The 93,381-nt window shown below is 71.6% G+C and carries 84 protein-coding genes and 1 pseudogene (1 of these 85 running past the window's edge); 39 read left to right on the top strand and 46 right to left on the bottom strand.

Annotated elements, in window-relative coordinates:
• The 3 genes from ACZ4SF_RS04450 to ACZ4SF_RS04460 all read left to right on the top strand — a co-directional run.
• Nucleotides 1-541, top strand: partial view of an alpha-amylase gene (locus ACZ4SF_RS04450; RefSeq protein WP_468378053.1) — the 3' portion only. The gene continues 836 nt to the left of window position 1, outside the view; the window shows 541 of its 1,377 coding nt (coding positions 837-1,377); its start codon lies off the left edge, out of view; the stop codon is at nucleotides 539-541.
• Between the two features lie 183 nt (nucleotides 542-724).
• Nucleotides 725-6,124, top strand: a complete 5,400-nt coding sequence (gene pulA, locus ACZ4SF_RS04455; protein ID WP_468378054.1) for a pullulanase-type alpha-1,6-glucosidase — start codon at nucleotides 725-727, stop codon at nucleotides 6,122-6,124.
• 32 nt (nucleotides 6,125-6,156) lie between these two features.
• Complete coding sequence (locus ACZ4SF_RS04460; protein WP_468378057.1) at nucleotides 6,157-6,519, top strand: 5-carboxymethyl-2-hydroxymuconate Delta-isomerase; 363 nt, start codon at nucleotides 6,157-6,159, stop codon at nucleotides 6,517-6,519.
• 7 nt (nucleotides 6,520-6,526) lie between these two features.
• Here ACZ4SF_RS04460 and ACZ4SF_RS04465 read toward each other — a convergent pair whose 3' ends face one another.
• From ACZ4SF_RS04465 to ACZ4SF_RS04480, 4 genes are all read right to left on the bottom strand, one after another.
• Entirely contained in the window at nucleotides 6,527-7,216 is a 690-nt protein-coding gene (locus ACZ4SF_RS04465; protein WP_468378059.1) for a TetR/AcrR family transcriptional regulator, read from the bottom strand.
• 36 nt (nucleotides 7,217-7,252) lie between these two features.
• Entirely contained in the window at nucleotides 7,253-8,302 is a 1,050-nt protein-coding gene (locus ACZ4SF_RS04470; protein WP_468378062.1) for a PDR/VanB family oxidoreductase, read from the bottom strand.
• Entirely contained in the window at nucleotides 8,302-9,198 is an 897-nt protein-coding gene (locus tag ACZ4SF_RS04475) for a metal-dependent hydrolase (protein ID WP_468378065.1), read from the bottom strand. The genes ACZ4SF_RS04470 and ACZ4SF_RS04475 overlap by 1 nt, the downstream gene beginning before the upstream one ends.
• Nucleotides 9,199-9,350: 152 nt before the next feature.
• Nucleotides 9,351-11,261, bottom strand: a complete 1,911-nt coding sequence (locus tag ACZ4SF_RS04480; protein WP_468378067.1) for a hypothetical protein — start codon at nucleotides 11,259-11,261, stop codon at nucleotides 9,351-9,353.
• A 280-nt stretch (nucleotides 11,262-11,541) separates the two neighbouring features.
• Between ACZ4SF_RS04480 and ACZ4SF_RS04485 the strand changes: the two genes are divergently transcribed.
• Nucleotides 11,542-11,934 (top strand): hypothetical protein, encoded by a 393-nt coding sequence (locus tag ACZ4SF_RS04485; RefSeq protein ID WP_468378317.1) that lies wholly within the window; start codon nucleotides 11,542-11,544, stop codon nucleotides 11,932-11,934.
• A gap of 90 nt (nucleotides 11,935-12,024) precedes the next feature.
• On the opposite strand, the gene ACZ4SF_RS04490 is transcribed toward ACZ4SF_RS04485, so the two are convergent.
• The 5 genes from ACZ4SF_RS04490 to ACZ4SF_RS04510 all read right to left on the bottom strand — a co-directional run bounded on the left by ACZ4SF_RS04490 (nucleotide 12,025) and on the right by ACZ4SF_RS04510 (nucleotide 18,005).
• Nucleotides 12,025-13,590 carry a DUF1996 domain-containing protein gene (locus ACZ4SF_RS04490; protein ID WP_468378070.1) on the bottom strand — a complete coding sequence of 522 codons (1,566 nt, stop codon included), beginning with the start codon at nucleotides 13,588-13,590 and terminating at the stop codon, nucleotides 12,025-12,027.
• A 436-nt stretch (nucleotides 13,591-14,026) separates the two neighbouring features.
• The gene (locus ACZ4SF_RS04495) at nucleotides 14,027-15,034 is read right to left on the bottom strand and encodes an NAD-dependent epimerase/dehydratase family protein (protein ID WP_468378073.1); all 1,008 of its coding nucleotides are present in this window, start codon (nucleotides 15,032-15,034) and stop codon (nucleotides 14,027-14,029) included.
• Between the two features lie 102 nt (nucleotides 15,035-15,136).
• A complete protein-coding gene (locus tag ACZ4SF_RS04500; protein ID WP_468378075.1) occupies nucleotides 15,137-15,712 on the bottom strand; it encodes a winged helix-turn-helix domain-containing protein in 576 nt (191 codons plus the stop codon).
• 537 nt (nucleotides 15,713-16,249) lie between these two features.
• The gene (gene glnII / locus ACZ4SF_RS04505) at nucleotides 16,250-17,281 is read right to left on the bottom strand and encodes a glutamine synthetase (protein WP_468378078.1); all 1,032 of its coding nucleotides are present in this window, start codon (nucleotides 17,279-17,281) and stop codon (nucleotides 16,250-16,252) included.
• 244 nt (nucleotides 17,282-17,525) lie between these two features.
• Entirely contained in the window at nucleotides 17,526-18,005 is a 480-nt protein-coding gene (locus ACZ4SF_RS04510) for a MarR family transcriptional regulator (protein WP_468378081.1), read from the bottom strand.
• 71 nt (nucleotides 18,006-18,076) lie between these two features.
• On the opposite strand from ACZ4SF_RS04510, the gene ACZ4SF_RS04515 reads away from it, so the two are divergent.
• Nucleotides 18,077-18,943, top strand: a complete 867-nt coding sequence (locus tag ACZ4SF_RS04515) for an alpha/beta fold hydrolase (RefSeq protein WP_468378082.1) — start codon at nucleotides 18,077-18,079, stop codon at nucleotides 18,941-18,943.
• Nucleotides 18,944-18,946: 3 nt separating this feature from the next.
• Here the strand turns inward: ACZ4SF_RS04515 and ACZ4SF_RS04520 are convergent, their stop codons facing one another.
• Both ACZ4SF_RS04520 and ACZ4SF_RS04525 read right to left on the bottom strand, forming a co-directional pair.
• A complete protein-coding gene (locus tag ACZ4SF_RS04520; protein ID WP_468378085.1) occupies nucleotides 18,947-19,708 on the bottom strand; it encodes a hypothetical protein in 762 nt (253 codons plus the stop codon).
• Nucleotides 19,709-19,827: 119 nt separating this feature from the next.
• Nucleotides 19,828-20,196 (bottom strand): arsenate reductase family protein, encoded by a 369-nt coding sequence (locus ACZ4SF_RS04525; RefSeq protein WP_468378087.1) that lies wholly within the window; start codon nucleotides 20,194-20,196, stop codon nucleotides 19,828-19,830.
• A 262-nt stretch (nucleotides 20,197-20,458) separates the two neighbouring features.
• Here ACZ4SF_RS04525 and ACZ4SF_RS04530 point away from each other — a divergent pair, with 262 nt between their 5' ends.
• Nucleotides 20,459-20,773 (top strand): hypothetical protein, encoded by a 315-nt coding sequence (locus ACZ4SF_RS04530; protein ID WP_468378090.1) that lies wholly within the window; start codon nucleotides 20,459-20,461, stop codon nucleotides 20,771-20,773.
• Between the two features lie 46 nt (nucleotides 20,774-20,819).
• Here the strand turns inward: ACZ4SF_RS04530 and ACZ4SF_RS04535 are convergent, their stop codons facing one another.
• The gene (locus ACZ4SF_RS04535; protein WP_468378092.1) at nucleotides 20,820-22,001 is read right to left on the bottom strand and encodes a winged helix DNA-binding domain-containing protein; all 1,182 of its coding nucleotides are present in this window, start codon (nucleotides 21,999-22,001) and stop codon (nucleotides 20,820-20,822) included.
• A gap of 426 nt (nucleotides 22,002-22,427) precedes the next feature.
• On the opposite strand from ACZ4SF_RS04535, the gene ACZ4SF_RS04540 reads away from it, so the two are divergent.
• Complete coding sequence (locus ACZ4SF_RS04540) at nucleotides 22,428-22,700, top strand: hypothetical protein (protein WP_468378095.1); 273 nt, start codon at nucleotides 22,428-22,430, stop codon at nucleotides 22,698-22,700.
• 19 nt (nucleotides 22,701-22,719) lie between these two features.
• Here ACZ4SF_RS04540 and pspAB read toward each other — a convergent pair whose 3' ends face one another.
• The 4 genes from pspAB to ACZ4SF_RS04560 all read right to left on the bottom strand — a co-directional run bounded on the left by pspAB (nucleotide 22,720) and on the right by ACZ4SF_RS04560 (nucleotide 25,884).
• Nucleotides 22,720-23,304, bottom strand: coding sequence for a PspA-associated protein PspAB (pspAB, locus tag ACZ4SF_RS04545; RefSeq protein WP_468378098.1), 585 nt, complete (start codon nucleotides 23,302-23,304; stop codon nucleotides 22,720-22,722).
• A 3-nt stretch (nucleotides 23,305-23,307) separates the two neighbouring features.
• On the bottom strand, nucleotides 23,308-24,228 hold the full coding sequence (gene htpX / locus ACZ4SF_RS04550) for a zinc metalloprotease HtpX (RefSeq protein ID WP_468378101.1): 921 nt from the start codon (nucleotides 24,226-24,228) through the stop codon (nucleotides 23,308-23,310).
• Nucleotides 24,229-24,450: 222 nt separating this feature from the next.
• Nucleotides 24,451-24,708 carry an SCO2583/SCO2584 N-terminal domain-containing protein gene (locus ACZ4SF_RS04555; RefSeq protein WP_468378104.1) on the bottom strand — a complete coding sequence of 86 codons (258 nt, stop codon included), beginning with the start codon at nucleotides 24,706-24,708 and terminating at the stop codon, nucleotides 24,451-24,453.
• Between the two features lie 186 nt (nucleotides 24,709-24,894).
• Nucleotides 24,895-25,884 carry a GlxA family transcriptional regulator gene (locus ACZ4SF_RS04560; RefSeq protein WP_468378106.1) on the bottom strand — a complete coding sequence of 330 codons (990 nt, stop codon included), beginning with the start codon at nucleotides 25,882-25,884 and terminating at the stop codon, nucleotides 24,895-24,897.
• 139 nt (nucleotides 25,885-26,023) lie between these two features.
• Here ACZ4SF_RS04560 and ACZ4SF_RS04565 point away from each other — a divergent pair, with 139 nt between their 5' ends.
• Nucleotides 26,024-26,614, top strand: a complete 591-nt coding sequence (locus ACZ4SF_RS04565; protein ID WP_468378108.1) for an isochorismatase family protein — start codon at nucleotides 26,024-26,026, stop codon at nucleotides 26,612-26,614.
• A 176-nt stretch (nucleotides 26,615-26,790) separates the two neighbouring features.
• On the opposite strand, the gene glnA is transcribed toward ACZ4SF_RS04565, so the two are convergent.
• Nucleotides 26,791-28,200 carry a type I glutamate--ammonia ligase gene (gene glnA / locus ACZ4SF_RS04570; RefSeq protein WP_468378111.1) on the bottom strand — a complete coding sequence of 470 codons (1,410 nt, stop codon included), beginning with the start codon at nucleotides 28,198-28,200 and terminating at the stop codon, nucleotides 26,791-26,793.
• A 210-nt stretch (nucleotides 28,201-28,410) separates the two neighbouring features.
• Between glnA and ACZ4SF_RS04575 the strand changes: the two genes are divergently transcribed.
• Entirely contained in the window at nucleotides 28,411-28,878 is a 468-nt protein-coding gene (locus tag ACZ4SF_RS04575; protein WP_468378113.1) for an RDD family protein, read from the top strand.
• Nucleotides 28,879-28,940: 62 nt separating this feature from the next.
• Here the strand turns inward: ACZ4SF_RS04575 and ACZ4SF_RS04580 are convergent, their stop codons facing one another.
• A complete protein-coding gene (locus tag ACZ4SF_RS04580) occupies nucleotides 28,941-30,599 on the bottom strand; it encodes an FAD-dependent oxidoreductase (protein WP_468378116.1) in 1,659 nt (552 codons plus the stop codon).
• 200 nt (nucleotides 30,600-30,799) lie between these two features.
• On the opposite strand from ACZ4SF_RS04580, the gene ACZ4SF_RS04585 reads away from it, so the two are divergent.
• Genes ACZ4SF_RS04585 through ACZ4SF_RS04615 form a run of 7 tightly spaced genes read left to right on the top strand, consistent with a single transcriptional unit; the run spans nucleotide 30,800 to nucleotide 35,967 of the window.
• Nucleotides 30,800-31,882 (top strand): SchA/CurD-like domain-containing protein, encoded by a 1,083-nt coding sequence (locus ACZ4SF_RS04585; protein ID WP_468378118.1) that lies wholly within the window; start codon nucleotides 30,800-30,802, stop codon nucleotides 31,880-31,882.
• A 35-nt stretch (nucleotides 31,883-31,917) separates the two neighbouring features.
• A complete protein-coding gene (locus ACZ4SF_RS04590; RefSeq protein WP_468378119.1) occupies nucleotides 31,918-32,349 on the top strand; it encodes a cupin domain-containing protein in 432 nt (143 codons plus the stop codon).
• Nucleotides 32,346-33,605, top strand: a complete 1,260-nt coding sequence (locus tag ACZ4SF_RS04595; RefSeq protein WP_468378122.1) for a beta-ketoacyl-[acyl-carrier-protein] synthase family protein — start codon at nucleotides 32,346-32,348, stop codon at nucleotides 33,603-33,605. Before ACZ4SF_RS04590 ends, ACZ4SF_RS04595 begins: the two co-directional genes overlap by 4 nt.
• A gap of 7 nt (nucleotides 33,606-33,612) precedes the next feature.
• Entirely contained in the window at nucleotides 33,613-34,857 is a 1,245-nt protein-coding gene (locus ACZ4SF_RS04600) for a ketosynthase chain-length factor (protein WP_468378124.1), read from the top strand.
• 20 nt (nucleotides 34,858-34,877) lie between these two features.
• On the top strand, nucleotides 34,878-35,132 hold the full coding sequence (locus ACZ4SF_RS04605) for an acyl carrier protein (protein ID WP_468378125.1): 255 nt from the start codon (nucleotides 34,878-34,880) through the stop codon (nucleotides 35,130-35,132).
• Between the two features lies 1 nt (nucleotide 35,133).
• Nucleotides 35,134-35,613: an SRPBCC family protein gene (locus tag ACZ4SF_RS04610; protein ID WP_468378128.1), complete on the top strand. Its 480-nt coding sequence runs from the start codon at nucleotides 35,134-35,136 to the stop codon at nucleotides 35,611-35,613.
• A 21-nt stretch (nucleotides 35,614-35,634) separates the two neighbouring features.
• The gene (locus ACZ4SF_RS04615) at nucleotides 35,635-35,967 is read left to right on the top strand and encodes a TcmI family type II polyketide cyclase (protein ID WP_201831592.1); all 333 of its coding nucleotides are present in this window, start codon (nucleotides 35,635-35,637) and stop codon (nucleotides 35,965-35,967) included.
• Between the two features lie 76 nt (nucleotides 35,968-36,043).
• Here ACZ4SF_RS04615 and ACZ4SF_RS04620 read toward each other — a convergent pair whose 3' ends face one another.
• From ACZ4SF_RS04620 to lipB, 6 genes are all read right to left on the bottom strand, one after another.
• Nucleotides 36,044-37,039, bottom strand: coding sequence for a methyltransferase (locus tag ACZ4SF_RS04620; RefSeq protein ID WP_468378319.1), 996 nt, complete (start codon nucleotides 37,037-37,039; stop codon nucleotides 36,044-36,046).
• Between the two features lie 112 nt (nucleotides 37,040-37,151).
• Nucleotides 37,152-38,237, bottom strand: coding sequence for a right-handed parallel beta-helix repeat-containing protein (locus ACZ4SF_RS04625; protein WP_468378131.1), 1,086 nt, complete (start codon nucleotides 38,235-38,237; stop codon nucleotides 37,152-37,154).
• Nucleotides 38,238-38,452: 215 nt separating this feature from the next.
• Nucleotides 38,453-39,154 carry a DUF4191 domain-containing protein gene (locus tag ACZ4SF_RS04630; protein ID WP_468378133.1) on the bottom strand — a complete coding sequence of 234 codons (702 nt, stop codon included), beginning with the start codon at nucleotides 39,152-39,154 and terminating at the stop codon, nucleotides 38,453-38,455.
• Between the two features lie 58 nt (nucleotides 39,155-39,212).
• On the bottom strand, nucleotides 39,213-39,410 hold the full coding sequence (locus tag ACZ4SF_RS04635; RefSeq protein WP_468378136.1) for an SCO2195 family GlnR-regulated protein: 198 nt from the start codon (nucleotides 39,408-39,410) through the stop codon (nucleotides 39,213-39,215).
• 231 nt (nucleotides 39,411-39,641) lie between these two features.
• On the bottom strand, nucleotides 39,642-40,607 hold the full coding sequence (gene lipA / locus ACZ4SF_RS04640; RefSeq protein ID WP_468378139.1) for a lipoyl synthase: 966 nt from the start codon (nucleotides 40,605-40,607) through the stop codon (nucleotides 39,642-39,644).
• A 112-nt stretch (nucleotides 40,608-40,719) separates the two neighbouring features.
• Nucleotides 40,720-41,517 carry a lipoyl(octanoyl) transferase LipB gene (lipB, locus tag ACZ4SF_RS04645; RefSeq protein WP_468378141.1) on the bottom strand — a complete coding sequence of 266 codons (798 nt, stop codon included), beginning with the start codon at nucleotides 41,515-41,517 and terminating at the stop codon, nucleotides 40,720-40,722.
• A 240-nt stretch (nucleotides 41,518-41,757) separates the two neighbouring features.
• Here lipB and ACZ4SF_RS04650 point away from each other — a divergent pair, with 240 nt between their 5' ends.
• Nucleotides 41,758-43,227, top strand: a complete 1,470-nt coding sequence (locus ACZ4SF_RS04650; protein WP_468378143.1) for a regulator — start codon at nucleotides 41,758-41,760, stop codon at nucleotides 43,225-43,227.
• Nucleotides 43,228-43,487: 260 nt separating this feature from the next.
• Here the strand turns inward: ACZ4SF_RS04650 and ACZ4SF_RS04655 are convergent, their stop codons facing one another.
• Together ACZ4SF_RS04655 and ACZ4SF_RS04660 are read right to left on the bottom strand one after the other, a co-directional pair.
• Nucleotides 43,488-44,861, bottom strand: a complete 1,374-nt coding sequence (locus tag ACZ4SF_RS04655) for an NAD(P)/FAD-dependent oxidoreductase (RefSeq protein WP_468378146.1) — start codon at nucleotides 44,859-44,861, stop codon at nucleotides 43,488-43,490.
• A 261-nt stretch (nucleotides 44,862-45,122) separates the two neighbouring features.
• Nucleotides 45,123-46,019 (bottom strand): TIGR01777 family oxidoreductase, encoded by an 897-nt coding sequence (locus ACZ4SF_RS04660; protein ID WP_468378148.1) that lies wholly within the window; start codon nucleotides 46,017-46,019, stop codon nucleotides 45,123-45,125.
• Nucleotides 46,020-46,092: 73 nt separating this feature from the next.
• Here ACZ4SF_RS04660 and ACZ4SF_RS04665 point away from each other — a divergent pair, with 73 nt between their 5' ends.
• On the top strand, nucleotides 46,093-46,581 hold the full coding sequence (locus ACZ4SF_RS04665; protein WP_468378149.1) for a GNAT family N-acetyltransferase: 489 nt from the start codon (nucleotides 46,093-46,095) through the stop codon (nucleotides 46,579-46,581).
• 33 nt (nucleotides 46,582-46,614) lie between these two features.
• Here the strand turns inward: ACZ4SF_RS04665 and ACZ4SF_RS04670 are convergent, their stop codons facing one another.
• Nucleotides 46,615-47,799, bottom strand: a complete 1,185-nt coding sequence (locus ACZ4SF_RS04670) for a MarP family serine protease (protein ID WP_468378152.1) — start codon at nucleotides 47,797-47,799, stop codon at nucleotides 46,615-46,617.
• A 133-nt stretch (nucleotides 47,800-47,932) separates the two neighbouring features.
• On the opposite strand from ACZ4SF_RS04670, the pseudogene ACZ4SF_RS04675 reads away from it, so the two are divergent.
• Nucleotides 47,933-48,832 (top strand): annotated as a pseudogene (locus ACZ4SF_RS04675) (peptidoglycan recognition protein family protein); the annotation flags it as partial.
• A gap of 172 nt (nucleotides 48,833-49,004) precedes the next feature.
• Here the strand turns inward: ACZ4SF_RS04675 and ACZ4SF_RS04680 are convergent.
• From ACZ4SF_RS04680 to ACZ4SF_RS04695, 4 genes are all read right to left on the bottom strand, one after another.
• Nucleotides 49,005-49,523, bottom strand: coding sequence for a DUF4240 domain-containing protein (locus tag ACZ4SF_RS04680; RefSeq protein WP_468378321.1), 519 nt, complete (start codon nucleotides 49,521-49,523; stop codon nucleotides 49,005-49,007).
• Nucleotides 49,524-49,579: 56 nt separating this feature from the next.
• Nucleotides 49,580-50,566, bottom strand: coding sequence for a helix-turn-helix transcriptional regulator (locus tag ACZ4SF_RS04685; protein WP_468378154.1), 987 nt, complete (start codon nucleotides 50,564-50,566; stop codon nucleotides 49,580-49,582).
• A gap of 160 nt (nucleotides 50,567-50,726) precedes the next feature.
• Nucleotides 50,727-53,429, bottom strand: a complete 2,703-nt coding sequence (gene aceE, locus ACZ4SF_RS04690; protein ID WP_468378156.1) for a pyruvate dehydrogenase (acetyl-transferring), homodimeric type — start codon at nucleotides 53,427-53,429, stop codon at nucleotides 50,727-50,729.
• Between the two features lie 260 nt (nucleotides 53,430-53,689).
• Nucleotides 53,690-54,313 carry a GntR family transcriptional regulator gene (locus tag ACZ4SF_RS04695; protein ID WP_468378159.1) on the bottom strand — a complete coding sequence of 208 codons (624 nt, stop codon included), beginning with the start codon at nucleotides 54,311-54,313 and terminating at the stop codon, nucleotides 53,690-53,692.
• A gap of 299 nt (nucleotides 54,314-54,612) precedes the next feature.
• Between ACZ4SF_RS04695 and ACZ4SF_RS04700 the strand changes: the two genes are divergently transcribed.
• The 7 genes from ACZ4SF_RS04700 (at nucleotide 54,613) to ACZ4SF_RS04730 (ending at nucleotide 58,734) form a co-directional block, all read left to right on the top strand.
• On the top strand, nucleotides 54,613-55,002 hold the full coding sequence (locus ACZ4SF_RS04700) for a WXG100 family type VII secretion target (RefSeq protein ID WP_468378162.1): 390 nt from the start codon (nucleotides 54,613-54,615) through the stop codon (nucleotides 55,000-55,002).
• A 75-nt stretch (nucleotides 55,003-55,077) separates the two neighbouring features.
• Nucleotides 55,078-55,392: a WXG100 family type VII secretion target gene (locus ACZ4SF_RS04705; protein ID WP_468378323.1), complete on the top strand. Its 315-nt coding sequence runs from the start codon at nucleotides 55,078-55,080 to the stop codon at nucleotides 55,390-55,392.
• Nucleotides 55,392-56,390: a hypothetical protein gene (locus ACZ4SF_RS04710; protein ID WP_468378165.1), complete on the top strand. Its 999-nt coding sequence runs from the start codon at nucleotides 55,392-55,394 to the stop codon at nucleotides 56,388-56,390. The genes ACZ4SF_RS04705 and ACZ4SF_RS04710 overlap by 1 nt, the downstream gene beginning before the upstream one ends.
• Nucleotides 56,288-57,136: an RNase A-like domain-containing protein gene (locus ACZ4SF_RS04715; protein ID WP_468378167.1), complete on the top strand. Its 849-nt coding sequence runs from the start codon at nucleotides 56,288-56,290 to the stop codon at nucleotides 57,134-57,136. Before ACZ4SF_RS04710 ends, ACZ4SF_RS04715 begins: the two co-directional genes overlap by 103 nt.
• Before the next feature lie 17 nt (nucleotides 57,137-57,153).
• Complete coding sequence (locus tag ACZ4SF_RS04720) at nucleotides 57,154-57,723, top strand: hypothetical protein (RefSeq protein ID WP_468378169.1); 570 nt, start codon at nucleotides 57,154-57,156, stop codon at nucleotides 57,721-57,723.
• The gene (locus tag ACZ4SF_RS04725) at nucleotides 57,720-58,067 is read left to right on the top strand and encodes an RNase A-like domain-containing protein (protein ID WP_468378325.1); all 348 of its coding nucleotides are present in this window, start codon (nucleotides 57,720-57,722) and stop codon (nucleotides 58,065-58,067) included. Before ACZ4SF_RS04720 ends, ACZ4SF_RS04725 begins: the two co-directional genes overlap by 4 nt.
• Nucleotides 58,068-58,083: 16 nt before the next feature.
• The gene (locus tag ACZ4SF_RS04730) at nucleotides 58,084-58,734 is read left to right on the top strand and encodes a contact-dependent growth inhibition system immunity protein (RefSeq protein WP_468378171.1); all 651 of its coding nucleotides are present in this window, start codon (nucleotides 58,084-58,086) and stop codon (nucleotides 58,732-58,734) included.
• An 85-nt stretch (nucleotides 58,735-58,819) separates the two neighbouring features.
• Here the strand turns inward: ACZ4SF_RS04730 and sucB are convergent, their stop codons facing one another.
• The 3 genes from sucB to ACZ4SF_RS04745 all read right to left on the bottom strand — a co-directional run bounded on the left by sucB (nucleotide 58,820) and on the right by ACZ4SF_RS04745 (nucleotide 63,973).
• Complete coding sequence (gene sucB / locus ACZ4SF_RS04735) at nucleotides 58,820-60,610, bottom strand: 2-oxoglutarate dehydrogenase, E2 component, dihydrolipoamide succinyltransferase (protein WP_468378174.1); 1,791 nt, start codon at nucleotides 60,608-60,610, stop codon at nucleotides 58,820-58,822.
• A 61-nt stretch (nucleotides 60,611-60,671) separates the two neighbouring features.
• Nucleotides 60,672-62,060 (bottom strand): dihydrolipoyl dehydrogenase, encoded by a 1,389-nt coding sequence (gene lpdA, locus ACZ4SF_RS04740; RefSeq protein ID WP_468378176.1) that lies wholly within the window; start codon nucleotides 62,058-62,060, stop codon nucleotides 60,672-60,674.
• Between the two features lie 359 nt (nucleotides 62,061-62,419).
• Complete coding sequence (locus tag ACZ4SF_RS04745; RefSeq protein WP_468378178.1) at nucleotides 62,420-63,973, bottom strand: leucyl aminopeptidase; 1,554 nt, start codon at nucleotides 63,971-63,973, stop codon at nucleotides 62,420-62,422.
• A 343-nt stretch (nucleotides 63,974-64,316) separates the two neighbouring features.
• Between ACZ4SF_RS04745 and ACZ4SF_RS04750 the strand changes: the two genes are divergently transcribed.
• Nucleotides 64,317-66,356, top strand: a complete 2,040-nt coding sequence (locus ACZ4SF_RS04750) for a hypothetical protein (protein WP_468378181.1) — start codon at nucleotides 64,317-64,319, stop codon at nucleotides 66,354-66,356.
• 263 nt (nucleotides 66,357-66,619) lie between these two features.
• On the opposite strand, the gene ACZ4SF_RS04755 is transcribed toward ACZ4SF_RS04750, so the two are convergent.
• A complete protein-coding gene (locus ACZ4SF_RS04755) occupies nucleotides 66,620-67,405 on the bottom strand; it encodes an adenosylcobinamide-GDP ribazoletransferase (RefSeq protein ID WP_468378183.1) in 786 nt (261 codons plus the stop codon).
• Between the two features lie 73 nt (nucleotides 67,406-67,478).
• Between ACZ4SF_RS04755 and ACZ4SF_RS04760 the strand changes: the two genes are divergently transcribed.
• The gene (locus ACZ4SF_RS04760) at nucleotides 67,479-68,243 is read left to right on the top strand and encodes a hypothetical protein (RefSeq protein ID WP_468378185.1); all 765 of its coding nucleotides are present in this window, start codon (nucleotides 67,479-67,481) and stop codon (nucleotides 68,241-68,243) included.
• Here ACZ4SF_RS04760 and ACZ4SF_RS04765 read toward each other — a convergent pair.
• The 3 genes from ACZ4SF_RS04765 to cobT form a co-directional block, all read right to left on the bottom strand.
• A complete protein-coding gene (locus tag ACZ4SF_RS04765; RefSeq protein ID WP_468378188.1) occupies nucleotides 68,183-68,914 on the bottom strand; it encodes a hypothetical protein in 732 nt (243 codons plus the stop codon). The genes ACZ4SF_RS04760 and ACZ4SF_RS04765 overlap by 61 nt on opposite strands.
• Nucleotides 68,915-68,939: 25 nt before the next feature.
• The gene (locus ACZ4SF_RS04770; RefSeq protein ID WP_468378190.1) at nucleotides 68,940-70,745 is read right to left on the bottom strand and encodes a phosphatidylglycerol lysyltransferase domain-containing protein; all 1,806 of its coding nucleotides are present in this window, start codon (nucleotides 70,743-70,745) and stop codon (nucleotides 68,940-68,942) included.
• A 365-nt stretch (nucleotides 70,746-71,110) separates the two neighbouring features.
• Nucleotides 71,111-72,193 carry a nicotinate-nucleotide--dimethylbenzimidazole phosphoribosyltransferase gene (gene cobT / locus ACZ4SF_RS04775; RefSeq protein WP_468378192.1) on the bottom strand — a complete coding sequence of 361 codons (1,083 nt, stop codon included), beginning with the start codon at nucleotides 72,191-72,193 and terminating at the stop codon, nucleotides 71,111-71,113.
• A 133-nt stretch (nucleotides 72,194-72,326) separates the two neighbouring features.
• Here cobT and ACZ4SF_RS04780 point away from each other — a divergent pair, with 133 nt between their 5' ends.
• On the top strand, nucleotides 72,327-73,307 hold the full coding sequence (locus ACZ4SF_RS04780) for a class I SAM-dependent methyltransferase (RefSeq protein WP_468378194.1): 981 nt from the start codon (nucleotides 72,327-72,329) through the stop codon (nucleotides 73,305-73,307).
• Nucleotides 73,308-73,496: 189 nt separating this feature from the next.
• Here ACZ4SF_RS04780 and ACZ4SF_RS04785 read toward each other — a convergent pair whose 3' ends face one another.
• On the bottom strand, nucleotides 73,497-74,699 hold the full coding sequence (locus tag ACZ4SF_RS04785) for a bifunctional adenosylcobinamide kinase/adenosylcobinamide-phosphate guanylyltransferase (RefSeq protein ID WP_468378197.1): 1,203 nt from the start codon (nucleotides 74,697-74,699) through the stop codon (nucleotides 73,497-73,499).
• A 172-nt stretch (nucleotides 74,700-74,871) separates the two neighbouring features.
• Between ACZ4SF_RS04785 and ACZ4SF_RS04790 the strand changes: the two genes are divergently transcribed.
• Complete coding sequence (locus ACZ4SF_RS04790; protein WP_468378199.1) at nucleotides 74,872-75,081, top strand: hypothetical protein; 210 nt, start codon at nucleotides 74,872-74,874, stop codon at nucleotides 75,079-75,081.
• A gap of 35 nt (nucleotides 75,082-75,116) precedes the next feature.
• On the opposite strand, the gene ACZ4SF_RS04795 is transcribed toward ACZ4SF_RS04790, so the two are convergent.
• From ACZ4SF_RS04795 to ACZ4SF_RS04805, 3 genes are all read right to left on the bottom strand, one after another.
• The gene (locus tag ACZ4SF_RS04795) at nucleotides 75,117-76,193 is read right to left on the bottom strand and encodes a S1C family serine protease (protein WP_468378202.1); all 1,077 of its coding nucleotides are present in this window, start codon (nucleotides 76,191-76,193) and stop codon (nucleotides 75,117-75,119) included.
• A gap of 56 nt (nucleotides 76,194-76,249) precedes the next feature.
• Nucleotides 76,250-76,951: a class I SAM-dependent methyltransferase gene (locus ACZ4SF_RS04800; protein WP_468378204.1), complete on the bottom strand. Its 702-nt coding sequence runs from the start codon at nucleotides 76,949-76,951 to the stop codon at nucleotides 76,250-76,252.
• Nucleotides 76,952-77,034: 83 nt separating this feature from the next.
• Entirely contained in the window at nucleotides 77,035-77,664 is a 630-nt protein-coding gene (locus tag ACZ4SF_RS04805; RefSeq protein ID WP_468378207.1) for a DUF3043 domain-containing protein, read from the bottom strand.
• A gap of 275 nt (nucleotides 77,665-77,939) precedes the next feature.
• On the opposite strand from ACZ4SF_RS04805, the gene ACZ4SF_RS04810 reads away from it, so the two are divergent.
• The 5 genes from ACZ4SF_RS04810 (at nucleotide 77,940) to ACZ4SF_RS04830 (ending at nucleotide 84,727) form a co-directional block, all read left to right on the top strand.
• A complete protein-coding gene (locus ACZ4SF_RS04810) occupies nucleotides 77,940-78,719 on the top strand; it encodes a PspA/IM30 family protein (protein WP_078611732.1) in 780 nt (259 codons plus the stop codon).
• A 34-nt stretch (nucleotides 78,720-78,753) separates the two neighbouring features.
• Entirely contained in the window at nucleotides 78,754-79,032 is a 279-nt protein-coding gene (pspAA, locus tag ACZ4SF_RS04815; RefSeq protein WP_468378210.1) for a PspA-associated protein PspAA, read from the top strand.
• A 483-nt stretch (nucleotides 79,033-79,515) separates the two neighbouring features.
• Nucleotides 79,516-80,760 (top strand): sensor histidine kinase, encoded by a 1,245-nt coding sequence (locus tag ACZ4SF_RS04820; protein ID WP_468378212.1) that lies wholly within the window; start codon nucleotides 79,516-79,518, stop codon nucleotides 80,758-80,760.
• Nucleotides 80,757-81,437, top strand: a complete 681-nt coding sequence (locus ACZ4SF_RS04825; protein ID WP_468378215.1) for a response regulator — start codon at nucleotides 80,757-80,759, stop codon at nucleotides 81,435-81,437. The genes ACZ4SF_RS04820 and ACZ4SF_RS04825 overlap by 4 nt, the downstream gene beginning before the upstream one ends.
• A gap of 188 nt (nucleotides 81,438-81,625) precedes the next feature.
• Nucleotides 81,626-84,727 carry an efflux RND transporter permease subunit gene (locus ACZ4SF_RS04830; protein ID WP_468378217.1) on the top strand — a complete coding sequence of 1,034 codons (3,102 nt, stop codon included), beginning with the start codon at nucleotides 81,626-81,628 and terminating at the stop codon, nucleotides 84,725-84,727.
• Between the two features lie 67 nt (nucleotides 84,728-84,794).
• On the opposite strand, the gene nadA is transcribed toward ACZ4SF_RS04830, so the two are convergent.
• Nucleotides 84,795-85,979: a quinolinate synthase NadA gene (gene nadA, locus ACZ4SF_RS04835; protein WP_468378219.1), complete on the bottom strand. Its 1,185-nt coding sequence runs from the start codon at nucleotides 85,977-85,979 to the stop codon at nucleotides 84,795-84,797.
• A 263-nt stretch (nucleotides 85,980-86,242) separates the two neighbouring features.
• Between nadA and ACZ4SF_RS04840 the strand changes: the two genes are divergently transcribed.
• Nucleotides 86,243-86,599 (top strand): iron-sulfur cluster assembly accessory protein, encoded by a 357-nt coding sequence (locus tag ACZ4SF_RS04840; RefSeq protein WP_468378222.1) that lies wholly within the window; start codon nucleotides 86,243-86,245, stop codon nucleotides 86,597-86,599.
• Nucleotides 86,600-86,723: 124 nt separating this feature from the next.
• On the opposite strand, the gene ACZ4SF_RS04845 is transcribed toward ACZ4SF_RS04840, so the two are convergent.
• Both ACZ4SF_RS04845 and ACZ4SF_RS04850 read right to left on the bottom strand, forming a co-directional pair.
• Complete coding sequence (locus ACZ4SF_RS04845) at nucleotides 86,724-88,250, bottom strand: hypothetical protein (protein ID WP_468378224.1); 1,527 nt, start codon at nucleotides 88,248-88,250, stop codon at nucleotides 86,724-86,726.
• A gap of 520 nt (nucleotides 88,251-88,770) precedes the next feature.
• A complete protein-coding gene (locus ACZ4SF_RS04850) occupies nucleotides 88,771-88,980 on the bottom strand; it encodes a hypothetical protein (protein WP_468378226.1) in 210 nt (69 codons plus the stop codon).
• A gap of 132 nt (nucleotides 88,981-89,112) precedes the next feature.
• On the opposite strand from ACZ4SF_RS04850, the gene ACZ4SF_RS04855 reads away from it, so the two are divergent.
• Nucleotides 89,113-90,087, top strand: coding sequence for a carbohydrate kinase family protein (locus tag ACZ4SF_RS04855; protein ID WP_468378228.1), 975 nt, complete (start codon nucleotides 89,113-89,115; stop codon nucleotides 90,085-90,087).
• Between the two features lie 103 nt (nucleotides 90,088-90,190).
• Here ACZ4SF_RS04855 and ACZ4SF_RS04860 read toward each other — a convergent pair whose 3' ends face one another.
• Nucleotides 90,191-91,567 carry an aminotransferase class V-fold PLP-dependent enzyme gene (locus ACZ4SF_RS04860; protein WP_468378231.1) on the bottom strand — a complete coding sequence of 459 codons (1,377 nt, stop codon included), beginning with the start codon at nucleotides 91,565-91,567 and terminating at the stop codon, nucleotides 90,191-90,193.
• A gap of 301 nt (nucleotides 91,568-91,868) precedes the next feature.
• Here ACZ4SF_RS04860 and ctaC point away from each other — a divergent pair, with 301 nt between their 5' ends.
• A complete protein-coding gene (gene ctaC, locus ACZ4SF_RS04865) occupies nucleotides 91,869-92,837 on the top strand; it encodes an aa3-type cytochrome oxidase subunit II (RefSeq protein ID WP_468378233.1) in 969 nt (322 codons plus the stop codon).
• Nucleotides 92,834-93,381: cbb3-type cytochrome c oxidase subunit I (locus tag ACZ4SF_RS04870; protein WP_468378235.1), on the top strand; the 548-nt coding region annotated here is incomplete at its 3' end. The genes ctaC and ACZ4SF_RS04870, both read left to right, overlap by 4 nt.

The following is a 93,381-nucleotide window of genomic DNA, read 5'->3' on the forward strand; positions in this document are numbered from 1 at the left end:
GGGCTACTTGAGCAGCTCGGTTGCCGGCGTCTTCGTGGACAACCACGACACCGAGCGCAACGGCAGCACCCTGAACTACAAGAGCGGTGCCGACTACACCCTGGCCAACGTCTTCATGCTCGCCTGGCCCTACGGCGCCCCGGACGTCAACTCCGGCTACGAATGGTCCGACGTGGACGCGGGCCCGCCGGGCGGCGGCAAGGTCAACGCCTGCTGGCAGGACGGCTGGAAGTGCCAGCACGCCTGGCCGGAGATCATCCGCATGGTCGCCTTCCGCAACGCCACCCGCGGCCAGTCCGTCACCAACTGGTGGGACAACGGCAACAACGCGATCGCGTTCGGCCGGGGCGGCAAGGGCTTCGTGGCCATCAACCACGAGACCGGCAGCCTGACCAGGACGTACCAGACCTCGCTGCCCGCGGGCACGTACTGCAACGTCCAGAACAACACGACGGTGAGCGTCGACTCCAGCGGGCAGTTCACCGCCACCCTCGGCCCGAACACCGCTCTCGCGATCTACGCGGGCAAGTCCGGCTGCTGAGCCCGCAGGGGCACTTCACGGTGTCACCGGCCGGGCGGTTGTTGAAAAGTCTTTCCATCGGTTTCAAGCCCCTTGCTGAAACCTTGCGTTGGCGATACGGTCGCGCGGACGCCCGGCAGCGGAGCCGCGCCGGGGCGCAGGGGTCGGACCCGAAAGAGCCGCAATCGCGAGGAGTTCCCGCCTGTGATACCGAGATGTCCGGCGCCCCCCAAGCGCCGTACCCCGCATGTCAGAAGGGCGGCGGCCATCACCGCCGCCGCCCTCGCCGCCGCACTGGTGCAGCCGCTCGCGGCCCACGCCGCCACCCCGCCCGCGCCTCCCTCGGACGCGCAGCTCGCATCCGTGCCCGCCCGGCACGACGACACCCGCGAGCAGTTCTACTTCGTCATGCCGGACCGTTTCGCCAACGGGGACAGGTCCAACGACCGGGGCGGGCTGACCGGCTCCCGCCTCAGCACCGGCTACGACCCCACCGACAAGGGCTTCTACCAGGGCGGCGACCTCAAGGGCCTGACGAAGAAGCTCGACTACATCAAGGGGCTCGGCACCACCGCCATCTGGCTGGCCCCCATCTTCAAGAACCGGCCCGTCCAGGGCACCGGCGCCAACGCCTCCGCCGGCTACCACGGTTACTGGATCACCGACTTCACCCGGGTCGACCCGCACTTCGGCACCGACAAGGACCTCCGGACCCTCATCTCCAAGGCGCACGCCAAGGGCATGAAGGTCTTCTTCGACGTCATCACCAACCACACCGCCGACGTCGTCGACTACCGGGAGAAGTCCTACGACTACCTCTCCAAGGGCGCCTTCCCCTATCTGACGAAGGACGGCAGGCCCTTCGACGACGGCGACTACGCCGACGGCGGCAGGAAGTTCCCCGCCGTCGACACCGGCTCCTTCCCGCGCACCCCGAAGGTCACCGAGAAGTCCAAGGTGCCGGCCTGGCTCGACGACCCGACGATGTACCACAACCGGGGCGACTCGACCTACGCGGGCGAGTCGGCCACGTACGGCGACTTCTCCGGCCTGGACGACCTGTGGACCGAGCGTCCCGAGGTGGTCCACGGCATGGAGAAGATCTACCAGCGGTGGGTGAAGGACTTCTCCGTCGACGGGTTCCGCATCGACACCGTCAAGCACGTGAACATGGAGTTCTGGACCCAGTGGGCGACCGCGCTGGACAAGTACGCGGCCGAGCGCGGGCGGAAGAACTTCTTCATGTTCGGCGAGGTCTACTCCGCCGACACCGCCGTCACCTCCCCGTACGTCACCCAGGGCCGCCTCGACGCCACGCTCGACTTCCCCTTCCAGGACGCGGCCCGCGCCTACGCCTCCCAGGGCGGCAGCGCCCAGCGGCTCGCGAACGTCTTCGGTGACGACTACACGTACACGACCGACAAGGCCAATGCCTACGAGCAGGTCACCTTCCTCGGCAACCACGACATGGGCCGCATCGGCTCCTTCCTGAAGCAGGACGACCCGAAGGCGACCGACGCCGAGATCCTCGCCAAGGACCGGCTCGCCAACCAGCTGATGTTCCTCAGCCGCGGCAACCCGGTCGTCTACTACGGCGACGAGCAGGGCTTCACCGGCTCCGGCGGCGACAAGGACGCCCGCCAGACCATGTTCGCCTCCAAGGTCGCCGACTACCTGGACGACGACGAGATCGGCACCTCCCGCACCCACGCGAGCGACGCCTACGACCCGAAGGCGCCGCTCTACCGGGAGATCGCCGCGCTCGCCAGGCTCCGCAAGGCCAACCCGGCCCTGACGGACGGCGTCCAGACCGAGCGGTACGCGGCCGACGGCGCCGGCATCTACGCCTTCACCCGCACGGACGCCAGGACCGGCCAGGAGTACGTCGTCGCCTTCAACAACGCGGACGAGGCGAAGACGGCCACCTTCGCGACGGGCTCGGCGTCCCGGTCGTACCGGGGCATCTACGGCGCTAAGGGCACGCTGAAGACCGACGCCGACAAGAAGCTCACCGTGACCGTCCCGGCCGGCTCCGCCGTCGTCCACAAGGCGTCCGGCCCCCTCGCCGCGCCCGCCACCAAGCCGGCCGTCACCCTGAAGGCACCCGCCGCCGGCGCCACCGGCACGGTGGAGGTCACCGCCGGCGTCGGGGGCGGCCAGCTCAACCGCGTCGTCTTCGCCGCCCAGGTCGGCAACGGCAGGTGGAAGACACTGGGCTCCGCCGACCACGCCCCCTACAAGGTCACCCAGACCCTCGGCAAGGACGTACCGGCCGGCACCGCCCTGCGCTACAAGGCCGTGGTCGTCGACTCGGCCGGGCGCACCGCGAGCGCCACGGCGAGCAGCACCACCGGCACCCCGCCCGCGCCCGAGGTCCCCACGGCCTCCTCCCGGGACCACGCGATCGTCCACTACAAGCGCACCGACGGCGACTACGCCGACTGGGGCCTGTACGCCTGGGGCGACCTCGCCGACGGCGAAGCCACGAACTGGCCGGCCAGCCACCCCTTCGTGGGCCGGGACGCCTACGGTGCCTTCGCCTACGTCAAGCTCAGGCCCGGCGCCTCGAACGTCGGCTTCCTGGTCATCGACAAGGACGGCGGCAAGGACGTCTCCGCCGACCGGAGCATCGACGTCACCAGGACGGGCGAGGTCTGGATCGAACAGGGCAAGGCCGGCGTCCTGACGCAGAAGCCCGGCTACCCGGCGCAGGACAAGACCAAGGCCGTCCTCCACTACCACCGGGCCGACGGGAACTACGACGGCTGGGGCCTGCACGCCTGGACGGGCGCCGCGAACCCCACCGACTGGTCGAATCCCCTGAAGCCGGTGAAGACTGATGCCTATGGCGCGGTCTTCGAGGTGCCGCTCACCGAGGGTGCCACCAGCCTCAGCTACATCATCCACAAGGGCGAGGACAAGGATCTCCCCACCGACCAGTCCCTGGACCTCAGGGCCGACGGCCACGAGGTGTGGCTGTTGAACGGCGAGGAGAAGCACCTGCTGCCGCAGCCCGCGGGCAGCGCGGCCGCCCTCGACCTGACCACCTCCAAGGCGGTCTGGATCGACCGGGACACCCTCGCCTGGAACGGCGCCGACGGCGCCGCCTCCACCCAGCTGCTGTACTCCCGCAACGGCTCGATCGCGGTCAAGGACGGCACACTGACCAGCGACGACGAGCGCTGGCTGCGGCTGACGAGGACCACGCTCACCGACGCCCAGAAGGCGAAGTTCCCGCACCTGAAGGACTACACCGCCTGGTCCGTCGACCCGCGCGACCGGGACCGGGTGCGCGAGGCCCTGACCGGTCAGCTCGTGGCCTCGCAGCGCGCCGCCAACGGCGCCGTACTGGCCGCGACCGGCGTCCAGACCGCCGGGGTGCTGGACGACCTCCACCCGGGAGCCACCAAGGCGAAGCTCGGGCCCGTGTTCCACGGCGGCAAGCCGACCCTGTCCGTCTGGGCGCCGACCGCCCAGCGCGTCTCCCTGGAGCTGGACGGCTCGCTCAAGACCATGCACCGCGACGCCGCCACCGGAGTCTGGTCCGTCACCGGCCCCGCGTCCTGGAAGGGCAAGCCCTACCGTTATGTCGTGAAGGTCTGGGCGCCCAGCGTCCGCAGGACGGTCACCAACAAGGTCACCGATCCGTACTCGGTCGCGCTGACCGCGGACTCCGAGCGCAGCGTCGTCGCCGACCTGGACGACAAGTCCCTCGCCCCGAGCGGCTGGTCCGGACTGCGCAAGCCCAGGGCCGTACCGCTGAAGGACGCGCAGATCCAGGAGCTGCACATCCGGGACTTCTCGATCGCGGACCGCACCGCCCGGCACCCCGGCACCTACCTGGCCTTCACCGACAAGAACAGCGACGGCTCCAGGCACCTGAAGGAACTGGCGAAGTCGGGGACCTCGTACGTCCACCTGCTGCCCGCCTTCGACATCGCCACGATCCCCGAGAAGAAGGCCGACCAGGCGACCACGGACTGCGATCTGGCCTCCTACCCGGCCGACTCCGACAAGCAGCAGGAGTGCGTGGGGAAGATCGCCGCGAAGGACGCCTACAACTGGGGCTACGACCCGTACCACTACACGGTCCCCGAGGGCTCCTACGCCACCGACCCGGACGGCACCGCCCGCACGGTCCAGTTCCGCAGGATGGTCCAGGCGCTCAACCAGGACGGCCTCAGGGTCGTCATGGACGTCGTCTACAACCACACCGCGGCGAGCGGTCAGGCGGACACCGCCGTCCTGGACCGGATCGTGCCCGGCTACTACCAGCGGCTCCTCGCCGACGGCTCGGTCGCCAACAGCACCTGCTGCGCCAACACCGCGACCGAGAACGCGATGATGGGCAAGCTGGTCGTGGACTCGATCGTCACCTGGGCGAAGCAGTACAAGGTCGACGGGTTCCGCTTCGACCTCATGGGCCACCACCCGAAGGCCAACATCCTGGCCGTCCGCAAGGCCCTGGACGCGCTGACCCCGGAGAAGGACGGCGTCGACGGCAAGAAGATCATCCTGTACGGCGAGGGCTGGAACTTCGGCGAGGTCGCGGACGACGCCCGCTTCGTGCAGGCCACGCAGAAGAACATGGCCGGCACCGGGATCGCCACCTTCTCCGACCGGGCCCGTGACGCGGTGCGCGGCGGCGGACCCTTCGACTCGGACCCCGGCGTCCAGGGCTTCGCCTCCGGGCTCTACACCGACCCCAACGCCTCCACCGCCAACGGGACGAGGGAGGAGCAGAAGGCCCGGCTGCTGCACTACCAGGACCTGATCAAGGTCGGTCTCAGCGGCAACCTGAAGGCCTTCACCTTCACCGACACCGCCGGCAAGGAGGTCAAGGGCTCCGAGGTCGACTACAACGGTGCACCCGCCGGCTACGCCGACGTCCCCGGCGACGCCCTCGCCTATGTGGACGCCCACGACAACGAGTCGCTGTTCGACGCGCTGACGTACAAGCTCCCCAAGGACACGTCCGCCGCCGACCGGGTCCGCATGCAGGTCCTGGCGATGGCCACGGCCGCCCTCTCGCAGGGGCCCGCGCTCTCCCAGGCGGGCACCGACCTGCTGCGCTCGAAGTCGCTGGACCGCAACTCCTTCGACAGCGGCGACTGGTTCAACGCCATCCACTGGAACTGCGCCGACGGCAACGGCTTCGGGCGCGGGCTGCCTCCGGCCGCCGACAACCGGTCCAAGTGGGACTACGCCAAACCGCTGCTGGGCTCGGTCAAGGTCGGCTGCCCGCAGATCACCGGGGCCTCGGCCGCCTACCGGGACCTGCTGAAGATCCGTACGACGGAGCACGCGTTCTCGCTGGGTACGGCCGCGCAGGTGCAGCAGCACCTCTCCTTCCCGCTGTCCGGCAAGGACGAGACGCCCGGCGTGCTCACCATGCGGCTCGGTGACCTGGTCGTCGTGTTCAACGCCAGCCCCGAGCAGCAGGAACAGCGGGTCGCCGCACTGGCCGGGGACGACTACCGGCTGCACCCGGTGCAGGCCGCCGGCAGCGACGCGGTGGTGAAGACCTCGGCCTACGCGGCCGGCTCGGGCACCTTCACCGTCCCGGCGCGGACCGTGGCCGTGTTCACGCGGGCGGCGAAGTAGGGTCTGGTCGTCGCCGTAGAACAGGAGTGCTCATGCCGCAGATCACCGTCGACTACTCGGACACCATGGAGAACGCCTTCGACCGCGAGGGCTTCGCGCGGGCGCTGCACGAGGCGACCGTGGAGATCGCGGCGGCCAGGCCGGAGGCCTGCAAGACGCAGTTCCGGCCGAGCACGTCCACGGTGTTCGGGTACGAGGACCCCGGGGCGCGCGGGCACGCGATCGTGCACGTGACGTTCGGGCTCCTCGCCGGACGCAGCGACGAGACGAAGGCACAGCTGGCGGAGGCGGCCCTGGAACTGCTCCGGAAGCACGTGGCGGAGGCGGCGTTCACCGTGCACGCCTCCGCCGAGGTCCGTGACCTCGACCCGTCGTACCGGAAGTTCGACCGGTAGCCCTCGTTCAGGACGCCAGGGACATGAGCCGGCCGGCCAGCTCCGCGAAGGGGCCGTCGGCCGGCTCGTCCTTCACCATCGTGCGCAGCAGCTCGGCCATGTCCTCGTCGTAGGCCGCGCTGACGGCGGCCAGCGCGGCGAAGTCGTGCACCAGCTGCAGCTCCAGCTCGGCGCGTGGAATGCGCCGGCCGTCCAGCCAGATCAGTGCCGTCGACTCGGCGAGCGAGATCCAGGAGCGGACGACCAGTTCCAGTCGCGCGGGTGCGTCGGTGACGCCCAGGTGCGAAAGCATCTGGACATAGGCGGCCTGTCGCACGGAGTCGATGAGGGCGTTGGTCGTCGACGAGCCGACGGCCGGGCCGCCGCGCATCAGCGCCGAGAAACCGGGCCCGTGCTCGTCCACGAAGTCGAAGTAGCGGCGCATCACACGCAGCAGCCGGGCGCCGAGCGAGCCCTCGTGCGGCTCGGCGAAGCGGCTCGCGAGATCTTCCGACGCGCGCTGCAACGCGGCCTCGTACAGGCTGAGTTTGCCCGGGAAGTAGTGGTACACGAGCGGCCGCGAGATGCCCGCGGCCGACGCTATCTCGTCGATGGAGACCTCGTCGGGCGAGCGTCGGCTGAACAGGTCGAGGGCGACACCGATCAGCTGTTGCCGCCGCTCCTCGACGCCCATCCTGCGGCGAACCCCGGTACTCATGCGAACACCTTACCGATCAAATTCGGCCGCACGGGTTCACATGTCGAGCACCAGGCGATCGCTCCGGGCCCGCGACACACAGATCAGCATCGAGTCGCCACGCTCCGCATCCGTCAGCAGCTCGTCCCGGTGGTCCGCCTCACCCTCCAGCACCCGCTGCCGGCAGGTCCCGCAGAAGCCCTGCTCGCAGGAGTAGGCGGTGTCCGGCAGCTCGCGGCGTACGGTGGCCAGCACGGTGGAGCCGGCCGGCACGGTCAACGTCCGCCCGCTGCGCCGCAGTTCCAGCTCGAACTCGGTGTCACCGCCGGCGGCGGTGCGTGGCGCGAACCGTTCCAGGTGCAGGGCGGCCCCCTCGGGCAGCCTCTCCTCCACCGCGGCCATCAGGCCTTCCGGACCGCAGCAGTGGACGGCGGAGCCTTCGGCCGTGTCCGCGAACAGGGCGTTCAGGTCCGGCCGTCCGGCCTCGTCCTCGGCGACGACGGTGAGCCGGTCTCCGGCGAGCTCGCGCACCTCCTCCAGGAAGGGCATCGAGGCGCGCGTCCGGCCGCAGTACAGCAGCCGCCACTCGGTGCCGTCCGGCAGGGCCCGCAGCATCGGCAGGACCGGCGTGATGCCGATACCGCCGGCGACGAAGACGTACGCGGGAGCCTCGGCCAGCGGGAATCGGTTCCTCGGCCCGCGCACCTCCAGCTCCATGCCCTCCGCCAGCTGCTCGTGCACCTCCCGGGAGCCACCCCTCCCGTCCGCCACCAGCCGGACGGCGACCGTGTACGAGGAGGTGTCCTCGGGGTCCCCGCACAGCGAGTACTGCCGGACGAGTCCCGACGGCAGCACCAGGTCGAGATGGGCGCCGGGCGCCCAGCGCGGCAACCCGCGGCCCTCCAGCCGGAGTTGTACGACTCCGTCGGCGACCGTCTCGTGCGAGGCGAGCAGGAGCCGCAGGGCCCGGGAGCGGGGCCGGCCGGAGACCGGCGGGTCCAGGGCGGGCAGCGGCCACAGCGGCGATGCCTGGACCCGGCGGCGCAGGGCCCGCCGGGAGAACAGGGCGGCGCCCGCGACGAGCGCGACCGTACGCAGCCTGGGCATCACGAACCGGCCTTCTCCGCGGCGAGCGCGGCGGGGGAGGCGGCCAGGTAGGCGACGGCCTGAGCGGTGGAGCCCTCCTGGGACGGATGGTAGGTGCGGCTGAGGTAGCGCGGGACGGACCTGAGCATGTCCCCGGTCGCGGGCAGCGTGCCCTGCCGGCCGCGCACGTAGAAGTCCTTGAGGGAGGCCTTGGGGTTCACCAGCGTCGGGTCGTTCTCCAGGAAGAAGCGGATCCCCCGCTGCCACAGGAACACCAGCGCCGAGAAGGCCGTCGCCCAGGTGCGCACCCGGCGCCGGTAGCTGCCGTCGACGTGCACGAACAGGTCGAAGGCGACGGACCTGTGCTCGACCTCCTCGGCGCCGTGCCAGCGCAGCAGGTCCAGCATGGTCGGGTCGGCACCGCGCCGGTCCAGCTCGGCGGCGTTGAGCACCCAGTCGCCGAGGAAGGCGGTGTAGTGCTCGATGGCCGCGATCAGCGCCACCCGTTCCAGCAGCCACCATCTGCGGGCCCTGCCCGGCGGCAGGGTGCGGTCGCCGAGCAGCTTCTCGAAGAACCAGTCGACCTGGGCGGTGTACGGCGTCGGGTCGAGCCCCTGTTCCCGCAGGTGCGGCAGCACCTCGTCGTGGGCCTGGGAGTGCATGGCCTCCTGGCCGATGAAACCGACGACGTCCGCGCGGAGCCGGTCGTCCCGGATCAGCGGCAGCACCTGCTTGTAGACGTGCACGAACCACCGCTCCCCGGCGGGCAGAAGCAGGTGCAGCACATTGATGGTGTGCGTGGTGAACGGGTCGCCGGGCACCCAGTGCAGTGGTGTGTCCTCCCACGAGAAGGACACGTTGCGGGCCTTGAGCGCGATGCGTTCGGACTCCACGGACCGGGCCTGCGTGTTAGACATGGCGTCAATGTACTGGCGGGTAAGGCGCCTGAGGAAGCCCTGCTGCGAAGCTTGTTTACGTGGATGTCAGCAACGGGCGACGGCCGGTGCCGAGCCGCAGCCGGCCCTACCGCTGAGGGGGCCGGTGCCGAGCCGCAGCCCGCCGGCCCGCCCTACCGCAACCCGCTGATCTTCCGCCCGTCCGACAACGTACCGGCCAGGTCGGCCCGGGCCCCCTGCTCGGCCTTCGCGGCCAGCAGCGGCCCCTGCCCGGACGCGGTGACCCCACCCGTCGCCCGGATCGACGTGGTCTCCTCGCTGCCCGCCGCCAGCAGGTACCAGTGCCCGCCCGCCGACTTCCACAGCACCCCGGCCAGTACCTGCGGATCCCGCGGCCCGCAGGCCGGTACGTCCGTGCCCTTGGCGACCACCGCACCGGCCGCCCCGCCCGGCGTACGGAACTGGGCCAGCGCGGCCGTACCGGCACCACGCCAGGTCTCGGCCCTGGTGCACACCCAGGTACCCGACCCGCTGCCGTCGGGCAGCGGCTGCTGCGCGTACGCCCAGGCGTTGACGCTCCGGACGCCCGCCGAGCGCTCGGCCGCCAGCGAGCAGGCGAAGGGCGCCCAGGTGCGCAGGCTCTCGGCACCGGACGCCTCCCCGGCCGAGCCGGGCCGGCCGGCCGTGAGGTGCGCCGGGACCAACTCGCCCAGATCGGTGGCCAGCCGGCTGCCCGTGGCGTCGGTCAGCCGGAGCACGGTCCACGAGGTACAGGCGCCGGACTGCAGGACGGGGCTGGCCAGCGGCTCGGTGACACCGTCGGTCAGGTGGAGCGGCTGCGCGGCCGAGTCCGGCTCGGTCAGGTCCCGCTGGGCCGCCTTCGTCACCCAGGGGGCGGTCAGATAGCGGACGTTGCCGTCGGAGCGGCCGAGCACCAGGGCGCCCGCCTCGGCGTCCGTCGCGCCGTCGGTGCGGGCCAGGTCCAGGGCCGCGCCCTGGGTGCCGTCCTTCGGTTCGGCGTAGCGGGCGATGCGCAGCCCGTCGTAGAGGATCACCACGCGGGCGTTGTCGACCTCGCCCGCGTAGAGCAGCTGGGGCGGGCCGGCCGGGCCGCCTGCCTGGGTGCCGGGGGTCGCCGAGATCCGGACCGTGTCCCCGGGTCGGGCCCAGACGGCGAGGGCGCGGCGCAGCAGGGCCCGGTCGCCGGTGAGCGGGCCGCGCGCGGGCCACACCGAGAAGTCGGTGCGGGCCGACGTCTGCCAGGCGGTGGGGGAGACCCGGGTCAGTCTGCCCGGGTCGAGGGCGGCCTCGGCTGCCGGGTTCCCGGCATAGGCGGGCGCGGCGGCGCCGTCGGGGCCCCAGCCGCCGCCCGGCAGGGCGATCAGCGTGCCGCACACCGCGAGCGCGGCTGCCGCGGTGAGGATGGCCTTGGTGTGCTGGCGGCGGCGCATCAGATCGGTGGGTCGCGCCTGCAGCGAGCAGGGGTCGAACTCGGGCGAGGAGAGCAGCCCCGGCTGTGCGGGCACGCTGTTCGCGGCGGCCAGCGCGCCGCCCGGGTCGTCCACGCCGGCGGCCCCGAGGATCTCGCGGACGGCCGGGTCGGGCAGCCGCTCCAGACCGCGCAGCACGTAGGCGGCGCGGACCGGGCCGGACAGGGCGGACAGCTGCTGGTCCAGAGCGAGTTCGTCGGCACCGCCCGAGCGCGGGAACAGCCGCAGGCCCCACACCTGGGGGAGCAGCGGCGGGAGCTGGGCGAGGCGGGACAGTCCCCTGCGGGGGCGGGCCGACTCCAGGGCGGCCCGCAGGACCCGCTCGCGCAGATAGACGTACCCCGGGTCGCCGTCCCCGCCCGGGGCCTGGGCCGGGATCGGGGCCGGCTGCTTGCTTCCCCGGGGAAGGGCCCGCTGGGCGAGGGCGTGTGCGGTCAGGACGCGGCGGCTGCGGCCGAGCTGCGGGGGCAGCACGAGGTAGGCGAGCCGGACCAGCCGGGGGTAGTGCTCGACGAGCGCGGCCTCGGCCTGCTCGAGATCGACCGGACCGGCGGAGACGGGTGCGTGATGGTGGGCTACATCCTGTGACTGCACGTCGGGAGAACGAGCGACCCGTCGGTTGGTCACCGCCGGACGGGTGGTTCCCCCGCGGGCCCGGCCAGGGCCCGCGAGGTTCGCCGTCGACCGTCGGCAGCGCGGCAGGTGGGCGGCGAGGGCGCCGGGGGCGCGGGACAGGTTCTCGCGGCCCGGTCCTGGTTCACCGCGTCACCTTCGCACGGCCGTGTGCGCCGTCGAGGGATTTGAGCGGATCGGGGGCGGGAGCCGTATCCGAAGGAGCTGGGGCATGCTGGGTTCACCTGGACCGGAGGAACAGATGAGGTTGACGCGACTGACGCTCGGCGCCGCGGCGCTGCTGGCGCTGGCCGGCTGCAGTTCGGGCGGGGACACGAAGGCGGTGCCGCCGACCGCGACCGGCAGTCTGGAGCGCCTGGCCGCCGAGGTGAAGTGCAAGCCGAACATGCAGACCGACGCCGACGAGATCCGCCAGGCCCTGTGCCGCAACGGCGACGGGAAGTTCATCCTCGCCACCTTCGCCACCGACCGCGGCCAGCGGGAGTGGATCAACGACGCCAAGGACTACGGCGGTCACTACCTGGTCGGCCGCAAATGGGTCGCCGTCGGCGAGGACGGGGTGGTCAAGGCGCTGCGCGGCACGCTCGGCGGCGATCTGGAGGCCGGTGCCGACCATCACGCGCACAGCGGCTGACACGGTCGTCCGCGCCGTTCGCGGACATGGCGAAGGCCGGTGACGGGGGGGGATCGTCACCGGCCTTCTGTCATGCGTCCCTTGCGGGGATCATGCGCAGTTCTGACCGTTGTTGATGCAGTTCGCGATCTTGTTGGCCAGACCGTTCTTCGTGACGCTGATGAAGTCGTCGTGGTCCGTGGCCGCCTTGTGCAGCTGCTCCGGGAAGCCGTCCACCGCGTAGGCGTTCTTCACCTGGCCGTTCTGGATGGCCGGCGGCTGGATGTTGTACACCAGGCGCATCGTCAGCTGCGGGATCGCCTTGAAGCCGTTCTGGCAGTTGCCGTTGGCGTCGGCGAACGCGACATGCGTGCGGTGGTTGGCGCTGTCGGCGTTCTGGCCGTCCCAGCAGCTCTGGAAGGCGAACGTCCGCACCACCTTGCTGCCCTGCGGGCAGATCGGGTACTGCGTGGTCAGCTGGACCTTGTTCTCGAAGCCCGTGCAGCTCCAGTGCGCGTTGGCGTTGGCCAGACCGTTGGTGGTGGTCTTGGCGTCACCGGTGATGATCCGCAGGAACTGCGGCATCGCCGTGACCTTGCTCTTCGGGCTGCCGACGTACTTGATCTGGGCCTGCACCGGCGTCAGGATCTTGCCGACGTTGCCCTCCTTGCCGCCGCCGTCCCGGTTCTGGTCGAAGTCCTGCGTACCGTCCTGGACGCGGACCACCGGCCAGTAGTACGACGAGACGTCGTTGCGGTTCTGGCAGCTGGTGCCGCCCTGCAGGAACGTCTGGTTGCTGGAGAAGGCGTTGACCTTCTGGTTGCCGACGTAGTCGTGCAGGTGGTGCGCGCCGTTGGCGACACCGGGCGCCACGATGACGTTGTCGGTGTTGAAGTTCTTGTTGGCGTTCACACCGCAGCGCGTGGTGAACGTGCCGGTCGACGCGTTGCGGGAATTGCGGGGCTTGCCCTGCACGTTCGGCTGGACCTTGGTGATGTCCACGAAGTCGGCCGCGACCGGGCCGTTGCCGGCCTGCCCGCCGATGTTCTGCTGCTGACCGTTCCCGCCCTGCTGCTGGCCGCCGCCCTGCTGCTGGCCGCCGTTGTTGTTCTGCTGCTGGCCGCCGTTCTGCTGCTGGCCGCCGTTCTGCTGCTGGCCGCCGTCGTTGTTCTGCTGCTGGCCGCCGGCGGTCGTCTGGTTGGCGGTCTGCGCCGTACACGCGGCGAGCGCGTCCAGGCTGCTGGGCGCGGTACCGCCGGCGCGGGTGATCTCCAGCTTGATCCGGTCGAGGATCGCCTTACGCCGGTCCTTGAGCGGCTGCAGGATGGAGTTCTGCACGAAGCTCGCGTCTTTGGCCTGCGCGTCCCGCGTGGTCGCCAGTCGCTGGTAGGCGTCAGTGATCTGGCGGTCGAGGCTGGACAGTTCCCCGGCGACCTCGGTACGGGCCTGGTTCGGCACGTTGGTCAGCTTCTGGCCGACGTCCGGGCAGGAGATCGTCGCGACCTGGGCCGTCGAGGCCTTGGTCTGGTTGCCTCCCCACGACTGGTTGCTCGACTCGTGCGCCGAGGCGTAGAAGTTCGCCCAGATCAGCCCGCCCCCACCGAGCGCTAGGGCCGCCGATGCGGCTATGGCCTTGGTGGCCAGCGGCGTACGGCGTTTTCGTGTGTTGCGTCCCATGGAACTCCTCTGACTTCCTTGCGGGGCAGCATCGAGGCGCCCGACAGGAGTGAAGCGGCGTCCTTCCATACGGACGCCGCCCCGGAGGTGTTCAGCGTTCTCACGAATTCGTCACGGGATCAGTGGCATTCCGTCGCAACAACTGTCGCCTGAGCAGCAGAGGTTCGGCCGGATCAGCGGTAGCGGTCGAGAGCGGCGAGCACCGTCGGAACCCGCCGGTTCTCGCCGTCCGGCATCTTGATGTCCAGTGATGCCCAGTTCGGCGAAGATGCCGGAGGTGTGCTCGGCAATGGCCCGTTCCGTCACCCCGTGCTGGGCCGCGATGCTGCGAGCGGGAACCGGCGCCGATCACCGCACCGCCCCTGCCGTCGTCGGTGACCGTGACCCGCAGCCGGCCGTCAGTCGTCCGAGGACCCCTCTCGCAGAGTGGAGTCAGCTATGCCCCGCCTCCGGCCAGCACCTTCGCCTCCACCTCGGGGTCCAGGCCCTTGCTGGTCCGGTCCGGCCGCTGCGGCGCCGTACCGCCGATCTCCGTCAGCCACCGCCAGGTGTCGGCGACGGTCTCACCGGCCGGCCGGCACACCAGCCCGGTGGCCACCGCCCGGGTCACGTCGGCGCGGTGCACGCCGTCGTACAGTTCGCCGCCCGGCGGCACCCACACCGGCAGCTCGGTCCACGGCTCGATCCCGGCGTCCAGGATCACCTGCGGGTCGGTCCAGCGCAGCTCCGCGTCCGCGCCGGTGGCCTCCAGGCACGCCTGGAGCAGCTCGCCCATGGTGGTGTGGCCGGGCGGGCACACCAGGTCGTACGGCCCGCTCAACTCCCTTTCCACCGCGCCGAGCAGCCAGTCGGCGAGATCGCGCGCGTCGATGTACTGCAGCGGCAGGTCCCGCGGTCCGGGGGCCAGCACCGGGCCGCCGCGGGCGATCCGGGTCAGCCACCAGGGCAGCCGGCCGACGTTCTCGTACGGGCCGAGGATCAGTCCGGCCCGGACCAGCAGCGAGTCCGCCGCACCGAAGGCCCCTACGGCTGCCAGTTCGCCGCCGCGCTTGTCCCGTGCGTACTCCGTCGCCTCGGCGTCGGCGGCGGCACCCTCGACCAGCGGGGCGTTCTCGGCGGCCTCGACGGGCCAGGGCCAGGCGTACACCGACCGGCTGGAGACGTACACGTACCGTCCGGCGCGGCCGCGCAGCAGCCGCGCCGCCTCGGCCACCGCACGCGGGGCGGCCGACCAGGTGTCGACCACGGCGTCCCAGCCGGCGCCGTCCGCCGCGAGGGCGGCGAGACCGCCGGGAGCGGTACGGTCGCCGTGCAACGACCGCACCCCGGGCGGGGCTTGGTGCCGTCCCCGGTGGAAGACGGTCACCTCCCAGCCGCGCCCGAGCGCGGCCTCCACGACGGCCCGCCCCACGAACTCCGTACCGCCCAGCACAAGAAGTCTCATACCGGTGATCGTGCCCGGTCCGGGCCCTGACCGGTACGGGACTCTGCCGAGAGCAGAGCCGGGGTCGGCCCGCCGGGGCGGGAGCCCGGAGCCGCAGAAGGGTCAGCGGCCGGCCGGCGGGGTGTACTTGTAGCCGACGCGGCGCACGGTCTGGATCGTCTGGCGGTGCTGGGCGCCGAGCTTGCGGCGCAGCCGGGCGATGTGCACGTCCACGGTGCGGCCGTCGCCGACATGGCCGTACCCCCACACCGTGGTGACCAGCTGGTCGCGGGTGTGCACCCGGTGCGGGTGAGCCACCAGGTGCGCGAGCAGCTCGAACTCCAGGTAGGTCAGGTCGAGTTCGCGGCCGTCGACGTCGGCGGTGCGCTGCACGGGGTCGATCCGCACCAGCGGCTCGGTGCCGGGGTCCGCCCCGGCCTCCGGCTCGTCGGGGACCGCGACCGGCAGGAACGGGGGCCGCTGGTCGGCCGGGACCAGCACCAGGTAGCCGACCATGGGCGGCTGGCCCGGCAGGGTGGGCAGGGTGTGCTGCGGCGCGGGCAGCCAGGTGGCGCCGGGCGGCAGGAAGTCCGCGACGTCGACCACCTCGTCCCGGTCGACGGCACGCAGCCGGTGCCGGGTGCCGTTCGAGGCGGGGGACTTCAGGGTGGCGGTGGAGAGAGAACGAGTGGTCGCCATGAAGGGTCAGCTCATTTCGCGCGAGGAGTTCGTCGGGCAGGGCGACGGCCGCGACTCGTGGTCGGGCGCGCCGGGGGACCTACGTCATTCCGCGCTGGCCGAAGGCCGGGGGTACGGCTTTAGAGGGCCCGCGCGTTCATCGCGCAGCGACACACACGGTCGAAGTCGTGGTGCTGACGGGAGGGCCAGAACGGCTCGAGGTCATGGCGACCCGTCGCGGTGATCTTCTGGAAGCCGACCATGGGCCCATTGAAGCAGAGGCTTGCCGCGGGCAGGAGCCTTCTCTCACTGCTTGGACGCTCCTTTGGTGTGAACTTGACGTTGCGTGTGCCCGGCAGTCCGGGGTGCTGTGCTGGTCAGCGGCTTGCGGACGCCTCTGGACGTCCGGAACGGCGTCTCACTCCTCGGACAGCGTGACCGCATCCGGCCGCCCTCCTTCCCCCGGTCGGCTGCCCCGGCCGGTCTCCCCAGGGCGTACGGCATGCGCGAGGGGCGCCCGCTGTGACAGCGGGCGCCCCTCGGATACGGCTGGGCGGATCAGGCCTGGCCGGCCTTCTCCAGCGCGGAGCAGCAGGTGTCCACCAGCAGGCGGGTCACCACGTACGGGTCGACGTTGGCGTTCGGGCGGCGGTCCTCGATGTAGCCCTTGCCGTCCTTCTCGACCTGCCACGGGATACGGACCGAGGCGCCCCGGTCGGAGACACCGTAGGAGTACTTGTCCCACGGGGCGGTCTCGTGCAGGCCCGTCAGGCGATCGTCGATGCCGGCGCCGTAGTTCTTGACGTGGTCCAGCGGCTTGGAACCCTCACCGAGCGACTCGCACGCGGTGATGATCGCGTCGTAACCCTCGCGCATCGCCCTGGTGGAGAAGTTGGTGTGCGCGCCCGCGCCGTTCCAGTCGCCCTTGACCGGCTTCGGGTCCAGGGTCGCGGAGATGCCGAAGTCCTCGGCGGTGCGGTACAGCAGCCAACGGGCCACCCACAGCTGGTCGGAGACCTCCAGCGGGGCGAGCGGGCCGACCTGGAACTCCCACTGACCGGGCATGACCTCGGCGTTGATGCCGGAGATGCCGAGGCCGGCCTTGAGGCAGTTGTCCAGGTGGGCCTCGACGACGTCCCGGCCGAAGATCTCGTCGGCGCCGACACCGCAGTAGTAGCCGCCCTGCGGGGCCGGGAAGCCGTTCTCGGGGAAGCCGAGCGGGCGGGTGCCCTCGAAGAAGGTGTACTCCTGCTCGATGCCGAAGATCGGCTCCTGGGCGGCGAACCGCTCGGCGACCTCGGCCAGCGCGGCGCGCGTGTTGGAGCGGTGCGGGGTCATGTCGATGTCGAGGACCTCGCACAGCACCAGGATGTCGTCGCCGCCGCGGATCGGGTCCGGACAGGTGAAGACCGGCTTGAGCACGCGGTCCGAGGAGTGGCCCTCGGCCTGGTTGGTGGAGGAGCCGTCGAAGCCCCAGACCGGCAGCGCGTCGAGACCGGCCGGGGCACCCGTGATGATCTTCGTCTTGGAACGGAGCTTGGCCGTCGGCGCGGTGCCGTCGATCCAGATGTACTCAGCCTTGAAGGTCACGGAGGACACATCCTTCGGGGTGGGTCGGGTGCACGCGCGGTGCTGCGGCGCTGCGGCACCGGTGCGCCGCTCGATCTGCCGCGCAGCTTGGCAACGGGCCGTTTCCCGGCCATTGCTCGAATGTGAACCCCGTGTTACCTGGCCCTTTTGTGTCCCGTCTCACGTTGTGAGGCGGGTTCGGGCGGGTTATGGGGATGCCGGGAGAGACCCGGAGGTACGAGTTCCGGCAGGTCCCGGGAAGGGCTCACGCCTCCCCGGACGCAGCCTCACGCGAGGCCGCCTCGCGCACCCCGCCGAGAAAGCCGCGGATCGCCGACAGTTGCCGCTCGTCGTATCCCCGCAGCAGTTCCACCGACCGTTCGATCAGCGGCCCGAAGAAAGCCTGGCCCAGCTCGACCGCGCGGTCCTCCACCTCGATCACGACCCGCCTCCGGTCCCGCTCACCGCGCACCCGCCGCACCTGGCCGGCCCGCTCCAGCCGGTCCACGAGCGCCGTGGTCCCCGCCGAGTTGAGGCCGAGCGCGGCCCCGAGCCGTCCGGCGGTCGTCTCCTCGCCCGCGCGCTGGGCGTCCATGAGCGCGATCAGGGCGCGCACGTCCGTGGAATGCATGCCGTTCCGGTGCGCGAAACGGGCGCTGTGCAGGCCGAGTTCGACGGCGACGGCACGCAGCAGATGAACGATCTCCATCTCGGGCGCGGAATCCGGTCCGGGCGGGGTCGGCATGGGGGGCCTCCTGACCTATCATCTCGCTCATCGAATATCTCGCTGAACGAGATAATAGGGGGTGCTTCCGCATGCCGCGGACGAGTGGGTACGACGCCGAGGCCTTCCGGGTCGCGTACGACAAGGTGCTGGCGAAATGGCCGGCGGACCGCGAGACCCTGACGGTGGCGACACCTTTCGGCGGCACCCGGGTCAACGCCTGCGGTCCGCGCGAGGCGCCCCCACTGGTTCTGCTGCCGGGCGGCGGCGCGGCGACCTCCGTGTCCTGGTACGCGCAGGTGGACGCCCTGGCCCGGGTGCGCCGCGTCTACGCCCCCGACCTGATCGGCGCCCCGGGCCTGAGCGTCCCGGCCGGCGACCGTCACCCCCGTACGGTCGCCGACCTGGCCGCCTGGCTGGACGCCCTGCTGGACGGCCTGGACGTGGCATCGGCCGACGTGGGCGGTCACTCGTACGGTGCCTGGATCGCACTGCACCATGCCCTGCGCACGCCGGCCCGGGTGCGTCGCCTGTTCCTCCTGGACCCGACCCAGTGCTTCGCCGGGTACAAGGCGACGTACCTGCTCCATGCCGTGCCGATGCTGCTGCGGCCCTCACCCCGCCGGGTCCGCGCCTTCCTGGAGTGGGAGACCGGGGGAGCGGTTCCGGATCCCGACTGGCTCCGCCTGCAGCAGGCGGCCGTGGGCTTCCCGTCCGTGAAACCGGTGACGGGCCCGCGCCCGGCACCGGACGCGTTGCGCACCCTGAACGTGCCGGTCCTGCTGCTCGTGGCCGCGAGCAGCAGGACCCATGACCCCACCACGGTGACGGCCAGGGCCGGTGCGACGCTGCCGCGCGTGGAGACCGTCGTACTGCCGGACGTCTCCCACCATGCGCTGCCGCAAGCGGCACCAGCCGGTCTGGCCCGTCACCTCACTGCGTTCCTGTCCGGTGGCTGAGCCTCACCCCACCTTCTCGATGACCGCGCGGCGGATGAGGAACTTGCCGGGTTCCCGGACCTGCTCGAAGGCGGCGTTGTTCAGCAGGACACAGCTGCCGGAGACCGAGGTCACCTTCACCGTGGTGGACTTGTTGTTGTCCAGGTTGGTGACCTTCAGGGTGGTGCCGGCCGGGAACTGGCTGCTGGACGCGGCCGGGGCGCCGCCCTCGCCGGAGAGCGTCACGGTGGAGCCCTTGCACACCTGCTGGCCGGAGGCCGCGGCGTCGCCGCCGTTGTTCCCCGCCCCGCCGGCCTGCTGGTCGCCCTGCTGGGCGCCGCCGGCCTGCTGGCCGTTGCCCTTCTGACCCGCGTTGCCCTGCTGGCCGTTGCCTTGCTGACCCGCGTTGCCCTGCTGGCCGTTGCCCTGCTGGCCCGCGTTGCCCTGCCCGGTCTGGGAGCCCTGAGCCGACTCCCCAACGGTGCATCCCGCAGCCTTCTGCTGGACCTTGATCTGCTTGATGACCGCCTCGCGGTTGGCGATCCGGGCCGCCGACTGCGCGTCCGGGTTCGCCTTCTGGTCCGCGATGAACTTGTCGTTGTTGCCGTGGGCCGTGGCCAGCCCCTGGCATACGGTCGAGTCCCCGGCGGACAGCGTCTTGGCGTTCTGCGGGCTCGCGGCGTTCGAGGTGGACGCCAGCGCGAAGGCCCCGCCGCCCGCCACCGCCGCGGCACTGACGAGCAGCGCGATCTTCTTCTTCGTGCCGAGAGTTCTCCTACGCGACATGCGCGCCTCCTGAAGAGGTAGGGGAGCGTACGTCGCTATGTACGAGATGCCGAACGAAGTTACTCAGCGGTCGCCGGAGTCGCTGAAGTAACCTGCGTCACAACGGAGATGAGCGCACCTCAGCTCTTGTTGTGATCGAGGGCCTCGCGCACGGCTTCCTCGCTGCGTGCCACCAGCGCCGTTCCGTCGTCAGCGGTGATGATCGGGCGCTGGATGAGCTTGGGGTGCTCGGCGAGCGCGCTGACCCACCGGTCCCGTGCGCTCTCGTCACGCGGCCAGTCCTTGAGTCCCAGTTCCCCGGCGGCGGCCTCCTGGGTGCGGGTGATGTCCCACGGCTCGAGGTTCAGCCGCTCCAGCACGGCCCTGATCTCGGCCTCGCTCGGCACGTCCTCCAGGTAACGCCGGACGGTGTACTCGGCCCCTTCGGCGTCGAGCAGGCTGATCGCGCTGCGGCACTTGGAACAGGCCGGATTGATCCAGATCTCCATGCGGCACACGGTACGCGTCTTCCCGAGGTGCTTCCCGGCAGGACCGTGCGGCCCTGTTCACCGATCCAGCCTGTTCGAATTACTACTGTCTCTCGCGTGCCCCTCGAGCCGCGTGTGACACGGCGACAACTTCCATGCTGACCTGGCGCTTTGGCAGGCTCGTGGACTCCCCGGATGTCAGTGCCCGGCAGTAAAATGGAGGAACTGTTCGAGGGCAGGCACCGCACCCGGTGTGTGTCCTTACCGCGACAGGAGGATGCCTGTGCCCGCTGCCGCCCTGAAGCCGAAGCCGTTGCCGACCCAGTCCACCGTCCAGCGTTCCGTGCTGTTCGACTCGCCGTACGAGCCCGTGGCGAAGCGGCCGCTGCCGGCCGGACAGCCGCGCGAGTGGTACGTCACGCACAACCGGCGCCTGAAGGCCATGCGTCTCGCGATAGCCCTGCTCGACTCCGGGGTCTATCTGCCGGGCCAGGCCCGCAACGAGACGATCCACAGCACGGCGGAACGGATCGGGATGCGCCCGCCGTCCGACACCACGTGCCACATGGTGCGCGCACTGATGCGCTACTCGCGCTGAGCCGGGACCGGGTGCCCCGCGGCGGACCGCGGGGCACCCGGCGCCGTCATGACGCCAGCTGCCGCTCCAGCGGAGTGCGCAGGCGCGGGGTGACCCGGGTCGTCCCCAGCAGCCCGCCCAGCCGCCCGGCCTCCGCCGCCACCGCGGCCGTGGCCTCGCGGCGGTCGCCGTCCTGAGGAATCCGCCAGACGATCTCGCCGTCCGCGCGCTGCGCCCAGCCGCCCACCACCCGGCCGTTCCACCACACCGTCGGACCCACGTTGCCGCTGCGGTCGAAGAGCAGGGGCCGCAGCGCCGGATCCAGATACCAGTCGCGCTGCTGCCAGCCCATCGCCGTCGGGTCCAGGGCGGGCAGCAGCGCCGCCCAGGGCTCCCCGGGATCCGCCACCGGCTCCGCGTCCCCCGCGGCGACGTACCCCGTGCCCTCGTCCAGCGCCACCGTCTCGGCGCCGATCGCGGACAGGGCGCGGCGCACCTCGGTGACCCGCCAGCCGGTCCACCACTTCAGGTCCGCCTCGGTCGCCGGACCGCACGCCCGCAGCCAGCGGTGCAGCAGACCGGCCTGGGCCTCGGCCACGTCCAGCTCGGGGTGGGGCGGGGCAGGGGCCCAGCGGAACTGGCTGGACGTCCAGGAGCCGAGCGGCCGGCCCCGGACCACCTTGCCCTCCACGCCCATGAGGCGCAGCAGTCGCGTCGAGACCGTGTGGACGCCCTCGTAGCTCTTCCCGGCCGCGTACACGAACTGCTCGCGCAGGCGGGGCTCGTCCGCCGCCAGCTCCGCCGCCGTCGCCTGACCCCGCCGGGCCAGCGCGGCCAGCGCGGCCTCCTCGACCTCCGCCAGCCAGTCCGCGTCCGGGGCGCCGGCGCTCGCCATGTCCCGGAGCAGGGCCGCGCGGGCGCGGGCGGCCACCGCCAGGCCCGTCGACGCGTGGACGACGGCCGTCAGCCCGGCGGGGAACACGAACACCGTGTGCCGCATGCCGTGCATCCGCACCAGCGTGCCGTCGTCGTACAGCGCCCGCTCCGTCTCCGGCACCGCCTTGGCCGGGTCGGCCAGCCGCGCGGTCACCGCCAGGAACACCGTCGCCGGGTCCGTGGCGTGCAGGGCCACCAGGGAGTCCGCGACCTCCTCGGGCGTCGCCGCCCGGGCCGGACCCGCGAGACGGTGCCGCAGAGCCAGCCGGGCCCGCCGCTCCGCCACGCCGATGTGCCGCCGTACGTCCGTCATGCCGGCCTCCCCATGGCTCACGATCCGTTGCCGCCATGGTCGCCGATGCCACTGACAGCCGCACTGCCCGGCCGCGGACCCGCGTTCGGATTGTCCACCGCCGCCCGGCCGACCGGCCGTCCCGTCACCGGCCGGCACCCGCCGCTTCCCGGCGTGGCCACGGGATCACAGGCCCAACCGGTGCGCGGTGCCGGGGAGTCCGAGGCGCGTGTACCGGGCACGGGCGGACAGCGCGGCCTCGACGGTCCCTGCCGTGGCCCGCACGGATCCCCCCCGGTGGCCCGCACGGACCCCTGCCGTGGCCCGCACGCGCGGAAAACGGGATGCACCGGCGGTCACGCCCTCCCTACGCTGAACAAACGGAGGCGAAACCGACACACTCCTCCCTATTCCCGTCTTCCCCCTTCACCGCAACGGAGGTCCGTCATGCGTGGCATCGTCGCGTCCGGGACCGTCGTCCTGGTGGTCCTCGGAACCGGAAACCATCTCTGGTGGCTCGCCGCCGTCGCGCTGCTGTACCTGTACGCGACACACCGGCCCGGCACCCCTCGTACGACCCCGCCCCCTGGGCCCGGCGCTCCGCCCGACAGCTACCGGGTCTACCGGGACCGCCGGGACCGGCAGGCCCGGTGGGAGCGCCGCTACCGTCGTGAACGGCCCTTCGAGGTCCGCCGGCAGGAGCGGGAGAAGAGCAGGTGAGCCAGGGCGTCGCCGGCCGTCACAGGCCGGGGGCGCCCCACACCGGGAACCAGCGGCTCAGGTCCTGCTCGACCCGCAGATCGTTTCCGAGCGCCGCCTTCACCTGCAGCTCCAGCGCGCTGTCCCGCCGTTCGGCGGCGCCGGGCAGGGGAGCGAACGGATAGAACGTCCCGCGCTTGTAGAGGTAGACGAGTGCCAGCTTCCGGCCGGTGTCGTCCGTGAACCCGGCGAGCGAGCACAGCAGTTGCGGGCCGAAGCCGTCGGCCTCCATCGCACTGTTCACCGCGTGCAGGTCGCCGACCAGCGCCGGCAGGTCGTCGGGGGAGCGGCGGGACACCAGCCAGGAGTAGCCGTAGCCGTCCCGGCTCAGCTCCACGGGCGGGCCGGTGCGGTCGGCGTCCGCGTCCAGCAGCGCCTGCACCTCGCGGTGGGTCTGCTCGAAGGCCGCCCCCTCCACGGTGGCGAAGCACACCGCTCCATGGCCGGTCGGGGTGAAGCCGGCCGACGCCTGCAGCGCCACCGCCGCCGAGGGCAGTGCGAACAGCTGGTCGAGGTCGGGCAGGACCGGTTTCGTACGGCCCAGCAGGATGTCCAGCAGCCCCACCGCTCACCCCGCCTTCCCCGGCGTGGCGGCCTGGCCCAGCTCCGCCGAGATCCGGCCCAGCTGCTCCAGCCGCTGCTCCAGGGTCGGGTGGGTGGAGAAGAACCGCTCGATGCCGGGCTCCCGGCCGGTCGCCGGGGTGAAGTAGAACGCGTTGAACGCCTGGGCCGTCCGCAGGTCCTTGGTCGGGATCCGCGCGATGTCCCCGGATACCTTGGTCAGCGCCGACGCCAGCGCCGAGGGCCGGCCCGTCAGCTGTGCCGCCGCGCGGTCGGCCGCCAGCTCCCGGTACCGGGACAGCGCCCGGATCAGCACGAAGCTGAGCGCGTACACGGCCACCGAGACGCCGAGTATGGCGGCGAAGACGGCGGCGGTGTTCTGGTCCCGGCGGCCTCCGCCGAACACCTGTGAGTAGAAGGCGAACCGTACGACCAGGCCGGCGATCACCCCGAGGAAGGACGCCACCGTGATCACGGCGACGTCCTTGTGCGCCACGTGCGACAGCTCGTGCGCGAGTACGCCCTCCAGCTCCGCCGGCTCCAGCCGCCGCAGCAGACCGGTGGTCACGCAGACCACGGCGTGGTCGGGATTGCGCCCGGTCGCGAAGGCGTTCGGCATGTCCATCTCGGACACGGCGACGACCGGCCCCGGCATGTCGGCGATCGCGCCCAGCCGGTCCACCACGGCGTGCAGCTCCGGGTACTCCTCGCGTTTCACGACCCGGCCGCGCATGGCGAACATCGCGATCCGGTCGGAGAACCAGAACTGTGCCACGAACACCGCCGCGATCACGACGGCGACCAGCACCCAGGACTTCAGCAGCACGATCAGCGCGGCGACGAAGCCCACGTACAGCAGCCCGAGCAGGAACAGCGTCAGACCCATGCGTACGGTCAGGCGCCGGTCGCTCTCAAAGCGGCTCTGCATCTTGCATCACCCCGCAGTCAGGCACTCGTCCCGCTGTCCAGTGTGCACCTGCCGTTTCCGGTGAACCCCATGAAGTGGTCCGGAACGGCACCAGGAGGAGCAAAGGGTGCCCGCGGGGTCGCGGTGCGGCGATCGCCGGCCGTGGTCTCGCGGTGCGGCGGCCGCCACTCGTCGTCTCGGGGTGCGGCGGCCGCCACTCGTCGTCTCGGGGTGCGGCGGCCGTCAGTAGGAGGAGCGCATCTGCACGTAACCCAGCAGCACGATCACCACGGCCACGCAGCCGAGTACCACGGCCGTCGACACCCACGACGACCGGCGGGGCGCCGCCGGACCCGGGTCGGCGCGGAAGGGTGCCGGATTCGGCGGGTTCTCCTTCCAGCGGGCGGCGAGCATCCGGGCCCGGGCGGAGGGCTCCTTGTGCTCGGCCGAGTTCGCCCAGGTGTGATCGAAGTCGCGCTCCCAGTCGTCCTGTTCCGACATCCCCGTTCAACCTCTCTCGTCCGGCAGAGTCCGGAGGGATGATCCCCCGACAATAGGAAGTCTGGGAAGCGGCAAAGGTTGCACGGGGGCGGCGAGCCGGCGGCCGGAGTGGCGGAAACGGTTGCACAGGGGCCGCCGGCCGGTCGGCCGAAGTGGTGCAAACGGTGCACGCGGGATCCGGGCCGGTCAGCGGGAGTGGCGGAAACGGCTGCGGTACTCGGTGGGGGTCGTGTCGAGCCGGCGCCGGAACGCCCTGATGAGGGTGTCGGTCGTACCGAAGCCGCACGCGCACGCGATGCGTTCCAGGGTGTCGTCCGTGGTCTCGAGCCGGTTCCGTGCCGCTTCGACGCGGGCCGCCTCTACGTAGGCGGCCGGGGTGGTGCCGAGTTCCGTCTTGAAGATCCGGGTGAGCTGGCGCTCGCTGACGTGGGTATGGAGGGCGAGGTCGGCGATGGTCAGCGGCTCGGCGATGTGCTCGGTGACGAAGTGGCGCAGCTCCGTCATGCGCCGCGTCGTCGAGACGGGCTCGATGGGCACGCTGAACTGGCTCTGACCGCCCGGCCGCTTCAGGTACATGACCAGCTGACGGGCCACCCGCAGGGCGACGGCCTCGCCGTGGTCCTCGGCGACGAGCGCGAGCGACAGGTCCAGACAGGCGGTGATGCCCGCGCCGGTCCACACACCGCCGTCGCTGATGAAGATCGGGTCGGCGTCGACCTCGACCGAGGGGTGCTCGGTGGCGAGCTGCTGCGCGGTCGACCAGTGGGTGGTGGCCCGTCGGCCGTCGAGCAGCCCGGCGGCGGCGAGCAGATGGGCGCCGACGCAGACGGACGCGATGCGGCGGGTCCGGTCGGCGAGCGTCTTCACCCAGCCGACGAGGGCCGGATCGGTCAGGGCGTGCACCCGGCGCTGCTCGTCGACCTCGACCGAGCCGGGCACCAGCAGGGTGTCGATGGTGCGCCGCGACGCCTGCGCGAAGGTCACGTCGGGCAGCACCCGGACCCCGGCGGCGGTCGTGACCGGGTCCAGGGTCTCGGCGGCCAGGACCACCTCGTAGCCGGTGGCGTCGTCGGTCTCCCGGCGGAGCAGCGCGAACACCTCGGGCGGACCGGTGACATCGAGCAGGTCGACGCCGTCGAACAGCATGATGACGACGAACCGCCGGACACCGCTCATGTGCTCTCCCCTCGGCAGACACCGCCGGGCCGGCCGCCCGGCGCATGTCCGGATCTGCAAGTTACATGACATTGCTGCCATGCAGGGCAGCTCATAGCGTGGTCGCCGTACCCACGACACCTCGGCAGAAAGGGCAGCCATGCCCACCACGACGCTGCGCGAACTGAACGGCTTCGACCAGACCCCGGCCTCGCTCGCCGCCTCGACGCTGATCCTGGTCGACTACCAGAACACCTACACGCGGGGCGTGATGGAGCTGGAGGGCTGGGACGCCGCCCTCGACGCCGCGGCCGACCTGCTGGCCAGGGCGCGGGCCGCGGGTGCCCGGGTCGTCCACGTCATCAACGACGGCGGCGAGGGCACTCCGTACGACATCCGCGCCGAGATCGGCCGGATCCACCCCCGCGTGGCCCCCGTCGACGGGGAGCCCGTCGTCGTCAAGGGCGTACCCAACGCGTTCCTCGACACCGACCTCGCCGAGCACGTGGACGCCGCCGGCCACAAGGACGTGGTGATCGCCGGGTTCATGACCCACATGTGCGTGCTGTTCACCGCGCAGGGCGCGTTCCTGCGCGGGAACAGGCCCACCGTGGTGGCCGACGCCTCCGCGACCCGGCCGCTGCGGACGGCTGTCGCCGAGGTCGGCGCCGAACAGGTCCACCACGGTGCGCTCGCGACCATCGAGGACCTCTACGGCGTGGTCGTCCCGTCGGCCTCCGCGCTGACCTGAGCCACCGGGCCGGCCACCCGCCCCGCACCCCGGGTCCGTCGGTCTGCTGCACGGCGGCACCGGCAGCGGGGAGCTGCCCTCCCTGCGACAGGCCCGCTGAACGGCACCACGAACACCGAGGCCCCGCCGCTCTCCCGGGAGAGCGGCGGGGCCTCGGCGGCGCTTCGGGGCGTCTGTCACACGTCGAAGTACAGCTCGAACTCGTGCGGGTGCGGACGCAGCTGCAGCGGCGCGATCTCGGTGGTGCGCTTGAGGTCGATCCACGTCTCGATCAGGTCCGGCGTGAACACGTCGCCCTGGAGGAGGAACTCGTGGTCGGCCTCGAGCGAGTCGAGGACGGCCGGGAGGGAGGTCGGGACCTGGGCGACGTTCGCGTGCTCCTCGGGAGCCAGCTCGTACAGGTCCTTGTCGATCGGCTCGGCCGGCTCGATCTTGTTCTTGATGCCGTCCAGACCCGCGAGGAGCAGGGCCGAGAAGGCCAGGTACGGGTTGCCGGAGGAGTCCGGGGCGCGGAACTCGACGCGCTTGGCCTTCGGGTTCGAGCCGGTGATCGGGATACGCATCGCGGCGGAGCGGTTGCGCTGCGAGTACACCAGGTTGATCGGCGCCTCGAAGCCCGGCACCAGACGGTGGTACGAGTTCACCGTCGGGTTGGTGAAGGCCAGCAGCGACGGGGCGTGCTTGAGGATGCCGCCGATGTAGTAGCGGGCGGTGTCCGACAGGCCCGCGTAGCCGGCCTCGTCGTAGAACAGCGGGTCGCCGTTGCTCCACAGCGACTGGTGCACGTGCATGCCCGAGCCGTTGTCACCGAAGATCGGCTTCGGCATGAAGGTCGCGGTCTTGCCGTTGCGCCAGGCCACGTTCTTCACGATGTACTTGAAGAGCTGCAGGTCGTCGGCGGCGGCGAGCAGGGTGTTGAACTTGTAGTTGATCTCCGCCTGGCCGGCGGTGCCCACCTCGTGGTGCTGGCGCTCGACCTTCAGGCCCTGCTTGTCCAGCTCCAGGGAGATCTCGGCGCGCAGGTCGGCGAAGTGGTCGACCGGCGGGACCGGGAAGTAGCCGCCCTTGTAGCGGACCTTGTAACCACGGTTGTTCTCCAGGGCGCCGGTGTTCCAGGCACCCGCCTCGGAGTCGATGTGGTAGAAGGACTCGTTCGCGCCCGTCGCGAAGCGGACCGAGTCGAAGACGTAGAACTCGGCCTCGGGACCGAAGTACGCGGTGTCCGCGATGCCGGTCGACGCGAGGTAGGCCTCCGCCTTCTTCGCCACGTTGCGCGGGTCACGGGAGTACTGCTCGCCCGTGATCGGGTCGTGGATGAAGAAGTTGATGTTGAGGGTCTTGTCGCGGCGGAACGGGTCCACCCGGGCGGTGGACAGGTCGGCGCGCAGCGCCATGTCGGACTCGTGGATGGCCTGGAAACCGCGGATCGACGATCCGTCGAAGGCCAGCTCCTCGTCCGGGTCGAACGCCTCAACGGGCACCGTGAAGTGCTGCATGACGCCCGGCAGGTCGCAGAACCGGACGTCGACGAACTTGACGTCCTCGTCCGCGATGAACTTCTTGGCCTCGTCGGCGTTCTGGAACATCCAGCTCCTCCTACTCCCGACCGTCGACGCCGGGGTGGTAGATCGTTCGTGCGGCCAGTGCGGTGGCACACGCTGGTCCCGACCCTAGGGACGGGTGATTTCTCGGGCGTGACCCGTTTGTTTCGCAGAAGTTAACCGGCCACCTGTCCACCGTAGCCCCGACACACCCCTGCGCGTAGTGCCCGAAAGCGGGCACAGTACCGTGGACGCGTGGACAACAGGCAGGCAATCGGATCGTGGCTCTCCGGGCCGCGCGCGGCCATGGAAGAGGCGGGCGCCGACTTCGGATACCGGGGCGAACAGCTCGGTCTCCCGGAGCAGGGACCGAACTCGCTCGCACGGCCCGGGCGGCGCCTCGGCGCCATCGCCGTGGACTGGGCGCTGTGCGTCCTGATCGCATACGGCCTGATCACCCACGGCTATGGCCCCGCTACGAGCAACTGGGCCCTCGGCATCTTCTTCGTCCTGAGCGCCCTGACCGTCGGCACGGTCGGCTCCACCCCCGGCAAGCGCCTCTTCGGCATCCGGGTGGTGGCCCTGCAGACCGGCACCGTCAGCCCGGGCCGCGCCCTGCTGCGCACGGTTCTGCTGTGCCTCGCCGTCCCCGCGCTGATCTGGGACCGCGACGGCCGCGGCCTGCACGACCGGCTCGCCAAGACGGTCGAAGTGCGGATCTGAACGCGGTGAACCCGGTGGCCCTGGGCCGCCGGGTCCGTTCCGCCGCCGCGCCGCCGCCGCGCTCAGCCCGTCCGCAGCACCGCCGCCAGCACCTCGCGCAGCCCGGCCTCCGGATCCCGTACGGCACCGGGGGAGCGCCAGGCCACGAACCCGTCCGGCCGCACCAGCACCGCCCCGTCGGCCGTGGTGCCGTGCGCTGCCGCCCAGTCGCTGCCGCCTCCCGGGCCCTCCGCGTCGTACGTCAGCTCCGCGTCCGCCCCGGCACCGATCCGGTACGCCTCCAGACGTACGCCGTCCGTGTCGGCGATGCGCCGGGCGGCGTCGTGCCAGGCCGTGCCGGCCTCCGACCCGGCGTCGCTGAGCAGCACCAGTGACCGCTCGTAGAGGTCGACCGTGGAGACCCGCTCGCCCCCGCGGCGCAGCCACAGGTGCGGGGCCCGGCTGCCCGGATCCGCGGTCAGCCGCACCTCTTCGGGTACGACCGGCTGGGCCTGGTCGGCGCCCACGACGGCGCCCTCCAGATAGCGGTAGGCGAGCACGACCGGGAGAATGCCGCTGCGCGGCCCGCCGCCGACCCCGGGAGTGGGGGCGAAACCGGGGTGGCTGTGCTCCACCGAGCGGGCCGAGGCGCGGGCGCTGGTGGCCATGGCGACCGGCCGGCGCTCGGTGTCGTACGTCTCCAGCAGCCCGGGCCCGGCCCAGCCCTCCAGGACGGCGGCCAGCTTCCAGGCCAGGTTGTGGGCGTCCTGGATACCGGTGTTCGAGCCGAACGCGCCCGTCGGGGACATCTCGTGCGCCGAGTCCCCGGCGAGCAGGACCCGGCCGGCCGTGTACCGCTCGGCGACGCGTTCGGCGGCACGCCAGGACGCCTTGCCGGTGATCTCGACGTCGAGGTCGGGGACGCCGACGGCCAGCCGGATGTGGCGCCGCAGCCGTTCCTCGGTGAACTCCTCCAGCGTCTCGCCCTGCTCCGGGTGCCAGGGGGCGTGGAACACCCAGTGCTCCTTGTTGTCGACGGGAAGCAGCGCGCCGTCGGCCTCGGGGTGGGTGAGATAGCAGCAGATGAAGCGCCGGTCGCCGACGGTGTCGGCGAGCAGCTTGGAGCGGAAGGTGACGCTCACGTTGGCGAAGAGGTCGCCGGGGCCGCTCTGCCCGATGCCGAGCTTGCGCCGGACCGGGCTGCGCGGGCCGTCGCAGGCCACCAGGTAGTCCGCACGGACCGTGTACAGCTCGTCGCTGTCGCGGTCCCGGACGAACGCGGTCACTCCTTCGGGGTCCTGCTCGAAGGATTCCAGCTCATGGAAGTAACGGAGGTCGCCGCCGAGCGCCCGGGCCCCCTTCAGGAGCACCGGTTCCAGGTCGTTCTGGCTGCACAGGCACCACGTCGTGGGGCTGAACCTCGCGAGTCCGCCGCCCGGGTCGATCTGCCGGAACAGCCACTCGCCGGCGTCGCCGACCAGGGTCGGGGTCTGCAGGATGCCGTGGTTGTCCGCGAGGAGCGAGGCCGCAGTCTTGATGTCCGGCTCGATGCCGGCCACCCGGTACAGCTCCATCGTCCGCAGGTTGTTGCCGCGGCCACGCGGGTGGATCGAGGTCCCGGAATGCCGCTCGACGAGCATGTGGGGTACGCCGAGACGGCCCAGGAACACGGACAGGGACAGGCCCACCAGAGAGCCGCCCACGACGAGGACGGGGACCTGGTGATCGGCTTTCTGCTGCATCAAGGCTCCAGTGGCAGGGGTGGGGATGTGGGGCGCTCTGGTGTTTCTGTGCCCTCTGGGAGGCCTTTCGCGTGCTCAATCACCCACGTGGTTCACGCGAGTCGCGCGCACCACGGGAAGAGGCACAGGATCAAGAAGCGCTGACGTCGCGTCATCGGCGGCCGGCGTTCGCCCCTGCCCCCGTCAAGGAGATGCGCAGCATGACCACCATGTCGGAAAAGCTTTCGGAGCAGTTGACGCAGCAGGTGTCGACACGGGTCTCCCAGTCCGTGTTCGACGGCTCCCGTCTCCGGGTCGTCCTTCTCGTGGACGTCCACGACGGCGCCCAGCAGCAGTTCCTGGAGGCCTACGAGCAACTGTGCAACCAGGTGGCGCAGGTACCCGGCCACGTCAGCGACCAGCTGTGCCAGTCGATCGAGAACCCCTCCCAGTGGCTCATCACGAGCGAGTGGGAGAGTGCCCCGCCGTTCCTCACCTGGGTGAACAGCGAGGAGCACGTCCGGATGGTGGAACCGCTGCACAGTTGCGTCCGGGACACCCGGTCGCTGCGCTTCCACATCGTCCGCGAGACCGGCGGCGAACCGGCCGAGGCCGCGACCCGGCGCCGGCTGCAGACCTCCCCGCGGATCGGCGACGGCGTCATCCGGCACGCGCTGACCTTCACCGTCAAGCCGGGCAGTGAGAAGGAGGTCAAGCGGATCCTCTCGGACTACGCCTCGCCCGAGGCGCGGGTCGACGAGACCACCCGGCTGTGCCGCACCTCCCTGTTCATGCACGGCAACCGTGTCGTGCGGGCCATCGAGGTGCGCGGCGACCTGCTCGCGGCCCTGCGGCACGTCGCCCGTCAGCCCGAGGTACGAGCCGTCGAGGAGGCCATCAACCCCTATCTGGAGCAGGAGCGGGACCTCGACGACCAGGAGTCCGCACGGGTGTTCTTCACCCGGGCGGCGCTGCCCGCCGTGCACCACGTCACCGCGGACGAACTCACCGAGGGCGAGCGGCAGGCGCTGTACTACCCGGCCCGGCCGGACAGCGGGATGCGGCTGGCGGAGCTGCTCGCCCAGCAGGACACGGCGGCGGCGGACGACCCGGACAGCCCGGTCCTGCGCAGCACGATCTTCCAGCGCGACGACGTCGTCGTACGGCTGGTCGACGTACGCCCCGGTCTGGGCGCCCGTGCCGCACTGCCGGAGCCCGCACGGCAGGCCGCGCTGAGCGCCCTGCTGGACGGCGAGCCCGTCGGCATGGACCTCGTCACCGACCGCCGCTCGCCGGACGCCTGACCCCGGCCGGCTCAGCACACCAACGGAGGAACGTCGTGATCAAACCCCTTCCGAAGATCGTGGACCTCAGCGAGACCGAGCCCAACACCCGACGCGGCGGCGATCTGCGCGCCATGCTCACCCCGGCCACGGTGGGCTCCACCAGCGGCTTCATGGGCGTGGCCATCATCAACCCCGGCGACCGCATCGGCGAGCACTACCACCCGTACTCCGAGGAGTTCGTGTACGTCGTCTGCGGCCGGCTGGAGGTGGACCTGGACGGCGAGCCGCACCCGCTGCGGCCCGAGCAGGGGCTGATGATCCCCATGAACATGCGGCACCGCTTCCGCAACGTCGGCGACGTGGAGGCGCGGATCGTCTTCCACCTGGGCCCGCTGGCCCCGCGGCCGGCACTCGGCCACGTCGACACCGAGGAGACGGCGGCCGCCGCCGCCGAGCCGGCCGGCCGGGAACAGGTCCGGTCATGACCCGGCGCGTGGCGGTCACCGGAATAGGCGTCGTGGCTCCGGGCGGGATCGGCGTACCGGCGTTCTGGGATCTGCTGGCCGACGGCCGCACCGCGACGCGGGGCATCACGTTCTTCGACCCGACCGGACTCAGGTCCCGGATCGCCGCCGAGTGCGACTTCGAACCCGCCGCCCACGGCCTGGACGCCGAGCAGGTCGAGCGGGCGGACCGGTACATACAGTTCGCCCTGGTCGCCGGCGAGGAGGCGGTCCGCGACTCCGGACTCGACCTCGCCCAGGAGGACCCCTGGCGGGTCGGTGTCTCCGTGGGCACCGCCGTCGGCGGCACCACCCGCCTGGAGCACGACTACGTCCTGGTCAGCCACCGCGGGCAGCGCTGGGACGTCGACCCCGCCGAGGCGGAGCCGCAGCTGCACCGGGCGTTCTCGCCCAGCACCGTGGCCTCCGCGGTGGCGGAACGCTTCGGCGCCCAGGGGCCGGTGCAAACCGTCTCCACCGGCTGCACCTCCGGCCTGGACGCCGTCGGATACGCCTTCCACACCGTCCAGGAAGGCCGCGCCGACATATGCATCGCGGGAGCCTCGGACTCCCCCATATCCCCGATCACCATGGCCTGCTTCGACGCGATCAAGGCCACGTCGCCGAACAACGACGACCCCGCGCACGCCTCCCGGCCCTTCGACAACAACCGTGACGGCTTCGTCATGGGCGAGGGCGGCGCCGTGCTCGTCCTGGAGGAACTGGAGCACGCCCGGGCCCGCGGTGCCCACGTCTACTGCGAGTTCGGCGGCTACGCCACCTTCGGCAACGCCTACCACATGACCGGTCTGACCAAGGAGGGCCTGGAGATGGCGCGCGCCATCGACACCGCTCTCGACCAGGCCCGGCTCGACCCGACGGCGATCGACTACGTCAACGCGCACGGTTCCGGCACCCGGCAGAACGACCGCCACGAGACGGCGGCCGTGAAGCGGGCGCTCGGCCACCACGCCTACGACACCCCGATGAGCTCCATCAAGTCCATGGTGGGGCACTCCCTCGGGGCGATCGGCGCCATCGAGCTGGTGGCCTGTGTGCTGGCCCTCGCCAAGCAGGTCGTACCGCCGACCGCCAACTACGAGATCCCCGACCCCGAGTGCGACCTGGACTACGTCCCGCGTGTCGCCCGCGAACGGAAGCTGGGCAGCGTGCTGTCCGTCGGCAGCGGATTCGGCGGCTTCCAGTCAGCGGTGATCCTGACCCGTCCCAGGGAGTGAGGACACGATGAGCGAACCACAGGACCGGCGTGCGGCCGTCACCGGCATCGGGGTGGTCGCGCCCAACGGCACCAGCACCGACACCTTCTGGAAGGCCACCCTGGAGGGCCTCAGCGTCCTCGACCGGGTCACCCGCGAGGGCTGTGAGCACCTTCCCCTCAAGGTGGCCGGTGAGGTCCGCGCCTTCGAGCCGGCGGCCACGATCGAGGAGCGCTTCCTCGTCCAGACCGACCGGTTCACGCACTACGCCATGGCCGCGGCCGACTTCGCACTGGACGACGCCCGGCTCGCGCTGGCCGACATCCCCGACGCGCCGTACTCCATCGGCGTGGTCACCGCGGCCGGGTCCGGCGGCGGCGAGTTCGGGCAGCGCGAACTGCAGCAGCTGTGGGGCAAGGGCAGCCGGTTCGTGGGCCCCTACCAGTCCATCGCCTGGTTCTACGCCGCGAGCACCGGCCAGGTCTCCATCCGCCGTGGCTTCAAGGGGCCCTGCTCGGTCGTCGCCTCCGACGAGGCCGGCGGCCTGGACGCCCTCGCCCACGCGGCGCGGGCGGTGCGGCGCGGCACCGACGTGATCGTGGCCGGCTCCACCGAGGCACCGCTCGCGCCGTACTCGATGGTGTGCCAGCTCGGCTACGACGAGCTGAGCCGCGAGGAGGACCCCTCCCGGGCGTACCGCCCGTTCACGGAAGGCGCGTGCGGATTCGTGCCGGCCGAGGGCGGCGCCATGCTCGTGGTGGAGTCGGCGGGCGCCGCCCGGGAACGCGGCGCCGACCTGCGGGCCCTCGTCGCAGGTCACGGGGCCACCTTCACCGGCGCCTCCCGGTGGGCCGATTCCCGGGACGGCCTCGCCCACGCCATCCGGCAGGCCCTGCGGGAGGCCGACTGCGCCCCTGAGGAGATCGACGTCGTCTTCGCCGACGCCCTCGGGGTACCGGAGGCCGACCGGGCCGAGGCGCTGGCGCTCGCCGACGCCCTCGGCGAGCACGGCACCCGGGTACCGGTCACCGCGCCGAAGACCGGGACCGGCCGGGGGTACTGCGCGGCCCCCGTGCTGGACACCGCGGCGGCCGTGCTGGCCATGGAGCACGGCCTGATCCCGCCGACGCCGAACGTCTTCGACGTCTGCCACGACCTCGACCTCGTGACGGGCCGCGCCCGCGTCGCCGAAGTGCGGACGGCACTGGTCCTCAGCCGTGGACTCATGGGGTCGAACTCGGCGCTGGTGCTGCGAGCCGGCACCGCGCTGTGAGTACAGCAAAGGAGGAGAACATGCCCCAGATCACCCTGGAAGAACTCGCCGCGCTGATGAAGAAGGCCGCCGGGGTCACCGTCAGCCCGCAGCAGCTGCAGGAGAAGCCCGAAACCGGCTTCGACGTCCTCGGCGTCGACTCGCTGGGCCTGCTCGGCATCGTCGGCGAACTGGAGAACACGCACGGCACCCCGATGCCGGTCGACGCGGAGCGCTGCAAGACGCCGCAGCAGTTCCTGAACCTCGTCAACAGCACCCTGATGGCAGGAGCCTGACATGGCAGGACACACCCAGAACGAGATCACCATCGCCGCCCCGCTCGACCTGGTCTGGGACATGACCAACGACCTGGAGCGCTGGCCGCAGCTGTTCAGCGAGTACGCGTCCGTCGAGGTCCTCTCCCGCGAGGGCCGCAAGACGACGTTCCGGCTGACCATGCACCCCGACGAGAACGGCACCGTGTGGAGCTGGGTCTCCGAGCGTGAGCCGGACCGCGACTCGCTCACCGTCAAGGCGCGCCGGGTGGAGACCGGGCCCTTCGCCCACATGAACATCCACTGGCGGTACGAGGAGGTGTCCGCCGGCACCCGGATGATCTGGACCCAGGACTTCGCGATGAAGCCGGACGCCCCCGTCGACGACGAGTGGATGACCGACAACATCAACAAGAACTCCAAGATCCAGATGGACCTGATCCGGGAAAAGATCGAGAAGGCGGCCTCCGGTCACCGGCCCGCCCCAGCCCTGGCCGACTGAGCCGGACGACAGGAGACGACCGTGCACCAGGCCCTGATCGTCGCCCGGATGGCCCCGGGCTCCGCCCCCGACATCGCCAAGGTGTTCGCGGAGTCCGACCGCGGAGAGCTGCCGCACCTCGTCGGAGTGGTCCGGCGCAGCCTCTTCCAGTTCGGCGATGTGTACATGCACCTCATCGAGTCCGAGCGCGAGCCCGGACCGGCCATCGCCAAGGTCACCTCGCACCCCGAGTTCAGGGAGGTCAGCGACCGACTGCAGGCGTACGTCAGCGCGTACGACCCGGAGACCTGGCGGTCCCCGAAGGACGCCATGGCGCAGCGCTTCTACGTCTGGGAGCGCGACGCCGGCGCCTGATCCTGCGTCCGGACCACCGGTGCCGGGCCCGCGTGTGACGCGGACCCGGCACCGGTGTGCTCGGAGGGGGTGTCGCTCACACGGTGACCGTGCAGTCGAACGCGTGCAGGAACGGGTTCACCGGCCGGACGTCACCGACCGTCAGGCCCGCGGCCGTGAGCCGGCTGACCATGCTGTCGGTGGTGTGCTTGGCCCCGCCGACGTTCAGGAGCAGCAGCAGGTCCATCGCGGTGCTGAACCGCATCGACGGGGTGTCGTCGACGAGGTTCTCGATGACCACGACCCGGGCGCCGGGACCGCCCGCCTCGACGACGTTGCCCAGCAGCCGGGTGGTGGACTCGTCGTCCCACTCCAGGATGTTCTTGATGATGTAGACGTCGGCCTCGACCGGCACGGCCTCGCGGATGTCGCCGGGCACGATCCGCATCCGGTCCGCGAGATCGCCGCCCTCGCGCAGCCGCGGCAGGGCGTTCTCGACCACCCGCGGCAGATCCAGCAGGCTGCCCCGCATGGACGGGTACTTGTCCAGCAGGCAGGCCACCACATGGCCCTGCCCGCCGCCGAGGTCCGCGACCGAGCGGCTGCCGGACAGGTCCAGCAGGGCCGCCACCTCCCGTGCCGACTGCTCGCTGGAACGGGTCATGGCGCGGTTGAAGACGTCCGCGGACTCGGGGGCGTCCTCGTTGAGGTAGTCGAAGAACTCCTTGCCGTAGAGGTCTTCCACGACGTTCTTCCCGGTGCGCACCGCCTCGTCCAGCCTGGGCCAGGCGTCCCAGGTCCACGGCTCGGTGCACCACATGGCGATGGCCCGCAGGCTGTTCGGGTCGTCCTCGCGCAGCAGCCGGGACATCTCGGTGTGGGCGAACGTCCCGTCGGGCCGCTCGGCGAAGACGCCGTGGCACGACAGGGCGCGCAGCAGCCGGCGCAGCGGCCTGGGCTCGGTGCGCAACGCGGCCGCCAAGCCTTCCGCGGTCATGGGAGCGTCGCCGAGCGCGTCGGCCACGCCCAGCCGGGCGGCGGCGCGGACTGCGGCGGCACACGCCGCCCCGAACACCAGCTCTCGCAGCCGCATCGACGGCGGAGGGGAGGGGGGTGCCGCCGCCTGGTGCGGAGCCGAGACCTCGGGGGATGGTGCGGTCATGTGCCGCCTTCCTTCCTTGTGGGGGTGGGTTACGGCCGTCCGGTCAGCACAGCCCCGCGGGCTTGGAGACCCGGCAGGAGTTGGCGTCGAAGGCGTTGTCGCGCTTGACGGCCTCCTGGTTGACGAGGTCCGCCGGGGAGTTGTTCTCCAGCTGGTTGCCCGTGATCCGGTTCTTCTCGCTCGTGACGCCCACGAAGCTCTTGAACAGGACGATGCCGCCCGACAGCGGGGACTTGCCCTGGTGGCCGACGACCTTGTTCCCCGCCACCGTCGCCTTCTCGGTGCCGGTCAGGACGATGCCGGAGCCCTGCAGGTAGGGCAGCCGGGCGGTCTTCTTGCAGTACTTGTTGTTCTGCTCGACGATGTTGTCGCTGACGGTCAGGGAACCCGCCTTCGGCTTGTTCTCGTCGCCGACGACGAACACGCCCGCGCAGTTGCCGGTGACGAAGTTGCGGGTGACGGTGAGGTTGCGGAGCCGGCGGACGGTGATGCCGATCCGGTTGGCCTCGAGGTGGTTGCGCTCGACGACCGTGCCCTTGCTGTCCTTGGCGCCCTGCTCGGCCTTCACGTTGTTGGCGAGGAACAGACCCGCGTCCCCGTTGCCGCGGGCGGTGTTGGCGCGGAACACCCCACGGGTGGAGTGCTCCTGGGCGATGCCCCACTGGCCGTTGTCGTCGGCGGTCACGCGCTCGACGGTCAGGCGGTCGGTCCCCATGGACCACAGCCCGGTCTTGGCGAAGCCGGTCACCTTCAGGTCGGCGACGGTGACGTCCCGCAGCGCCTTGTTCTTGCCCCCGACCACACAGATGCCATTGCCGGCCCCGAGGCAGGTGACGGAAGCCTTCTTGCCGGCCACCGCGGACTTGGTCTTCTTGGGCGGCTGGATCACCGTGCGGTGACCCACGCCGCGCAGCGTCAGTCCCGTCGTCTTGACCGTGACGGTCTCCCGGTAGGTGCCGGCCAGCACGAGCACCGTGTCACCGGCCTTGGCGGCGTTGACCGCCTTCTGGATCGACTCACCCGGATGCACCACGAGGATCTGGTGCGCAGCCGACGCCGGGGTCGCGCCGATGAACGCACCGACGAGGGTCGTGGCGCATGCGAGGTATGAAATATGGCGTTTTGTCACATGCCGAAGGCTAGAAGCGCATGAGCCGATTACCGGCTGGATGCTCCATTCGGCGGCGTGTCCGCCGACGCCCCGAGGCGTGCGGGGAACTGCGCGAACAACCGCGACGAACCCGAGGCGACCGGCGGCCGGGTGCGGCCCCGCATGGCACTGCAGCCCCGGGCTCCAGAGAAGGAGCCCGGGGCTGCATGAAATCCGGTTGCACAGGCGGAGCGCTAGCGGCCCCGCGGTCCGCCTCTCGGCATCCTCATGCCCTTTGGCATGGGCCCCTTCGGCAGCGGCATGTTGCTCATCAGGTCACCCATGGCCCGCAGCCGGTCGTTCGTGGTGGTCACCTGCGGCCCGGTCAGCACCCGCGGGAGCTTCAGCATGGTGGTGCGGAGCTTCTTCAGCTCGACCTGGCCCTCTCCGGTGCCGACGATCACATCGTGCACCGGCACGTCCGCGACGATGCGGTTCATCTTCTTCTTCTCGGCGGCGAGCAGGCTCTTCACCCGGTTGGGGTTGCCCTCGGCCACCAGCACGATGCCGGCCTTGCCGACCGCCCGGTGCACCACGTCCTGGCTGCGGTTCATCGCCACGGCCGGAGTCGTCGTCCAGCCGCGCCCGATGTTGTCCAGCACGGCCGCCGCGGCACCCGGCTGGCCCTCCATCTGGCCGAAGGCGGCCCGCTCGGCCCGGCGGCCGAACACGATCGCCGTCGCCAGCAGGGCGACCAGCAGACCGAAGATGCCCAGGTACCACGGGTGGCCGAGCAAGAAGCCGATCGCGAGGAAGACACCGAAGGTGCCGATGCCGACGGCCGCGAGTACAAGACCGATCTTCTTGTCGGCCTTGCGGGTCATCTTGTACGTGAGGGCGATCTGCTTCAGTCGCCCTGCGTTCGCGGCGTCCGCCGCGGTTTCCTTCCTCGCCATGCCACGAAGTCTACGTGCCCCCGGAAGCACAGACGACGGCAGTGCCCGGCGGGGGAGGTCAGGAGCGGGTGACGGCCTGGTCCAGGACCCGCTGGGCCTCGACCCGGTCCTTGGCCCGGCGGCGGTCCTCCAGGACGGAGGTCCAGGCGTTGCGGCGGGCGGTGCGCTGACCGCCGCTCATCAGCAGCGACTCGACGGCGCGCAGCGCGTCGGTGAAGGACGGGATGGCGGTGGCGCGAACGGGCGCGGCCTGCATGATCGAGGTCCCCCCTCGGGACGGTGTTGATACGGGGCGTGATACCAGAGTCACTGATTGGTGTTACCAGGGCGTGTCCGAGCGGTCAAACACCGATGAAACCTTGATGCGACGAGCCGGAACGCAGACGCGGCCCCGACGGCGTCCTCATCAGCGAGGACGGTCGCGACCGCGTCGACTCGGCCATTACTGGCCGGTAATTACTTGTGCGTGAATTCACACGCGCTGGGCTCAGACCGCCTGGACGGCGATGTAGTCGCCGCGCTTCTCGACGGCCATCCGGTACAGCCGCCCGGCACGGTACGAGGACCGCACCAGCGGCCCGGACATCACACCGGAGAAACCGATCTGCTCGGCCTCCTCCTTCAGCTCCACGAACTCATGCGGCTTCACCCAGCGCTCCACCGGGTGGTGACGCACGGAGGGACGCAGGTACTGGGTGATGGTGACCAGCTCGCAGCCCGCGTCGTGCAGCTGCTTCAGCGCCTCGCCGACCTCCTCGCGGGTCTCGCCCATGCCGAGGATCAGGTTGGACTTGGTGACCAGGCCGAAGTCACGGGCCTCGGTGATGACCTTCAGGGAGCGCTCGTAGCGGAAGCCGGGGCGGATCCGCTTGAAGATCCGCGGGACCGTCTCGACGTTGTGCGCGAAGACCTCGGGGCGGGACTCGAAAACCTCGGCCAGCTGCTCGGGGACCGCGTTGAAGTCGGGGGCCAGCAGCTCGACCTTGGTACGGCCGCCCTCGCGCTGCGCGGTCTGCGCGTGGATCTGGCGCACGGTCTCGGCGTACAGCCAGGCGCCGCCGTCCTCCAGGTCGTCACGGGCGACGCCGGTGATGGTGGCGTAGTTCAGGTCCATGGTGACCACGGACTCACCCACGCGGCGCGGCTCGTCGCGGTCGAGCGCCTCGGGCTTGCCGGTGTCGATCTGGCAGAAGTCGCAGCGCCGGGTGCACTGGTCGCCGCCGATGAGGAAGGTCGCCTCGCGGTCCTCCCAGCACTCGTAGATGTTCGGGCAGCCGGCTTCCTGGCAGACCGTGTGCAGGCCCTCGCCCTTCACGAGATTCTGCATCTTCGTGTACTCGGGACCCATTTTCGCCCGGGTCTTGATCCACTCGGGCTTGCGCTCGATGGGGGTCTGGCTGTTGCGGACCTCCAGGCGCAGCATCTTGCGTCCGTCGGGTGCGACTGCGGACACGTCGGCTCCCTGTAGCTTCGATTCTTCGGCGTACACCAGGGTACGCCCGTGTTCATGGCGCCCTGCCGGTCAGGCCAACCCCTCGACCGCAGGGCGCATTCCCGCCGGACGATCAGGCGGTTGCCTTCTCGACCACCCGCGGACGGAGGTCGGCGTTCTCCAGGACGTCCTTCAGGTGCTTCTCGATCACCGGCAGGACCTCCTCGATCGTGACGTCCCGGCCCAGCTCGGCCGCGAGGGAGGCGACCCCCGCGTCCCGGATGCCGCACGGGATGATGCGGTCGAACCACTTCATGTCGGGGTTCACGTTGAACGAGAAGCCGTGCATGGTGACGCCCTTGGCCACCCGGATGCCGATCTGGGCGATCTTCCGGTCCTCGCGCCGCTGGCCCGCGTTGGAGGGGGCGTACTCGGGGCCGTTCAGACGGGGGTCGAACTCCTCGTCCTGCAGCCGCGGATCGAAGTCCAGGGACAGCCCCCCGATCGCCGGCCGCTGCTCGACGGGGTCGCCGAGCACCCACACCCCGCTGCGGCCCTCGACGCGGGTGGTCTCCAGGCCGAACTCGGCGCAGGCGCGGATGATCGCCTCCTCCAGCCGCCGCACGTGCGCCACCACGTCCACCGGGCGGGGCAGCTTCTGGATCGGATAGCCCACCAGCTGGCCGGGGCCGTGCCAGGTGATCTTGCCGCCGCGGTCCACGTCGACGACCGGGGTGCCGTCCAGCGGGCGCTCGCTGTCCTCGGTGCGCCGTCCGGCCGTGTACACCGGGGGGTGCTCCAGGAGGATCACCGTGTCGGGGACCTCGTCGGCGAACCGGGCCGCGTGCACCCGGCGCTGCTCGTCCCACGCCTCCTGGTACTCGACGGCATCCGCGCCGAACCCCATACGGACGAACCGCAACTCACTCACGGCAAGCGCCTCCCTCAGCGAACCGGCGTGTCAGGCACGTAGCGCGCCCACGCCACTGTACGTCCGTCCGGCGTACGTCAGCCCGGAGGGCTTTCCTCACACGATCGGATGAATGCACAGCGAAGTGTGCGATCGTCTGCTCACTCTCCGCTACATTCGCGCCGTTCGTGAGGCCATAAGGGCTGCTCAAAGGCAATCCGGGCACTTCAAAGGCCCGGAAGGCAGGAGACCGCACCGCAGATGACGGACCGACCCGCGCAGCGCACCCCCAACCGCCAGCTCGCCGCGCTCATCGCAGAAGCGGGGTTCTCCAACGCGGGTCTGGCCCGTCGCGTCGACCAGCTCGGCCTCGAGCACGGGCTGGACCTCAGATACGACAAGACATCCGTCACCCGCTGGCTGCGCGGGCAGCAGCCGCGCGGCACGACCCCCGCCCTCATCGCCGAGGTCTTCACCCGCCGGCTCGGGCGCCGGCTCACCGCCCAGGACCTCGGCCTGGACGCCTGCGCGCCGGTGTACGCCGGGCTGGAGTTCGCGGCCACCCCGGAGGAGGCCGTCGACATCGTCAGCGGGCTGTGGCGCAAGGATTCCGGCAGCCATGCCGAGCTGCGCAAGATCGCGTTCACCCCGGCCGGGCTCGTCGTGCCCAGCCGGGACTGGCTGATCGGCAAGGCCGACGACAAGGTGGCCCGCGAACCGGTGCCCCGGGTACCCGCGCAGGGCCGGCCCGGTGCGGCGAAACCCCAGCTCCGGCCGGGGGCGCCGGTCCTGCCACGGTTGCGCGTGAACTCCGAGCGGGCGCCAGGCCACAAGGTCACCGGTGGTGACATCGCCGCGCTGCAGTCGGTGGGCGAGCTGTTCCGCACCCTGGACGACCGGTTCGGCGGTGGTCACGCCCGGCAGGCCCTGGTGCGCTATCTGGAGCACGAGTGCGAGCCGATGCTCCGTGGCAGCTACGACGAGCAGACCGGCCGCAGCCTGTTCGGGGCCGCGGCCGATCTGACCCGGCTCGCCGGCTGGACGTCGTACGACATCGCCGCGCACGGACTCGCCCAGCGGTACTTCGTGCAGGCCCTGCGGCTCGCCCAGGCGGCCGGCGACCGGGCGTACGGCTCCTTCGTCCTGGTCACCATGAGCCGCCAGGCCGTCTATCTCAGCCACGGCAGGGAGGCCGTGCAGCTGGCCCGGGTCGCCCAGCAGGGGGTGGGCACGGGTGCTCCGCCGGTCGTGCAGGCGCTGCTGCACGCCGCCGAGGCGCGGGCGCACGGCGTGCTGGGCGAGGTGCGGGCGTGCACCGCGGCGCTCGTGCGGGCCGAGCGCGCCCTGGAGGCGGCCCGGTCCGGGGACGAGGTGCCGTACTGGGCCGGGTTCTTCGACGAGGCCCAGCTCGCCGACGAGTTCGGGCACTGCCACCGGGATCTGCAGCAGTTCCGGGCCGCGGCCCAGCATGCCGAGCGCTCGCTCCGGCTCCGGGCGCCCACGTATGCCCGCAGCCGCCTGTTCTGCCGGGTCGTCCTCGCCACCGCCCGCCTCGGTCTCGGCGAACTCGACCAGGCCTGCACACTGGCCGCGGAGGCCGCCGGCCAGGCGGCGCAGATGCGGAGCGCTCGCGCGATCGAATACGTGAGGGACTTCGAACGCCGCCTGGAGCCCTACAAGGACGCGGCACCGGTACGGGGGTATCGCGAGAAGGTCGCGGCGCTGGGGTAGATCACCTCATGCCGCCGCAACGGTGGCCGGCCACGACGTGTACGACCGGCGGTGCGGAGCTGGACCGGCGGTGCCGAGCCGGGCCGGGCCGGCGGTGCCGAGCTGGACCGGCGGTGCCGAGCCGGACCGGCGGTGCCGAGCCGGACCGGCGGTGCCGAGCCGGAACCGCCACTCGCTGTCGCGGGTGGCGGTCGTCCGCGTGTTGACGCGTCTGTCGTGGCCGGTCGCGCAGTACTGCCCCGCGCCCCTTCGGGACGTGTCTACGCCGCCCTCGGCAGGGTCGCCGCGGGCTCCGCGCGGTGCATCGAGCCGCCCGCGCCCAGGTCGGAGAGGATCGCCGCGGCCGCGCGGTGGGCGGAGTGCAGGGCGCCCTGGACCGTGCTGGTGTCCCGGTGGTCGCCGCAGACGTACAGGCCCGCCAGCAGCCGTACCGGCCGGCGCAGATCGTGCGGCGGGCGCATCGCCGGGACCGCCTCCGGCGTGTGGTGCACGGCCAGCGTCTCCCAGCGGCACGTCGACGTGCCGTACAGCCGCGAGAGGTGGATGCGGACGGCGGTGTCCAGGCCCTCGGGCGGCGGCCCCAGCACCGTGGACGAGATCAGCACCCGCCCGGCCGGCGCCCGGCTCGGGTCCACGTTGCTGAGCACCGCCGTGTGCGCCACCGGCCCGCCCCGGTCGGCGTCCAGCAGCAGCGACGTGCCCGTCGAGAAGGCCGCCGCCGGGTCGTCCGTGGTGTGGTGGACGACCGTCACCGGATGGAAGTCCGGGACCCGCAGGCCCGGCAGCAGCTCGGCCGCGGCCCGCGCGTCGGTGGCCAGCAGCACCGCCCGGCACCGGATCTGCCCGTGCTCGGCGGTGGCCACCGAGGTCGTGGACACGGAGGTGACCCGCACCCCGGTGCGCACGGTGCCCGGCGGCAGCGACCGGGCGAGCAGCTCCGGCAGTACGTCCGCGCCGCCCTCCGGCACACACAGCCGCCCGCTCGCGAAGGCGCGCAGCGCCAGGTCGGCGCAGCGGCTGGACGTGGTCAGCTCCGGGTCGCACAGCAGCGCGGCGAGCAGCGGGCGCAGGAAGCCGTCGATGGTGCGCGCCGGGACCCCGCGCCGGGCGAGCGCCTGGGCGGCCGGCATCTCGGGGCGGCCCAGGATGCGTTCGACGGAGGTCGTGGCGATCCGGCCGAGCGCGGCGCCGAGGCGGGCCTGGTCGACCGCGCCGCCCACGGGCGCCCCGGTCCGGCCGGGCGCGGCCGGCGTGGCCCTGGGGGAGCCGGCGAGGGAACGCACCACATGAAGTGCGCCGCGTGCGCCCCGTGCGCTCCCTCCGCCCGCCGGTATGCCCGCACGCTGGGTGCGCCCGTCGCGGTGCAGCAGCACGCCCGGCGCGAACCGGCGCACGGCCAGCGCGTCCAGGCCCGGTGTCCGCCGGAGTTCGGGACAGGACGTGGACAGCAACTGTCCGATGCGGTCGAGCCGGAAGCCGTCGACCTTCTCGGTCGCCATGCGGCCGCCGACGTACGGGGCGGCCTCCAGGACCGCGGTCGTGACTCCTGCGCTGGTCAGCCGGTGAGCCGCCGAGAGGCCGGCGATTCCGGCTCCGACGATGACGACGTCCACCTGGTACGCGGGCTCAAGCACGAGGCCCCTCCTGTGGTTGCGCGGCCGGTGGAGACGTCATGCCCCCAACTGGCTTTAGCGATACCCGAGTTCGCGTCGAGGTTAGGCCCCCGATCGGTCAAGAGCAGTCGCGCATCGACAGGGCACGGTCGCATGGAGGTCGCATACGGTCACTTTCGTTCGCCGCTGTTGTCAGTCGACTCACGCCGCGCTCGCTCTGCCGTGCTCACGCGCTTCGCTCTGCCGTGCTCACGCATGCTCGCTCCGCCGTGCTCAGCGTGCTCACTCCGCCGCGCGGATCGCCTCATCGATGCCCGCGAACGCGAACCGGAACCCCGAATCCAGCAACCGCTTCGGCACCACCCGCTGGCTGCCCAGCACATCCCCGGCCATCTCCCCGAGCACCGTGCGCAGCACCGGAGCGGGCACCGCGAACACCGTCGGCCGGTTCAGCACCCGCCCCATCGCCTCCGTGATCTCACGGTTCGTCAGCGGCTCCGGCGCCGTCAGGTTGAACGGCCCCGACAGCGTCTCACCGTCGATGAGATGCCGGATCGCGGCCACCTCGTCGTGCAGCGCGATGTACGACCAGTACTGCCGCCCGTCGCCCAGCCGCCCCCCGAGCCCCGCCCGGAACAGCGGGAACAGCCGCCCCCAGGCACCGCCGCCCCGGGCCACCACGAGCCCCGTGCGCAGGAACACCGTCCGCACCCCCGCCTCCACCACGGGCGCCGCAGCCTCCTCCCACTCCACGCACAGCCTGGGCAGGAAACCGTCGCCGGGCGGCGCGTCCTCGTCCACCACCCGGTCACCGGTCTCGCCGTAGAAGCCGATCGCACTGCCGCTCACGAACACCCGCGGCGGCTCGGGCAGCGCGGCCGCCGCCTCGGCGAGCGCGGCCGTGCCCAGCACCCGGCTGTCCCGGATCAGCCGTTTGTACTCCGGGGTCCAGCGCCGGTCACCCACCCCGGCTCCGGCCAGGTCGACCACCACGTCACAGCCCGACAGCCCGGCCGCGTCGACGTACTGCCGCCCGGGATCCCAGCAGACCTCGTCCGCTCCCCTGGCCGCACGCCGCACCAGCCGTACGACCTCGTGCCCGTCCGCGGCCAGGGACCGCACCAGAGCGCTGCCGATGAGACCCGAGGCACCAGCCACCGCGATGCGTGAACGTTCCATGCCCCCAGCATGACCGTTCGACCGGTCGGAAACCCGGTGGGACGCCCCGACGGCCCACCGTAGGGTGATCGCCATGCCGCAGCCGTACATACGCCCCGCCCGGGCCGACGACGCCGAAGAACTCGCCGTCCTCGACCGGGCCGCCTGGTCCACCCTGCACGCGGTGACCCCGCGACCGACGCCGCCGTACGAGCCGTTCTTCGGCGAGCGGCACCCGGTGGACGAGTTCCTCGTCGCCGAGACGGACGGGCGCGTGCTCGGCTACGTCCGGCTCACCCGCCCGACCCCGCTCGCCTCCAACGCGCACGTCCTGGCGATCCAGGGGTTCGCCGTCGCCGAGGAGGCACGCGGGCGCGGCGTCGGGCGCGCGCTGATCCGGGCCGCCGTCACCGAGGCGCGCAGCCGCGGCGCGCGGCGCCTCACCCTGCGCGTGCTCGGGCACAACGCCCCGGCCCGCAGGCTGTACGACTCCGAGGGCTTCGCCGTCGAGGGCGTGCTGCCGGGCGAGTTCCACCTCGAGGGCCGGTACGTCGACGACGTGTGCATGGGCCGCAGCCTGTAGGCGAGCGCGGCGACTACCTGCCTCGTCCAGGCCCTACGCGTCGACCAGCTCGCCCGTGTCCACCGGCTTCGTCGCCGTGGCCCCGCGCCGGGCGTCGCCCGCCACCTCGGCCGCCGTCAGCGCGTATCCCGTCTCGGCGTCCGAGGTGGAGCGGGCGAAGACCATCCCGAACACCCGGCCGTCCGTGGTCAGCAGCGGTCCACCGGAGTTGCCCGGGCGGACCGTGGACCGGATCGAGTAGACCTCCCGGGTGACCGTGCGGTCGTTGTAGATGTTCTGGCCGGTTGCCCGCACCCGGTTCCCGACCGTCGCCGCCTGCAGGTCCAGGGATCCGTCCTGCGGATAGCCCGCGACCACCGCCGAGTCCCCGCGCGCGGCATCGGAGTCGAAGCGCAGTGCCGGGGCGCGCAGCTGCGGCACGTACAGCACCGCCACGTCCCGGTCGGGGTCGAAGAGCACCACCCGGGCCTCGTAGGACCGCCCGACCCCGCCTGTCCGCACGCTCGGACGGTCGATGCCCGCCACCACGTGCGCATTGGTCATCACATGCCGCGGCGCGTAGACGAACCCGCTGCCCTCCCGGCCCTCGTCACCCGAGGTGCCTTCGATCTTCACCGTGCTCGTCCTCGCGGCATCGGTCGCCGCGGGCGTCACGCTGTCGCCGGAGGGCCGGGCCACCTGGGCCGTCGACTCGTTCTCGAACGGGTTGAACACCTGCGGGAAACCCGCCTCGGTCAGCGCCGACGTCGCCCTCGAGAACCACGCGGGCGTGGTCTGCGGCATCGCCTCCTGCACCGCGCCCAGCAACGCAGAGTTCCGGATCTCGGTCGTCAGCATCTGCGAGGGGGACGCGCCCAGCACACTGGCCGCCACCCAGGCCACGATCAGCACCGCGACCGAGTTCGCCGCCGCGCCGCCCATCCCGTCCGCCACCCGCAGCGGACCCCGGTCCAGCTCCCCGCGCAACCGCAGCGCCAGCCGGCCCGCCAGCTCGTGCCCCACCGCCGCCGGGATCAGCACCGTCAGCACCGCGAGCACCGTCGCCGCCGCCGTACCCCGTTCGACCTGGCCCGTCACCCACGGCAGCAGCCACACGCCGACCACGGCGCCGCCCACGAACCCGGCCAGGGAGACGCATCCGGCCACCAGCCCGCGGCGGTAACCGGACACCGCGTAGACGACGATCACCAGAACAAGCACCAGGTCGAGCAGGTCCACGGAGCCGCCTTTCTCTCGGACCCCTGTGTACGGACGGGACGCCCCCGCCGATCACCACGCGCACGTGACCGCCCCCGGCAGCGCAACCCGTCACGTACGTCTGTACCCCCCGGAAACGTCCCGGACCAGGACGATGGTTCCACCACCCGGCACAGCTCACATCGCGGGCACGCGGCCGCGCCCCGACAGTGGGACCATGCGTCTGGTCCCCAGCACCTCCAGAGCCGGGAAACGGCGTGCCCGACGGACACCCCGCCACCCGAAACGGCGTGCCCGACGGACAGCCCGCCGCTTCCTCGTGGTGCTCGGCTGCCTGCCCGGGACGCTCGCCGCACTCGCGCTGGCCCTGTGCGCCCGCGGGGTCGAGAACGCCGTCGCGCACCGGTCCGACCGCGCCGCCGCGGCCCCGACCGTGGCCACCCACCGCGCCGCCCGGCCACCCATCGTGCCGCGATCCGCCTGGCTGGACCGCAGCACCGCGCGCAGCCAGCCGCCGCCGCGCTACGACGACGAGGTCGTCGCCGTCTTCCTCCACCACACCGACTCGCCCAACGGCTACCCGTGCGCCGAAGCGCCGCGCACCATCCGCCACCTGTACGCCGGCCAGACCGGCGCCCGCAGCTGGGACGACATCGGCTACAACTTCCTCGTCGACCGCTGCGGCACCATCTACGAGGGCCGCGCCGGCGGCGTCGACCGGGCCGTCACCGGCGCCCACGCCCAGGGCTTCAACCACCGCACCGCCGGCATCGCCGCCCTCGGCACCTTCACCGCCGGCGTCCCCGTGCCCCGGGCCATGACCGACGCGATCGCCGCCCTGACCGCCTGGAAACTCGGCCTCGCCGGCGTCGATCCGCGCGGCCGCGCCCGGCTCGTCTCCACCAGCGGCCTCAGCCGCTACAGGACGGGCGCCACTGCCACGCTGCCCGTCATCGCCGGCCACAACGAGGGCTTCAGGACCGACTGCCCCGGCGCCGCCCTCACCGCCCGCCTCCCCGAGATCCGCGAGCGGGCCGCCCAGCTGCAGGGCCGGCAGCCGGCCGCCATGCCGGGGACACCGACGGCTCCAGGGACCCCGACCGCTACGCCGGTCGCGCCGGCAGCGCCCCGGACGCCACCAGCGGGCCGGACGCCAGCGGGCCGGACGCCGGCAGCGGGCCGCCGGCCGGCAGCAGCCGCGGGCGCACCGCCGTTCAGCCCCGGCGTCACGCCTTGAACCGCTCCCACAGGCGGGGATAGCGCTGCGCCAGCTCCTGCTCGCTCTCCAGATCCAAAGGCGTGCCCTCCGGCTCCGCGGGCGCGGGCGCGATGCCGAGGTCGGGCGCGACGTTGCCGGTCAGCTGCTCGTACGCCTCGTCCGCCGCGTACCCCAGCTCCTCGCCGTCACCGTCGATGTCCTCGTCGAAGTCGCCCAGCAGTTCGGCCAGCGCGTCCGGATCGTGCACGGCGCCCTCGAACACCTCCCGGCCCTGGCCGATCAGCCAGCACCGGAAGAAGTCGAACGCGTCGTCGCTGCACCCGTCCAGCAGCACCCAGGCGGCGCCCCACAGATCCCAGCGGTAGGCCCGGTTGTAGCGGGCCTCGAAGTGACGGGCGAAGTCCAGGACCAGCTCGGGGTCCAGCTGGAGCAGCCGCTCCACGAGCAGGTCGGCCTGTTCCTCGGGGTCACCCTCGGCGGCCTCGCGGGTGGCGTCGATCAGCTCCCAGAACTCCGTCTCGTCCATCACGGCACCAGCATCGGGCCTCGGCCGGTGAGCCGCACGCGGAGTGCCGCGGATCGTTACCCGGCGTCCGGCCGCCGGTAGAGCCCGGCGATCCGGGCCGCATCCGCCGCGAACCGCTCCCGCAGGCCCTGTGGCGCCAGCACCTCGGCCTCCGGCCCGAGCGCCGTCAGCTGGGTGTGCGCGACCTCCTCCGACTCCACGGGCAGCGTCACCGTCACCCAGCCGCCGGCGTCGGGCGGGCCCGGATCCGCCAGTGCCTCCCGCGCGGCCAGCGGATCCACGGTGTGCGGCAGCCTGCGCACGCCCTGCGGGGACAGCCGTACGACCACCTCGGCGCGCAGGATCGACCGGGCGAACCGCTCGGCCTGGCCGGCCCAGTGGGCGGGCAGGCCGAACTCGGGGTCGCGGTCGAACCGCTCGTCCAGGACATCGACGGTGTCGAACCGGTCGATCCGGTACGTCCGGAAGGTGCCGCTTGCGGCCACCCGTGCGCACAGGTACCAGACCCCTGCCTTCAGCACGAGCCCGTACGGCTCCAGCCGCCGCTCGACCGTGCGGTCCCCGCGCCGGTAGGCCGCGCCGATCCGCCGGTCGTCCCAGACCGCCTCGGCGATCGCCGGCAGCAGCGCGGGCGTCTCCGGCTCCCGGAACCACGCGGGAGCGTCCAGATGGAACCGCTGTGCCGCGCTGTCCGGGGCGTCCCGCAGCGAGGGCAGCAACGCCGCCGACACCTTCAGCCGGGCCGCCGACGCCGCGTCCTGCAGCCCCATCTGCCTGAGCGCCCCCGGCACCCCGCTCAGGAACAACGCCTCGGCCTCGCTCCTGGCCAGCCCGGTGAGCCGCGTGCGGTACCCGCCGACCAGCCGATAACCCCCGGCCCGCCCCCGGTCGGCATACACCGGCACACCCGCCTCCGAGAGCGCCTGGGCGTCCCGGGTCACGGTCCGCTCCGACACCTCCAGTTCCCGCGCCAGCTCGGCGGCGGTCATGGCGGGCCGGGACTGCAGGAGGAGAACCATCTTGATGAGCCGAGCCGCACGCATGCGTTCATGATGCCGGGCGCCACCGACAGGACAGATGCCGGGCGCCACCGACAGGACAGATGCCGGGCGCCACCGACAGGAAAGGGGTACGGCAGTGGCCGTACCCCTTTCCTTCCCAGGACCCGGGTGTGACTGCTTCTTTCCCAGGACGCGGGTGTGACTACAGCCCGTACTTCTCCCGGGCCTCCTTGACCGCCGTGGCCTTCACCTCGCCGCGCTTGGCGAGCTGGGCCAGGGCCGCGACGACGATCGACGGGGCGTCGACGCCGAAGTGGCGGCGGGCGGCCTCACGGGTGTCGGACAGACCGAAGCCGTCGGCGCCCAGCGAGGACCAGTCCTGCTCGACCCACTGCGCGATCTGGTCCGGGACCTGGCGCATGTAGTCGGAGACCGCGAGGACCGGGCCCTCGGCGCCCTGCAGGGCCTGGCGCACGTACGGCACCCGCTCCTCGCCGCGCAGCAGGGCCGCGTCGGCATCGAGCGCGTCGCGCCGCAGCTCCGTCCAGGAGGTCGCCGACCAGACGTCGGCGGCCACACCCCACTCCTCGGCCAGCAGCCGCTGTGCCTCCAGGGCCCAGTGGATCGCCGTACCCGAGCCGAGCAGCTGGATGCGCGGTGCGTCGGCGGCCACGGTCACGCCCGCGGACTCCGCCGTGTTGAAGCGGTACAGGCCCTTGACGATGCCCTCGTCGATGCCGAGGCCCTGCGGCTTGGCCGGCTGCGGCAGCGGCTCGTTGTAGACCGTCAGGTAGTAGAAGACGTCCTGGTCCTCGCCCGGCTTGGCCTCGCCGTACATCCGGCGCAGACCCTCACGGACGATCACCGCGACCTCGTAGGCGAACGCCGGGTCGTACGTCAGGGCGGCCGGGTTGGTCGCGGCGATGACCGGGGAGTGGCCGTCGGCGTGCTGCAGGCCCTCGCCCGTCAGGGTCGTACGGCCGGCCGTGGCGCCGACGAGGAAGCCGCGGCCGAGCTGGTCGCCGAGCTGCCACATCTGGTCGGCGGTGCGCTGCCAGCCGAACATCGAGTAGAAGATGTAGAACGGGATCATCGCCTCGCCGTGCGTCGCGTACGCGCTGGACGCGGCGATGAAGTCGGCCATCGACCCGGCCTCGGTGATCCCCTCGTTGAGGATCTGGCCGTTCTTGGCCTCCTTGTAGTACATCAGCTGGTCGCGGTCGACCGGCTCGTACGTCTGGCCCTTGGGGGAGTAGATCCCGAGCGACGGGAACAGCGACTCCATGCCGAAGGTGCGCGCCTCGTCTGGGACGATCGGCACCCAGCGCTTGCCGGTCTCCTTGTCGCGGACCAGGTCCTTGACCAGGCGGACGAAGGCCATGGTGGTGGCCACGTTCTGGGAGCCGGAGCCCTTGTCGAAGGAGGCGAACGCCTTCTCGGCGGGGGCCGGCAGCGGGGCCACGGCGTGCGTGCGGCGGGCCGGGGCGGGGCCGCCGAGGGCCGCGCGGCGCTCCTGCAGGTAGCGGACCTCGGGGGAGTCGGCGCCCGGGTGACCGTAGGGCACCACGCCGTCGACGAAGTCGCTGTCCTTGATCGGCAGGCCGAGCAGGTCGCGCATCGTCTTGAACTCGTCCACCGTCAGCTTCTTCATCTGGTGGTTGGCGTTCTTCGACGCGAAGCCCTCGCCGAGGGTGTGGCCCTTGACCGTCTGGGCCAGGATGACGGTCGGCGCGCCCTTGTGCTCGACGGCGGCCTTGTAGGCGGCATAGACCTTGCGGGCCTCGTGGCCACCGCGCGAGAGGTGGAAGCACTCGAGGATCTTGTCGTCGCTCAGCAGCTTCGCCAGCTCGGCGAGCGCCGGGTCCTTGCCGAAGAAGTCCTCGCGGATGTAGGCGGCGCCGCGGGTCTGGTACGTCTGGATCTGCGCGTCCGGTACCTCGCGCAGGCGGCGTACGAGCGCGCCCGTGGTGTCGAGGGCGAACAGCTCGTCCCAGGCGGAGCCCCACAGCGTCTTGATGACGTTCCAGCCGGCGCCGCGGAACTGGGCCTCCAGCTCCTGCACGATCTTGAAGTTGGCGCGGACCGGACCGTCGAGGCGCTGCAGGTTGCAGTTGATGACGAAGGTGAGGTTGTCCAGCTCCTCACGAGCGGCGAGCGCGAGGGCCGCCGTCGACTCCGGCTCGTCCATCTCGCCGTCGCCGAGGAACGCCCACACGTGCGACGCGGAGACGTCCTTGATGCCGCGGTTGGTGAGGTAGCGGTTGAAGCGCGCCTGGTAGATCGCCGACAGCGGGCCGAGGCCCATGGAGACGGTCGGGAACTCCCACAGCCAGGGCAGGCGGCGCGGGTGCGGGTACGAGGGCAGGCCGTTACCGCCGGCCTCCTGGCGGAAGTTGTCCAGGTGCGCCTCGTTCAGGCGGCCGTCGAGGAAGGCGCGGGCGTAGATGCCGGGGGAGGCGTGGCCCTGGATGTACAGCTGGTCGCCGGAACCGTCGCCCTCCTTGCCCTTGAAGAAGTGGTTGAAGCCGGTCTCGTACAGCCAGGCCGCGGAGGCGAACGTGGCGATGTGGCCGCCGACGCCGTACTTCGAGCCGCGGGTCACCATGGCGGCCGCGTTCCAGCGGTTCCACGCGGTGATCCGGGCTTCCATCTCCGGGTCGCCGGGCAGGCCCGGCTCGGCGGAGGTGGGGATGGTGTTGACGTAGTCCGTCTCGAGGAGCTTCGGCAGCGCGATGCCGCCCGCCTCGGCGCGCTCCAGCGTGCGGCGCATCAGGTATGCGGCGCGGTGCGGCCCGGCCTCCCTGGCCACGGCGTCCAGGGAGGCCTGCCATTCGGCGGTCTCCTCCGGGTCGCGGTCCGGGAGCTGGTCGAGCGCGCTCGGCTGGATGGCGTGGGGGTCGGTCATGTCGCCGCCTTCCTCAGTCGAAGGGGGTTCCCTCATCGGTAAGGGTTCGGGGGTGCCCTTGTGTCTTTGGCAGGACAGGGCAGCGGACCTCGGTGGAGGTCCGTCGGCGACTGTAACTCCCTGATCGATGATCGATCAAAGGGTTGAGGGCGAAAACCTCTTGATTTGGAGAAAGTCGGCACCCGGTGCCTTGCAAGCGGGCACCGGGTGCCGCTGCCGATCAGGGTTTTCGCAGGTGAGCGCGGGGATGCTCGACTGAATCAAGCGCGCGGGGCACAGCCCAGGACGTGCGCCTTGACCAGCTCCGCGATCCGCGGATCCCGGCGCTTGAAGGCCTGCACCAGCTCCTCGTGCTCCTCCGCGTACGACTGCTGGACCGTGCCCAGCCAGCGGATCGACAGCGCGGTGAAGACCTCGATGCCGAGGCCCTCCCAGGTGTGCAGCAGCACCGAATTGCGGGCCGCGCGGACCAGCTCCCGGTGGAAACCGACCGTGTGGCGCACCTGGGCCGTGCCGTCGGCCATGCGGTCGGCCTCGTACAGCGCCAGCACGTGCGGCTCCAGGGCCGAGCAGTCCTCCGCGAGGCGGTCCGCCGCCAGCTCGGCCGCGATGGCCTCCAGGCCGGCCCGGACCGGATAGCTCTCCTCCAGGTCGGCCGCGCTCAGGTTCCGCACCCGCACGCCCTTGTTCGGCGCGGACTCGATCAGTCGCAGCGACTCCAGCTCGCGCAGCGCCTCCCGGACCGGCGTCTGGCTGACCTCCAGCTCGGTGGCGATCCGCCGCTCCACGATCCGCTCACCCGGCTGCCAGCGCCCGCTGACGATTCCCTCCACGATGTGCTCGCGGATCTGTTCGCGCAGCGAGTGGACGACGGGCGCGGTCATGAGGGCTCCTTCGGGAGGGCTGACGTTTAGACAATACGGCGGGTTCGCTCCGCGGGTAGGGCGCGTGGGGGTGCTTTGGTGCAGGTGAGACGAGGCGCACACGGGGCGTGCGGCGCATGCGGGAGCCGGTGCGTGGCTGTCGTCGGGGAGTGTGGCGGTTTGCCGCATGTCACGTCCTTCGCCGCGCGGCCGCCCTTCGTCGCCGGTCCGAAATCGCTCCCCGTCGAATTCGCCTTCGAATAGGTTGGGCGCCCGCAGGCGTCAGCACGCGATCGAGACCGAGGGGAACGGGGGGCCTGGTGAGCCGGAAAAAGGATCTGGCTGCCGAGGAAGAGGATCTGACCAAGCTGGCCGACGACCTCCAGTCGATGCAGGATCATCTGACCCGGCAGGTCACCCGCATGGACGGGCTCGTCGACGAGATCGAGCAGGGCTGGCAGGGGCCCGCAGCGGCTGAGTACCGCAAGCTCCACCGCTCGGTCGCCGCGGACGCCGTCGGGATCTGCGAGGTCCTGAGGAGGCTCGAAGAGGCCGTACGGCTGAGCCGGGACGGGTTCACCGCGACGGAACTCGATGTCCTGGCGCGCATGCGTGCCGTCAAGGTGGACGTGCAGGCCGAGGCGGACCAGCTGTCCACCCCTGCCGAGGCGCCGCCGGCGCGTCCGCGCAGCAGCCTCGAGCAACTGTGACACCGACCGCTGACAGAGGACGAAGTGATCCAGGACGGCGGCGCGGAGGTGCGCCCGTCCGGAACGGGGGCGAGTATGCAGGGCGACAACGCCGGAGACGACTACATAGCGGTCTCGTTCGGCACGCTGGAGCATCTCACCGCAGAGCTCGACGACATCGTTGAGCGGCTCAACGGGCGATTGGACGATCTGTACAGGCGCCTGGTTCCCGTCGTCGCCTCCTGGCAGGGTGAGGCCCGCGACGTGTTCCTCGAGGAACTCGACAAGTGGGACAGCTCGGCGAGGGACCTGCAGGCGGCTCAGAAGTGGCTGCACGAGGTCGTGACCAGTGGTCATCACGGGTACGCGGCCGCGCACCGCGCGGTACTGCGCGGATGGGGCGGCGCCTGATGGCGGAGAAGCGGCCCACCGACGAGCAGCGCAGCAAGGAGCGGGCCGAGGCCCGGACCCGCTCACCCAAGTCGAGCGGCGGTGGATTTGATGTACAGCCGCCACATCTGTATTACACCGCCCTCGTGGTGCGCGACGGGCAGTTCGACTACGACAAGGGCGCCACGGCGCTGACCGAAGTGCTGAACAAGTACAGCCAGTCTGCGGGCGCAGACTGGGGCGCGGACGCCTTCGCCGCCGCGTACAAGAGCGTGGCCGAGAAGTTCCTCCAGCTCTGGGCCAGGAGCCTGGTCAGCGTCGGCGGTGTCGCCGTCGGCCTGACGGACACGGCGAACAAGTACGTCCAGGCCGACTGGCAGGCGCGCAGGATGTACGGCCCGCCGCCCGTGGCGAAGACGCCGCCCGCCGTCATCGAGAAGCCGCCCAGGTACGGCCCGGTCAACGACATCAAGTGGTCCGGTACCGGCGAGGACGCGGACTCCTCGGAGATCGCCGGCATCCTCGGCGAGATCCCGGACTTCCTCGCCGATGTGATCCGGCCGGCCATCGAGCACGGCCTGAGGCTCGGCAAGATGCACGAAATCACACCGGGGTGCCGCGACGAGGAGTTCAAGGACATGGCCACCGCCTGGGGCGCGGCCCAGAAGGCGGCCAAGGGTGCGTCCGACGACTTCAACGGCGCCATCAAGTTCATCAGCAACAACAAAGGCAACGACGAGTGGCAGGGCGCCATGAAGGCCTTCTGCCAGACCATCTGGGGCACCACCGAATGGGGCCGGACCTACGACAAGCAGATGCAGCGGGTCTCATCGGCCGTAGCTGGAACACGGACCGCAAGGTGGTGCCCGCGAAGCGGCGTCCCGTCATCGACATCCTCCAGGAGACGGCGACCGCCGTGCAGAAGGAGCTGGACGAGCTGGCCGGCGTGGCGGTCACCACCAGGGAGACCACCACCCGGCTCGGTAAGGAGGCGGCGAAGGCCACGGTCAGGGACTTGACCACGGGCCTCGACCCGTTCGAGATGACGCGGCTCGCGGCGACCATGGCGTTCGGCGAGATCGTGATGACGTTCCGGTCGCACATGGACAAGGCGGCAGCGAACGCGGCGGTCGAGAAGTACCACCAGGCCTTCAGCGATGCCGCCGGCAAGCTGAACGAACTGGAGCCCGAGCTGGACGAGGCCCTGCTCAGCGTGCCGACGTTCGCGGCGGAGGAGGCGCGTGCGGAGGGGTACGGAGCGCGCTCCCTGAACGACTTCAAGAAGGAGCACAGCTGGCAGCGGCCGGAGAGTCCGGTCCCGTACAAGTACAGCCTTGACCTCGCGACCGAGGAGGAGCTGTACGGCGCACACAGCATCGACAAGCACGTCGGCCTGACGGACATGCAGCTGATACAGCGGTTGCGGGACCAAGCCACTGGAGCTGCTGTGCCGCAGATCCCTGCTGCGTCGTCCTTCACCGATCTGGAGTCGGCCCAGAGCTACACACAGTACAACATTCGAAGTAATTCGGGAGAGATCGACAAGTGGCTCAAAGGCCCTCCGAGTCCGGGTGATACGGAGGACTTCTCGGTGGGAACGGTCGACACCGGGAATCACGCCCTTCCGGTCGTGACCGGGCGTACGGCGCAAGTGGTGAACGGTCATCCGACGCCGCCGAAGGACGCTCACGGTGTCCTCACGGTGCTCAAGTACGAGCCAAACTTGGACCCGCCCTTCGTCGTTTACACGTCCATGCCCAAGTGATGAGTAAGGAGACGATGATGGCCGATGTCGACGAGCGGTCGTGGTCCGAGGCGATCGGGATGTACGCGCGCAGGTACACCATCGCGAAAGTGACGCGCAGGGATCACGAGGACTGGGCGCAGGATGTGTACACCCTGATGCGCGGTGACACGCCGGACGCGCGAGGCTGGCAGGTGAACGACCCGCTCGCGGACGAGTTCGAAAGGCTGGACGACCCGTTCTACCCCTTTGTCGAACTGCCTGCCGACCCTGAGAAGGCAGGTGCCCTCAAGGCCCGTGTGTACGAGATCCCACGCTCTTCCGCGAAAAAGCTCCTCGTAGCCCTTTCCGCGCTGTGGCTCAATGTCGAAGAAACCCCAGAATTCGAAGAGAGGAGGGGTGAACTGGAGAGGAAGGCCGACATCATCCTCTCGCGCTTTCCTGAAGGTTCTCGCTTCTACGCCAACACCGGACGGGACAGTGCACATCTCGACTACTACGAGCGAATTTCTAGCTGCACCACCATTTCCCGGCACGGCTGGGATCTGGGTTTGTTCCTCGTGTCCGGGACAGAGGTAGGTATGGTCTGGTCCTTCCACGCGTGGTGACCCGGCCAACTCGATTCGAAGCCCATCACCTCGAAAGGAGCCCCGTGCGCACCCGCACCGCCACCTACCCCGACCGGGAGACCGCCCGGTGGGCGACCCAGCACATGGTCAACCGCAACGAACAGGTCGTCCACCGCTGGCTGGCGCAGTCCACCCGGCGGCGGCTGACGATCGAGGCGGCCTGGCCGTCCCGGGAAGAGCCCGTCGGCAGGGTGCTGCTGCAGGCCATGATGCTGGCCGGGCGCGGTGCCGTCGACGTGCGGGCCGCCCGGGTCGTACTGCGCCGCGAGCCGTCCGCCGCGCACGGGTTCGCCGTGCACGCCAGTTTCCCCGTCTACCTGTGAAGGCAGTGGTCCGACCGTGGCGCTGACCCCCCTTGAACACGACCGCCGCTACGGCGAACTGGACCAGGTTCTGCGCGCCTATGCCGGTCAGCAGGCCGACGACACCGAGGAGAGGCCCAGTGCGGCCCTCACCGCGTATCTGCGGCACACCTGGCACACCCGTCCCTGGGCGCTCGCCGCCGCCGAGAGCCAGCTCCGGGAGTACGCGCGTACCCCGCCGGGGCGGCTGAGGGTGCAGCTCGGTGAGTTCTACGCCCTTCCGGACGTGGGTCTGGACGACGCGGAGATCCTGGACTGGCTCACGCTGGTCGCCGACCACATCCGGCGAAGTGTCGAGGAGGGGCTGGTCCCGGCGCCGGCGAAGCCGGACACGCACTGGGAGTGGCATGCGAGGTTCCCCGAGCTCGGGCAGTTCCTCGGCGGTTGGTTCTCGCAGGACATGCCCGACGAGTTCGACGGTCACGACGCGGCGGTGGACGACTACGCCGGTACGACCGACCGGCAGCTCGTCGCGCGGCTGCTGGGGGAGATCCGGGAACTGCTGGCTCTCGGGCTCGACGAGGGCGAGGACGCCGTCGGCGCCGCCGAGCTGGGCCTCGAGGTGGAGCCGCCGGGCCCCTACGGCATGAGCGGCTGGCTCGCGCTCGTGGCGGCACGTCTCGGCTGACGCGCCTCGCCGGTACGACGGAGCCCCCGTCCGGAGTCGATCTCCGGACGGGGGCTCCGTCGTGGCGCTGGGGGCCCTGCGAGCCTTACAGCCCGAGCTCGACCTCGAACTCGCCCGCCTCCAGGATCGCCTTGACCGCCGTCAGGTAACGGGCCGCGTCGGCGCCGTCCACCAGGCGGTGGTCGTAGGAGAGGGTCAGGTAGGTCATGTCGCGGACGCCGATGACCGTGCCCTCCTCGGTCTCGATGACGGCCGGACGCTTGACCGTGGCACCGATGCCGAGGATCGCGACCTGGCCCGGCGGCACGATGATCGTGTCGAACAGCGCGCCGCGCGAACCGGTGTTGGAGATGGTGAAGGTCGCGCCGGACAGCTCGTCCGGGGTGATCTTGTTGGCGCGGACCTTGCCGGCCAGCTCCGCCGTGGCCTTGGCGATGCCCGCGATGTTGAGGTCGCCGGCGTGCTTGATGACCGGGGTCATCAGGCCCTTCTCGGAGTCCACCGCGATTCCGACGTTCTCGGAGTCGAAGTAGGTGATCGTGCCCTCGGCCTCGTTGATCTTGGCGTTGATGACCGGGTGGGCCTTCAGCGCCTGGGCCGCCGCCTTCACGAAGAACGGCATCGGGGAGAGCTTGACGCCCTCGCGCGCGGCGAAGGAGTCCTTGGCCTGCGCGCGCAGCCGCATCAGGCGGGTGACGTCGACCTCGACGACCGACGACAGCTGGGCCTGCTCGTGCAGCGCCTTGACCATGTTGTCGCCGATGACCTTGCGGATGCGGGGCATCTTGACGGTCTGCCCGCGCAGCGGGGAGACCTCCAGCGCCGGGGCCTTCCTGGCCGGAGCGGCGGCCGCGGCCGGAGCCGGGGCAGCGGCGGCGGCCTTCGCGGCCTCGGCGGCGGCGATGACGTCCTGCTTGCGGATACGGCCGCCGACGCCGGTGCCCTTGACGGTGGCCAGGTCGACGCCGTTCTCGGCGGCGAGCTTGCGCACCAGCGGGGTGACGTACGCGCCCTCGTCGGTCGCCTGGGTGGCGGTCGGGTGGGTCGGCGCGGTGGCCGGGGCGACCGGAGCCGGGGCGGGTGCCGGAGCGGCCGGGGCCGGGGCGGCGGCGACGGGCGCCGGAGCCGGGGCAGCCGGAGCCGCGGGGGCGGCAGGCGCCGGGGCCGGAGCGGGGGCCGGGGCCGGAGCGGGGGCCGGGGCCGGGGCGGCGGCGGGGGCCGGGGCGGCCGGAGCCGGAGCGGCGGCCGGAGCCGCGCCCGCGGCGCCGATGACGGCGAGCTTGGCGCCGACCTCGGCGGTCTCGTCCTCGCCGACCACGATCTCCAGCAGCGTGCCGGAGACGGGCGCCGGGATCTCGGTGTCGACCTTGTCCGTGGAGACCTCGAGCAGCGGCTCGTCGGCCTCGACGGAGTCGCCCACCGACTTCAGCCAGCGGGTGACGGTGCCCTCGGTGACGGACTCACCGAGCGCGGGCAGGACCACGTCCGTGCCCTCGGCGCCACCGGCCGGAGCGGCTTCGGCGGCGGGGGCCGGAGCCGGGGCGGCCGGGGCCTCGGCGGCGGGGGCGGGAGCCGGCTCTGCGGCCGGAGCCGGAGCGGCCTCGGCGGCCGGGGCCGGGGCGGCCGCGGGGGCACCGGTGCCGTCGTCGATGACGGCCAGCTCGGCGCCGACCTCGACGGTCTCGTCCTCGGCGACCTTGATGGAGGCCAGCACACCGGCGGCGGGGGAGGGGATCTCGGTGTCGACCTTGTCGGTCGAGACCTCGAGCAGCGGCTCGTCGGCCTCGACGCGTTCGCCCTCGGCCTTCAGCCAGCGGGTGACAGTGCCCTCGGTGACGCTCTCGCCGAGCGCCGGAAGGGTTACGGAAACCGCCATGGTTTCGGTTGCTCCTAACGAATTGCGGAAGTCTGTGTCGTCGCGCCCGTTGACCGAAGGCTCAGTCGTGGGAGTGCAGCGGCTTGCCGGCCAGCGCCAGGTGGGCCTCGCCGAGCGCCTCGTTCTGCGTCGGGTGGGCGTGGATGAGCTGGGCGACCTCGGCCGGCAGCGCCTCCCAGTTGTAGATCAGCTGGGCCTCGCCGACCTGCTCACCCATGCGGTCGCCGACCATGTGGACGCCGACCACGGCACCGTCCTTGACCTGGACGAGCTTGATCTCGCCCGCGGTCTTGAGGATCTTGCTCTTGCCGTTGCCCGCCAGGTTGTACTTCAGAGCGACGACCTTGTCCGCGCCGTAGATCTCCTTGGCCTTGGCCTCGGTGATACCGACGGAGGCGACCTCCGGGTGGCAGTACGTCACCCGCGGGACACCGTCGTAGTCGATCGGGACGGTCTTCAGACCGGCCAGACGCTCCGCCACCAGGATGCCCTCGGCGAAGCCGACGTGCGCGAGCTGGAGCGTCGGGACGAGGTCACCGACGGCGGAGATGGTCGGAACATTGGTGCGCATGTACTCGTCGACGAGGACGTAGCCGCGGTCCATGGCGACCCCGGCCTCCTCGTAGCCCAGGCCCTGCGAGACCGGGCCGCGGCCGACGGCGACGAGGAGGACCTCGGCCTCGAACTCCTTGCCGTCCGCCAGGGTGACCTTCACACCGTCCTGGGTGTACTCGGCCTTCTGGAAGAAGGTGCCCAGGTTGAACTTGATGCCGCGCTTGCGGAACGCGCGCTCGAGAAGCTTCGAGCTGTTCTCGTCCTCGACCGGGACGAGGTGCTTCAGGCCCTCGATGACCGTGACGTCGGAGCCGAAGGACTTCCACGCCGAGGCGAACTCGACGCCGATGACACCGCCGCCCAGGATGATCGCGGACTTCGGCACGCGGTCCAGGACGAGGGCGTGGTCGGAGGAGATGATGCGGTTGCCGTCGATCTCCAGGCCGGGCAGCGACTTCGGCACGGAGCCGGTCGCCAGCAGGATGTGGCGGCCCTGGATGCGCTGGCCGTTCACGTCCACGGAGGTGGCGGAGGACAGACGTCCCGAACCCTCGATGTACGTCACCTTGCGGGACGCGATGAGTCCCTGCAGACCCTTGTACAGGCCCGAGATCACGTCGTCCTTGTACTTGTGGACGGCCGGGACGTCGATGCCCTCGAAGGTGGCCTTGACGCCGAACTGCTCGCTCTCGCGGGCCTGGTCGGCGATCTCGCCCGCGTGCAGCAGGGCCTTGGTGGGGATGCAACCCCGGTGCAGGCAGGTGCCGCCGACCTTGTCCTTCTCGATCAGGGCGACGTCCAGGCCCAGCTGCGCCCCGCGCAGGGCCGCGGCGTAACCACCGCTACCACCGCCGAGGATCACTAGGTCGAAAACGGTGCTGGCGTCGTTCGCCACGTCACGTCCTCCATGCATGTGCGCCTTGCGCCGATCTCCAGTGACCGGCGGGCGGCTGGTGTCCGGCCGCTTGATGCTTCGGCCCTTCGGTGGGGCCCTGTCCTGCCGGGCTCCATCTTTGCACTTGTTCGAGGCGGACGAGACGCCGGGCCTGAGTGTGAGACACCCCACTGAAGCGCCCGGAGGTGCGCGCGGCTGTGTCCGGCATGCGGCTCCGTCGCGCGGCGGAGCGGCCCGGCAGGGGTTCACCTGCGACGAAGACCGGCGGCAGCCGACTCAGGGGCGCGGGGAACTGCGCGGGCAACCCCACGCCCCTGTAGCCGCCGTGCGACGGCCGGAACCGAGTGCTTGGGCGAACGTCAGCCCAGGTCACCCGCGGCGGTCAGCTCCGCAAGCCGCACCAGGGTCCGCACGGCCGACCCCGTACCACCCTTCGGGGTGTAACCGAAGGGACCGCCCTCGTTGAACGCCGGCCCGGCGATGTCCAGGTGCGCCCAGGTGATGCCGTCGCCGACGAACTCGCGCAGGAACAGACCGGCGACCAGGCCGCCGCCCCACCGCTCGCCCATGTTCGCGATGTCGGCCACGGACGAGTCCATGCCCTTGCGCAGGTGCTCCGGCAGCGGCATCGGCCACGCCGGCTCGCCGACCTCCTCGGCCGCCTCGTGGACCGCGGAGCGGAACGCGTCGTCGTTGGCCATGACACCGAACGTCCGGCTGCCCAGCGCCAGCATCATCGCGCCGGTCAGCGTGGCGACGTCCACGATCGCGTCCGGGTTCTCCTGCGAGGCCGCCCACAGCGCGTCGGCGAGGACCAGCCGGCCCTCGGCGTCGGTGTTGAGCACCTCGACGGTCTTGCCGCTGTACATGCGCAGCACGTCACCCGGGCGGACCGCGGAGCCGGAGGGCATGTTCTCGGCCAGCGCCAGCCAGCCGGTGATGTTGACCTCCAGGCCGAGGCGCGCGGCCGCGACGACGGCGGCGAACACCGCGGCCGCGCCGCTCATGTCGCACTTCATCGTCTCGTTGTGGCCGGCCGGCTTCAGCGAGATGCCGCCCGAGTCGTAGGTGATGCCCTTGCCGACGAAGGCCAGGTGCTTCTCGGCCGCCGGGTGCGTGTAGGACAGCTTGACCAGGCGCGGGGTCGCGGCCGAGCCGCCGCCGACACCGAGGATGCCGCCGTAGCCGCCCTTGACGAGAGCCTTCTCGTCGAGCACCTGCACCTTGATGCCGTGCTCCTTGCCCGCGGTCTGCGCGATGCCGGCGAAGGCGGCGGGGGTGAGGTCGTTCGGCGGCATGTTGATCAGGTCGCGGGCGCGGTTCAGTTCCTCGGAGACCGCGAGCGCGCGGGCGACGGCACCCTTGTGGGCGGCGTCGCGCGGCTTGCCGCCGAGCACCGCGGCCTCGGCCAGCGGGGCCTTGCCGTTCTTGGCCTTGGCGCCCTGCGCCTGCCGGCCGTTCTCCTTGTAGACGTCGAAGGAGTACGCGCCGAGCAGCACGCCCTCGCTGATGGCGCCGATCGCGCCGGGGCTGTCGACGGGCAGCGCGAACGCGGCCTTCCGGGAGCCGGCGAGCGCACGGGCGGCCAGACCGGCGGCCTTGCGCAGCGCCTCGGCGTCGTAGCCGGCGTCGCCGTCCTCCGCGTCCTCGCCTCCGGGCTCCGCGCCCAGGCCGACCGCCACCACGAGCGGGGCCTTGAAGCCGGCCGGCGCGGGCAGCTTCGTCAGCTCGCCCTCGGCACCCGAGGCGCCGAGGGTCTCCAGGACGCCGGCCAGCTTGCCGTCGTACGCGTTGTCCACGGCCTCGGCGCCGGGTGCGACGACGGGGCCCTTGGCGCCCTTGGCGACACCGATCACGATCGCGTCGGCCCGCAGGCCGGGCGCCGCGGCGGTGCTGAGAGTCAGAGCAGTCACGGTGGTGAAATCTCGCTTCCGATGTGAAGTTGCTGTGGCCGATATGGGGTGGGTCGACCGGGCCCGAGAGCCGACCCTAGGTCCAGGCCTGGGGACAGGTGGCAACCGGGGCCTTCACCCTGTCGGCGAACACCCGGGACGAGCCTACGCGCGTGTGCCCGTTCGCTCATTCCTTCGGGTGTTCACCTGCGCGTGGCGTCGTCGCTACTTCTCCACCCTGCACTCCAGTGACCTGAGCCACACTCGTCGGGTTCCGGTGAGGGGCCGACCCGCCGGTTCGCATGATTTCGACAGATCCTCCGCGGGCTCTCCGCGGCGGATCCTCTGGGGGGAGGAACCTTTCATGGCCCACCGCGCACACCACCGCTGGAGAGCGGCCGGCGTCACCGTCACGGCCGCAGGGATGATCACACTGGGGCTCGCCGCGCCGGGTGCCTCGGCGGCCACCGAGCCGCGGATCGACCTGCGGGTGCTGGTCGTCGACGACGGCATAGGCCCCGTCGGCGCGATCACCGCCCAGCTGAAGAGCGAGGGCATCCCGTACACCACCGTCGACCTGGACGACTCCGGGCGTCCCACGATCACCACTGCCTTCCTGAGCGACACCGTCGGCGGCCGGCCGCGGGCGAAGTTCCAGGGCGTCGTCCTGCCGAACGAGGCCCCGTTCGGTGCGGGCTCGGCCGAGCAGACGGCCCTGGAGACGTACGAGAGGACGTACGGCGTCCCGCAGCTCGACGCCTACACCTGGGCCCACCCCGAGGTCGGGCTCGACTACACCGACGCGGGCGGCTACGCCGGGCCGCTCGACGGGCGCACGGCGGACATCACCGCGGCCGGCAAGGCGGGCCCCTTCGGCTATCTGCGGGGCGCCTTCTCCTTCGAGGACAACTCGCCCTCGGTGGATGAGAGTTACGGCTTCGTCGCACAGCCCCGCACCGGCTTCACCAGCTACGTCGACACCCCCGTGCCCGGCGGCACCGGCACCGGCAGCCTGCTCGGCGAGTACACGCACGACGGCCGCCGCGAACTGGTGGTCACCTTCGCCTACAACCAGCACCAGCAGCAGTTCCGGGTGCTGGCCCGCGGCATGGTCGAGTGGCTGACCCAGGGCGTGCACCTCGGGCAGGCCCGCAACTACTTCGCCGTGCACGTCGACGACGTCTTCGCACCGGACGCCCGCTGGGACACCGAGCGCAACTGCACGCCCGGCGACATCGACTGCGGCAGCGGCGGCACCGACACCACCACTCCGATCCGGATGACCGCGGCCGACGCCCAGTACCTGGCCTCCTGGCAGCAGAGCCACGGCTTCACCCTGGACATGGTGTTCAACGCGGGCGCCGGCGAGGAGTGGAAACAGGAGAACGGCGGCGCGGACGCGCTGACCGACCAGCTGCTGAAGGACAGGGCCAAGTACCGCTGGGTGAACCACACCTACACCCACCTGTTCCTCGGCTGCGTCCAGGACACCTCGAGCGTGCCGTGGAGCTGCACGAAGAACGCCGACGGCTCGACGCAGTGGGTGAGCCGCACCGACATCTCCGGGGAGATCTCGAACAATTACGATTGGGCGCTCGTACACGGTCTCTCCGTCGACCGCAGCGAGCTGGTCACCGGCGAGCACTCCGGCCTGAAGACCCTGCCGCAGCAGACCCAGGACAACCCCGACCTCGGGCCCGCGCTCGCCTCCAACGGCGTGAAGTGGACCGCCTCGGACAACTCCCGCGAGCCGGAGCAGCGTTCCGTCGGCACCAGTACGCGCACCGTGCCGCGCTACCCGATGAACGTGTACTACAACGTCGGCACCAAGGCTGAGATGGCCGACGAGTACAACTGGATCTACACCGCCGAGGCGGACGGCGGCAGCGGCATCTGCGAGGACAACCCGGCCTCCACCTGCCTGCCCGAGCCGCTGGACACGGCCACCGGCTACACCGGCCACATCGTCCCGGCCGAGGCGCACACCGACCTCGGGCATGTGCTGAGCAACGACCCGCGCCCGCACTACGCCCACCAGTCCAACCTGGCCGAGGACCGCATCCTCTACCCGGTCCTGGAGCGCGTACTGGCCGACCACCGGGCCCTGTTCGCCGACGACACCCCGATCGTCAGCCTGCGCCAGAGCGCCATCGGCGGCGAGCTGCAGAACCGGGCGAAGTGGCAGACCGCGCTCGCCAACGGCAAGGTCACCGCCTACCGGATCGGCAAGACCGTGACCGTCACGGCACCGTCCGGCACCCAGATCCCGGTGACCGCGCCGGAGGGCACCAGGCAGCAACAGCTGCTGGGCACGACGACCTTCGGCACGGCCTACGCCGGCGAGCGCTCCGCATGGGCGACACCGGCCCTCCTCCAGTCGGCACTCACGCTGAAGCTGCCGTAGAGAAGCGCCCTGGACGGGGCGCCTTGGACGGGGTGCCCTTGGACGGGGTGCCCCGGGCGGAGCGCCCTGGAGGGGCGTCTCCGAAAGGGCGCGGGGTTGTATCAGGGTGAGGCTCCGCCGCGCGGGCGCGACCGGCCGCACGTCCCGCACCGGAGGGGCCGACGCGCTCGCCGCGAGCCGTCGCGCCCCGGAAGGATGCTCCGCCTTGCGATGCACCGCACCGGACGCCGCGAGCTTTCCGCCAAGCCTTTCCGGCCACAGCACTAGCGGCCGAGGCAGAGCACCACGAGCGCGGTCGTCGCGGCCGTCTCGGCGAGCGCGCCGAACACGTCTCCGGTCACCCCGCCGAAGCGCCGGATGCAGCGGCGCAGCAGCAGTTCGGCGACGGCGACCGCGACGAGCACCGCGAGGGCGGTGCGCGCGCCGTCGTACCCGCCGAAGCCCGCGCCCGCCGTCCCGGCCGCCGCCGCCACACCGGCCACCAGGACCGGCGCCGCAGCCCTGGGCACCACCCCGGCCACCGCCGCCCCCAGCCCTTCCGGGCGGGCGGCCGGTACCCCGGCGCGGGCGGCCAGGGTCAGGGCCAGCCGGGCCGTGACCGCCGAGACCACGGCCGCCACGGCACCCCGCGCCCCCGAGTCGCCGTAGAGCTGCGCCAGCACGGCCACCTGGGCCAGCAGCGCCAGGACGAGGGTGAGCACGCCGAACGGCCCGATGTCCGACTGCTTCATGATCCGCAGCGCGTCCTCGGCGGGCTTGCCGCTGCCCAGCCCGTCGGCGGTGTCGGCGAGCCCGTCGAGGTGCAGCCCGCGGGTCAGGGCTGCGGGTACGGCGACCGAGGCGACCGCGGCAAGCAGCGGACCGGCACCGAGCAGGAGCAGCAGCAGGCCGAGGCCGGCCGCGCAGCCGCCGACGACCAGCCCGGCCACCGGGGCGCACAGCATGCCGCCGCGTGCGGCCGGCCGGTCCCAGCGGAGTACCCGGACGGGCAGCACGGTGAGTGTGCCGAAGGCGAAGCGGAGACCGTCGAACGGGGAGGACGTGAGCACCGGCGCAGGTTACCCGGCGGTCGCGAGGCCAACCCACGGCACCCGAGCGGGCATATCCGAGTAATGTGCGCACATGGGGCACTGGTGGGAGCGGAACATCGTCGAGCCGGGCAAACTCCCGCTGCTGCTCGCCCTCGCCGCCTTCGTGCTGGCCTTCGTCGTCACCCGGGTCATCACCCGGCTGATCCGGGCAGGCAAGGGCCCCTTCGGCAACGTCAAGGCGGGCGGGCTGCACATCCACCACGTCGTCCCCGGTGTCGTCCTCACCGTCGTCGGCGGCTTCGGCGCCGTCGCCAGCGACCGACACGGCGTCGGCGCGGCCGTCTCGGCCGTGCTGTTCGGCATCGGCGCGGGCCTCGTCCTGGACGAGTTCGCGCTGATCCTGCACCTGGACGACGTCTACTGGAGCGCGGAGGGCCGCAAGAGCGTCGAGATCGTCGTGGTCACCGCCGCCCTCGTCGGCCTGCTGCTCGCCGGGTTCGCCCCCTTCGGCGTCAACGACCTGTCCCAGGAGGAGCTGGCCGACCGCGGCACCGTCATCTCCAACATCGCCGCCAACTTCCTCTTCTCCCTCATCGCCCTGAGCAAGGGCAAGGCCCGCATCGCCGTGTTCGGAGTGATCGTGCCGCTGGTCGCCGTCCTCGGTGCGATCCGGCTCGCCCGCCCCGGCTCCGCCTGGGCCCGCCGCTTCTACGGCCACCGTCCCCGCGCCCGCGCCAGGGCCGCCCTCCGTGCCTACCGTCACGACCGCCGCTGGACCCGACCGCGCCGCCTCGTTCAGGACTGGATCGGCGGCAAGCCCGACCCCCTGCCGACGCGCCTGCCCGACCACAGGTGACGGCGGCGGCGCAGCCGGTCCGCGTACCCGTGGCGCAGCGCCGTCAGCAGGCACAGCAGACCCACGGCGATCAGCGCGGCCAGATGCTCCTTGCCCGCAAGGTTCTCCTTCACCAGCACCTCGACCACCATCGCCGTCGTCACCGCGCCCGCCGTCACATAGGCGCCGTACCGCCAGCTCACGAACACCGCGAGCCCCACGACGGCCGCCGACGGGCCGGTGTCCACCACCTGCCCGTCGGTCCACGGCAGCCCGAACGGCGTGTGCGCGCCGAGCGTGACGCCGAGGCGCGCGTACAGGGTCCCGGCGAGCGTGGCGACGTACGCGATGGTCAGCGTCCGCCACCAGCCCAGACACAGCTCGGCGACCCCGAACACCAGCAGGATCTGCACCAGCGCCCCCCACACCGGCAGATCCAGCGCGGGCACGTACAGCGACAGGGGAGTGCGCGACAGGGCCAGCCACAGCGGGTCCTCGGCCCGTACGGCACCCAGGTCCTGCACGAGCTGATACCCCCACGGCTGGTTCTGCACGTACTGCAGTAACGCCGTCAGGCCCACTGCCCCCACCGTCATCGGGGCCGCCGCCGGCCCCCGCTCGCGCAGGGCCTCACGCACGGCGGCATACAGCGGCCCCCACTCGGCGCGGGCCCGGCGGCCTGGCGTTCCCATCAAGCGTTCCTTCGTCCCCGTACGGTCATCGGTGCGTGTCCAGGTGTTTGCGGTGCAGCCACTTCGGCAGCCCGGGCGCCTCCAGGAAGCCCTCCGCGCGGGCCGAGGCGAGGCCGATGCGCGGCAGGTCCGCGCTCTTCTCGAAGAGCAGGAACCGCGGCTCCCAGATGGGCCGGTACTTGGCGTTGGCGCGGTACAGCGACTCGATCTGCCACCAGCGGGAGAAGAAGCTGAGCAGCGACCGCCACAGCCTCAGTACCGGACCGGCACCGAGGCGTGCGCCACGTTCGAAGACCGACCGGAACATCGCGAAGTTGAGCGAGACCTGCGTGATCCCGATCTCGTCGGCCCGCCGAAGCAGTTCGATGACCATGAACTCCATGAGCCCGTTGGCGGAACCGTCGACGTCCCGGCCCCGCCGCATCAGGTCCAGCGACAGTCCGTGCGGCCCCCACGGCACGAAGGAGAGCAGCGCCCGCAGCCGCCCGTCGGCGTCCGTGCACTCCAGCATCACGCACTGCCCGTCCGCGGGATCACCGAGCCGGCCGAGTGCCATGCTGAAGCCGCGCTCGGTCGCGCCGTCGCGCCAGTCGTCGGCGCGCTCGACGAGATGTGCCATCACGTCGGCCGGGATGTCCGCGTGCCGCCGGATGCGCACCTCGTACCCGGCCCGCTTCACCCGGTTGTACGCCTGCCGCACGGTCCGCATCGCCCGCCCCTCCAGCGTGAACTCGGCGACCTCCACGATCGCCTCGTCCCCGAGTTCCAGCGCGTCCAGACCGTGCCGGGCGTACACCGTCCCGGCCTCCTCGCCCGCCCCCATCACCGCCGGAATCCACCCGTGCCGCCGCGCCTGCGCGAGCCACGGCCCGATCGCCCCCGGCCAGGCCTCCGGGTCGCCGAGCGGATCGCCGGACGCGAGACTCACCCCGCCGACCACCCGGTAGGCGACGGCGGCCTTCCCGGTCGGCGACCACACGACGCTCTTCTCCCGGCGCAGCGCGAAGTAGCCGAGCGAGTCGCGGTCGCCGTGCCGCTCCAGCAGCACCCGCAGCCGCTTCTCGTCGTCCTCGCTGAGCGGGTCCACGGCCCGCCGGGAGCGGAAGGCGGCGTAGAAGACGGCGAGGACGAGGGCCGTGCTGAGCACGTTGACGGCCACGTTGGCCCAGTTGGGCGGGTCGATCCCGGGGAAGCGGGACTCGTCGGCCGCCACGGACACCAGCCGCAGGGCGCCGTAGTACCAGCGCTCCAGGAACGTCGAACGGGCCGCGTCGGGCGCCTGGTTGGTGACCGTCACCAGCAGCCCTGCCAGCAGGCTCGCGGCCAGGCCGCCGCCGACGGCCACGGTGGCCGCGAGCCGTGGGTTGGACCGGTCGCCCTTGGCGTAGAACTCGCGGCGGCCGACGAGCAGCGCGCCCACGAAAGCGGCCGTCAGCCCCAGGGAGACCCAGTTCTGCGCGTAGCGCCGGATCTCCGGGAACGCCATGGCGAACGCGAACAGGGCCAGGAAGAGGCCGCTCATCACCAGGTTGAGGATCCATGCGGCCCGTTTCCTGCGCCGCATGGTGATCGCCAGGAAGGCGGTGAACAGACCGGAGGCGAAGCCGGCCGTCAGCAGGTACGGCGTGAAGAAGTCGTCCTGGTTGTGCCGGCGCACGTCCTGGCCGAACGAGACCCACACCGCGCTGAGGAAGTTGATGAACGCGACGGTCCGCAGATACCAGACGGCGACGGCGGCGGCCTTCCGGGAAGCCCCGGTGGACCGCCGCGCCCGCTCATCCGCCCACTCGACCCCGACTCGCTGCTCAACGGCAATCCGGGCATCTCCCATAGATCAGGATCATATGGGCGACCCCCCACCGATCCCCACTTTTCCCCCCACCAACAGCACACACGCTCCGCCTCCCCACCCACTCCCTCCGGCACGGAACCGGCCCCGTCCACTTCCTTCCGCACCGAGCGCGCCCCGCCTGCTTCCCCCGGCGCCGAACACGCCCCGCCCACTTCCCTCCGCGGCGAGCACGCCGTGCCCGTCTCGCTCCGTGGCGAGCGCGCCCCGCCCGTTTCCCGCTGCGGCGAGTACCGCTCGGCCACGTCACTCCACCGGTCACTTCTTCCTGCCGGTCACCCCTCCCCGCCGCAACGGTGCTCAGCCACGACGGTGGTGTCCGGCGGTGCCGAAGCGGGCCTGGGTGGCTACTCCGGGGCCTTCGTTTCCGGGTCCTTCTCGGCCTCCGGCCGCTCCGGCAGCTCGGCGGCCAGCGCGGCAGCGCTCCGTACCAGCGGCAGTGCCAGCAGCGCGCCCACGCCCTCGCCGACCTTCACCCCCTGCTCCAGCAGCGGCTCGAGAGCCATCCGGTCCAGCGCCTTCGCCTGCCCCGGCTCCCCGCTGTCGTGCCCGGCCAGCCACCAGTCCGGCGCCCGGAAAGCCACCCGCTGCGCGACCAGCGCACAGGCCGCGGCCACGACCCCGTCCAGGATCACCGGCAGCTTCCGCACCGCGCACTGCAGCAGGAACCCGGTCATCGCCGCGAGATCCGCCCCGCCCACGGTCGCCAGCAACTGCAACTGGTCACCGAGCACCGGCCGCGCCCGCCGCAGCGCGTCCCGGATCGCCGCGCACTTGCGCATCCACGCCAGGTCGTCGATCGCGAGCCCGCCCCGCCCGGTCACCACGGACGCGTCGGTCCCGCACAGCGCGGCGACCAGTACCGCCGCAGCCGTCGTGCCGCCCACGCTGAGGTCGCCGAGCACCACCAGATCGGTGCCCGAGTCGGCCTCCTCGTCGGCGATCGCGACACCCGCGCGCAGAGCCGTCTCGGCCTCCTCCAGGGTGAGCGCGTCCTCGATGTCGATACGGCCGCTGCCCCGCCGCACCCGGTGCCGTACGACGTCCTCCGGGAAGGCGTCCGGAGCGCAGTCCAGGCCCATGTCCACGATCCGCACGGGCACCTGCTGCCGGCGCGCCAGCACGGCCACCGGGCTCGCACCCTCCAGTACCGCCCGCACCAACTGCTCCGCACCGCCCGCGGGCCGCGCCGAGACACCCAGCTCGGCGATGCCGTGGTCCCCGGCGAAGAGCACCAGCCGCGGCCGTTCGACCGGCCGTACCGGTACGGCGCCCTGCGCGGCGGCCAGCCACTCACCCAGCTCGTCGAGGCGGCCCAGTGCGCCGGGCGGCACGATCTGGCGCTCCCGCCGGGCCTCGGCGTCACGGCGCACGCCCCCGTCCGGGCGCTCGATCAGATCGGTGAAGTCGTCCAGATTAAGGCTGCTCATTCGCCGAACAGTACCGCCAGAGAACGAACGCCTCCGTGCCACATCGCCACCACACCGCGACCACGTCTTTGCGCCTCGGTTCCATATCCCATACGTTCCGGTTTGCCGCGGAATGTCGCACAGGGAGCCGCCCATGCCGACCACGCCCCTCACCCCGCAGATCACCACCCCCTTCGATCCCTTCCAGGAGCCGCGCCGCGAGGACTGCCCCTGGTGCGGCTCCCGCAACCTGCGCACCCGGCTGCGCGCGCCCGACCCGCTGCGGCACCGGTCCGGCACGTTCGTCGTCGACGCATGCGGCGACTGCGCCCACGCCTTCCAGAACCCCCGGCTCAGCGCGGAGGGACTCGCCTTCTTCCACCGGGACTTCTACGAGAGGCACCTGGAACAGTTCGCCGCCGGCGTCCTCCCCGCCCGCGCGGTCCGCCGCCGGCACCGGGACACCGCCTGGCGGCTCTCGGCGCTGCGCGAACCGGAGAGCTGGCTGGACGTCGGCACCGGCCACGCCCTCTTTCCCGAGGCGGCGAAGGAGTTCTTCCCGTACACCAGCTTCGACGGGCTCGACCCGACGGCGCGCGTGGAGCAGGCGCTGCTGGAAGGCCGTGTGGAGGAGGCGCACCGCGGCTATCTGACGACGCCCGGCACGGCGGACCGGCTGCGCGCCCGCTACGACGTGGTCAGCATGTTCCACCATCTGCAGCACGCCCCCGACCCGCGCGCCGAACTCCGCGCCGCGCTGACCGTGCTGCGACGCGGGGGCCACCTGGTCGTCGAAGTCCCCGACCCCCGCTGTCTGTTCGCGATGCTCCTCGGCAAGTGGTGGCTCCCGTACGGCCAGCCCCGCCACCTGCACCTGCTCCCGCCGGTCAACCTGCGCACCGAGCTGGAGAGCCTGGGCTGCACGATCCTGGTCACGGACCGCAAGACCCCGCACATCCCCTACGACCTGTCCGCGGCAGTCGCCCTGTCCCTGGCCCACGCCCGCCCGGTGACCGAACTGGCCGCCATGCCGGTGCTGGCGCTGGCCTCCGCCGTGGACCACGGGTGCGCTCCGTTGTTCCGCCGAAGTCGCTTCTCCAATGCGTACCGGGTGGTTGCGCGCAAGGAGCGCTGAGAGGCGACTGCCGTGCGGGCTGCGGCGCCGTTGCCGGGCGCGGGCGCGTCGTGGCCGTTCGCGCAGTTCCCCGCGCCCCTGCGGGGCGCCCCGCACCCAGCCTGCGGGCAGTCGTGCCGCTGGGGCGGCACGGGTGGGCGCAGGCGGCACCCCGCAAGCGCGGGCAAGCGACCCCGCCTCCCCGCCGCATCAGCCCCGCAGTACCAGTGCCTGCCCGGCCACCACGAGCAGCACCTGCTCGCACTCGTCCGCGAACCCCGCGTTCAACCGCCCCAGTTCGTCCCGGTACCGGCGGCCGGACGCCGTCGCGGGCACGATCCCGGACCCTACCTCGTTGGACACCGCCACGACCGTCCGCCGAGCCGACCGCACCGCCTCCGTCAGCTCCCGCACCCGCTCCCGCAGAGCCTTCTCACCGCCGCCCGCCCACTCCGCGTCGTCCCACGCCCCGACCGAGTCCATCACGTCCGTCAGCCACAGCGACAGACAGTCGATCAGCAGCGGCGGCCCCTCCTCACCCAGCAGCGGCACCAGATCCGTCGTCTCCGTCGTACGCCACGACCCCGGCCGCCGCTCCCGGTGCACCGCCACCCGCGCCGCCCACTCGCCGTCCCCGCCGCGTGTACCGCCGGTCGCCACGTACAGCACGTCCGGGAAGGACTCCAGCCGCCGCTCCGCCTCCACCGACTTGCCCGAACGCGCCCCGCCCAGCACCAGCGTCCGGCGCGGCACGTCCGGTACCTCCTCGTACACCCCGACCGTCAGCGACGTACCGTCCGGCACCGCCCGCGCCCCGGCCGCCGCGAGCCGGCGCCGCAACTCGGGGCCGGGCGGCACGTCGTGGTCCAGGTGGACGGCGAGGACGTCCGTCGTGGGGCCGACCGAGCCGACCGCCCGGAGCCGGGCCAGCGCGTCGGGCCGGCCCACGACGTCCGCGAGGACCATGTCGTACGACTCCGCCGTCGCCGCCTCCAGACCGGCCGGCGCCCCGCCGGGCGGCAAATACAGCAGCCGCTGCCCGTCCGGCCCGGTCACCGCGTACCCGGTGCCGCCCGCGTCCATCGCCACGGCCCGCACCCGATGCCCCGTCAGCAGCGCCAACTCCCGGCCGTCCGGCACCCGGCCGGGCTGCGGCAGCCCGGCCGGCACCTCCACCGCGAGACCGTCGTGGGGGTGCGACAGCAGCACTTGCCGCACCCCGCCCAGCGAACGCCCGGCCCGGGCCGCGGCGAACGCCGCACCCGGCGTCAGGTCCAGCAGCAGCGCGCCGTCCACGAGCACCGCGGTCGCGGCCCGCGCGTCCGGCCCGAGCGCGCTCGCACAGGCGGCACAGGAACAGTCGGGGCGAGGCAGCCCCAGCGGGGCACCGGTACCGAGCAGAGTTGCTTCCACGCACCGATTCTCACCCCTCACCACAGCCCTCGCGCCACTGGCGGCCCCGAAGGGGCACCGGTGAGGGGCGCGGCCCTGCCCCGCGGACGCGCAGATGATCCATGGCCTCTAACGGCCGACCCGGCGGAGCGCATACGCTGCCCGGGCAGCTGTCGGATCAAAGGAGGCCCGCATGACGGCATGGACGTGGCAATTCGAGAAGGCCGACGGGACGGAGGTCCAGCCGGCGGTCCTGCCCGAGGAGTTCACCACACAGGGGGACGCCGAGTCCTGGATCGGCGAGCACTGGAAGGAGCTGCGGGAGGGCGGGGCCGACCAGGTGCGGCTGTTCGAGGAGACCGACGAGATCTACGGCCCGATGAGCCTGCACGCCGACGCGTGATCCGGCCCGGGCGGGGGTGAGGAGGGGCTCCCTCCTCACTGCTCGCCCAGCGTCACCTCGACCTTCTTCTCGCTGCCCTCCCGCTCGAAGGTCACCGAGGTTCGCTGCCCGGGCTTGTCCGCCGCCAGCGCCTCGGAGAGCGAGGTGACGGTGGTGATGGGCTCGTCGTCCACCGCGGTGATGATGTCGCCGGCCTGCAGCCCCGCCTTGTCCGCCGCGCCGCCGGCAACGACGCTGACCACCGCCACCCCGGCCGGCTGGTACTGGTCGTCCACCACGGTCCGGGCGGTGATGCCGAGGGCCGCCCGTCCGGAGTCGACGACCCTGCCCTCCTTGATGATCTGGTCGGCGACCGTCCGCACCATGGACGCCGGGATCGCGAACCCGATGCCGGGCGCCGCGCTGCCGCCGAAGCTCGGGTCGGCCGCCGCGAGCGTCGGGATGCCGATCACCCGGCCGTCGAGATCGACCAGGGCGCCCCCGCTGTTGCCGGGGTTGATGTCGGCCGAGGTCTGGAGCATGTTCGCGATCGTCGCGCCCGTACCGCCGCCGTCGTTGCCCTCGCTGACGGTCCGTCCGGTCGCCGAGACGATGCCCTCGGTCACGCTGGACGACAGCCCGAGCGGCGACCCCATGGCCAGCACGATCTTGCCGACCTCGACCTTGTCGGAATCCCCGAACACCCCCGGTCTCAGCCCGGCCGGGATCCGGTCCAGCTTGATCACGGCGAGATCCTGCTCGGGGTAGGTATAGACCAGGCTCGCGGTGAGCGGCTCCTCGTTGTTGGCCGTGGTCACCTGGAAGGTCTTCTCCGTCCCGACCACGTGCGCGTTGGTGACGACGTGTCCCTTGTCGTCGTACACCACCCCGGAGCCGAGGTCGTGGCGCCCCTGGATCTGCACGACCGACGGCAGGACCTCCCTGATGACCTTCTGGTACCGGTTCTCCAGGTCCTCCGCGGTCATCGGCGCGGCCGCCCGGGTGGCCGCCGAGGTGTCCTCCCCGGCCCCGGCGAGACCGGTGCAGCCGCTTGCGAGCGCCGCACAGCACAACAGCGCGACGGAAGCGAGGGCCGTCCGGAAAGCGCGGGCACGGGCACGGGAAGCGTCCATGCCCCGAGTCTCACCGCGCGGTGATCACGCGGCGCGGGCTGTTGCCCCGAACGGCCTCAGCCCCGTACGCCGCACAGGTGGAGCAGCGCCGCCACCCCTCGGTAGGGGTCGGTGCGGCCGGCCCGCTCCTCGACCGCGAGCAGCGTCTCCAGGTCGTCCGGGATCGCCGCGTCGTCCGCCGCCGTGTCCGTGAAGACCCGGACGCCGTACCAGGCGTGCAAGGGGGCCGCGATGCCGTCGAGCGTGGCGGCGAGCGCCGGCAGCCGGTCGGCGCGCACGTCCAGGCCCAGGCGGTTGCGGTAGGCAGTGGTGTCGAAGGCGGCCAGGGCGCCCGCCCAGTCACCGGACAGGCCAGGGCGCAGGGCGAGTGCGTCGCCGTTGCGGACCAGCAGGGAGAGGAGGCCGCCGGGGGCCAGCATCCGGGCCAGGCCCGCCACCAGCGGATCGGGCTCCTCCACGTACATCAGGACGCCGTGGCACAGCACCACGTCGAAGCTGCCCGGCAGGAAGTGCACGCCGGTGTCCCGCGCGTCGCTCTGCACCAGCCGCACCCGCTTGCGGATGCCCTCCGGCTCCCGGGCCAGCGCCTCACGGGCGGCGGTGAGCATCCTCGCGTTCTGCTCGACCCCGGTCACCTGGTGGCCGAGCCGGGCCAGCCGCAGCGCCTGCGTACCCTGGCCCATCCCCGCGTCGAGCACACGCAGTCGCTGCCCGACCGGGAACCGCCCGGCTATCTGCTCGTCCAGCTGCCGGGCCACCAGCTCCTGCCGTACGAGATCACGCAGCCTGCCCAGCCCGTCCAGCCAGGCATGGGCCGCATCCCCGGTGAAGGCGTCTGTGCTCAGGGCCGCTCTCCGCGCTTGACCTGCGGCTTCGGCAGCCGGAGTCGGCGCATCTGCAGGGAGCGCATCAGGGCGTAGGCGACCGCGCCACGCGTGTTCTCGTCCGGGAAGCGCTCCGCGAGCCGCTTCTTCAGACGGAAGCCGCTGACCGCCGAGTCCAGCACGATCAGCACGATCACGACCAGCCACAGCAGCAGCGCCACGCTCTGGATCTCCGGCACCCGCACCACGCTCAGCACGAGAATGACCACGGCGAGCGGCAGGAAGAACTCCGCCACGTTGTACCGCGCGTCCACCCAGCTCCGGGCGAACCGGCGGACCGGACCCCGGTCCCGGGCCGGCAGGTACCGCTCGTCGCCTCCGGCCAGCGCCTGGCGCTGGCGCTCCAGCGCCTGCCGCCGCTCCTCGCGCTGGCGCTTGGCGGCCTCCTTGCGGCTCGTCGGCGTGTTGGCGACGCTGCGGCGCTGGGACTGGGCCTCACTGCGCTTGGGCGTGGGCCTGCCCTTCGGGGCCTGCGGGTCACGGGTCTGCTTGGAGAGGTTCACCGGCGCCTTGTCGGCGGTCGGGGCCTTCTCTTCCTTGGCACGGCTACGGAACACAAAACCCAAGGGTACGGGCTGCGCGGGCATGGACCCCAGTCCGCCGGGGAACGATCCGGCAACACCGGACGTCTTCAGTGGACAGGGAGGGCGTTTTCCGGGGGGCCCGGCCGGGTGCGCGTGACCCGGTGGGATCACCTACTCCTCACGCCGGAGCGGTACGTCCCGCAGTCGTCCTCGGGGATGAGCGCATCACCCCGCGAACAGTGCGGTAATGGAGGCAGGGCCCGTACTGTGGGTCCTGTCGCAGAAGCGGTGAGCCGGAGTCCGTCAGAAGGGGGCGCGCGAAGCCCATGAGCGGTGTCATGAAGCGTATGGGGATGATCTTCCGCGCGAAGGCGAACAAGGCCCTTGACCGGGCCGAGGACCCGCGCGAGACCCTCGACTACTCGTACCAGAAGCAGCTGGAGCTGCTGCAGAAGGTGCGGCGCGGTGTCGCCGACGTGGCGACCAGCCGCAAGCGCCTGGAGCTCCAGCTCAACCAGCTGCAGCAGCAGTCCTCCAAGCTGGAGGACCAGGGCCGCAAGGCGCTCGCGCTCGGCCGCGAGGACCTGGCCCGCGAGGCGCTGTCCCGGCGCGCCGCCCTCCAGCAGCAGGTGACGGACCTCGAGACGCAGCACGCGACCCTGCAGGGCGAGGAGGAGAAGCTCACCCTCGCGGCCCAGCGCCTCCAGGCCAAGGTGGACGCCTTCCGCACGAAGAAGGAGACCATCAAGGCCACCTACACCGCCGCCCAGGCCCAGACCCGCATCGGCGAGGCCTTCTCCGGCATCTCCGAGGAGATGGGCGACGTCGGCCTGGCCATCCAGCGCGCCGAGGACAAGACCGCCCAGCTCCAGGCCCGGGCCGGCGCCATCGACGAACTGCTCGCCTCCGGCGCCCTGGACGACCAGTCCGGCATGCACAAGGACGACATCCAGGCCGAGCTGGACCGGCTCTCCGGTGGTACGGATGTAGAGCTGGAACTGCAGCGCATGAAGGCCGAGCTGGCCGGAGGCTCCCCGCAGCAGGCCATCGAGGGCGGCACCGGCCAGGGGCAGTCCCAGCAGCAGCCGCAGGACACCCCGCGCTTCGACAAGCAGTAGTCCGACGCCGGGGCCCCGAGCCGAGGAGGCCGACGTGATCGTACGGATCATGGGGGAGGGCCAGGTGAGGCTGGACGACGTCCACCTCACCGAACTGAACAAGCTGGACGACGAGCTGCTGGAAGAGATGGAGAGCGGCGACGAGGAGGGCTTCCGCCGCACGCTCGGCGCCCTCCTCGACTCCGTCCGCCGGCTCGGCAACCCCCTGCCGGACGACGCCCTGGAACCCTCGGAGCTGATCCTCCCGTCCCCGGACGCGTCGCTGACCGAGGTCCGGGAGCTGCTCAGCGACGACGGCCTGATCCCGGGCTGACGTCCGCCGCCTGCGTCGGTTCAGGGTGAACCAGGCTGTGCGGGACTTCTGCCACTCCGGTTCCGGGTGGGCGAGGTCCTTCGCCTCGACGCCGTCGCCGTACAGGCCGGCGCCACCGTCGTCAGTGACCTGCGGGCGCGTGGTGGGTCGCTCGCGCAGTTCCCCGCGCCCCTTACGGGGCCGCGGTCCGCCGTCCTCGGTCTGCGGGCGCGTGATGGGCTGCTCGCGCAGTTCCCCGCGCCTCTTACGGGGTACTGTTCGCCGTCCTCGGTCTGCGGGTGCGTGGTGGGTCGCTCGCGCAGTTCCCCGCGCGCCTGGCGGGGCGCGGTCCGCCGTCCTCAGCCTGCGGGCAGTCGTGCCGCTGGGGCGGCACGGGTGGGCGCAGGCGGCACCCCGCCGGCGCGGGCGAGCGTACCCACCCCTCGTCGGCCCCGTCCCGGGCATCTTGCGGTCGGCCCGCACCCGAACCGTACTGTTCACACCGTGAGCACTCTCGAACGCGCCCGGTGCAGGCTCAAGGCCCATCCCCTCGCGCTGGACGCGGCCCTCGCGGCGGGCGTGCTGGCCTGCATGGTCGCCGGCTCCTTCGTCGTGCCAAGGGGCGCACACGGCGTCACCTGGGGCGTCCGCACCCCGGACGTCCTCAGCCTCCTCCTCATGCTGCTCGGCGCCGCGGCCCTCGTCTTCCGCCGACGCAAGCCCAGAACGGTCCTCGCCGTCACCGGCACGGTCTCGCTCGTCGAATGCGTCACCGGCGACCCGCGCGCCCCGGTCGCGATGTCCGCCGTGATCGCCCTGTACACCGTCGCCTCCACCACCGACCGCCCCACCACCTGGCGTCTCGGCCTGCTCACCACGACCGTGCTGACGGCCGCCGCCATGCTCGGCGGCCCCCTGCCCTGGTACGCGCAGGAGAACCTGGCCGTCCTCGCCTGGACCGGCATCGGCGCCACCGCCGGAGACGCCGTGCGCAGCAGGCGCGCGGTCCTGCAGGCAGTCCGGGACCGTGCCGAGCGCGCCGAACGCACCCGTGAGGAGGAGGCCCGCCGCCGGGTCGCCGAGGAGCGACTGCGGATCGCCCGTGATCTGCACGACGTCGTCGCCCACCACATCGCCCTGGTGAACGTGCAGGCCGGCGTCGCCGCCCACGTCATGGACAAGCGCCCCGACCAGGCCAAGGAGGCCCTCGCACACGTCCGCGAGGCCAGCCGCAGCGCGCTCGGCGAACTCCGGGCGACGGTCGGCCTGCTCCGCCAGAGCGGCGACCCCGAGGCCCCCACCGAACCCGCCCCGGGCCTGAGCCGCCTGGAGGAACTGGCCGACACCTTCCGCAGTGCGGGCCTGCCCGTGGCCGTGGCCCGCGCCGACCAGGGCACGGAACTCCCCGCCGCCGTCGACCTGGCCGCCTACCGGATCGTCCAGGAGGCCCTGACGAACGTCCGCAAGCACGCGGGGCCGGGCGCGAAGGCCGAGGTCAGCGTCGTACGGGTGGGAGCGGACATCGAGGTCACGGTCCTGGACGACGGGCCGGGCACGGCCGCGCCCCCGGAGAGCGGCGGCGGGCACGGGCTGCTCGGCATGCGCGAGCGGGTCACCGCCCTCGGCGGCACCCTCACCACCGGGCCCCGGCACGGCGCCGGCTTCCGCGTCCATGCGATCCTGCCGGTCGACAGCCGTACCGAGACCCGCACCGAGACCCGTACGACGGCACCCGGGGAGCCCGTATGACGATCCGTGTCCTGCTCGCCGACGACCAGGCCCTGCTGCGCAGCGCGTTCCGGGTGCTGGTCGACTCCGAGCCCGACATGGAGGTGGTGGGGGAGGCCGCCGACGGGGCGCAGGCGGTCCGGCTGGCCAAGGAGCACGGGCCCGACGTCGTCCTCATGGACATCCGGATGCCCGGCACCGACGGCCTCGCCGCCACCCGGCTGATCAGCGCCGACCCCTCCCTCGAACAGGTCCGGGTGGTCATCCTGACCACCTTCGAGGTGGACGACTACGTCGTCCAGGCCCTGCGCGCCGGTGCCTCCGGCTTTCTCGGCAAGGGCAGCGAGCCCGAGGAGCTGCTGAGCGCCATCCGGGTCGCGGCCGGCGGCGAGGCGCTGCTGTCCCCGGCCGCCACCAAGGGTCTGATCGCCCGCTTCCTGGCCCGGGGCGACGACGGCGACGGCCCCGATCCCGCCCGGTCCGAGCGGCTAGGCACGCTCACCGGCAGGGAGCGGGAGGTCCTCGTCCAGGTCGCGGGCGGCCACTCCAACGACGAGATCGCCGAGCGTCTGGAGGTCAGCCCGCTGACGGTGAAGACGCACGTCAACCGGGCCATGGCCAAGCTGGGCGCCCGGGACCGGGCCCAGCTGGTCGTGATCGCCTACGAGTCCGGGCTGGTACGTCCGAGGATGGAGTGATCTCCACCCGCGTGTACTGCGCGCGGAGTAGGGACCGGATAAGGAACGGGACCTGGGGCCTACGGATCGGCCCTCTGTGATGGCTCAGGGTGGTGAGGTGGGCGCTCATCTGCGCGTCCGCGCCGCCGACTCTTCCCTGCACGGAAGCGGAAGCACTTCTGCCGCTCACAGAAGAGAGACCCTGATCCATGTCCTGGCTGTCGAGATTCAGCCTCGCGCAACGGGCCCTCATCGGGCTCATGTCGATCGTCGCGCTCGTCTTCGGGCTGATCGCGATACCCCAGATCAAGCAGCAACTCCTGCCCACCATCAACCTGCCCATGGTGTCGGTCATCGCGCCGTACCAGGGAGCCGCGCCCGATGTCGTGGAGAAGCAGGTCGTCGAGCCCATCGAGGACAGCCTCCAGGGCGTCGACGGCATCACCGGCGTCACCTCCACGGCGAGCGAGGGCAACGCCGTGATCATGGCGTCCTTCGACTACGACGACGACACCAAGCGGCTCGTCACCGACGTCCAGCAGGCCGTCAACCGGGCCCGCGCCCAGCTGCCGGACGACGTCGACCCGCAGGTCGTCTCCGGCTCCACCGACGACATGCCGACCGTGGTGCTCGCGGTCACCTCCGGCAAGGACCAGCAGGCCCTCGCCGACCAGCTGGACAAGACGGTCGTGCCGGCCCTGAAGGACATCGACGGCGTGGGCCGCGTCCAGGTCACCGGCGTCCGCGACCTCCAGGTCGCCGTCACCCCGGACGACGCGAAGCTCGCCCGGGCCGGCCTCACCTCCGCGGCTCTCGGCCAGGCCCTGCAGGCGGGCGGCGCGACCGTCCCGGCCGGTTCCTTCGACGAGGACGGCGCCAACCGCACCGTCCAGGTCGGCGGCGGTTTCACCTCCCTGAAGCAGATCAAGGACCTCATGGTCACGGGCGAGGGCGCCGACAAGCCCGTACGCCTCGGCGCCGTGGCCGGCGTCAAGGAGCAGCTGGCCCCGGCCGACTCCATCACCCGCACCGACGGCCGGCCCAGCCTGGCCGTCAACGTGACCATGGACCATGACGGCAGCGCGGTCTCCATCTCGAACGCGGTCAAGGACAAGCTGCCCGGCCTGCGCAAGGACCTCGGCGCGGACGCGAAGCTCACGGTGGTCAGCGACCAGGGCCCGGCGGTGTCCAAGTCCATCAAGGGTCTGACCACCGAGGGCGGCCTCGGCCTGCTCTTCGCGGTCCTGGTGATCCTGGTGTTCCTGGCCTCGGTCCGCTCGACCCTGGTCACGGCGGTGTCCATCCCGCTGTCCGTCGTCCTCGCGCTGATCGTGCTGTGGACCCGCGACCTCTCCCTGAACATGCTCACGCTCGGCGCGCTGACCATCGCCATCGGCCGGGTCGTCGACGACTCGATCGTGGTCCTGGAGAACATCAAGCGGCACCTCGGCTACGGCGAGGAGCGCAAGGAGGCCATCCTCACCGCGGTGCGCGAGGTGGCCGGCGCGGTCACCTCCTCCACCCTCACCACGGTCGCCGTGTTCCTGCCGATCGGCCTGGTCGGCGGCATGGTGGGCGCCCTGTTCGGCTCGTTCAGCATCACCGTGACGGCGGCCCTGCTGGCCTCGCTGCTGGTGTCGCTGACGGTCGTGCCGGTCCTGTCGTACTGGTTCCTGCGCGCACCCAAGGGCACCCCCGAGGACGCGGCGGAGGCCCGCCGCAGGGCCGAGGAGAAGGAAGCGAACAGCCGCCTCCAGCGCTTCTACGTGCCGGTCCTGCGCTTCGCCACCCGCCGCCGCCTCACCAGCGTGCTGATCGCGGTGGTCGTCCTGGTGCTCACGTTCGGCATGTCCGGACTGCTGAAGACCAACTTCTTCGACCAGGGCGAGCAGGAAGTCCTCACGGTCAAGCAGGAGCTGAAGCCCGGCACGAGCCTCGCGGCCACGGACGCGCAGGCGAAGCGGGTGGAGAAGCTCCTCGCCTCCGTCGACGGCGTCAAGGACTACCAGGTCACCGTCGGCTCGTCCGGCTTCATGGCGGCCTTCGGCGGCGGCACCGACACCAACCAGGCCTCCTACCAGGTGATGCTGAAGGACTCGGCGTCGTACGAGGACGTGCAGGACCGGATCGACGACGGGCTGAAGAAGCTCGACGGCATCGGCACGACCACCGTGTCCGCCGGTGACGGCTTCGGCAACCAGGACCTCAGCGTCGTGGTGAAGGCCTCCGACCCGCAGGTGCTGCGGACGGCGGCCGACCAGGTCCGCTCCACGGTCGCCGGCCTCGACCACGTCACGGACGTCACCAGCGACCTGGCGCAGAGCGTCCCGCGGATCTCGGTGAAGGCGAACTCCAAGGCGGCCGCGGCCGGGTTCGACGACCAGAAGCTGGGCGCGGCGGTCGCCCAGGCGGTACGCGGTACGACGGCTGCCAAGGCGGTCCTCGACGACACCGAGCGCGACGTCGTCGTGAAGTCGGCCGAGCCCGCGACCACCCTGGCCCAGCTGAAGAAACTGCGCCTCGGCCCGGTCCAGCTCGGTGACGTCGCCAGGGTCGAGCTGGTGGACGGCCCGGTGTCGATGACCCGGATCGACGGTCGGCGCGCGGCCACGATCACGGCCAAGCCGACGGGTGACAACACGGGCGCGATCAGCACCAAGCTCCAGTCGAAGATCAAGGCCCTGAAGCTCCCCGCGGGAGCCACGGCCGAGATCGGCGGCGTCTCCTCCGACCAGGACGACGCGTTCAAGAACCTGGGTCTGGCCATGCTGGCGGCCATCGCGATCGTCTTCATGCTGCTGGTCGCGACCTTCCGGTCGCTGGCCCAGCCGCTGATCCTGCTGGTCTCCATCCCGTTCGCGGCCACCGGCGCGATCGGTCTGCTGGTCGCCACCGGCACCCCGATGGGGGTGCCCGCGATGATCGGCATGCTGATGCTGATCGGCATCGTGGTCACCAACGCGATCGTGCTGATCGACCTGATCAACCAGTACCGCGGTCAGGGCTACGGCGTCGTGGAAGCCGTCGTCGAGGGCGGCCGCCACCGCCTGCGCCCGATCCTGATGACGGCGCTGGCGACCATCTTCGCCCTGCTGCCCATGGCACTCGGGGTCACCGGCGAGGGCGGCTTCATCGCCCAGCCGCTGGCGGTGGTCGTCATCGGCGGTCTGGTCACCTCCACCCTGCTGACCCTGCTCCTCGTCCCGACGCTCTACGCCATGCTGGAGCTGCGCAAGGAGCGCCGGGCGAAGAAGCGGGCGGCGAAGAAGCAGCCGAAGGCGGAGAAGGCGCCGGAGCCGGCCGGTGTCTGACGGCCGGAGAAGCTGACGGCATGAGAAGGGGCCGGGTCTCGTCCGAGACCCGGCCCTTTCGCGCGGGCTACGGCAGCGCGAGCATCCGCTCCAGCGCCAGCTTGGCGAAGGCCTCGGTCTCCTTGTCGACCTCGATGCGGTTGACCAGGTTGCCCTCGGCCAGGGACTCCAGGGCCCAGACCAGGTGGGGCAGGTCGATGCGGTTCATGGTCGAGCAGAAGCAGACCGTCTTGTCGAGGAAGACGATCTCCTTGCCTTCGGGAGCGAAACGGTTCGCCAGGCGACGGACCAGGTTCAGCTCCGTGCCGATGGCCCACTTGGAGCCGGCCGGGGCGGCCTCCAGGGCCTTGATGATGTACTCGGTCGAGCCGACGTAGTCCGCCGCGGCCACGACCTCGTGCTTGCACTCGGGGTGCACCAGGACGTTCACCCCGGGGATGCGCTCACGGACGTCGTTGACCGAGTCCAGGCTGAAGCGGCCGTGGACCGAGCAGTGGCCGCGCCAAAGGATCATCTTCGCGGCCCGCAGCTCCTCGGCGGTCAGCCCGCCGTTCGGCTTGTGCGGGTTGTAGACCACGCAGTCGTCCAGGGACATCCCCATGTCGCGGACGGCGGTGTTGCGGCCCAGGTGCTGGTCCGGCAGGAACAGGACCTTCTCGCCCTGCTCGAACGCCCAGTCGAGGGCGCGCTTGGCGTTGGACGAGGTGCAGATGGTGCCGCCGTGCTTGCCGGTGAACGCCTTGATGTCGGCTGAGGAGTTCATGTACGACACGGGGACCACCTGCTCGGCGACGCCCGCCTCGGTCAGCACGTCCCAGCACTCCGCGACCTGCTCGGCCGTGGCCATGTCGGCCATGGAGCAGCCGGCGGCCAGGTCCGGCAGGACGACCTTCTGGTCGCCGGAGGTGAGGATGTCCGCCGACTCGGCCATGAAGTGCACACCGCAGAAGACGATGTACTCGGCCTCCGGGCGCGCGGCCGCGTCCCGGGCCAGCTTGAAGGAGTCGCCCGTGACGTCGGCGAACTGGATGACCTCGTCGCGCTGGTAGTGGTGGCCGAGCACGAAGACCTTGTCGCCGAGCTTCTCCTTGGCGGCGCGGGCGCGCTGGACCAGGTCGGGGTCGGACGGCGAGGGCAGGTCGCCGGGGCACTCGACGCCCCGCTCGCTCTTCGGGTCGGCCTCACGGCCGAGCAGCAACAGGGCGAGCGGAGTCGGCTGTACGTCGAGTTCCGGGGTCTGGGCGGTGGTCACGACACACACCCTTTCTACTTTTCGTCTAACTGACGCTATCTATCATAACTGCTTCACGTCACTTTGACGATGGCCATAGCGTCTATGTGACGTGAATCCCGCCGAAGTCCCCCGGTGGGCGCTGTCCGCCCCTGCGGGCATGTGCGAGCATGAAGAAGGAACCGAAAACGCGACCACGCGAATGCCCGGCCCGGAATGAATCCGCGGAAGCGCCGGTTGCACTCGTCGGCAAGCAGTCTCCGTACAACCCGGGAGAGATGTAGATGTCCGTATCGGACGAGACCAGCACCGTCACCGACGGCATCATCCTCAGTGAGGCCGCCGCGGCCAAGGTGAAGGCCCTGCTCGACCAGGAAGGCCGCGACGACCTGGCGCTGCGCGTCGCCGTTCAGCCCGGCGGCTGCTCCGGCCTGCGTTACCAGCTCTTCTTCGACGAGCGCTCGCTCGACGGCGACGTCGTCAAGGACTTCGGCGGCGTCAAGGTCGTCACCGACCGCATGAGCGCTCCGTACCTGGGCGGCGCTTCCATCGACTTCGTCGACACGATCGAGAAGCAGGGCTTCACGATCGACAACCCGAACGCGACCGGCTCCTGCGCCTGCGGCGACTCCTTCAGCTGAGCCGCGCAGAACCAACGGTGTGAAAAAGGCGGCGGCCCCCTTCACGGGGCCGCCGCCTTCGCCGTCCGCAAGAGCCGCGAGCAGCGGCACGGAGCCGGGGGAGCCGGAGGGACGCGGTGACGGGTCAGCGCGGCTGCGCCGACGAGTCCGGCTTCAGCGAGCCCGGCTTCGCCTTCCGGATCTCCTTGCCGTCGGTCCCGACCACCGTCCGCCCGTCCAGCGGCGCATCCAGCCGCACGGTCTTCACGTACTCCTGCGCGATCAGCACGCACACCTTGCCCGGCCAGGGAGTCTCCGTGACCCGCACGGTCACCCGGCCGTCGGTCTCCTGCGCCGACGTCCTGTAGTCCGCGCAGACCCCGCCGTAGAAGCTCACCAGGAGCTTCGTGCCGTCGACCGTGTACGCGTTCACCTGCACGCTGCGGCTCTTCCGCGGCGCCCCGGGCGTCTCCGGCTTCGCGGACGAGGACGCGGACGAGGGCGAGGGTGAAGCCGGCGGCAAGGACGGAGACGACGGCGCGGACGCCGACGCCAGGTACTCCGGGTCGATCGCCGGATACGTCACCGTGAAGCCGTCGCCCGCCGTGGACCCCCGCGCCTGGAACAGCCACGACGGCACCAGCGTCTGCCGGCCGCCGACGGACTGCGCGGCCAGCCCGAACACCGCCTTCTCCACGGTGACCGTGTTCCCGCCCTGCCCGGGCACCCCGGTGGACGCCCCGCACGGCTGCTCCAGCCGGTCCTTCAGCGGCACCGGGCTGGCACAGCCGCCGATCCCCATCCGGTGGTCCCGCTTCGCCGCCCCGTTCATCAGCTCCAGCGTCTTCTCCGCGCCCACCACGGGATACGTGTCGCCCTTCACCGGCGTCGCCAGCAGCCCGTGGCCGCCGACCAGCTCACCCTTCCGGCCGACGGTCAGCCCGGTCGTCCAGCCGTACGTGGGCAACCCGCCGATCACCGGGTCGGCGTTGACCACCCGCTGGGCGCCCATGACCTGGCTCGCGTCGATCTTCGCGTCGTCCAGCCCCGCCGCCTTCAGCACAGGTGCCGCCGCCTTCCGCGCCGCCGCCACGCTCACCGGGTCGCCGGCCGGAGCACCCGGGTCCTGCGCGCAGACGGTCACCTTCCGGCAGTCGTCGGTGCCGGGCGCGTACCGGCTGAAGGTCCAGCTGCCCGGCGCGTCGCGGCTCACCTGCAGGCTCGGCCCGGTGCCGTCCTGCCCGCCGACCCGCCAGTTCCGCCCCTCGGCCACCGGCGCCCCCGTCACACCGAGCGCCTTCGCCAGCCGCGCCACCTGCTCCCGGCCGACCACGGCGCCCGGCTCGTACACCGGCGCCGAGCCGGGCCCGTCCGGCAGCTCGCCCCGCGCCACGTACCGGGCGCCGTACGGGTCCGGCTCGCCGGGCGCGACACCGCCGGTGCCGTCGGTCGCCCAGCCGTCCAGGGTGAGCGGCGGGGGAGTGGCGCCACCGCCGGACGCGGCCGGGCCGCCGTCCGTACGGCCACCGGTGGCGTGGGTCGCGGCGAAGTACGCGCCGCCACCGCCGACCAGCAGCACGGCCGCGGCGGCGACGGCCGCGACGACAGGGGACGACCTCCGCCGCCCGTCCGGGCCGTCCGGATCCTGATCGCCGCCGCCGTCGCGGGCCACCGCCGTCCCGGCCGCACCTTCCCCGGAGTCCCCGGCCGCACCTTCCCCGGAGTCCCTGGCCGCACGGTCCGTAGCCGACGCCTCCTCGGAGCTCCCGGTCGCACGGTCCGCTGCCGGCGCCCCGTCGGGGCCCTCGGGCGTACGGTCCGTAGCCGATGCCCCCTCGGAGTCCCCGGGCGCACGGTCCGCCGTCGACGCCACCTCGGAGTCCTCGGGCGTTCGGTTCTCGGCCGCATGTTCCTCGGATGCCTTCGGAACCTCCGCGTTCCCGGAGTTCTCAGGCCGCTCGGTGTTCACCGCATCGCTCCTCGTGGGTCGTGTCCCGCATCCCCTGCGCGGGGGACGGCGATGGGACGCGGGAGAGGAGCGTACGGTTCCCTGCGGGGCGCCCGCAGCTCATGTCCCGCAGGACACGCCCGGGAGGTCACGCGCCGCAGCTCACGTCCCGCAGCTCATGCCCCGCAGGACACGCGCCGCAGGTCCCCCGCAGCTCATGCCCCGCAGGTCACGCCACCGTGGGTCAGTCGCCGTAGTCCGACATCGCGTCCAGCAGCCGGGCGGACCGCGCCGGCACCTTCACCCCGTGGATGAGGGACGGCGGCACGGGCCGGGGCTCGGCGTGCTGCGGGACCGCCCAGTGGGGGACCATCCGGACGCAGTCGCTGCGCAGCGCGGCAAGATCGCCGTCGAAGTCGGCCGGGACGGAGGAAGAGCCCTTGAGGTTCGCCATGACCGAACCGTAGGCACGGCAGAGGCCGCGAAGAAAGATCTACTATCGGGTAGTTTTGCCTGCTTCAGCGGCGGCCTCCCGACCGGGTAGCGTGGACTGTCAACTCAGCCTCCCCGCAGGAGAATCTCCGTCGTGCGCATCGCAGTCACCGGCTCCATCGCCACCGACCACCTCATGACCTTCCCCGGCCGCTTCGCCGACCAGTTCGTAGCGGACCAACTGCACACGGTTTCGCTCTCCTTCCTGGTCGACAATCTCGACGTGCGCCGGGGCGGCGTCGGCGCGAACATCGCCTTCGGCATGGGCCAGCTCGGCACCGGTCCGGTCCTCGTCGGGGCCGCGGGCTTCGACTTCGACGACTACCGGGCCTGGCTCGACCGGCACGGAGTGGACACCGAGTCGGTCCGCATCTCCGAGACCCTGCACACCGCCCGCTTCGTGTGCACGACCGACGCCGTCCACAACCAGATCGGCTCCTTCTACACCGGCGCCATGAGCGAGGCCCGCCTCATCGAGCTGAAGACCGTCGCCGACCGCGTGGGCGGCCTCGACCTGGTCCTCATCGGCGCCGACGACCCCGAGGCGATGCTCCGCCACACCGAGGAGTGCCGCACCCGGAACATCCCGTTCGCCGCCGACTTCTCCCAGCAGATCGCCCGCATGGAGGGCGACGAGATCCGCATCCTGCTGGACGGCGCGACCTACCTCTTCTCCAACGAGTACGAGAAGGGCCTCATCGAGTCGAAGACCGGCTGGAGCGACGCCGAGATCCTGTCCCGGGTCGGCCATCGCGTCACCACGCTCGGCGCACGGGGCGTACGCATCGAGCGGCAGGGCGAGGACCCGATCGAGGTCGGCTGCCCGGAGGAGGACCGCAAGGCCGACCCCACGGGTGTCGGCGACGCCTTCCGCGCCGGGTTCCTGTCGGGGCTGGCCTGGGGCGTCTCGCTGGAGCGCGCCGCCCAGGTGGGCTGCATGCTGGCGACCCTGGTCATCGAGACCGTGGGGACGCAGGAGTACCAGCTGCGCCGGGGTCACTTCATGGAGCGGTTCACCAAGGCGTACGGGGAGTCGGCGGCGGAAGAGGTGCAGGCCCACCTGCGCTGAGGTCGCTCTCCGGTGCGGGTGCGTGGGGGCTGGTCGCGCAGTTCCCCGCGCCCCTGCCCGGCGGCTGTGCCCCGGGCGTCCGTGGGCGCGGTCTCGGGCTCGGTCAGCTCAGTCGGCGTACGACGTACGCCGTACCCCGTTCCGCCGGTTCCTCCCCTACGTACTCCTGGCCCCGCATCTCGCACCACGCCGGGATGTCCAGGCGGGCCGCCTCGTCGTCGGAGAGGACCCGGACGGTCCCGCCCACCGGCACGTCCCCGAACACCTTGGCCAGCTCGATGACCGGGATCGGGCACCGCTTGCCGAGGGAGTCGACGACCAGTTCCGCGGCGCGGACGGCTGTCGTGGGAGCCGGGGCGCCCAGCTTCTCCCGTACGCCGGTCACCGCGCCCGGCAGCACCTCCAGGAACCGCTCCACGTCCGCCTCGGCGGTGCCGGGCGGCAGGGAGACCCGTACGTTGCCCTCGCTCAGCACCCCCATCGCCTTCAGCACATGGCTCGGCGTCAGCGTGCTGCTCGTGCAGGAGGAGCCGGAGGAGACCGAGAAGCCCGCCCGGTCCAGCTCGTGCAGCAGCGCCTCGCCGTCGGCGTAGAGACAGGAGAACGTGACGATCCCGGGCAGCCGGTGCTCGGCGTCGCCGACCACCTCCACGTCCGGCACCAGCTCCGGCACCCGTGTCCGGATCCGCTCCGTCAGGTCCCGCAGCCGTGCCGCCTCCTGGGCCGCCCCGGCCCGTACCGCGCGCAGCGAGGCCACGGCCGCCACGATCGCCGGGATGTTCTCGAACCCGGGCGCCCGGCCCGACTCCCGCTCGTCCACCGGTCCTTGGGCGGCGAACCGCACGCCCTTGCGGACGACGAGCAGTCCTACCCCGGACGGCCCGCCCCACTTGTGCGCACTGGCCGCCAGCAGCGACCAGCCGCCCGCCACCGGCCCCCACCCCAGTGACTGCGCCGCGTCCACCAGCAACGGCACCCCGGCCGCCCGGCACACCTCGGCCACCTCGGCCACCGGCTGGGCGGTGCCCACCTCGTGGTTGGCCGACTGGAGGCAGGCGAGCGCGGTGTCGGGGCGCAGCGCGGCCGCGTACACCGACGGATCGACGGTGCCGGCCCGGTTCACGGGCACCTGGCTGACCGTCCCGCCCTCGGCCTCGAACACCTCCGCCGAATGGAGTACGGAGGAGTGTTCGACCGCCGACACGATCAGGTGGCGTCCGACCCGCCGCCGCCCGGCCAACGCCCCCGCGATCCCGCTGTGCACGGCCCGCGTCCCCGACGAGGTGAACACCACCTCGTCGGCCCGGCAGCCCACCGCCTCGGCAGCCGCCTCCCGGGCGGCGTCCAGCAGCATCCTGGCCTTGCGCCCCTCCCGGTACAGGCGCGCAGGATCGGCCCACCCGTCCTCCAGGGAGGCCAACAGCGCCTGCTGGGCAACAGGGTGGAGAGGGGCGGCGGAGGCAGCGTCGAAGTAGGACACAGAACAACGGTAGAACCTGATGAGGGGCAGCCGGCCACAGGGGCGCGGGGAACCGCGGGGAGAACCACAACCGGCCTGCACGCGCAATGCAAACCGCGACAACCCGAGCTAATAAGCGCCCAATCCCACCCCGTCGGAGTGAGACGCGGCGCGTATGCCCCCCTCCCCGCGAAGCCCCGAAGAGCGTCGGCTAGGGTTTGGTCCGCATAAACATCCAAACCCCTGCCCGACGCAGGGCGGCGACCGACCAGCGAGAAGGCCGCAGCCAACCGCGCGGGCGAGACTCTCGGGAAGGCGCTACGTGAGTCCCAACGGCTCCGACCGCTCGCCGCGGCGCCCGATGCGGCGGAAGCTGCTGCAGGCAATGACCGCGGGCCTGGTCTTGGCGACAGCCACCGGTTGCTCGTACAACTGGGAAGACTTCCCCCGCCTTGGTATGCCCACCCCGACCACGGAAGAGGCTCCGCGGATCCTCTCCCTGTGGCAGGGTTCCTGGGCGGCTGCGCTCGCCGTCGGCGTGCTGGTGTGGGGCCTGATCCTGTGGAGTGCTTTCTTCCACCGGCGCAGCCGCACCAAGGTCGAGGTACCTCCGCAGACCCGGTACAACATGCCGATCGAGGCCCTGTACACGGTGGTCCCGATCATCATCATCTCGGTGCTCTTCTACTTCACGGCCCGGGACGAGTCGAAGCTGCTCAGCCTCACTGACAAGAAGCCGGACGTCACGGTCAACGTGGTCGGCTTCCAGTGGAGCTGGGGCTTCAACTACATCGAGGACGTGCCTGGTTCCACCGGCGACGCCAAGACCGACAAGAACCTGGACGCGATTCCGAACCGGTTCAAGGACGCGTTCCCGGCGAACGCCGGTGGCGTCTACGACGTCGGTACGCCCGGCACGCGGAACCCGCAGACGGACAACCCTGGTCCGACGCTCTGGCTCCCCAAGGGCAAGACGGTCCGCTTCGTCCTCACCTCGCGTGACGTCATCCACTCCTTCTGGGTGGTGCCGTTCCTCATGAAGCAGGACGTCATCCCGGGCCGCACCAACGCCTTCCAGGTGACTCCCAACAAGGAGGGCACCTTCCTCGGCAAGTGCGCCGAGCTCTGCGGCGTCGACCACTCGCGGATGCTGTTCAACGTGAAGGTCGTCTCCCCCGAGCGCTACGAGCAGCACCTCAAGGAGCTCGCGCGGAAGGGGCAGACCGGTTACATTCCAGCCGGCATCGCGCAGACGAGCCACGAGAAGAACCAGAGGACGAACATCCTGTGAGCATCCTCAACGAACCCCAGGGTGCCGCGGCAGCTGAAGACTCGTACGAGAACGAGCTGCCGGTCCGGCGCAAGCAGCCCGGCAATGTCGTGGTGAAGTGGCTGACGACCACCGACCACAAGACGATCGGCACGCTCTATCTGGTCACCTCGTTCGCGTTCTTCCTGATCGGTGGCGTGATGGCGCTGCTGATGCGCGCCGAGCTGGCCCGGCCGGGTCTGCAGATCATGTCGAACGAGCAGTTCAACCAGGCGTTCACGATGCACGGCACGATCATGCTGCTGATGTTCGCGACGCCGCTGTTCGCCGGCTTCACGAACTGGATCATGCCGCTGCAGATCGGCGCGCCCGACGTGGCGTTCCCGCGGCTGAACATGTTCGCCTACTGGCTGTACCTGTTCGGCTCCACCATCGCGGTGGGCGGCTTCCTCACCCCGCAGGGTGCGGCCGACTTCGGCTGGTTCGCCTACTCCCCGCTGTCCGACGCGGTCCGCTCGCCGGGCATCGGCGCCGACCTGTGGATCATGGGTCTGGCCTTCTCCGG

The organism is Streptomyces sp. NPDC027663 (assembly GCF_055566415.1).

What these genes read in the sequence shown, in the direction of transcription:
- ACZ4SF_RS04795 (WP_468378202.1), bottom strand. Translation starts at nt 76,193, where the DNA reads ATGGACGCTTCCCGTGCCCGTGCCCGCGCTTTCCGGACGGCCCTCGCT.
- ACZ4SF_RS04610 (WP_468378128.1), top strand. Translation starts at nt 35,134, where the DNA reads ATGGCAGGACACACCCAGAACGAGATCACCATCGCCGCCCCGCTCGAC.
- ACZ4SF_RS04705 (WP_468378323.1), top strand. Translation starts at nt 55,078, where the DNA reads ATGCAGGGCGACAACGCCGGAGACGACTACATAGCGGTCTCGTTCGGC.
- ACZ4SF_RS04780 (WP_468378194.1), top strand. Translation starts at nt 72,327, where the DNA reads ATGCCGACCACGCCCCTCACCCCGCAGATCACCACCCCCTTCGATCCC.
- ACZ4SF_RS04660 (WP_468378148.1), bottom strand. Translation starts at nt 46,019, where the DNA reads ATGGAACGTTCACGCATCGCGGTGGCTGGTGCCTCGGGTCTCATCGGC.
- ACZ4SF_RS04695 (WP_468378159.1), bottom strand. Translation starts at nt 54,313, where the DNA reads ATGACCGCGCCCGTCGTCCACTCGCTGCGCGAACAGATCCGCGAGCAC.
- ACZ4SF_RS04535 (WP_468378092.1), bottom strand. Translation starts at nt 22,001, where the DNA reads ATGACGGACGTACGGCGGCACATCGGCGTGGCGGAGCGGCGGGCCCGG.
- ACZ4SF_RS04475 (WP_468378065.1), bottom strand. Translation starts at nt 9,198, where the DNA reads ATGTCTAACACGCAGGCCCGGTCCGTGGAGTCCGAACGCATCGCGCTC.
- ACZ4SF_RS04680 (WP_468378321.1), bottom strand. Translation starts at nt 49,523, where the DNA reads ATGGACGAGACGGAGTTCTGGGAGCTGATCGACGCCACCCGCGAGGCC.
- ACZ4SF_RS04485 (WP_468378317.1), top strand. Translation starts at nt 11,542, where the DNA reads ATGAGGTTGACGCGACTGACGCTCGGCGCCGCGGCGCTGCTGGCGCTG.
- glnA (WP_468378111.1), bottom strand. Translation starts at nt 28,200, where the DNA reads ATGTTCCAGAACGCCGACGAGGCCAAGAAGTTCATCGCGGACGAGGAC.
- ACZ4SF_RS04510 (WP_468378081.1), bottom strand. Translation starts at nt 18,005, where the DNA reads ATGCCGACCCCGCCCGGACCGGATTCCGCGCCCGAGATGGAGATCGTT.
- ACZ4SF_RS04600 (WP_468378124.1), top strand. Translation starts at nt 33,613, where the DNA reads ATGAGCGAACCACAGGACCGGCGTGCGGCCGTCACCGGCATCGGGGTG.
- ACZ4SF_RS04630 (WP_468378133.1), bottom strand. Translation starts at nt 39,154, where the DNA reads ATGGCGAGGAAGGAAACCGCGGCGGACGCCGCGAACGCAGGGCGACTG.
- ACZ4SF_RS04710 (WP_468378165.1), top strand. Translation starts at nt 55,392, where the DNA reads ATGGCGGAGAAGCGGCCCACCGACGAGCAGCGCAGCAAGGAGCGGGCC.
- ACZ4SF_RS04605 (WP_468378125.1), top strand. Translation starts at nt 34,878, where the DNA reads ATGCCCCAGATCACCCTGGAAGAACTCGCCGCGCTGATGAAGAAGGCC.
- ACZ4SF_RS04515 (WP_468378082.1), top strand. Translation starts at nt 18,077, where the DNA reads ATGCCGCGGACGAGTGGGTACGACGCCGAGGCCTTCCGGGTCGCGTAC.
- ACZ4SF_RS04585 (WP_468378118.1), top strand. Translation starts at nt 30,800, where the DNA reads ATGACCACCATGTCGGAAAAGCTTTCGGAGCAGTTGACGCAGCAGGTG.
- ACZ4SF_RS04770 (WP_468378190.1), bottom strand. Translation starts at nt 70,745, where the DNA reads ATGGGAGATGCCCGGATTGCCGTTGAGCAGCGAGTCGGGGTCGAGTGG.
- ACZ4SF_RS04765 (WP_468378188.1), bottom strand. Translation starts at nt 68,914, where the DNA reads ATGGGAACGCCAGGCCGCCGGGCCCGCGCCGAGTGGGGGCCGCTGTAT.
- ACZ4SF_RS04540 (WP_468378095.1), top strand. Translation starts at nt 22,428, where the DNA reads ATGCGTGGCATCGTCGCGTCCGGGACCGTCGTCCTGGTGGTCCTCGGA.
- ACZ4SF_RS04650 (WP_468378143.1), top strand. Translation starts at nt 41,758, where the DNA reads ATGACGGACCGACCCGCGCAGCGCACCCCCAACCGCCAGCTCGCCGCG.
- ACZ4SF_RS04580 (WP_468378116.1), bottom strand. Translation starts at nt 30,599, where the DNA reads ATGCAGCAGAAAGCCGATCACCAGGTCCCCGTCCTCGTCGTGGGCGGC.
- ACZ4SF_RS04490 (WP_468378070.1), bottom strand. Translation starts at nt 13,590, where the DNA reads ATGGGACGCAACACACGAAAACGCCGTACGCCGCTGGCCACCAAGGCC.
- ACZ4SF_RS04635 (WP_468378136.1), bottom strand. Translation starts at nt 39,410, where the DNA reads ATGCAGGCCGCGCCCGTTCGCGCCACCGCCATCCCGTCCTTCACCGAC.
- ACZ4SF_RS04595 (WP_468378122.1), top strand. Translation starts at nt 32,346, where the DNA reads ATGACCCGGCGCGTGGCGGTCACCGGAATAGGCGTCGTGGCTCCGGGC.
- ACZ4SF_RS04760 (WP_468378185.1), top strand. Translation starts at nt 67,479, where the DNA reads ATGGGGCACTGGTGGGAGCGGAACATCGTCGAGCCGGGCAAACTCCCG.
- ACZ4SF_RS04790 (WP_468378199.1), top strand. Translation starts at nt 74,872, where the DNA reads ATGACGGCATGGACGTGGCAATTCGAGAAGGCCGACGGGACGGAGGTC.
- sucB (WP_468378174.1), bottom strand. Translation starts at nt 60,610, where the DNA reads ATGGCGGTTTCCGTAACCCTTCCGGCGCTCGGCGAGAGCGTCACCGAG.
- aceE (WP_468378156.1), bottom strand. Translation starts at nt 53,429, where the DNA reads ATGACCGACCCCCACGCCATCCAGCCGAGCGCGCTCGACCAGCTCCCG.
- ACZ4SF_RS04665 (WP_468378149.1), top strand. Translation starts at nt 46,093, where the DNA reads ATGCCGCAGCCGTACATACGCCCCGCCCGGGCCGACGACGCCGAAGAA.
- ACZ4SF_RS04850 (WP_468378226.1), bottom strand. Translation starts at nt 88,980, where the DNA reads ATGGCGAACCTCAAGGGCTCTTCCTCCGTCCCGGCCGACTTCGACGGC.
- ACZ4SF_RS04805 (WP_468378207.1), bottom strand. Translation starts at nt 77,664, where the DNA reads ATGCCCGCGCAGCCCGTACCCTTGGGTTTTGTGTTCCGTAGCCGTGCC.
- ACZ4SF_RS04525 (WP_468378087.1), bottom strand. Translation starts at nt 20,196, where the DNA reads ATGGAGATCTGGATCAATCCGGCCTGTTCCAAGTGCCGCAGCGCGATC.
- ACZ4SF_RS04830 (WP_468378217.1), top strand. Translation starts at nt 81,626, where the DNA reads ATGTCCTGGCTGTCGAGATTCAGCCTCGCGCAACGGGCCCTCATCGGG.
- ACZ4SF_RS04840 (WP_468378222.1), top strand. Translation starts at nt 86,243, where the DNA reads ATGTCCGTATCGGACGAGACCAGCACCGTCACCGACGGCATCATCCTC.
- ACZ4SF_RS04685 (WP_468378154.1), bottom strand. Translation starts at nt 50,566, where the DNA reads ATGCGTGCGGCTCGGCTCATCAAGATGGTTCTCCTCCTGCAGTCCCGG.
- ACZ4SF_RS04750 (WP_468378181.1), top strand. Translation starts at nt 64,317, where the DNA reads ATGGCCCACCGCGCACACCACCGCTGGAGAGCGGCCGGCGTCACCGTC.
- ACZ4SF_RS04500 (WP_468378075.1), bottom strand. Translation starts at nt 15,712, where the DNA reads ATGGCGACCACTCGTTCTCTCTCCACCGCCACCCTGAAGTCCCCCGCC.
- ACZ4SF_RS04810 (WP_078611732.1), top strand. Translation starts at nt 77,940, where the DNA reads ATGAAGCGTATGGGGATGATCTTCCGCGCGAAGGCGAACAAGGCCCTT.
- ACZ4SF_RS04520 (WP_468378085.1), bottom strand. Translation starts at nt 19,708, where the DNA reads ATGTCGCGTAGGAGAACTCTCGGCACGAAGAAGAAGATCGCGCTGCTC.
- ACZ4SF_RS04720 (WP_468378169.1), top strand. Translation starts at nt 57,154, where the DNA reads ATGGCCGATGTCGACGAGCGGTCGTGGTCCGAGGCGATCGGGATGTAC.
- htpX (WP_468378101.1), bottom strand. Translation starts at nt 24,228, where the DNA reads ATGCAGAGCCGCTTTGAGAGCGACCGGCGCCTGACCGTACGCATGGGT.
- ACZ4SF_RS04825 (WP_468378215.1), top strand. Translation starts at nt 80,757, where the DNA reads ATGACGATCCGTGTCCTGCTCGCCGACGACCAGGCCCTGCTGCGCAGC.
- ACZ4SF_RS04560 (WP_468378106.1), bottom strand. Translation starts at nt 25,884, where the DNA reads ATGAGCGGTGTCCGGCGGTTCGTCGTCATCATGCTGTTCGACGGCGTC.
- ACZ4SF_RS04470 (WP_468378062.1), bottom strand. Translation starts at nt 8,302, where the DNA reads ATGCCCAGGCTGCGTACGGTCGCGCTCGTCGCGGGCGCCGCCCTGTTC.
- ACZ4SF_RS04495 (WP_468378073.1), bottom strand. Translation starts at nt 15,034, where the DNA reads ATGAGACTTCTTGTGCTGGGCGGTACGGAGTTCGTGGGGCGGGCCGTC.
- ACZ4SF_RS04620 (WP_468378319.1), bottom strand. Translation starts at nt 37,039, where the DNA reads ATGCGGCTGCGAGAGCTGGTGTTCGGGGCGGCGTGTGCCGCCGCAGTC.
- cobT (WP_468378192.1), bottom strand. Translation starts at nt 72,193, where the DNA reads ATGAGCAGCCTTAATCTGGACGACTTCACCGATCTGATCGAGCGCCCG.
- ACZ4SF_RS04460 (WP_468378057.1), top strand. Translation starts at nt 6,157, where the DNA reads ATGCCGCAGATCACCGTCGACTACTCGGACACCATGGAGAACGCCTTC.
- ACZ4SF_RS04565 (WP_468378108.1), top strand. Translation starts at nt 26,024, where the DNA reads ATGCCCACCACGACGCTGCGCGAACTGAACGGCTTCGACCAGACCCCG.
- ACZ4SF_RS04555 (WP_468378104.1), bottom strand. Translation starts at nt 24,708, where the DNA reads ATGTCGGAACAGGACGACTGGGAGCGCGACTTCGATCACACCTGGGCG.
- ACZ4SF_RS04465 (WP_468378059.1), bottom strand. Translation starts at nt 7,216, where the DNA reads ATGAGTACCGGGGTTCGCCGCAGGATGGGCGTCGAGGAGCGGCGGCAA.